Here is a 114,468-nt window from a genome sequence, read left to right as displayed (position 1 = left end):
GCCGCCTGGCGACGGCCGCGAGGAGCCGGTCGCCGACCCGGTGCCCGAGCGTGTCGTTGATCGCCTTGAAGCCGTCCAGGTCCAGATAGCAGAGCCCGATCCGGCCGGTCCCGCTCTCCTCGTACGCCTCCGCCTCCAGCGCCGCCGACAGCCGCTCGAAGAAGAGCGTCCGGTTGGGCAGCCGGGTCACGGGGTCGTGCACCTCCAAGTGCCGTAGTCGCGCCTGGAGTTCACGCCGGGAAGTGATGTCGGCGACGGACAGCAGGACGATGGGCTCCGCATGGAGGGCGGCGGAGGAACGGAAGTTGGCCGGTTTGGATACGTGCCCGCCGGCATCGACCGGGCCGCGCGTCGGTCTGTCGGGGTCCGGCAGCCGGTGTGCTGAATGGCCGAAGTCGCTCTGGTGGTGCGCCGGTTCGCCGGAGTCCGTGAGTGCGCTCCCCGCCCCGGTGCCCGTCGGCTCGCCCTGTACGGCGGCCTCCCTGGGCAGCGGCGACACCGTCACCTGCACCCACAGGGAGCGTCCGTCGGGGTGCCTGATGCGGCGTGTGCAGCACAGACGGGCCTGGCGGCCACGCAGCATCTCGCGGTACGCGTGCCCCGTGCGGGCGTCCGAGGCCAGGTCCACCAGATCGGCGGCGACCCGCCCGACCAGCCTCTCCGCACCACCCCCGAGCAGCTGGCCCATCGTGTCGTTGGCGATGACCACCAGCCCCTTGCGGTTCACCACGGCCATGGCGAGCGGCGCCGCGACGAAGGCGGCACGGAACGCATGGGGCGTACGTGACGCCAGTGTGGTGGTGAGGGGCGTGAGGGTACGACGTGCTGTGTCAACGTCACGCTCTGTGACGATCGGCTGGACCAGATCCACCGCGGGCGCCTGCCCTTCGGATGTTCCGCTCACCGTTCGCTCCCGCAGTGCGCTCGTCGTTCGTACGGATCTCGTGTCTCGCGTTCGGGGCGGCAGACCGGATGCGGGCTGCCGCTCAAGCCGTGTCCGTGCAGGAAAGTGTGCCGATCATAGAGGCTGCCCTCAGGCCGGTGCAGCCACACTTCAGTGTCCCGGAACACCCCTCGGTTCTGACAGATCGTTTCTGCCCCTCCCTGGACGGCTTCGTTCCGCGGGTCGACCGATTGTGACGTTCCGTGAGCTCCCGGGGTGTCGGCGCGCGGGCCCTCTCACCCGTCCGGACCGCGCAAACAAGGCGAAGTGTCACGAACTATCACATTCTGGGTGCGAAGTCACCGAAGCTCGCATCCGGAGGTTCATGTGTCGCGCCCGCTCCCCAGGAAGGGACTCGTCCACGGGCCCCTCGCGGCGCGCGCACGCGCTGGAATCCGCCGCTTTCTGAAGGAACTTGTCCTGGGGGAGTGCTCCCTCGGCCGGTCACCGAGTCCGCGTGGCGCCGCCGCCGTGTTCACCTCGCTGGCCCTCGCCGCGACCTGTCTGATCGCCGCGCCCTCGGTGGCCGTGCCCCTGTCGGAGGCCTGCGCGCTGAAGCGGACCGGTGCCCACCATTCGGAGGGCGTCGACACCTGGAACGCCTCCTACCCGCGCCCCACCCGCCCCCTCGACGCCCTGCTGGTCTTCCTGTCCTTCCCGGACTCCGCCCCGATGACGACCCCGGCCGAACTGGCCGCCGACCACTTCCCGGCCACCAGCCGCTTCTTCGAGCGTGCCTCGTACGGCAGGTTCACGCTGCGCCCGCACCCGCGGAACGACTGGATCCAGATGCCGCGGCCGTCCACCGCCTACGCCATAGAGCGCGACTGGGACGCCGCGCACCGGACCGCCTATCTGCGCGACGCCCTGCGCGCGGCCGACGACCGGGTCGACTTCTCGGCCTACGACGTCGTGTACTTCGTGGCCGACCCGGACGCCCCGGGCGTCGACTCGGACGCGACGAAGGTCGTCAACCTCGACACGCCGCTGGAGGCCGACGGCACGCTGATCCGCCGTGTCGTCACCGTCTTCGAGAACCATCCCCCGGACCGTCTCGTCCTCGCCCACGAGACCGGCCACGTCTTCGACCTGCCCGACCTCTACCACCGCCCCACCGACGGCAAGGGCGACTGGGACACGTACGTCGGCGACTGGGACCTCATGGGCAGCCAGTTCGGCCTCGCCCCGGACCTCTTCGGCTGGCACAAGTGGAAACTCGGCTGGCTGGAACCGCACCAGGTGGCGTGCGTACGAGGGTCGGGGGTGACCCGCCTGACGCTGGAGCCCCTGTCGGCGGGTCCGGCGCCGGACGAGGCCGCGACGGTCGGGGCGGCCGGGCCGGAGCCCGGTGCGGCCGACGGGCAGGCACTGGGGACGAGGGCGTTCGGGGTCGGCGACCAGGTCGTCGAGGCGGCGGACCCGGTCGCCTTCGGCACCGGGCGCGGTACGAAGCTGGCAGTGGTGCGGACCGGGCGGGACAGCGCGCTCGGCTTCGAGGCGCGTGGTCCGGTGGGCAACGACGGCTCCGTCTGCAGCCAGGGCATCCTCGTCTACCGCATCCGCAGCGGCACCGAGTCCGGCGGAGGCCCCGTCGAGGTGGTCGACGCCCACCCCCTCACCGAGTCCTGCGGCAACGAGTCGGTCTACCCTCCGCTCGCGGACGCCCCGGTCGCAGTAGGGGAGAGCTTCACGGTGCCGGGCGAGAACGTACGGGTACAGGTCGACGGCCGAACCCCCACGGGCGCCTGGACGGTACGGATCACGATCCTGGACTAGGGCCTTCGGGGAACCTTGTGCCCCACGGCACTCCGTCCGGTCCGGGCCAGGCCGCGGGGGCGGACTCGACAGTCCACGGCTCCCCCCGGGGGGGCACCTTGTACCTCACGGTCACTCCGGACTCGGGCAGGCATCGGGGTCCCTCCTCACCCCACAGCCACCAGTCTCCGCGGATGGGGGTGTGGGTGGCGAAGCCCCCACAACGCGCGGCGAAGCCGCGCAAAAACGACGATGGCGAGACCGGTTCGCGCTTTCCGCGAACACGCCTCGCCATCGACATCGTGCGCCGCCAGGGACTCGAACCCCGGACCCGCTGATTAAGAGTCAGCTGCTCTAACCAACTGAGCTAGCGGCGCCTGCTGACGTGCTAGACCTTAGCACCCTGGTCGGCGGGAGGAAAAATCGATATCCGCACGGCCGCGGAGACCGCGGAGCGGGCCGCCCGGACGGCCGCCCACAGTAGGACCTCGGGCCCCGGAAGCCACGGTGTGCGGGTGTCGGGGGCGACGAGCCAGCGGCTCGCGAGCCGGTCGGCGGTGGTGCTCTCGGGCGCGGGGCGCAGGGCCGGGACGGTCACCGCGTCACCGGTGCCGTGGCACAGCAGCGGCGGTACGGCGCCGGTCCTGCCGGGCGAGCCCCACTCCTCCCACGCCAGGAGAGAGGGCAGGCGCTGGGCGGTGCCGGGTGCGGCGAACAGGAGCATGCGTCCGCGGTACGTCGCCACGGGTCCTGAGCCCGGGCCCTCCTCCCACAGCCGGTCCAGCATCCGCCGCCCGAAGAGCGCGGGCACGCCGACGATGTCGAAGACCGTGCCGCAGGGCAGGACGACCGGTGCGGCGGGCCGTTCCTCCCACAGCGAGAGCGCGCTGCGCGGATACGTTCCTGCCGAGGCAAGCCAGGCAGCCCCTTCCGGGGTGACGTCCGAGGCGGTGCCGTCCGGAGCGTCGACCTGGTGGTGGGGGTGCGCGCTCACCGAACGATTCTGCGGATGCGGGTGCTCGCTCATGCCGTCCAGATGTACCGGCGGTGAGTGCCCGATTCCGGGCGGTTGCCGGAAATCGGGACGGGAGGTACGCGAGTGGGGTATCTTCCCGCCCGGCATATGCCAGCGCGGTAGCCGCAGATCGTGGTTCGGTTGTGGTTCGGTCGCGGGCATCGCGGGCATCGTGAGCCGACGACGCCGGCTCGTGCCCTCCCGCTCACAGCGTCTCGGGGCCCTGCCCGTCCAGCCCTCGCATCAGGTCCCGGCCGAAGTCGACCATCTTCTTCGCGTAGTCCTCGGTCCACTCGGCCCGCTCGGCGATGTCCGCCGGTGTCAGCCGGTCGAAGCGGCGCGGGTCGGCGAGCTGGGCCGCCGCGATGGCCTGGAACTCCACGGCCCGGTCGGCCGCCGCGCGGAACGCGTGCGCCAGGTCCGTCGCACGGGCCAGCAGCGCCCGCGGGTCGTCGATCGACTCCAGATCGAAGAAGTGCTCCGGGTCGGCGGCCGCTTCCGTGGGCTCGAAGAGCAGGGGCGCGGGGCGTAGCCGCGGTTCGTTCCGACGCGGCGTGGGCTCCGCCATGTCTTCTCCTCCTCGTACACGTCCGGTGGCCCCCTTGATGATGGGCCACCGTCCATTCTCCCCCGGCCGCGCAAGAGGGGACGGGGGAGGCCTCCCGCCCGCGCCCGCAAATGGATTACCCCTCCCCGTCCCCTCCCCGTCGCCTCTCTGTTTCCTCGGATATCGCTCTCTGTGGTGTTTCTCACGGAGGAGACGATGAATTCTGTGTGTGAATTCTGCGTGTGCTGTGGCTCGGTATCGTTTTTGTGGCCACAGTGGCCCCTTTAGAGGCCGGGTTCGTCGGCGGCATTCTCGATTCCGAGTTCCCCCAGTGGAGCCAGTTCGTCGAGTTGGGCGCGTACCTCCTCCGGCAGTTCCAGCGCGAGCCCGTCCAGGGCCTCGTCGAGCTGGGCCACACTGCTCACGCCCAGCACCGGCATGACGGGCACCCGGCCGCTCGCCATCCATGCGAGCGACAGCTGGTTGGCCGTCACCCCCAGGCGCTCGGCCAGCTCCCGCAGCCGGCTCAGCCGTCGCTCGTTCTCGGCGCTCCGGTACTCCGGGCTCAGTTCCCGGTCGGTACGGGTCAGCGCGCCCTGGAGGAGCGGCGAGTATCCCTGGAGCAAGGCATCGTGCTCGGTGGCGTACGCGACCAGGGCATGGTCCAGCGGAAGCTGCGGCCGGATGTCGGCCGCCGGGTCCGGCCACAGGTAGGAGTGCCGCACCTGTACGACGCGGGGGGCCGCGGTCGTCTCGTCCGCTGAGGCCAGCCGGGCCGCCTCGCGCAGCCGGGCCGCGTCCGGGTTGCTCGCGCCGACGACGCCCACCCGGCCGGAGGCCACCAGCTCCGAGAGGGCTCCCAGGGTGTCGGCGAGGGGAGTCGCGGGATCGTCGGCGTGGGTGAGGTACAGGTCGACCGCAGGGCAGCCCAGCCGTTCCGTGCTGCGTGCGAACTGTTTGAGGACGACCTCGGGACGCAGCCCCTCGGCGGACTCGGGGAAGGGCCCGTCCAGCGGGTCGGGCAGGCAGCCCACCTTGGTGGCGATGAGCATCTCGTCGCGGGCGCCGGTCGCGGCCAGCCAGCGCCCGATGACCAGCTCCGACTCCTCGCCGGTGCCGTCGGGGGCCCAGAAGGCGTAGCAGTTGGCCGTGTCGAGCAGCCGGCCGCCGCGCTCGGCGAAGCGGTCGAGGATTGCCCGGGAGGTCGACTCGTCGACGGTGGTGCCGAAGTACATGGTGCCCAGGGCGACTCCAGTGGTGCGGAGCCGGTCCATGACCGAGTCTCCGTAGGCCGTCGTCAGCATGCGCTGTCCTTTCGTGGTCGGAGGTTGCAGGGGTGTCATTCCAGCTGTCGCCGCCTGTCACCCCCTGTCATCCGGTGTCAGCTGGTGTATTGGGTATCGGGCTTGGCGGGGGACAAGGGAGAGGGATCGGGAGCCGGGCCGGCCCCGCGCGCCGCGACGGAGCCGTACCCGAAGGCCAGAACGTCCGCCGCGGCGAGCACCAGGCGGCTCGCCGCCGCGGCGACGGCCGCCTCGGGCGCGGGCAGCACCGACGCCAGGGACACCGCGAGCAGTGCCTCCCGCACCCCGAGCCCGTCCGGTACGACGACCACCACGCTGGCCAGCGAGGTCGCCACCGCGAACCCGGCCAGGCACGGCAGCAGCGCGTCGAGCGGATCCGCGCCCAGCGCGACGGCGAACAGCCACAGATGCACGCCGGTCACCACCCAGGACAGCGCGCACAGCCGCACGGAGCGCCGGAGCGCCGCGTACGGGACCGGGGCGAGCCTGCGGGCCAGGGCCGGTACCGCCGTGAGCAGCCGGACCGCGGCCGTCAGCACCCTCGGCAGGAGAAGCAGCGCCAGCGGCGCCAGGGCGGCGGCGAGGACCGCGGCCCCGCCGCCGTGGGCGTACCGCGCCAGGGCGGGCAGCCCCAGCGCGGCACCGGTGGACAGCGACACCGCGGCGTAGACGCCGAAGGCCGCGGTGAAGTGGAGGACCGTGATGCCGGAGGCCGCCGCGAGACGGGTCTGGAGCACGATCGACCACATCACGCCGGGGACGTACTTGCCCAGTTGGCCCGCCGCGAAGATCCGTACCGCCGAGGCGCGGGACATCGGCACGGCCAAGGCCTGCAAGGGTTCCCGCCAGGACAGCGCGGTCAGCCACAGCCCGGCCACCGCTGGGACCAGTGCCAGCGGGAGCAGCGGCCCCAGCTCTCCAAGGGCCGCGCCCGTCGCGGCCCGGTCCCGAGCGAACGACCGCAGGAGGAAGCCGGAGCACAGCGCCAGCACCAGCACCGTGACCGTCGCGCGCACCCACCGCCGCCGCGCGACGGCCCCCACCTTCCGAAGCACACTTCCGGCGGAGCGCTCAGGCATGACCGGTGGTCCCGGCCGAGGCCGTACTCCCGACGGGGCTCGGCGCCCCCCGGTAGCGGTGCCGGAAGGCCGGTGAGAGGGCCCAGCGGGCGGCACCCTCCAGGGCGGCCACCCCGGTGGCGGCGGTCACCAGGACGTGCAGGCCGGCCATCAGGGGCAGTGCGCGCGGGCCCGCGGCCGAGCGCAGGAAGCGCAGCAGTCTCCGCTCCTCGACGGCGAAGGCGCCGAGCCCCGCGACCACGGCGGCGGCGCCCGCCACCGGCCACAACGGCAGGGCGGCGAGCCCGGCCAGGGCCAGGGAGGTGCCCGCCACCGCCGTCGGCCGGTACGCGGTGTCCGACAGTTGCGGGCGGTCACGGCCGCGGTCGGCGAAGAGGGCCACCAGGGGCACCGAGCGGCGGTACTGCTTGCGCAGCAGGACGCCGAGCCGGTCGTCGTCATCGTGGCGCCCCACGATCCGCGGATCGAGCAGCACGGTCGAGACGGCCGCGAGCCGGGCGCCGTACTCCACGTCCTCGGTGTCGCGCAGCGACTCGTCCAGCGGGCCCGCCCGGTGGTACGCGCTGCGCGGCATCGCACCGATCGAGAAGTACGCTGCCTTGACGCTCCCGGCGGTGCGCCGCCGCCAGTAGTGGCCGTGGAGCACCTTGTAGCGCTCTACCGGGCCGTCGTCGATGAGCGGTACGGAGTCGTAGATGCCGCAGACGAAGCCGACTCCGGGGTCGGCCTCCAGGACGTCCACGGCGATCCGGACCGCGTCGGGGCGCAGCGCGATGTCGGAGTCGAGGAAGAACAGGATGTCCCCGGTGCTGTGCCGCACCCCGGTGTTGCGGGCGGCGGAGACCCCGCCGTTGGCGGTGCGCACCAGCCGGACCGGGAACTCCCCGGCGATCTGCGGGGATTCGTCGGTGCTGCCGTCGTCGACGACGACGATCTCGATGTGCGGGTAGGTCTGCTCCACGACGGCCTGGAGGCAGTGACGCAGGGTCCGCGCGTAGTTGTGGTTGGGGACGATGACGGAGACGGTGGGGGCTCGCCTCGGGCTCATGGAGGTCCTCGGGCTCGTGGAGGTCCTCGGATTCACGGAGGTCTCCGGGTTCACGGAGGTCTCCGGGGTCATGGGGTTCTCCGGGTTCATGGGGGGGCACCTCACACGAAACGGCCGATGGCCAGGCAGGCCAGCCACAGCACGGCGTTGATCACGAGCGGGACGTCCGTGAGCACGTCCCGGCCCGGCTCCCCGCCGCTGCGCCGTACCGCCACCAGTTGCACGTAGCGGCAGGCGGCGAAGATGGCGAAGGGCACGGTGACGACGGCCAGTACGGCCGCGTGCGGCTGGGGGGCGGACAGGGCGAACAGCTCGTAGCTGATCAGGGTGGCGGCCACGAGTACGGCCATGAGCTGGTCGAGCAGCGGTACCGAGTACCCGGAGAGGGCGGGCCGTCCGGCGACGGCCTGTCCCCGCAGCTCGGCGGTGACCAGTTCGTGCCGCCGTTTGCCGAGCGACAGCAGCAGGCAGGTGCAGTAGATGCTGATGACGAGCGCGGGGTTGAAGGGGGCCGCCACCGCCACGCAGCCCGCGACGGCCCGCAGGACGAAGCCGGCCGCCACCAGGCTGACGTCGACGAGCGGGTAGTGCTTCAGCGCCAGGCAGTACGCGAGGTTCAGCACCGCGTACCCGGCGATGGCCGCCCGCGCCGACGGGGGCAGCAGCGCCCCGGTGCCGGCCAGCGCCGCGAGACAGGCGGCGCCCAGCAGCAGTGCGCCGAGGGGGCCCACCCGCCCGGAGGCCAGCGGCCGGTGGCGTTTGACCGGGTGCAGCCGGTCCCGGTCCCGGTCCAGCCAGTCGTTGAGGACGTACACCGCGGCGGACGCGGCCGTGAACGCCACCAGGGTGGCCAGCATCGCCCCCGGGTGACGGAACACGGCCGCCGGGTCCACGGCCAGCGGGGCGATCAGGACGAACACGTTCTTCACCCACTGGCGGGGCCGCAGCAGCACCAGCCCCGCCGGCAGCCGCGAACGCCGGGGCACCGCGGGCTCGGTGGGCTCGGTGGCCGGGGCGGGTGGCCCGCTCGCGGTGCGGGCCGGGTCCTGGGCCGTCGTCGTCGAGGCCGGGGCGCTCTGCCCGACCACGGTGTCCGTCCCGCTCTGCCCGTCCACGGTGTCCGTGCGGCTCGGGCCCGTCATGACCGCACCCCCGGCAGGAGCCGCCGGAACGCCTCTTCGTGCGCGTCGAGGAAGGCCTCGCCGCCGAAGAGCTTCGTCGCCGCCTCCCGGCCCGCCTCACGGTCCTCGGCGGGCAGTTCGGCCAGCTCCAGGACCGCCTCGCGCAGCGCCGCCGGGTCGCGGGGCGGGACCAGCCGTCCGAATCCCGTGGCCTCCACCGGATAGCGGGAGCCGGACAGGTTCGTGGACACGGGCGGAACGCCCGCCATCATCGCCTCGACCTGGACGATGCCGAAGGACTCCGAGACCGAGGGCAGCGCGAAGACGTCGATCGAGGCGTAGAAGTCCCGTACCGCCTCGCCGCGCAGCAGCCCGGTGAACCGGATCCGCGGGTCGTCACCGGCCTCCTGGCGCAGCTGGGCGATGTTGCTGCCGCCCGCGACGGTCGTGTAGTCCCCGGCGATCAGCAGCCGGGCGCGTGGGTCGTCGAGGGAGCGGAAGGCTCGTATGAGGTACTCGATGCCCTTGTCGACGGCGATCCGCCCCATGAAGCCGATGTGCAGCCCGTCCCCGTCGCGCAGCCGGGGAGCGCCGCCGCTGCGGTCCACGCACGGGGAGGGGATGGGGGCCAGCGTGCGGCTGCGGATCGTGGGCCAGATCCGTGAACCGCGCGCCTGGTCCTCGCTGTTGGTGATGACCAGGTCCGCCTTGCGGACGGCGGACCTGCAGACCTGGTCGACGGCTCGCATGCCGAAGCGGTTCACGGGGCTGTCGGGCAGGAACACGTCGATGTGGTATGTCACCACGAGCCGGGCGCTGCCCTTGAGCGCGGCGACGAAGGCGGCCTCCGGGTTGGGCAGGTGCATGTGCAGGATGTCGGAGCGCGCCGCGAGACGCCGGACGAGCAGCGGCAGGGCGGGGGCGACGAAGCCGCGGCTGATGCGGGTGAGCACCGGTGCACGGAAGACATGGACGCCGTTGATGACCTCGTGGCGGGGCAGCGCCGGATCGTGCTGGGCGCAGGCGACGGCCACCTTCCAGCCTCGGGCGGCCAGGCCCTCGGCGGTCATCCGGGCCGCCTCGGTGAGCCCGCTGACGTACGGGGCGTAGTAGTCGAGCATCACCGTCACATCGAATCTGCTGGGTACCCTCACGGTGGGGTTCCTCCTCAGGGGTGTCAGAGGGTGCGCTTGGGATCGGTTCGGGGTGAGCTTCGGGACGGGGAGGGGTGCGTTTCGGAGCGGGTGGGGGTGCGCTTCGGAGCGGGTTGGGGTGTGTTTCGGGGCGGCTCGGGGTGCGCTTCGGCTCTGTTCGGGAAGCCGGAGTGTCAGGAGGCGCCGTCCGGGACGGTGACGCGGATCTCCTGCGCCACGTGGTCCGAGAAGGCCTCGCCGCCGTGGAAGCGGTAGGCGGGTACGGCCAGGTCGCCGGTGGTGAAGAGCCAGTCCAGTCGCCACAGTCGCGGCAGGGGATAGTCGGAGACGGGCCAGGAGAGGGCGGGCAGCAGCGAGCCGTCGGGGCGGTGCACCCGGGAGCCCGAGCCGAGCCGGAGCAGCCGGCCCATCCAGGGCGAGTTGAAGTCGCCGGCCACCACGGCCGGATGGGGGTTGTCCGCCAGGTCCGTGCGCAGGGCGCGCAACTCCCGCTCCCGCCGGTCGTACTGGTCGCGCAGGAAGCCGCGGAAGCGGCCGGTGAACGGGTTGTCCCCGACACGGAAGGGCACCGGGAGGTGCACGTTGTAGAACGAGACGGTGCGCCCGTCGACCCGTAGGTCGGTGCGCTGGGTCTTGGAGCCCTTCCAGTACCAGTCCGTGCCGCCGTCGGACACCTTCCGGTGGTGCTCGGCGACGACGGGCAGCCGGGAGAGGGTCAGCAACTCGCCCTCCACGGACAGGCTGTAGCCCGGGAACTCCCGCCGCAGCCGGTCCGTGTCGTCGATGCGGACCGGCTGGTCGCCCTCCCAGTACAGGTACTCCTGCAACAGGTACACATCGGCGTTCTGGCGCCGCAGGAAGGCGTAGAAGTCGTCCGTGTCGTCGGTCATCCGCCAGTAGTCCGTGGACCAGGCGAAGACCTTGACGGTGGTGCCCTGTGCGCTGTCGGTGCCCTCGCCCCGGGCCGGGCCGAGGTCCGCCAGGTACGCCCCGGCCAGCAGCAGGACGACCAGGACGGCGGACAGCCACCGGCGCACGGGCCGGGCGAGCGGGGTGACCGCGAGGAGCAGCAGCGGCACCGCCACCAGCGTCAGCGGCGGCACCGCCTCGGCCACGAGCCAGGGCCACCACCGGCCGGCCAGCAGTACGTGCAGGACGAGCAGCAACGCCCAGGCGGCCGTGGCAGTGACGAGCAGCCGGGTCCCCGTGCACCAGCGGGTTCGCGGCCGGTTGCTGGTGCCGGTGCCGGTGCCGGTACCGGTGTCGGAGAGGGCGGACGGTTCGGGATCGAGGGCGGGCGTCGGCTCCCGCTGGTGCGCGGCAGCCACCCCTTCGTTAGTCGTGGGCATGTCAGAAGAGCACCTTGACCATTCCCAGTACCCCCTGACGCCAGGGGTCCCGGCTGGTCGGGCCGCCGGATGCGCCCGCAGTACCCGCCGCACCGGACGCGGCCGTCGCCCGCTGCTCGCGCCACCAGTCGTACGTACGGAGGATGGCGTCCCGGTTCGACCACCGCGGACGGAAGCCGAGCCGCTCCCCGGCCTTGTCGACCGAGACGTACGAGTCGGCCAGCAGCTTGGACAACAGCCGCCCGTACACCGGTGACAGCCGGGTCCGCTCCAGCGCCCGCAACACCGCCACCGCGGGCCGGCCCGGCACCGACACCACCCGCCTGCCGTGCCCCGCCGCGTCCAGCACCGCCTGGAAGTCCTCGCGCAGGGTGCCGAACTCGGCGGCGCCGATGTTGTACGTGTCGCAGGCCACCTCGTCCGGGGCACGCAGCACGGTCAGCACGGCGTCCACCAGGTCCTCCAGCGCCAGCATCTGGATACGGACGTCACCCTTGCCCAGGACCGGGAAGTGCCGGCCCTCCTCGGCCCACTGGAACAGCATGTCGAACAGCCCCATCCGGCCGGGGCCCAGGAAGGTCTTGGGCCGCAGCACCGGCAGGCACATCCCCGCCGCCCGGAACCGCTCCGCGACCGTCTCCGCCTCGGCCTTCGCCGAGCTGTAGGGGTCCACGGGCGAGTGCGGGAAGTCCTCCGGCGTGGGGACCAGCCGAGGCAACCCGTACACGGCCGTCGAGGAGATGTGCACCACCCGCGGGACCGCCATGGCGCGGGCCGCCTCCAGCACGGTCGTCGTGCCCTCGACGACGATCGAACGGATGTCGGCCGTGGGATAGCTGGGCAACGCCGAGGCGCAGTGGACCAGGGCGTCGGCGCCGTCCAGCGCCTCGGCGACCGCCCGCCGGTCCCGTATGTCACCGGTGAACGACACGAGGCCGGGCGCCGCGGGTACCGGACGCCGGTCGAAGGCGCGGACCTCCTTGCCCTCCCGCAACAGCCGCTCCACCAGATGGGCGCCGAGCACTCCGGCGGCACCGGTGACGGCGACACGGCCGGGCAGCGAGGACCATCGCGGGTCGATCGGCCCGTTCTCCTGAGGGTTCGTCATGTTCGTCACCACAGCGAGCTCACCCGCTCCCGCACGAAGCGGCCCACCAGCCGGCCCATGCCCTCCGCGAGCGTGGCGTCCAGGGCGTCGAGGAACCGCTCGACCTCCTCCGGCCCCGCCACCAGCGGCGGACTCACCACCAGCGGACTGCGGCCGTTGAGCGTGTAGTACGAGTAGATGTCGTGCTTGCGGTACAGCGTGTCGATGACCGCCGCCGTGATGATCTTGGTGCGGATCAGCGGGTCCTTGGCCGGACCGCCGGCCGGCAGCTTGCCGATGAGGTCCAGCACCTTGGGCCCGCCGGACAGGAAGACCCCGAACAGCGCGCCGGAACCGCACACGTCCGCGATCAGGTCCGGATACGTCTTGCGGATGCGCTCCAGGCCCGGCCGCAGCACCGCCTCGATGGCGCGCGCCCGCGCCGGGTAGTCGTCCTCGACCGCCACGTTGATCGCCTCGATGGCCGTGGCCGTCTCCTCGCCGAAGCCGTAGTACGTCGTACTCGTGCTCTGCATCATGGCGTCCGTCATGTTGTCGTACGCCCTGCGGAAGACCGGCTCCCGTGCCACATAGGCCGAGACGGAGGACTTGCCGCCACCGAAGGACTTCGACGTGGTCACCACGTCCGGCACCAGGCCCTCGTACCGGGTGAAGTGGAACATGCTGCCGGTCTTGCCCCAGCCGGTGTAGATCTCGTCGAAGACCAGCACGATGTCCTCGGCCGTGCACAACTCGCGCAGCCCGCGCAGGAAGTCCTCCGAGCACCAGCGCATCGTGGACGCGCTGAACGGCTCGACGAGCAGCGCGTACACATCACTGCGCCCGTCCGCGTCGCGGGCCTCGGCCAGCGTCCGGCGCACCGAGTCCAGGTCGTCGTAGGCGAAGGTGCGGATGCCGGGGATCGTCGGGAAGTCGAAGTGGTTCTGCGCGCCGCCGGTGAGTCCGCCGGAGCCCAGCAGCTTGCCGTGGAAGCTGATGTCGGCCCGCAGGATCTGCCGCCGCCGTCCGCCGTGGTACTTGTACGCCAGCTTCACCGCGCCCTCGACGGCCTCGGCGCCGGAGTTGGGCAGGAACGAACGGGTCAGGTCGCCCGGCAGCACCGCCGACAGGTTGTGGCCGAGGGCCGCCAGATAGGGCGAGAAGTAGGTCTTGTGCACCTCCATGCGCCGCCGCTCCTGGAAGCGCTGCCGGGCCGCCAGGATGCGCGGGTGGTTGTGGCCGTGGTTGAGGACGCCCACCCCGCCGGTGAAGTCCAGGATCCTGCGGCCGTCGCGGGTGTGGACGTAGGCGCCCTCGGCGTGGTCGACGAGCTCCCGGCCGAAGCCGAAGGAGGTCATCAGCCGGACCTGGCTCTTGTTGATGTATGTGCGGTAGAGCTCGTGTACTTGGTCGACGTCCAGTTTCTCGGCCTCTTCGAGGCTGATGAGGTCTGTCATCGCTCTCTCCCATGCGACATCGATGTCGTCAGCCGGTGTCGTCAGCCGGTGTCGCCAGCCGGTGCCGACAAGGTCGCATGGGAGGCAGGGCGGATACGAGGCGTCACCGACGTCCTGTGCTGGCGTGGCCAGTTGTGGACATCGGGGCGGGTGGGACTCCTCCCGGTCAGCGTGATGCTCGGCGCTCGGCGCTCGGCGCTCGTTGCTCGTTGCTCGTGCGGTTCGCCGGAGCCACCGGTACTCAGGCCGTACAGTCGGCGGTGTCTCCTTCCGGATCCTCCAGGGCTCTGGCCCCGGCCCCGGCCCCGGCCGATGCCTCCCGGTGGCCGATGATCACCCCGGCCTGGAAGCGGCTGGTGGCGCCGAGTTCGTCCATGAGCGCGGAGATGTAGCGGCGGCAGGTCCGGGTCGCCATGCCGAGGCGGCGGGCGATCACCTCGTCCTTGAGCCCCATGGACATCAGCCGCAGGATCGACGACCGGAGAACCGCGCTCACCTGCTGGCTGTCCTCGGACTCGGGGCTGTTCCCGAAGGGCCGGCCGACCTGCCACGCGGCCTCGAAGGAGCGGCACAGGTACGCCACCAGCGTCGGGTCGGTGACCACCGCCGCCCCGGGCGGTTCACTGCCCTTCCGTTCCATGGGGACAAAGGCAATTCTGCGGTCGTAGATGATGAGTCGTTCGGAAAGTTCCTCCGCGGTACGGACCTCCGCGCCGTCCGCGCAGATTTGCCGGACATAGGTCCGGGTCGTGAGACTCGCCCGGGCCGTGTGCTGATAAAGCGTCCGTATACGGACACCGCGCCGCAGCATTTCCTGCGTCTGTACGACGTCCTGTTGTAGGAGTTCCGCCGACCGGCCTCCGCCCGGTTGAAGACTCAACCGCTCCTCGGAGCAGCGGTGTCTCGCCAGATCGATCTCGCGCCGCACATCCCCGGCGTTCTCCAGAGCGCGAATCGGTTCATCCCGGGAATGGGAACGCTCGACTGAGCGGTAGAGTCCCGCAAGTGAGTGCAACTGCTGGTGGATTTCCACCATCCGGTGCCGCTGACGAGCGATGGACATCTCCAGCGGCGTCACCAGCTCGGCCTCCACGACCTCCGGGTCGAGGGGCACCACGGGACCGTCGTCGCCGGAGGCGCTGAGCAGTCGTAGATCCTGAAGGGTCTTGCGGGCCTCGGTGACCCGCGCGGGCTCCACACCCAGATCGGCGGCGACTTCGTCGTCGACGAAGACACCGGTTCGCAACGCGGATCGGTAGGCGTCAACCGCCAGGTCGTCTAACAGGGGTTGGCTCTCCAAAGGGCTCACTCCACTTGACGTCTCCGCTATCCACTTGTGGCCGCGCCATCATAGGACACCGCTTGAGCCTCGAACCGGATCATTTCGACTGACAGGCTTCGAAGGAGCCCGGAAACCACGGTGCCGTGCTGTCGAATTAATCGAATGGTGGAGGCGTGATGGCGAATAACCGGCGCGTTCTGTTCCGTCGTCGTGTGGCGGTCTTCCTTCTCGCTGGCGGAATCATTGGTTCCGCGAGCTCGGCGGTCGCCGCCGTATCGTCCGATGCGGATCGGACCCTCGTTACGGTCGCCGACGACAAGTGGGATCTGGTGCAGCCGAATCTCCCCGGGAACGAGTTTCCGTGATGCCGGGTTGAGCCGGTCCAACAGGAATCGCCCTTCCGCGCCGGGCCGCCTCCGCCTCGTCCACATGGAGCGGCCCGGCGTCCCGTATGCCCTTCAGCGGTGTGCCGACTCACCCAGGCGGGTTCCGGCCCGCGGCGGCCGGGCCTGCGCGGTCTGCGCGGTCTGGGCGATCTGGAGGAGATTGAGCGCGGCCACACGCAGGTTGTCGAAGACCAGCCACAGCCAGAAGCCGCGCGGATTGTGCGGGGTGACCCGGATCCGTCCCACGTGGATGCGGTCCGGGTCGCCGGCGGTCAGCGGTGTCGGAGGGCCACTCGGGGGTTCACTGTCGTGCACCACGACCCGGGGCAGCGAGGCCAGCAGTTCGACCAGGTCCCGGCGCACCACCGGGCCCCCCGCCTCGATGTACACGGCCGCCGAGTGCCCTTGCACCACCGGCACCCGGACGCAGGTCGCGGCGACGTTCAGATGCGGTAGGTCGAGGATCCGGCGGGTTTCCTGCACGAGGTGCTGTTCCTCGGTGCTGGACCCGTTCTCCAGCAACGACCCGACGGCGGGGACCACATTGAAGGCCTGCGCGGGACGGAAGCAGTCGGTGGGCAGCTCGGCGTCCGGGTCCCTCAGCGCCAGTTCGCTGCCTTCGAGGAGTTCCTCGACGCCCTGGTGGCCCCGGCCGGAAGCCGCCTGGTAACTGCTCAGCACCACTTGGCGCACACCCCAGCGCCGCTCGATGTCGTGCAGCAGCAGGACCAGCGGCACCGTGAGACCGCCGGCCCCGGCGACGATGCCGCCCGGGTACCGCTCCATCAGGTGGCCGTTGACCGGCGGGACGAGCAGCGGGGTGTCCGGGTCGGTGCGGAAGGCGCCGGAGCTGTCGACGACCAGCGCCCCTGCGGCCGCCGCCGCGGGCGCCCAGCGGCCGCTGACCGCCTCGCCGGTGCAGAAGAGGACCAGATCGGCATCCGCGAAGTCGGCGTCGTCCAGGCTCACGACCGTCTGTGGCCGCCCCCCGACCGGAGCCTCACGGCCCGCCGACCGGGCCGAGGCCACGAGCTGGATGTCCCGGTAACGCAACCCGAGTTCGCCGATCAACTCAAGGACGGTGGCCCCGAGGGCTCCCGTCGCGCCCACCAGGACGATGCGCGGAGCTGCGTGGTCCCTGACACGTTTCATCGGTCTCTCCGATCTGACCGGGCCGACCCGAGGACGGCCGGGCCCGCACTGGGGCGGACCGGTCCACCACGGGCAGCACCCTTCAACCAGCCGGCCCGGGCAACGCCGCGTCCTCGGGACGACGGTTCGTCGCCCGGAGGACCCTCATGCGGCTCACATCGAGGACCCGGGCAGCGCACAGCCGGATGGACCGGTCCTTCAAGGAATCCCCCGTACTGGGCCCTCCATCCAATCCCGTTGCCCCGCCACGCGACAGTCACGCGCGCTGTCATCAAGCGGCCAGGCCACAGGCGGACGGCGGCGCCCTGACCCGACTCACCTTGTCAGGTGGGCTTCCCCGTCAGGTGGGCTTCCCGCGTCCGGTCAGGACTGCAGGTGTGGACAGACGGTGTGGACGGACGGTGTGGACGGACCGTGCGGACGGACGGTCAGGCCGCGACCCAGTAGGTGCGCGTGTTCGTGAACTCGCGGATGCCCTCGGCGGCCAGTTCGCGGCCGTAGCCGCTGCGCTTGGTACCCCCGAAGGGCAGGCGCGGGTCGGAAGCGACGATCGCGTTGACGAACGCGGCGCCACTGGTGATACGGCGGGCGACATCGACGCCCCGGGACGCGTCGGCGGTCCACACGCTCAGGCCCAGACCGTAGGCGGTGGCGTTGGCGAGCCGTACGCAGTCCTCGTCGTCCCGGGCGACGGCGATCGCGGCCAGCGGGCCGAAGGTCTCCTCGTCGAAGGCGGCCATGCCCGGCCCGGTGCCGGCGAGCACGGTCGGCTGGTGGAAGTAGCCCTCGCCCGGAAGCGGCTTGCCTCCGGTGAGCAGGCGGGCTCCGGCGGCCACCGATTCCTCGACCTGCCGCTGTATCGCCGCGCGCAGGTCGTCCCGGGCCAGGGGACCGACCTGGGTGTCCGGGTCGCGCGGGTCACCGAGGCGGAGGCTTTCCACGCCGGCCACGAACGCGGCGGTGAACGCGTCCGCCACGGGCTCGGCGACGATGAACCGCTTCGCGCACACACAGCTCTGCCCGGAATTGGTGAACCGGGCCCTGACCGCCGCCGCCGCGGCTCGCTCGACGTCGGCGTCGTCGAGGACCACGAACGCGTCCGAACCGCCCAGTTCCAGAACGGACTTCTTCGCGGCGCGTCCGGCCGCCGCCCCGACGGCCGCACCTGCGCGGTTGCTGCCGGTGAGCGTGACGGCGGCGATGCGTTCGTCCTCGATGAGCCGCGCGGTCACAGCGGGAACGTCCGCATCCGCGACCACCAGGGCGCTGACCAGGTTGTCGGGGAATCCCGCCTCGACGAAGAGGTCCTGCAGGGCAAGGGCGCTGCCGGTGACGTTGGAGGCGTGCTTGAGCAGGATGCCGTTGCCCGCCACCAGCGCGGGAACGGCGAAGCGCATGACCTGCCAGACGGGGAAGTTCCAGGGCATGACCGCGAGCAGCAGTCCGGCCGGCTCGTACGCCACCCAGGCTTCGGCGCCGTCGATGGCGACGCGCTGGTCGGCGAGGTGGTCCGGGCCCTGCCGGGCGTAGTAGTCGGCGGTCAGCGCGGACTTCTCCACCTCTCCTGCCGCTTCGGCGACGGGCTTGCCCATCTCGGCCACGGCGAGGTCGGCGAGCTGCCCGGCGTGCTCGCGCAGCGTGTCCGCGAGGCGCGCCGCCCGGGCGGCCCGTTCGGCGACCGGCACCCGTGCCCAGGTGAGGGAGGCGGCATGGGCCCGCTCCACGGCGGTCTCGATCCGCGCGGCGTCCCAGGCCTCGTAGGCGGCTGTCGGTCGGCCGGTGGCCGGGTTGACGGTCTCGATCGTGGTGCTGTTCATGTGGTGGGTGCCCCTCCCTTGTCGTGCTCCGAGAGGTGCTCGAAGGTCTCGCCGGTGGCGGTGATCGTGCGGGTGACGTCCCGGCCGCCGTAGACCCAGTAGATCCGCATGACGCCCTCACCCCGGTTGAAGAACCGGTGCGGGATGCCCGCCGGAACCCAGGTCGCCTGGCCGGCCTCCAGGTCGAAGAACTCACCGTCGATCTCCGCGGTCGCCTCGCCTTCGAGGATCAGCACCGACTCCTCGACGTTGTGGCTGTGCAGGGGCAGGCCGGTACCGGGCTGGAAGACGGTCTGCCCGGTGGTGATGACGGCTGTCCCGGAGTTCCACCGGCCCACGTAGGGGATGGTGGCGACGCCTCCACCACGGTCGAAGCGTTCGACCTCGTCGGGGCGGATCAGCAGGTTCGGTTCAGCGGGCTTGGTGCACATCGGACGGCTCCGTTGGTGGTCAGGAGTGCTCGGGAGTGGTCAGGGGCGGTGATGATTGGTTAGGAGTGATCAGGAGTGGTGGAACAGGCGGCGGGAGAGCGTGTTGACCTGGCTGCCCGGGACGACGTACTTCGCCGCCGCCTCGCGCCAGACCTTGTAGTGGGGCGCGGCGCGGTGGGCCTCGACGGCGGCCTCGTCGTCGTAGATCTCGTGAAAGACGAAGTGATGGTCGTCGGACAGGTCACAGACGACGTCGAAGTAGCGGCAGCCGGGCTCGTCGGTGAAGGAACGCGCGGCGTTCTCCTCGATGGCCTTCAGGAAGTCGTCACGGCAGCCGGGGACGACCTGGACAGACACGGTCAGCGCGATCATGCGGAGAGCTCCTCGGGTGCGGGTGCGGGTGCGGGTGCGGGTGTGGGTGCGGGTGCGGGCGTGGAGGCGGGTGCGGGCAGAGGTACGGCGGTGGCGTCGGCGACGCGCGCCAGGGCGGCCCAGGTGTCGTCGACGACCGTGATGCCCTCGGTGCGCAGCCGCTCGGCGGTGCGGATCTCCGGTTCTCCGGGGACGAGGATCTCGGCCGTGCCGGGGGCGGCCGGGGTGGACTTGGTCTCCTCGATCAGGGCCTCCATCCGCGCCTCGAACTCGGCCGGGTCGGCCATCGACCGGATGTCCACGCAGATCAGCAGGTGCCCCACGCCGCTGCGACCGGTGGGGTGGTAGGGGCCGACGACGGACGAGCCGAAGGCGCTGCCGGTCAGCACGCCCGCCAGGACGTCGAACATGAAGGAGATGGCGTAGCCCTTGTGGCCGGCCATGGGCAGGATCAGACCCTCGATGGCACGGCGCGGATCGGTGGTCGGCACACCGTCGGCGTCGGCCGCCCAGCCCTTGGGGATCGGCGCGCCGCGCTCCCGGGCGTGGTAGATCTTGCCGCGCGCCACGGCGGTGTTGGCGATGTCCATCACGACCGTGCCGTGGCGGCCGCCCGGTGCGGCGATCGACCACGGGTTGGTGCCGATCCGCTTCTCCCGGCCGCCCCACGGGGCCATCGCGGGGCTGGCGTTGGTGGCCAGCAGCGCCACACAGCCCTGCTCGGCGGCCTTGCGGGTGAAGTAGGCGGCCGTGCCGAAGTGACCGGAGTTGCGTACGGCGACCGCGCTGATCCCGTGCTGCTGGGCGCGCTCCACACCCCAGGTCACCGCACGGTGGGTGAGTACCTGGCCCAGTCCGTCCCGCCCGTCCACGACGAGGACGGCACCGTTGTCGGTCACGATCTCGGGGGCGGTGACGGCAGTGGTCGCTCCGCTCTCGATACGGCTGAGGTACCAGGGCAGGCGCAGCATTCCATGGGACGGGTGCCCCCACAGCTCCGCGGTCACCAGCGTGTCCGCGAGCAGGCGGGCGTCAGCGGACGGGACGCCATGGGCTTCTGTGGTCGCGGCGGCGAACCCCAGCAGGTCGGCGGCGCCGACGGTGTGCGGCATAAGACGGCCTCTCGCGTCGAGCAGAGTGTATCCATGTCTGTATACATCACTGGATCCAAAAGAAACACAGCTCGGGCTGAGGAATCCGAGTGCCCGGCAAGCAACCCGGAAGGAGCGAACCGGAAGGAGCGAACCGGAAGGAGTGAACCGGAAGGAGTGAACCGGAAGGAGGGAGCCGGAAGGAGTGAACCGGTAGAAGAGTGGCTCGGTAGAAGCAACCCGGAAGCGCGCGGCTCAGCCCGCGACGTCCAGGTGAATGTCAGGTCCGAATGCCAGATCCTGGCTGGTCAGGCTCTCGATGAGCGCCTGCAGGGTCTGCGCCAGATGGTGTCGGCATGCCGCGTCGGCGGCCTGGACGTCCCCGTTCGTGATCGCCTTGAGCATCGCGCGGTGCTCCTCCAGCGAGGTCAGCATGCGGCGCGGCCCGCTGTGGGACAGATGCCGCAGCCGTACCGTCTGGCTGCGCAGATCGCGAATCGTGCGCGCCAGGTACGGGTTGCGGCATGCGCCGATCACCGCCTGGTCGAAACCCTCGGAGATGTCATAGAACTCCTGGTACGACCGTGCCTGTGCGGCGGCGTCCTGCGCGCGGAAGTGCTCATCGAAATCGTCCAACTGCTGTTCGAGCGCACGGAAGGGGAGCAGCAGTCGCTCGTCGGCGGCGCCCGACGCGGCCACCGATGCCGCTGCCCGGGGCTCCAGCAGCATCCGGAACTCGAACAGTGCGCGCACTCCGCCCAGAGAGATCGGGGCGACCCGGGCCACCTCACCCGGCACGAAGTCGACCAGCCCTTCCCGGGCCAGCCGCCTGATGGCTTCTCGCACCGGCGTCCGCGAGGCGCCCAACTCCTCACCCAGCTGGATCTCACCGAGCTTCGCCCCCGGTCGCAGCCGCAGCGACTCGATATCACCCTTCAGCCGCTCGTAGACCGCTTCACTCTTACCCGTAGCCCGGGCCATGAGACTCCCTGTCCATCCCGCGCCGCACACCCTTGTGTATACAGACCCCTTGTGTATACAGGCTAGTCGGAGGGCCGCCAAGCCACCCGGTGCTCCGCCAGAGTTGCGAGGACCGCGTGGTTCGCCTCCCAGCCGTCCGGGAACTTCACCGTGACCCCGAGCTGGACCGGCTCCGTCGAGGGGTGGTCGTCCAGCAGCTCCGAGACCCCCGCGCGGCAGACCACGATGCACGCGTGCCGGTGCCGGGAGGCCAGCACGCACAGGCGACCCGTCTCCAGGTGGAACGCCGTCGCGTCCGGGCGGCCGGACAGCGGGTGCAGGACCACCGTCACGTCGTACTCGCGCCCCTGCAACCGGTTCGCGGTGTCCACGACCACGTCGGTGACCCCGAGGGCGGCCAGTGCGGACCGCACCGACGCGGCCTGGTCCCGGTGTGCGGTGCCGACGGCGATCCGGTCGGCGGTCAGCGGCACGGGCTCCTCCGACCGCTCGGAGGTCGCCGCGCCGCCCCGGTCCAGCAGCCGCCGTACGACCTGCGCGACGGCCCGTACCGCCTCCGGGTCGGTGCGGGGCGTGTGCCGGGCGGGGAGCTCCAGCAGGCCCCAGCCCGCCTCGGCCGCCTCGTCGATGACCCGGTCAGGACCCGAACCGTCGGACGGGACGGCGAAGGCGAGCCGCCGGTCGCCGTGATCCGTGCCGCTGCGGAAGGGCGTGTACGGGTAGAAGGCGCCGGAGACGAGGGGAGCGGCGGACGCCGGGAGCCGCCACGACACCGGCAGACGGTGCTGCGGCAGCTCGCGGTTGTGGGCCAGCAGTGTCGTGACCGCCGAGGCCGACGGGTCGTACGACAGCCCCGCCCACTGCTCGCTGCCCACGATCGCGAACGGGTCCAACTGGCCCGGGTCGCCCACGAACAGCGCCCGCTCGAACAGCCCGGCCACGGCCAGCAGCGCGTCCGACCGCATCTGGTACGCCTCGTCGACGATCGCGTGCCGCCACGGCTCCACGCCCTTGACGTGCGCCCACTTGGCGGCGGTCGAGATCACCACGTCGAGGCCCGCGAGGTCGGCCGCCTTGGTCGACTTGCGGACGTTCGGCAGGTCGTCGAGCGCTTTGTCGTACGGATCGGTGTCGCTGCTGTGCAGACGGCCGACGGGCAGCTCGTCGTCCTTCTCCGCCAGCCGCAGCACCAGGTCGTCGACCTGGGCGTTCGTCTGCGCGATGATCATCAACGGGCGCCCGGCGGAGGCGAGTTCGAGCGCGGCCCGGACGACCAGGGTCGACTTCCCGGCACCGGGCGGGGAGTCGACGACGACTCCGCGGTGCGTGCCGTGCAGGGTGTCGCGCAGGATCGCGTCGGTCGCGCGGGTGGCCGCCGTACCGGGGTCGAAGGAGGCCTCCTGACGGTGCTCGGTCACTGAGCGTACCGCCCCCGCGCCAGGTGGTAGTCTCGCGGTGTGCTGAGCGAGAGCCAAGCCAGCACAGCAACCTCCAATCTCTGGGGAGACCGGGCTGGTTCCAACCCGGCTGGTGCTGATCGTGTAAGACTCGGTCGCTCGCTGAGCGCCCGAGCGGCGAGAGCCAGGAATCCCCCTCGTTCGCGAGGGGGAGGGTTCAAAGAGTGTCCTCCTCGGTCACGGGGTCGGCGATTTCAGGCACGGTGTCCGTCGCTCCAGGCGGACCCCCGTGCGTCCACGGCGTCTCCTCCGGGTCGGGCAGCTTCGCGCCGCCCCGCTGGTCGTGTTCGAAGAGCGTGAAGCAGACGGGGTCGCCCTTCTGCGGCACCGTCCCCTCCTCCGGCTCCTTGCCGCGGCCCATCTTGTCGACGATCCGCAGTACGAGGAGGTTGCCGTGGTCGCCGCCCTCGGGCCCGTCGTACCCCACGAACTCGGCGGACTGCGGTTTTCCGCCGAGCGAGCGGTACACCTTCGTACGCTCCCCGAGGTGCGGCCGGTCGTCCGTGCGGACCGTGACGAGGGGGCGCGGGCTGGGCCGTCTGCCCTCGCTGTACGCCATCACCACCTCCGTGACCTCGCCCGCGAAGGCCTCCCCGGCGAGGCGGCGGCCGGCCATGACGAGCGGGTCGTCGAGGGCCTCCTGGGCGTCCAGGCGGGCCTGTTCGCGCTCGCGTGTGGCCAGCTTGTTCGCCGCCGTGACCGCGTCGTCGCGGCGCGGCTGCGGGGGCTCGCCGGCGATGATCCGGTCCCGGTGGCCGGTGAACGACCAGCGGTCACGGGTCCACCGGTCGGCGGCATGGGCGCCCTCGGGCAGCTCGCGCAGCAGGTCGAGGCCGCGCCACACCGCGTCCCACGTGGGGCGGGTGCGGCTCTCGACGAGGGCACGGATCTCCTGCTCGGCGGCGGTGAGGTCACCGAACCGGTCGTCCGCCTCCAGGCCGTCCTCGGCGGCGGCGAGCGCGGCCCGCGCACGGTCGTAGCGCTCGATTGCCGGGGCCAGCAGCTTGTTGTCGAACGCCGGGTCGGTGGCGGGGCCGGCCGGCGGACACAGCAACTGGCCGTCGCCGTCCCGCGCCAACTCGGCCCGCCGCGCCGCCGCGTCGCCCGACTCGCCCTCCGGCGGGTCGATCCAGGCGAGCAGCGCCCCGAGGTGCTGGTCCTCGACGCTGGACTGCCCGGTGGCCCAGTGCCGCGCCAGCAGGTCGGTCAGGGCGAGGAGGAGCGAGGAGCCGGGCACGCGCGCCCGCTCCCCGAAGTGGGTGAGCCACCGTCCGAGCAACGGCACCCGCGGCGGTGCCGGATGGGGTGCCTCCGGGTCCTGCTCGGCGGTCCGCCGGAAGCGCATGGCGCGCCCCAGCAGCCGTACGAAGTCGATGCCCGTGCGGCTCGGCACGATCAACTGCGGGGCGTCCGCGCACAGATCGACCTCGACCTTGACGCGCTTGCCGGTCTCCGGGTCGGTCTCGCTGCGCTCGGCCGCCTCCACGACGTCGCCGTACGCGTCCACGTACGGCAGGACGAGGTCCGCGAGCTCGGCGAGGAACGCGAAACGCAGGTCCCGGTCCCGGGGCTGCGGTACGACGAGCAGCCGGGGCGCGTCCCGGTCCGTGCCGACGAGCGCACCGAGCGGGGCCCCTGCCTCACCGGCGGTGATGAGCGGCACGAGGACGAGCGGCCGCTCGGACAGATGCCGGTGCCGGACGGTGGCGGCGGGCTGGGCCCGGCCGGTGCGGACCGCTTCCAGCCGGGAGAGGGTCGCGATCAGGGACATGGGGTGCCCTCCCGGCGGACGGCCGCCGACGTGATGGTCCTCGAAACGGCGGTCCGGAGGCGGGTGGGCCGTGCGGTCAGTGACACCGGGCACCCTCCCCGCGCGCGGCGGCCGCACCCAGTGCCTCCGCCCGCAGGTCCGCGGCCCTCCGCAGGGCCGCCACCGTCGGGTCCTCGGGGTCGCCCGCCGTGCCGTGGGCCGCCGCCAGGACGTCCTCCGCCGTCGTCAGGCCGCCCAGCTCGGCCCGGAGCGACCGGCCAAGGGACGTCACCGCGCCCTCCTCGCGGGAGCGGCTGCGGCAGTGGAAGGCCAGCTCGCAGGCGGCGAGGCACTCGGGGGCGTATGCCGCGGGGAGGGCTTCGACGGCGGCGGTCAGCTGCTCCCGGGGGAGGTCCGGGGCGAAGCAGGTCCCCTCGGGGAGGGAGTCCGCGATCTCCTCGACGCGGGTCAGGCGCGCCAACTGCCGGCGCGTGACCGCCCGTTGTTTGCGGACGTCCACGGCAGCGGCCGTCGGGAGGTTGGTGAAGTCCTTGGGGCACACGAGCAGCACCTGGTGGCGGACTTCAGCCGAGGTTGCGCTGACCTGGGCGCTCCGCCTCCGGGGCGCCTCAGCCGGTGTCGAGACCTCGACCGTGCTCAGCCCTTCGGGCCTCCGCGCGGTCGAGCTCTCGACACCGGCGCGCCCCTCCGGCTCCGCGCCGAGGCGTGCGGCCACCTCCTCCAGCGCCAGCACGTACACCGCGGACTGCCGGGCGGCGGCGCCCACCTTGGCCGGGTCCGCGGCACCGTCGAGCATCGGGAACGACTTGATCTCGACGACCGTCCACGACCCGTCCGGGTGCACGACCACGGCGTCCGGCTCCAGGAACGCGGGGGACCCGGCCACGTCGAGTACGAGCATGGGGTGGTCGAGCAGCGCCCAGCCGCCGTGTCGCGAGGCCTCGCGCAGCGCCAGTGCCGTACGGGCCGCGCGTCCCTGAGGGCCGATCGCGGCGAGGTCGGGGGTGGCCGCTTCGGCCGGCGGCTCGGCGGCGGGATCCAGCTTCTCGTGCACCAGCCGCAGCAGCTCCGCGCCGCCGTCCGCCTTGACGCGTGCCTCGAACGCGTTGCCCCGCATGAAGGCGAACTGCGACATGCCGAAGGCGGAGGGGGAGCCGAGCGCGCTCGCCAGCGCCGTCTTGTTCACACCCGCCCCGTCCAGGAGCGCGCGTCTTCTGCAGCCCGGGTTGGCGGCGAGGGCCGCGAGGGCGCGGGCGTCCAGCGCCTTGGGCTGCACCTCGGGTCCGCGCAGCTCAGCGAGCCGGGGCCCGAGCGCTGTCCCCGGCGTCCGTGGGGGCGGCACTCGGCTCGGCGGTGGACTCGCGCTGCCGTGGAATTCGCTCACCCGTGGAAGTCTGGCATCCGCCACCGACAATCGGGGCGTGTGCGCCCCGAGAGGTGTCCGCGACGGGAGTGGGACGACCGGCGAGCCGCCCCCCGAGGGCTTCGCCGAACCGGCCCTCGAACCGGGCCCGGAGCCCCGCCCACGCCCGGTCCGCGAGCCGCATCACCAGCGGGGTCAGCAACAGTCCGACGCCCATCACGGCGGCGCCCGCCACCGCGTCGAGGAAGTAGTGGTTCGCGGTGCCCATCACGACGATCGTGGTGATCAACGGGTACAGGACACCGGCGACCTTGGCGGTGCGCGTGCCGCCGTGCCGCCAGAGCATCACACCGCACCACAGGGCCCAGCCGACGTGCAGGCTCGGCATCGCCGCGTACTGGTTCGTCAGCCCGCCCAGCCCGCGAGGCGCGCTCGCCTCGCCGCCCCACCAGCCGTACGAGCTGTAGTACGCCATCGTGTCGACGAAGCCGTGCTCGGGCGCGAGGAGGCGGGGCGGGCAGGTGGGGAAGAGGGTGAAGCCGATCAGTCCTATGAGGGTGGATGTCATCAGCCAGGTGCGGGCCGCGCGGTAGAGCCGGCTGCGGGACCTGAAGAGCCATATGAGGATCACGGGCGTGACCAGGTAGTGCAGGGACGCGTACCAGAAGTCGGCGGGTATGCCGAGCCAGGGTTCGCGGGTGAAGAGCCGGTTCAGCGGGTGTTCCGCGTTGAGCCAGAGTGCCTTCTCGACGCGCAGGATGGCCAGGCCGTGGTCGACGGCGGTGGAGACGTCGCCGCGGGCGAGGAGCCGCCCGGCCGAGTACAGCGCGTACACGAGCACGAGCAGCGGCAGTTCGGACCACCAGCGGAGCCGCACCTGCGATGCCACCTCGGTACGCGATGCATCGGACTGCGGCATCCGATCGTCCTCCCCCATCTGCGAGCGTGGCCCTTGGCCACTGCTTCAGGTGGCCCGCCCGATTTTACGGTGTATACAAGTGCCGTTTCCGAGCACCTCATAAGTCTTTGGCAACCGCTTCGGCGCCTCGGTTGTCGAAGACGCAGAGATCGCCCACTGGGTTGCCCCGTGCAAGCGTGCGCGATGATGGAGCGATCCGCCGCTGGTTTCCCACAGCTCCCGCGGTTTCGCACAGCTCCTGGAAAGGCCCCTCCTCATGGCACCGCGCATCCTGCTGGCCCGGCACGGCCAGACCGAATGGTCACTGGCCGGGCGGCACACCGGCAGGACGGACATCCCCCTGCTGGAAGAGGGCCGGCACGGCGCCAAACTGCTCGGTGAGCGCCTCCACCGGTCGCCCCTGGACGGCCTCCCCGACGCCGAGGTCCGCACGAGCCCCCTCTCCCGCGCGCGGGAGACCTGCGAACTCGCCGGCTTCGGCGACCGGGCCACCCCCTGGGACACGCTGGTGGAGTGCGACTACGGCGCGTACGAGGGGATGACTCCGGCCGAGATCCAGGCCGTGCGCCCCGGCTGGCTCATGTGGCGCGACGGTGTGCCCGAGGGCGAGACCCTGGAGCAGATCTCCGCGCGCGCGGACGAGGTGGTCGCCTGGGCCCGTTCCGCCGACCGCGACACTCTGGTCTTCGCGCACGGCCACATCCTGCGCTCCATAGCCGCCCGCTGGCTGGGCCAGGGCATCGACTTTGCGGCCCGCATCCGCCTGAACCCCACGTCGCTGTCGGTGCTGGGCTGGGCCTACGGGGAGCCGGCGATCGAGTCGTGGAACGACACGGGACACCTGACCGCGTAGCTCTCACACCTGCCCGCGTAGCTCTCACATCTGTCCGTGTAGCCCTCCGCGCATGTCGGTCCCTAAGCCGGGCCGGCTCCCTCACGTCATCCGCGGCAGCGCCGCGTGCCGCTCCAGGAACGCCGACACCCCCGACGCACGCCGGTGCGGCAGCAGCACCCTGGCCGTGCCCGCCAGCATCGTCTGGATACGGGAGGACTGGACCTCGTCGAGGAGGTCGAGGACGTCCATCCCGGCCGCGGCCGCCTCGTCGGGACGCCCCCCGCGCGCGAGGTCGTCGGCCAGCTCGGCCGTGTAGAGGGCGATGTTGCGTGTGAAGTGCGGGTCCTGGAGGCCGGCGGCGCGCCGCGCGTGCCGGGCCGCGCGCGGCCAGTCACCCAGCGTGGACCAGCACTGTGCCTCCAGTCCCTCCAGTTCGGCCTCTCCGTAGAAGGTCATCCACTCCGGGTCGGCATCCGAAGGGCCCCGTTCGTACAGGGCCTGCGCACGGGCCAGCGCCTGCTCGCACCCGGTGCGGTCGGCCAGCCCGGCCCAGCCCCCGGCCTCCCTGAGCGCGAGCAGCGACATCAGCCGTGGCGAGCCCAGCGGCCGGGCCACCCGCTGTGCGGCCTGCGCCGCCCGCACCGCCTCACGCGGACGGCCCGCGTCGCGTGCGAGGAACGCCGTGTTGCAGAACGCGTGCGCCTCCAGGCCCGGGTCCCCCGACATCCGGGCCGTCGCGAGCGCCTCCGCATAGTGCGAGCGCGCGTCGTCGAAGCGGCCCGAGTCGTGCGCGAGCCACCCCACGGAGATGGCGAGTTCCCCGGCCCCCGCGTACAGCCGGTCCGTCGTGGCCTGTCGCGCCGCCCCCGCGTCGAGCAGCGCGTACGCCGTCCGCAGTGGTGCCGCCGCCCTCCGGTACAGCCCGTCGGCCCCGTGCCGGTCGTCGAGCAGCCGGATCCGGCGTACGGCGTCTTCGAGCGCCCCCGCCTCGGACGAGCCCACCCGGCGCACGGGCCGCCCCGCCGCGGCGGCTGCTCCGCCGTACGTCAGGGGGCCCAGTGAGACGGCCGCCACAGTGGCGGTACCGCCAGTCATGAATGCGCGACGCTGCACGTCGCTCTCCTCGTGGTTCTGGTCTGTTTCTTGCGTGTCATACGGCTCACACGCCCCTTCCGTCTCATGCGGGGCGTACGACAGGTTCTCGGTGCGCGAGGAGGGGTCCTCCTCCTCGGTACGCGCCCCCCTGCCGCGTACCGCAGAACGGGGAGCGAAACCCAGGTCGGTCAGAGTCCGGCCGGGGAACATGTGCAGGAACACCCGCTCGTACGCGTAGTTGGGACAGCGGATCTCTCCCGACTCGACCCGCCCGACGTACCGCGCGTCACAGCTCACCCGCTCGCCGATCTCACGCGCGGCCCGCCGCACCGCGGCCGCGAACTCGCCTGGTGAGCGCTGCCCGCGCAGCTTCCGGAAGGCGAGGTTCGGCCGTGGTTGCCGCGGGGACGGGGACGAGGTCACCGATGACGACGCCATGGGCGGGCCCTCTCTCGCGAACCGTCGAACCATGCCGGATTCGCGGAGAGTTGTCCGTGTGGTTCACGGTTGGTTCCCTGCGTCCGGCGGGGCACGAACGTACTAGCCCGGCGGGTGCCGCCACGCGAGGTTTGGCTACAAACCGGATAACTCGTACTCGATCTGCCATGAACTGCCATCCTTTGCGGCGCACTTCCGCCGTAGCCGTTGACGAACCCGCACGTTGGACAACATGGCCGGGAGCCGCCCGAACTCCCGAGTCCCCGCTCGCTGGAGGAGAGGCCCACGTGGTGGAGGCCGGGATGAAAAGCATCGAACCCTGTTCGCCGACTTCCGCTTCGCGGACTCCCTGTTCGCCGGCGGCCACCGCGGGGAACTGGCCGACCCCCGGCTACAGCTCCCCGCCCGCGCAGCAGTCCTCCGCGTGCGACCTCGTGACCGTCCCCGCCCGACAGGGCCTGGAGGCGGTCGACATCCTCCGCCGCGGCGCCGTCGACGCCACGGGCCCCGTCCCTCCGGCCGTGGGCCCGGTGCTGCACGACGACGGCGGCGACACCCTCGGCTTCCTCGTCCCGCCCGGCACCGCCGACGCCTGGGACGTGCCCGGCAGCACGTGCACACAGTCCGACGGCCGGGGCGCGGACCTCGCCCCCGAGGAGGGCTCCGACTGGCTGCTCCCGCCCGGTGAGGCCGACCTCGCGACCGACCCGGCGGTCCTGCGCGCGGCCCTCGGGGAGGCGGCCCGGCTGATCGAGGCGGCCGACAACTGCCGATAAGCCCTGGGCGCCGAGTCGGCCCTCCCGAAGACCCCCGATAATGGCGGGATGGGCAGGTCACGGAAGGCGCGCAGCGGACAGGCGGCCGACGCGGCCGTCGTCGAGACGGTGGACGGCGGGCTCGCCGAGCTGATGCCCGACCGGGACCGGCCGCGTGCGTGGACCCTGCTGATCGACGGTGCCCCGCAGTCGCACGTCGACCTCGACGACCCGGCGTACCTGTCCTTCGAGTACCAGCGACGCCTCGGCCACGTCATCGACCTCGCGGCCCCGCCCGGCAGACCCGTGCACGCCGTGCACCTCGGCGGCGGCGCCTTCACCCTCGCCCGGTACGTCGCCGCCACTCGCCCGCGCTCCACCCAGCAGGTCGTCGAACGTGACGCGGCACTCGTCCAACTCGTCCGCCGTGAGCTGCCGCTGGACCCGGGTGCCCGGATCCGGGTGCGGTCGGCCGACGCCCGCGAAGGGCTCGCCAAGGTGCCCGACGGGTGGGCGGACCTGGTCATCACGGATGTGTTCAGCGGGGCACGGACTCCGGCGCACCTGACGTCCACGGAGTTCCTCGCCGACGTCCGCAGGGTGCTGAAGCCCGGCGGCTGGTACGCCGCCAACCTCGCCGACGGCCCTCCCCTCGCCCACCTGCGCGGCCAGATCGCCACCGCCGCGGCCGTCTTCCCCGAGCTCGCGCTGGTCGCCGACGCGGCCGTGCTGCGGGGCAAGCGGTTCGGCAACGCCGTCCTCGTCGGCTCCGACCGGCCGCTCCCCATCGCCGAACTCACCCGCCGCACCGCCTGCGACCCGCACCCCGCGCGGGTCGAACACGGCAGGACGCTCAGCGACTTCACGGGCGGGGCGGTGCCGGTGACGGACGCGGAGGCGGTGGCGTCACCTCCGCCTCCACCGTCCGTGTTCCGCTGAGACGTCTGCCGTGCGCCGGGGCCGGGGCCCGGTCAGTAGGTCTCGACGTCCACGCGCGGCGCGCTGTCGTGCCACGTGCAGAACACCGACACCCGGTCCGCGCCCGAGGCGAACTGCACCCGGATCCACGTCTCCGTCTTCCAGACCTGCATCGACCAGTCCGAGGCCGGCGTGGCGGAGACGAGCGTCGCGTACGTCCTGTCGAGCGAGAAGACGACGCGGCCGCCCTCGGTGTCGTAGCTCTCGATCCGGCCGGAGGCCGTTGGACTCGGACTCGGAATGGGACTGGGCTTCTTGGCGGGCGGAGGGGTCGGTGACGGCGTGTTGGGGCGGTCCTTCCGCGACTTCTCCTCGCCGCCGGCCGCAGGCTCGCTGCTCGTCGACGGCTCGGCGCGCGCGCCTGGTCTCGTCGTCGTGGCCGGGGTCGTGGCCGGGGCCAGTGCCTGCGGGTCCTGCTCCGTCGTGTCGCCGGCCGTGATCGGCAGGGCGCGCGGCGGATCGTACGCGGTGCCCGCCATCACCGAGTGGACACCCCACCACGACAGCGTGACCGCCGCTCCCGTGGCCAGCAGCCAGGCCAGTAAGTGGACGAGTCCTCTGCGCATCGCGGCCATACTGCACCACGAGTCCCACGACTGTCCTCTGTCCTCTGCCCTCGGGGAGTTGTCCACAGGCCCCAACCGGCCTTGCCCGTATGGCGTACGGTGCGGCGCATGGCACGTGTGCTCGTGGTCGAGGACGACCAGTTCGTACGCTCGGCGCTGATCCGGCACCTGACCGACGCCTCGCACACCGTGCGCAGCGTCGGTACGGCGCTGGAGGCGCTGCGCGAGGTCGCCCATGTCCGCTTCGACCTGGTGATCCTGGACCTCGGACTGCCCGATCTGGACGGGTCCGAGGCCCTGAAGATGCTGCGCGGGATCACCGACGTGCCGGTGATCGTCGCCACCGCGCGGGACGACGAGAGGGAGATCGTCCGGCTGCTGAACGCGGGGGCGGACGACTATCTGACCAAGCCGTTCTCGGTCGAGCACCTGTCCGCGCGCATGGCGGCCGTCCTGCGCAGGGCCCGGCCGGTCGCCGGTGACGTACCGCCGTCGACGGTGCTCCGGGTCGGCGGCCTCGCCATCGATCCCCTGCGCCGGGAGGCCGAACTGGACGGCGTACGACTGGACCTGACGCGACGTGAGTTCGACCTGCTCGCGTTCCTCGCCGGGCGGCCCGGTGTGGTCGTGTCCCGCAAGGAGCTGCTCGCCGAGGTGTGGCAGCAGTCGTACGGGGACGACCAGACCATTGACGTCCATCTGTCGTGGCTGCGGCGGAAGTTGGGCGAGACGGCGGCCAGGCCGCGCTATTTGCACACCCTGCGCGGGGTCGGAGTGAAGCTGGAGCCACCGAGGGCGGAGCAGATGCCATGAGGTGGGCGCTGGTCAAGGTGTGCGTGGCGGTGACCTCGATGGTCGTGATCGCCTTCGCCGTACCCCTCGGACTGGTCATCAAGGAGCTGGCGCGCGACCGGGCGTTCTCGAACGCCGAGCGGGAGGCCGCCGCGGTCGCGCCCGCGCTGTCCATCACCACCGACCGGGAGCAGCTGGAGCGGGTCGTCGCCTCCGCCGGCTCGGACGACGGGATGGCCGTGCACATACCGGCGGGCGACGGCGAGCGGGCCGTCGACCTCGGCCGGCAGCGCGCCTCCGACGCGGACGTCGCCACCGTCCGGGGACTGGGCCGCGCCTCCACCACTCAGGTGCCCGGCGGCTCCACGCTGCTCCAGCCCACCGCGATCGGCTCCGGCGCGATAGCGGTAGTCGAGGTATTTGTGCCGGAGTCCGAGGTCAGCAACGGCTTGGCCACGGCATGGGCGGTACTCGCCGGAGTGGGCGTGGCACTGATCGCCGGCTCGGTCGCGGTGGCCGACCGGCTCGGCATCCGCATGGTCAGGCCCGCACAGCGTCTGGTCGAGAGCGCGCACGAACTGGGGGAGGGGAGACTGGGGGCACGGGTCCCCGAGGAGGGGCCGAAGGAACTGCGCCTGGCGGCGACGGCGTTCAACTCGATGGCAGACCAGGTGGTCCAACTGCTCGCGAACGAGCGGGAGCTGGCGGCCGACCTCTCCCACCGGCTACGGACACCGCTGACCGTGCTGCGGCTGAACGCGGCCTCGCTGGGCGACGGTCCGGCGGCCGAACAGACCCGGGCCGCGGTCGAGCAGCTGGAGCGCGAGGTCGACACGATCATCCGCACGGCGCGGGAGGCCACGCCGCAGACGGCGGCGCCCGGCCCCGGCGCCGGGTGCGACGCGGCGGAGGTCGTCCGTGAACGCATGGCGTTCTGGTCGGCGCTCGCGGAGGACGAGGGGCGGAGGGTACGGCTCGCGGGCGTGGACCGCCCGGTCCGCATACCCGTCGCCCGCACCGACCTGGCCGCCGCGCTCGACGCCCTGCTCGGCAACGTCTTCCGGCACACACCCGAAGGCACGGCCTTCGCGGTGGACGTACATAACGGAGAGGACGCCGTGATCGTGCTGGTCTCCGACGCGGGCCCCGGCATCCCGGACCCCGAGGCGGCAATGGCGCGAGGGCGAGGCTCCGGCAACGACGGCTCGACCGGGCTCGGCCTGGACATCGTGCGCCGGCTCGCCGAGTCGACAGGCGGTGACGTACGGATCGGCTCGTCGGTACTGGGCGGCACGGAGGTGAGGATCTGGATCCAGCTGGACGGGCGGGCACGATCGCCGCTCGGGCGGGGGCAGCGCGGGTCGGTGCGGCGGCGAGACACCCGGGGGCTACGCTCCCGCCTGACCTCGGCGTTCAGCCGTCCCTGATCCTGCTCCTGAGCGCACCTCAAGGACCCCAAGCTCCTGGACGGCTGCCCGGATGCCGGATACCCGGCGTGCTACCGCGTCCCATTCCGTGAGCGGCGAAGGCAGGCACGCCTTCGGCTGTCCGGCCTCGCTTCGGCGACTGTCGCGCCTGGGAGGCGGCAGTCGTGCGGGAAACGCGCTGACCGCGAGGATCACTTGCCGGCCTCGGGGCCGTACCACTGGAGGGCTTGGCCGGTCACGGTGGCGATGCACTCGAAGTCGCGGTCGCGGTGCAGGAGGGTGAGTCCTTGGAGCTCTGCGGTCGCTGCGACGACGAGGTCCACGGGGCCGGCGCTCCGGTGCTGCCCACGCCTGGTCAGGGCCTCCTGGACCTGCCAGGCGCGGTCGTAGGCACGATCATCGACGGGTACCCACCCGAAGATCAGCCGCAGATTTTCGACCCCTTTGGCGCGATCATCGGTGGACCGTGCACTGTAGAAGAACTCAAGCTCGGTGATGGGACAGGTCGCGATGAGTCCGGCTGCCGCGGCCTGGTCCCACCCGTACTGTTCCGCGTCGCCGCGCAGGAACCGGGCGAGCGCGCTGGTGTCGATCAGGTACTGAGCCGCGTTCACCGCCGGTAGTTCCTCTTGTCCTCGAAGAAGTCGAGATCGAAGGCGCCTTCGTCGGCTGCGGCACGCAGGCGAGTGAGGGCCAGCGCCCGCCGCCGGTTCTCCAGCACCTCACGCAGAGCGGTGTTGACGGTGTCCTTCTTGGTGCTCGTACCGAGGGCCTGGGCGACGGCGGTGAGCAGGTCGTCGTCGAGATCGATTACTGTGCGACTCATAGAGCTACCTCTCAAGATATCGATTGTGGCATGAATTATATCCGGTGATGTCGAGACCTGGATTCGGCAACCTTTCGGCTGGAGCGAGACACCGTCGCACGGTCTTGGCTGACACCTGTCTCTCGGGTCTCGACGACGTGTTCGCCGAGACGACGCTTCAGCAGGGCGCGGCCGACGCTCGGGACCAGAGGGGACGTACTGACATGTACCCTCTGAGCACCGTGGTGCGAGGGGGGAAGCGTGATCGAACTGTCGGACATGATCCGTGAGTTGCGGCAGCAGCTGACCGTTGCCATGGCCGACGGAGAGGGCGAGGCCGTGCGGTTCGAGCTCGGGCCCGTGGAGGTCGAGGCGACCGTTGCTGTCAGCCGTGAGGCGGGGGCCGACTCCAAGGTGCGGCTGTGGGTCGTGGATGTCGGGGCGAACGGCAAGTACGCGCAGGCGCAGACGCAGCGGATCACGGTCTCCCTCACCCCGAAGGTCGTGGAGCCCGGTGGGAATGACGGGGGCGGGGTGCGGCCGGTGTTGATCTCGGGCGGCGAGGTTGACGGCGAGCGCTGACCGGGGGCTGAAGGCCGAGCGTGTCGCCGAGGTCATCGTCGGTCCGGCGGGTGGGTGCTCGGGGCGGCGCGGGTCGGGTTATCTCGTTTCGTCGGGCAGGGTCCTGACTGCTGCGCACGTCGTCGAGGGCGCGGAGGTCGTTCGGGTCCGGTTCGAGGCCGACCGGCCGGGGGAGCGGGTGGTCGAGGCGGCCGTGGAGTGGCGGCACGCGGGGGGCGATGTCGCCGTGCTGACGCTGGCGGAGGAGGACCCCGGGGACGTCGACGTCCCTCCCGTACGGTTCGGCCGGATCGGTGAGCAGGACGCGGTCCTGCGCTGTACCGCGCTGGGTTTCCCCCGCTTCAAGCTCCGCAGGGACGAGGACGGTTCGCGTTTCCGGGACGCGGAGCACGTGGACGCGACCTGCGCGGTCCTCTCCAACCGGCGCGAAGGCACCCTCGACCTCAAGATCGCATCGCCTCCAGGGGACGACCCGGACCCCGAACGCGACGCCTGGGAAGGGATGTCCGGCGCGGCGGTCTTCAGTAACGGCTGTGTTGTCGGGGTTGTTACCCGTCATCACCGGTCCGATGGAACCGGGCGTATCGCTGCGAGCCGGGTGGACCGCTGGGCCGAGGTTCTGGATGTGACGGAACTGGCCGCTCTGGAACATCTCCTGGGCCGTGGGCTGAGGCCCACCGCGCTGACCGACGCCGTACCCGCCACCGGGCTCGACCTGATCCAGGAGGTCTACCGGGCCCAGCTCGCCGATATCGCGCCCGAGGAACTCCAGGACAGAAACGATGAGTTCACCGACCTCGTGGCGTTCTGCGGCGGGGCGGAACAGTACCTCTGGCTGCAAGGACCGCCCTGGGCCGGCAAGACGGCGCTCGCCGCGTCCTTCGCCCTGCGTCCGCCCCGCGGTGTCGTCCCGGTCTGGTTCTTCATCACCGCGCGCTACGCGAGTCAGTCGGACACCAACGCGTACACCGGCGCGGTCATCGACCAGCTCGCCGCGATCGCCGGCCGCGAACCGACCGGCAACAGTTCACCGACGGCCCGCGACGGGGAGCGCAGACTGCTCCTGCGCGAGGCGGCCGAACGCGTCGCGACGGACGGAGGCACGCTGCTCCTCGTGGTGGACGGACTCGACGAGGACCAGTCCCGGGTGGTGGGCGGAAACGGCGCGAGCATCGCCTCGCTGCTGCCGGCCAAGCTCCCGCCGAACGTCCGCGTCCTGGTCACCAGCCGCCCGAGCCCCGGGCTCCCGCCCGACGTCGGCGGCGCGCACCCCCTGCGCCACTGCCGGGTCGTGAAGCTCTCCGCCACGGCGGCGGCCCGGCACACCGAGTTCGAGGCCAGGTTCGACCTCGAACACGCTCTCTCCGGGGACCGGCTGCAACGGGACCTCGTCGGCCTGCTCACCGCCGCCCGCGGCACACTCACGGTTGAGGACCTGCGTGAACTCACGGGTGAGCCGCCGTACGAGCTCAACAGGCGCCTCCGCAGCGCCTTCGGGCGCATCCTGAGGTTGCGCGGCGGAGGTTTCGAGAGCTCTTCCTCCGACGTCGACGTGTCCCTCTACATGAGCAGCCGCGGCTACCTCTTCGCCCACGAGACACTTCTCGCGGCCGCCCAGGACGCGTTGGGGCCGGAAGTGGACGTGTATGTGGAGCGGCTGCACGCGTGGGGGGAGTCGTACGCGAGCCGGGGCTGGCCGGAGAACACGCCGCCGTACCTGCTCCAGCCGTACGGGCGTCTGGTCACGCTTCTCCGCGACACGCACCGAGCGACCGCGCTTGCGACAGACACCCGGCGACGGGACCTGCTGCGCGACATGACCGGCAGCGATGCCGCGTGCCTCGCGGAGATCGCGGCGGCCCGGCAGGTCGTTCGCAGCGCGGCACCCGACGACCTGAGCGCGTTGGCGGCACTCGCGGCCGCAGCGGATTTCGTTGCCTGGCGCAATGAGTCTCTGCATCCGGACATTCCCGCGGCCCACGCCCGTCTGGGCCGCACGCGTCAGTCCATCGGACTCGCTCGCAGCGTCTTCTGGCCGGTGGACCGTGCCCGGGCGCTGGCGGGGGTGGCGAACGTCCTGGCCGCGACGGGCGACCGGCGCGCGGTGGGGCTGGCGGAGGAGGCGCTGCGCCTGATCGAGGCGACGGTGGTGGGGGAGATGCGGCGGATCCACGGCGAGTCACATGCTCTCGCGGCACACGGCACGTTGGCCGCCGTTCTGGCAGCCACGGGCAGGCAGAGCGAGGCACTGCTCCGGCTGAACGAACTGCGCCTGACGGACGAGACCCTGGCCCGGCTGAACGAACACGGCTGGCCGTTCGATGAGTTGAGCATGAGAGCACTCGTCGAGTCGTACGTCAGGAACGCCAAGCTCCAACAGCACCTCCACCAGGATCCGTCGCTCGCCGCAGATCTGCTGAACCGGGCCGAGGAATCCGCTCGGCAGGTCGAGTTCCTGCCGGCACAACTCCGGCTCCTGGCGATCATCGCTGAGGCAGCGGCAGTCGGCATCGACCCCGACCGTGCGGCACGGCTCTACGACCTCGTGGTCACGCTCGCTCACCGTCACGCGGACGCCCCCGAGAACATCCCCGCCGTTGCCATGAACATCCTCCGCCAGGTCCGGCCCCGGGCGGCAGAGCGTCTGGCGCCGCTCGCTCTGACGCACGTCAACAGGCTCCAGCGCCACCCGGAGACCATGGCCCACTCGCGTGAAGGGTACGGAGCCGTGTGCGCGCTCGTCGCGACGGACCGGATCGACGACGCCCAGCAGCTCGTGGGCACCCTGAGGATGACGTACATTCCTTCAGTCGCGTATCAAGGGGACCAGTGGTCGCTGGCATGGCAGACGATCGCCGAAGGACACGCCCGCGAAGGCCGGGCCGCCGAAGCGTGGGGAGCTCTTGAGGCGAGCTACGCAGAAGGCTTCGCCTTGTCCGTCCCGGCCGTGGCCCGCGTTGCCGGGCTGCTGGCGGAAGCCGGAGCCGCCGGTGACCTGGAGAACGTTCTGCTGACCGGTTCGGCTTCCAGTCCTCGGGCCGCCGACTCCCGGTGGCCGGCTGCGGAAGCCCTCGCCGCGCTCGCTGTCCACTTCGCCGACGACGACCCGGACCGGTCACTACGGCTCCTCCATCAAGCCGAGCGTGGGCACCACTCGACGGGCGGGGGGGTCGTCCACGTCGAGCAGCACGAACGCCTCACCGCCCTCGCCGGTGCGCTCGCCACGGCGGGCATCCCCGATGCGGCCGAGCGTCTCCTCGGGACGATCCATGAGGACGACACACGGGTCCTCGGGTGCGCCGTCGTGGCCTTGGCGACCGCGCCCAAGGACCCCCAACGCGCGCTGCGTCTCGCGGAGCAGGTCATCGGGGACGCGTTGGTCGACGACCTTCTTGCGGGCCCCGAAAGCATGACACTCGCGGTCCGGGCATTGGCCCGCGCGGGCGCCCCGGACCGGGCCGTCGCGGTCGTCGAACAGTTCTCGGCCGCGTGGGACAGGTACGACCGCCACCGCCTCCGCGTGGCGGCCGCGCCGGTCCTGTGGCCGCATGATCCGGACCTGACGGGCCGGTGGGTGGATGCCGAGCTCTCGGAACTGCGCGCCGATGCCGTGGGCGGGTTCGCGAGGCTCCTCGCCGCCGTGGGCCCTCACGATGGTGAGCGCAGCGCCCGCATCGCGGAGCTTCTGTACGTCGCGTACACGGATCACTCCGTGGACCGTACGGAGGATCAGGCGGTGTTGGTCTGCCTGCTGATCGCCACCGGTGACATGGCCGCCGCTCGTCACTTCCTTGATCGACGAACGGTGTGGCAGGACGAAGGGGGCGTACCCCGTCCGGAGACCGCTGCGGCTGTCGCGTACGCCGTGCTCGGCGACCTCGAAGCGGCCAGGGACATCGCTCAGCACATGACGACGGAAGAGGGACGCTCCGAGACTCTCGCTCACCTTGCCGCGTACGTCGCCTGTGCGACTGACGTCCCCATGGTCGCCCGGGGGAGCGCCGACCCCTGGGTCGAACCCGCGACAGTCCAGAGCCTTGCCGCACTGCTGCATCCCCCCGCGTCCGGCCCGGACCTCCTCCGCGCGAGAGCCCTCCTGGCGGACGCCCTCACCCCGGACGGCTGGCACCACGCCGTCCCGGTCCTCGCCGCGATCGACCCCGACGCCGTGCTCCGGGTACGGGACGTCGTCTTCGCGCACCTGGGGCTCGGCGAATGAGGTCGTCGGCCGTGCGCGTGTGCAACAGCAGTGCCCAAGTCGGTGATCAGTGCTCGTGCCTGCGCGGCGGGATTCCACTGCGGCCTTCCGCCAGCAGCATGAACGCCGCGAACAGTAGCGCCGCTCCCGCTCCGCCACCCACGATCGCCCACTGTGTACCGGACAGCCCCGAAACGGCGCCGGTGTCCGCGCTCTCTGTCTGTCCCTGTGCCTGTGCCTCCGCTTGTTCCTGCCCTTGTTCCTGCGTTCCGGCTGTTTCCGAGGCGGTGCCCGGGTCCGGGAGGGTCTTCCGGGAGCACTCCGGCGCTGCGGTCGTGGCGTCCGCCGACTCGTCCACCCCGAACTGGAACGCGCTCTCCAACGGGTCGCCGTCCGCGCTGCGCAGGGAGTAGGACACGGTGTACGTTCCCGGCTCGTCCAGCGCGTCGACCGCGAGACACAGTGTGTCGTTCCCGTCGCGGTCACCGCCGTCACCGCCGTCGGACACCACCACGGGGGCACCGGACGCGACCTCCGTGCCGCTCGGGCCCGTGATCCCGACCGCGTCGGGCGCGGGTTCCAGCAGTGGGCCGAAGGTGAGCGCCATTGCCTTCAGGCCGGGGGCCACCGAGTCACCGGGGCCTGGGGAGCCGCGGAGCAGGGTGGTGTGCGCGAGGGCGGGGGAGGGAGTCGAGAGTGCTCCCGCGCACACCACCAGCAGGGTGATCAGAAGCCGGCGCATGCGAGCTTGTTGTCCATCGCCTTGGCGGGGTGCACCACGATCGCCCTGGCACCGTTGCCCACCTTGGCGTCGTTGTTCACCGTCATCATCGCCTTGCCGTCGTCACCAGCGGTGAAGGCGAGATGGACCTCGTTGGGCGGGGTGGTCGGGCCGCCCTTCTTGAACTGGAAGTGGTCGCCCCCGTTGTCCTTCGCGCAACTCTGGGCGTGCAGATGGGACATGTAATCGGTGCCCGGTTCGAGGCCGCTGAGCATCACCGTGACGGTGGTGCCGTCGTCGTGCTGGGCCAGCCAGGCGGTGCCCTTGACGCCGTCGGAGTCCGGGGGAGCGGTGTCGAGCACGACGAACGTGCCCTCCTCCAGGTCCGCACCCTTGATCTCGTTCGCGGGCGTGGCGTCGGGATCCCCCATGTCCATGCCCTCCATGTCGTCCATCGCCATCTCGTCGTCCTTCCCCGAGTCCTTCTCCGAGTTCTTCTCCGAGGAGGCCTTCGAGTCACCCGCCCCCGAGTCACTCGTGTCGCCGCCACAGGCGGTGAGGGCGAAGGAACCCAGCAGCACTGCGGCGAGGGACACCGCCATCGCCGTGGTGGAGCGGCCGGTCTGGGGCTGGTCGGACAGGGGCACTGGACACTCCGTGTTTCTGTGGGGCCTTGCGGACAACAGCCGTGCGGTCCGCGCCCGTTGAGCCGGGGCGCGGACCGAACCGCCGTAATCAGGTTGTCGTGCGCGTGGAGTGAGAAGTTCCCGGGAAGGAGGGAGAAGTTGGTCAGCCGGCCGGCACCCAGACGCTCTGCGGAGTGAAGGAACCGAAGTCGCCCAGGCTGGAGTTGCCGGGCAGTGCGTAGGGCTGGCCGAGGCAGTCGTCGCTCTGGAACATGGCCGCATTGCTGCTGTGGGTGTTGATCGCCGAGTGTGCGCGCTGGCCCCAGCCGTGGTCCACCAGGCTGACGCAGACGCCGCCCGAGCCGGCCGAGGCGACCGTGAACAGCTCGCCCGCGAAGCTCGTACCGCTGTAGAGGCATAACGAGCCGCCGGAGGGGCACTCCGTGGCGCTCCTGACATCGGCCCTGACATCGGCCCCGGAGGAGGCGGCGGTGGCCGGACCGGCCATGAGCACGAGCGGCACAGTCAGGGCGGCGCCGAGGAACATGGTCTGAGGGGACATGGTTTGTCACAACTCCTTAGGTTGACGAGTTTCAGGCAGGAGCGGGCGCGCAGCACCGCGAAGGGGTAAGCCGCACGGATCACCTCACTTGGTGAGGCCGTGGCTCTCCCAGAGCCGTTCGAAGCACTTGAGCTTCACGTCCTCGTCCTGGGTGCCGTGCATGGAACCCGGCTGGTTGCGCAGGTCGCTGTGGCGGACCCGCAGTGGCCACCGTTCCGGGTAGGCGATCTTGCGTTCGCCGGAGGTGCCGACGTGGCTCGCGAGGTTCTCCCACTGGTACTCGAACCCCTCGTGGCTGACGAAGGTGTCCCGGTCGAAGGCGCCGAGCCGCCGCGCCACGGGGGCGAAGCGGGCGGTGTCGTAGGCGATGAGCTGGTCCACCACCCGGTTGACGGAACGGACCCCCGGCTCGATCTCCGGCCCGACGTCCGTGAGCGGCCAGTCCCACTCCTCGTGGTCGTCCACCTTGCTGACGAGGACGACTTCCGGGTTCTGCTCGAAGATCCGCGCGGTGGCGTCCAGCACGTCGAAGCTCTCGTCCGTCTTGTAGATGAACGTGTCGTCGGTGAACGTGATCAGGTACGGGCTGGTGGTCGTGAAGTGGTTGCCGTGGAAGTTGTTCGACGGGGCGCCGGAGAAGGCGTGCCGGTGGGTGCGGCGGAACCGCAGTTCGTCCACGCCGAGTTCGGCCAGCCGGGGCAGCAGCCGGGCGACGGCCTCGTCGGACGAGCGTTCCGCGACCAGCACCACCTCGAAGTCGTGGCGGGTGGGGTGGGTGAGGGAACGGATCGCCAGCGGCAGTGTCTTGTCGATGAGCCGTTCGGTGTCGTGGAAGGCGCAGGCCAGGGTGAAGAACGCCATGTGGATACCTCCGGGAGCTACACGAGGGACGGGAGCTACGTGAGGACGGGAGCTACGGGAGCTACGAGAGGACCGTCGCGAGCGCGGCGGCCAGCTTGACGCTGTCGTGAGCCGTGCCGTACTGGGGATCGGAGCGGACGAGGTCGGCGCGGACGACGGGGACGCCGACGTTCCCGGTGGACAGGGGGCCGCCGTCGTGCACCAGCACCAGGTCGGGTTCGACGCCGTGGGCGCACAGCGCGTCGACGTGTGCGGCGACGTCGTATCCCTGGGTCTCGGCCACCTCGGGCTCCAGGTTGCAGACGTAGACGAGTTGGGCGCGGGTCGCGGCGAGGGCGGCGTGGAGGTCGTCGACGAGAGCGGCGGCGAGGAGGGAGGTGTAGACGGAGCCGGGACCCAGTACCACCTGGTCCGCGTCGTGGATCGTCCGGGCGAGGCCGTCGGGTGGTTTGACTCCGGGAGGGCTGAGCTCGACGCGGCGGATGCCGGCCGTCTTCGAGATGGCGTACTGCCCCGTCACCCGGGTGCCGTCGGAGGTAACGGCGCTCAGGTCGACCGGCTCGACCGTCGCCGGGACCACCTGGCCCTGGTCCGGGTCCAGGCCCAGCAGGGCCGCGGTGCGGTCGGTGGCGGCCAGGAAGTCGCCCGTGACGGCGGTGAGCCCGGCCAGCAGCAGGTTGCCGAGGGCGTGGCCCTCCACGTCGGTGCCGCTGAAGCGGTACTCCAGTGCCTGGCCCAGCGGTTCGTCCTCGGCGCCCGCGAGCGCGGTCAGACAACGGCGCAGATCACCGGGGGCGGGGATGCTGAGCGCGCTGCGCAGCCGTCCGGTGGAGCCGCTGTCGTCGGCGGTGGCGACGATGGCGGTGGTGTGGGAGGCGTACCGGCGGGCGGCCCGGAGCGTGGCGGTGAGGCCGCGCCCGCCGCCCATGGCCACGACACGGGGACGGTGTTCCCGGGCGCTCACTTGTGGACATCCCGGTGGAGGACGCCCGGGGTGACGCCCAGCGGGCGCAGGACGACGGCCAGTTGCTCGGCCATGGCCACCGAGCGGTGCTGACCGCCGGTGCATCCGAGGGCGACGGTCAGGTACGCCCTGCCCTCGTCGATGTAGGCGGGCAGCAGCCGGCCGAGCATCCGTTCGGCGTCCTGGAGGAACGACTGGGCGGTGCTCTGGGCGAGGACGTACTCACTGACCGGCGGGTGGAGCCCGGTCAGCGGGCGCAGTTCCTCGACGTAGTGCGGGTTGGGCAGGAACCGGCAGTCGAAGACGATGTCGGCGTCCAGCGGCAGGCCGTGCTTGTAGCCGAAGGAGAGCACGGTCATCTGCACGCCCTGGCCGGTCCCCGCGTCCGCGAAGAGTGTGCCGAGCCTGCGCCGCAGCTCGTGGACGTTCAGCGCGCTGGTGTCGAGCACCATGTCGGCCTCGTTGCGCACCGGAGCGAGCAGTTCGCGCTCCTGGTCGATGGCGGAGACCAGGTGCTGTTCGTCGCCGTCGGCCAGGGGGTGGCGGCGACGGGTGTGGTCGAAGCGTCGTACGAGGACGTCGGTGGCCGCTTCCAGGAACAGCACGCGCACCCTGGCCCCGGACGACCGCAGCCAGGCCAGCATGGGCAGTACCTCGTCCTGGTGGTGCCCGGTGCCGACGGCCAGGGCCACCCGGGTGAAGGACGACTTCGGGGCCTGGGCCAGTTCGACCACCTTGGGCACCAGCTTGGGCGGCAGGTTGTCGATGGCGAACCAGCCGAGGTCTTCCAGGTGGTCGGCGGAGAGGCTGCGTCCGGCCCCGGACAGGCCGGTGATGACGACGACTTCGCTCTGGAATCCGGGAGAGGGCGGCATCGTCAGCTCCCGGGGGCGGGTTCGGCGGATGTGGCGGATTCCACCGAGGCGTCGGAGGCCTCGGTGGCGAAGCGGTCCAGTTGGCCGATGGGCCCCTCGGGGCGCCAGCTCAGCGGCGGGATGTGGGCGTTGACGAGTTCGCCGTCGTCCCTGAGGAGGGACGCCGGAGGGTGCTGCATGTGCAGCATCCAGTCGTCGTGGTTGAAGAAGGGCGCGGCGACGTCGAAGCGGTAGACGAAGTCGTTGTCCTCGCCGCCCCACCCCTCGTACCGCTCGTCCATGCCGCCGATGCGGTGGAAGGTCCCGGTGCGCACCCACAGGCAGCAGCCCGGTGGACGGCGTAACTGGAAGGCGCGAAGCCCGTCGGCGCCGGCCTCGGCGCTCCCGCGCTGGAGCCGCTCGCGGATGGCCCAGGCGGTGGTGGGGCCGTCCAGGCAGCTCATCTTCCGGTACGTCATATGGCCGCCGACGCCGGGGGAACGGAAGCGTTCGGCGTTGCGGGCGACGAAGTCCCGGTCGGCGAGGACGTCGGCGTCGAGGATGCACAGCACCTCGTTGCGGCCGGGGGTGTTGACCACGCCCGCGTTGACCGCCCAGGACTTGTTGAACATCCCGGTCTTGGGGGCGAACAGGTAGTGGTCGGCGAAGGGTGTGATCGCCTCGCGCCAGCGCGGGGAGTCGTCGGACTCGACGACGGTGACCTGGTAGCGGTCGCGGGGGAAGGACTGGTCGCGCAGGGCGAGCAGACAGGCCAGCAGATTGCGCAGCCGGGCGCCGCCGGTGTCGCGGTCCCGGAACGGTACGACGATCAGCACCTCCGGGTCGGCTCCGGGGGGCAGCGCGGGCCCGGGCGGCAGGGCGCGCAGTTCCTCGACGGAGACCGGCTCGGCATCGCGGGTGTGCCGCCCGCCGAGGTGGAAGCCGATGCGGGAGTTGCACTCCGCCTCCCACGCGGCGTCGAACAGGGGAGCGGTGGAGGGCAGGTCGGCCTGGTCGAGGAGGGCGGCGCGCAGCCGGTGGTAGTGGTCAGGGGTGGCCGGGTCCTCGGCGAGGCGTTCGCCGAGCGTACGGATCTCGGCGTTCTCGGCCTTCTTGACCGTGGCGACGACGGCTTCGGTCCACGGGCGGGCCATCTCCCAGTAGAAGAGGCCGGAGCGGCGGGCGTCGGGGTCGGAGACGACCACGACGCTGTCGACGACGGCGGTCGCCAGGACCTCCGGGTCGCTGGGACGGAGCTGAGCCACAGGCGTTCCTTTCGGGTGGCGATCAGGGGAGCGGTCGGCTCGGGTGGTGATCAGAGAAGCGGGTCGGCGGCACGGGCAGGCGGCGGCCCGGTGGCTGCCCGGGGCCCCGAGGTGGCGAAGCGCAGGAGGACCGCGGCACCCAGCGCGAGCACGCTCACCACGCCGAGCGCCACGGGCAGTCCGGTGAGCTCCGCGAGCAAGCCGATGAGCGGAGGCCCGGCCAGGAAGCCGGTGCCGGCGATGCTGGACACGACGGTGATGGCCGGGCCGGTGGCCGGTGCGCCCATCCGTCCGGCCATGGAGAAGACCGCGGGCACCACGACGGACAGTCCCGTCCCCAGCGCCGCGAACCCGCAGACGGCCGCGGCCGGATGCCCGGCCAGCAGACCGACGGCGAACCCGCAGCCCGCGAACGTCACCGCCCACGTCACCACCCGTACGTCGCCCCAGCGGGCCAGGAACCGGTCGCCGAGGAGGCGCCCGGCCGCCATGGCGACGGAGTAGGCGGAGTAGCCCACGGCGGCGAACTCGGCGCTGGTGCCGAGGTCGTCGCGCAGGTAGATGGCGCCCCAGTCGCCGACGGCACCCTCTCCGGCCATACCGCACAGGCCGACGAAGCCCAGCAGCACCAGCGGCAGCCTGCGCCCGGCGGGCAGCCTGGCCCAGCCGCCTTCGGCGGCCCCGGGCCCTGCCGCGGGGGCGACATCGCTGCTCGCGGGCAGCAGCCAGGACGACACGGCGAGGGCGGCACCGCCCAGCACCGCGGCGACGAGAGCGAAGTGCACCAGCGGGGACAGTCCGCGGGCCTCGGCGGCCCCGCCGGTCAGCGCGCCGAGCAGCCCGCCGATGCTGTACACCCCGTGCAGGGAGGACAGCACGGGACGGCCCATACGGTCCTGTACGGCGACGCCGTGGGCGTTCATCGCCACGTCCACGATGCCCATCGCCGCGCCGAAGCCGATGAGGGCGAGCCCGAGGGTGACGATGTTCCCGGCGAGCGCCGGGAGCATCAGGGCCAGACAGCTCAGCGTGATGCCGAGCACGGTGATGGGGCGGCTCCCGTACCGGGCAACGAGTTGGCCGGAGACCTGCTTGGACAGCAGGGCGCCCACGGCGATGCCGAGCAGCGCCAGCCCGAGCGGGCCGGTGCCCGCGTCGACGTGGTCCTTGACGGCGGGGATGCGCAGCACCCAGTTGCCGAACAGGGCCCCGTTGACGAAGAACACCACGCTGAGGGCGATCCGTGCCCGCTGCGGACCCGCGGTCCCCGGCAGCCGGGGCGCCGGTCCCCCGGCAGGGGTTGCCGGCCCCTCCCTCACGCCACGTTCTCCCGCTCGGCCGACGCGTTCTCCCGCTCGGCCGGCGCGGCCTCCTCGAAGCCCTGGGTGATCCAGATGCCCTTCCACACGTCGGGATCGGACGGCAGGACGATCTCGACCAGGCTGGGTCCCGGTACGGCGGCGCTCTTCTCCAGCACGGTCGCCAGGAGGGACACCGCCGCCTGCACCGCCGCGGGCGGGCCGCCGACGGGGACGACCACCTGCTGGGCGGGCACTCCGAGGGCCTCGGCGACCTGGTGGTACGCCATGTGTCCGACGTTCGCGAGATACGGACGGTCCGAGGCGCCGTACGAGGCGGCGCCCTGCTTCTTCAGCGAGACGGACTCCCCGTTGTTGCACACGACGAACAGCACCTGGGCCTGGTCCTGCACGGCGGCCACCAGCCCCTGGAAGGAGTTGGTGAAGGCCTGGTCGCCCAGCGTGCACATCACCCGGGCGTCCTTGTCCCCGAGGGCCAGGCCCGTCGCGTACGCCAGCCCGCCGCCGACGAACGCTCCGTGGTCGCCGAAGACCCGCAGCCCCCGCGGGAAGTCGTCGTAGTGCTCGGAGAGCAGTCCGCCGAACATCTGGCTGTCGTCGACGAGTGCGGGCCGCTCCCAGGAGGCGAGCGTCGAGGCGAGCGCCCGGGCCACGGCGCGGCGTCCGTCCTGGACCTCGCCGGTGGCCTGCTCGGGGCTCACCATGTGCTCGGCGTGGGCCTGCGCCGGGAACCAGGGCGCGGGCGCCGGCTCCCCGGCGGCGCTCAGCCGGTCGGCCAACTCCGTCAGGATCAGGGCCGGTTCGCCGACGGCCAGTGGCTCGTCGTCGCGCAGGTACTCGTTCTTGAGGACCTTGGCGGAGTCGGTGTTGACCGCCGCCTTCCGGCAGTCGGGCAGGGGGCCGACGACTCGTTCGTAGATGTTGCGGTCCTCCACCGTCACCAGGAGGTCGCACTCGGCGAGCAGGGCGCGGTGTGCCGCGCTGAAGGGGTTGAGCCATCCGGCGAAGTTCGTGACCTCCTCGCTGCGCAACCGCTCGAAGAGCATCGGGCCCCGCCGGTACCGCACCTGAAGCACCGCCGCGCCGGTCATGGTGCTCAGCCGGTCGAGCGCGGGGCGTGTCCCCGGGTGGTGCAGCGCGTAGTCGTCGAGGAGGAACAGCGGGCGCCGGGCCTGCCGCAGCTCGCTCAGCAGCGCTTCCAGGGCGGGCTGTTGGAGATCGGTGGCCGGTGTGGCGGGCGGGGTCGTGAGCAGTGCGTCGAGCGGTATCCAGCGGCTTTCGGCGACATCCTGGGGGATACCGAAGAGCGCCGGCCGGTACGGCGGTGTGGTGCAGAAGGCCAGGCTCGCCCGGAGCCGGTCCACGAACCGCTCGGCCGACGCCCGGCGTTCGCCGGGTGTCTTGGGCACGGGTGGGGCCTGCCACGACCAGTCGGCGAACGTGCCGATGCCGTGGATCAGGCCGTGTTCGCCGTGCGGCGGCAGGAAGCGGACGGAGCCGCTGGAGGGAAGGCCGACGAGGAACAGGGCCCCCACCTCGTTGCGCCGGGCGTCGGCCACGGCTCCGGCGGCGTTGGTGAGCCCGCGTGCGCCGTGCAGCAGGGCGGCGCCCCGGCCCGGTTGTGTCAGGGAGGCGCCCGCGGCCATGAAGGCGGACTCCTTGTCACCGCGACCGTTGGACAGCTGGACGCCTTCGGTGCGGTGCAGCGCGTCGCAGAGCGCGAGTTCGGAGGTTCCGGCGTAGACGAAGACGTTGTGGACGCCGGCGTCGGCGAGCAGTGCCGCCACGGCCTCCGCGCCGGTCAGCAGCGGTAACCGCTCGGGGTCCGCGTCGCCGGCCCGCGGCCTGAGAGCCGCTACGGTCCGGTCGTCCCCGGCGAGCACGAGCCGGGCCAGGGCGAGTGCGTCGCTCTCGTCGCCGTGGGAGGAGTCGGGGAACGGGTTCTCCTGGGGGGAGCCAGAGGGCATTGAGTTCACCTTGTCTCGTGAAAGTCGTGCGAGACGAACGCGGCCAGCCATGCTCGGAAGTCCGGCCCCAGATCGTCGCGTTCGCAGGCCAGGCGGACGATGGTGCGCACGTAGTCGGCCCGGTCGCCGGTGTCGTAGCGGCGGCCGGAGAAGAGAACTCCGTGCACGGGCGCCGCCCTGGTTCGGGAGAGGCTGTCCAGCGCGTCGGTGAGCTGGATCTCTCCGCCGCGTCCCGGGCCGGTGCCGCGGATCACGTCGAAAATGCCGGGGTGGAGCACGAAGCGGCCGATGACGGCGCAGGCGCTGGGTGCCTCGCCTGGACCGGGCTTCTCCACGAGGCCGGTGACGCGTACGACATCGGCCTCGTCGGTGGGGGAGACGGCTGCGCATCCGTACAGATGCATATCGCGTGGATCGACCTCCATGAGGGCGACCACGCTGCCGCCGAATCGTTCCTGTACGGCGATCATGCGGGCGAGCAGGGGATCGCGGGGATCGATGAGGTCGTCGCCGAGGAGGACGGCGAACGGCTCGTTCCCCACATACGATTCCGCGCACAGGAGTGCGTGACCGAGGCCTTTGGGTGTGCCCTGGCGGACGTAGTGCAGCGTCACGAGGTCGCTGGACTCGCGCACCTGGTCCAGATGCGTCTCGTCGCCTTTGCGGGACAGCGCTTCTTCGATTTCGACGTTGTGGTCGAAATGGTCTTCCAGCGGCCGTTTGTTACGGCTGGTGACCATGAGGATGTCCGTCAGCCCGACGGAGGCAGCTTCCTCCACCACGTATTGGATGACGGGCTTGTCGATGAGCGGAAATATTTCCTTGGGAATGGCCTTGGTGGCCGGAAGGAAGCGAGTGCCGAGGCCTCCTACCGGAATGACAACTTTGGTGACGTGCGGGTGGAGCGGTGACTTTTCTCGTTCACTGCGTACCTCTGACGGCACCTAAAACTGTCCTTCCCTCTGAGGGTCGGCGCAAAGAACCCTGGCATATGCGTTCTCTGCCTGTCAAGCGTGTTCTGTCGCGTCGCGAATTTCCCTGACGGGTAACTGGAAGGTAAACGGAAAGTTCACTTACGCATTCCTGTGGCCGCGCTGCGCATGTCAAGGCGGCGCGGCAGGCCGCACCGTTGCGGCAAAGGGGGAATGCGATGTGATGACGTTCTGCTGAAGAAGCTTCAGGCCCGTGGGTCGATGCTGGAGATGTCCCGCTGCGCGGCGAGGAAGGGTGGGTCCATCAGGCGTTTTGTGGCCTTACCCATGCAAGCACTCTCCCCGTTCTCGTGGCCGGAGGGCCGTACGCAAGTGCCATTCATGATTCGCCGAAGAGCATCGTCCGTTCGATAACGAACGCACAGAACATATCACGGTGCACCGTCCGGTTGCCACATTCTCCTGCACGCCGGCGGCGATGCGTGATGGCCTGATCGCGCTCTTCATCGGGTGCCCGCCAACGGGGTAAAGCGGGCAAACGCAATGCCGTGATTTCGGAGTTACTGATTCCGCTTCATAAGTCGCGTGATCATGTCGAATTCGGTGTTCGATCAGGTGAATGCGTATGCCGCCGACCGCTTACCGCACGAAATCCGTGCCGCCCGCGGAGACCCACCTTGCACTCAGCCGCGGCCGGCGGAGTGTGAGGCGTGCTCATGTTCGGCCACCCAAGAACGGACGGTTCTCAACATGCCGGAAACAAAGCGATCGCGGGTGGCGGCTGCGCCGGCCCGAGGGCCGCACGGTATGGGCACATTCCTCCGCCCTGCCCCGGACGAGGGGCAGGGCGGAGGAATGCATGGGGTGGCTCCGCGATCACTCCACCGGGGGCAGCGTCTTCGTCCGCGCCGCCTCCGCGTACCACCGCGCACTCGACTTCGGCGTCCGCTTCAGCGTGGCGTAGTCGACGTACACCATGCCGAACCGCTTCTCGTAGCCGTACGACCACTCGAAGTTGTCCATCAGGGACCACTGGTAGTAGCCACGGACGTCCGCGCCGTCGGAGATGGCGCGGCGGACCGCCGACAGGTGGCCGTGCAGATAGGCGATCCGCTCCGGGTCGTGGACGCGGCCGTCCGGGTCGGGCTTGTCGTCGTAGGCCGCGCCGTTCTCGGTGATGTACAGCGGCAGGCCCGGCGCCTCCCGCGTGTACCGCATGAGCAGGTCGTGCAGACCCGTCGGGTCGATCGACCAGCCCATCTGCGTCTGCTCGCCGGGCGACTGGTGGAACATCACGTCGTCCGCGCCCGGCCAGGGGGAGTGCGCGCTCGCCCCGTGCCCGTCCGCCCGCGGGCCCCGTGCCCCGGCGTCCGCCGCCGACACGAGCGCCGGGGTGTAGTAGTTCAGCCCCAGCGCGTCCAGCGGCTGGTTGATCAGCTCCAGGTCGCCCTCCATGACGTACGACCAGTCGGTGAGCTCCTCCGTCGCCTTCAGCAGCGTCTCGGGATACGCGCCGTGCAGCATCGGGCCGTGGAAGATCCCGTTGGCCAGGTCGTCGATCTTGCGGGCCGCCGCCAGGTCCGCCGGGTCCTGGGACACCGTCCGCACCGTCGAGGAGTTGAGGCTCACCGCGATCGAGTTGCGGGCCGGCATCACCGACCGCAGGGCCGTCGTGCCCAGGCCGTGGGCCAGGTTCAGATGGTGGGCGGCCTTCAGGGACGCCTCCGGCTCCGTACGGCCCGGGGCGTGCACCCCGGAGGCGTAGCCCAGGAACGCGGTGCACCAGGGCTCGTTGAGCGTCATCCAGTGCTCCACGCGGTCACCGAGCGCCTCGCCGACCAGCTGCGCGTACTCGGCGAACCGGTACGCCGTGTCGCGCTCCGGCCAGCCGCCCGCGTCCTCCAGCTCCTGGGGGAGGTCCCAGTGGTAGAGGGTGACGGCCGGCTTGATGCCGTGGGACAGCAGTTCGTCGACGAGACGGCGGTAGAAGTCCAGGCCGACCTGGACGGCCGGGCCGCGCCCCGTCGGCTGCACCCGCGACCAGGAGACGGAGAAGCGGTAGGCGTCCAGGCCCAGCTCCGCCATCAGCGCCACGTCCTCGGGATAGCGGTGGTAGTGGTCGACGGCGGTGTCACCATGATCGCCACCGGCCGTCCTGCCCGGCGTATGGCTGAAGGTGTCCCAGATCGACGGGGTGCGACCGCCCTCCCGCACTGCCCCCTCGATCTGGTACGCGGAGGTCGACGCGCCCCAGAGGAAGGTGGAGGGAAAGGTCACCGGCGTCACGGGTTCAGGCATGGAAGCGCTCCCATCGGTGGTCGTCCAGACCGTTGGAGGAAGGGGGGAGGGACATCCGGGACGAGGTGGTGGTGACTCACCCCGGAAGCACGGGGACCATGGCGGGCCGGTGCCGTCAGCCCTTGACGGCGCCCTGCATGATGCCGCCCACGATCTGCTTGCCGAAGATCGCGAAGACGAGCAGCAGCGGCAGCGTGCCGAGCAGCGCGCCGGCCATGATCAGGGACTGGTCGGGAGTGTAGCCGCGTCCCAGGCCGGCGATCGCGACCTGCACGGTCGGGTTGCCCATCTGGGTCAGCACCAGGAACGGCCACAGGAAGTCGTTCCAGGTCTGTACGAACGTCAGCATGCCCAGCACGGCCATCGCGGGCCGCGCGGCCGGGAAGACCACGTGCCACACCACCCGCCAGCTGCTCGCGCCGTCCACGCGGGCGGCCTCGATGATCTCGTCCGGCAGCGCCTGGAGCAGGTACTGGCGCATGAAGAACACACCGAACGCGCTCACCAGCGAGGGGAAGATCACCGCCTGCAACTGGTCGGTCCAGTCCAGCTTCGCGACCATCATGTACAGCGGGATCACGCTGAGCTGCGGCGGCACCATCATCGTGCCGATCACGATCAGCATCAGCGCGCTCCGGCCCCGGAAACGCAGCTTGGCGAAGGCGAACCCGGCCACCGTCGACAGCACGACTATGGTCACCGCCGAAATGCCCGCCACGAGGGTGGTGTTGAGGAACGCCTCACCGAGGTTGGCGTCCTTCCAGGCCACCTCAAGCTTGTCGAGGAGGCCCGAACCGAACCAGAACGGCGGCGGGGACTGCGCCAGCCGGCTGTTGTCGCGGGAGGCGGCGATCGCCGTCCACACCAGCGGGAACAGCGAGCCGACGGTGAACAGGGCCAGGATCACGTACGCGATCGGCCCGGCGTGCAACTGCCCGCCCGCCCGAGCGGACTTGGGACGCCGGGTGCGCTTCGGCGGCGGGGTCACCGCGTCGGCCGGAGGTTTCGTCACAGTCGTCGTCACGGCCGGAACTCCTTAATGACTGGCGCGCAGCCGGCGCGAGATGACGTAGTTGACGATCCCGATCACGATGAGGATCAGGAACATCGTCCAGGCGATCGCCGACGCCCGCCCCAGGTGCTGGTTCACCCAGCCCTGCTCGTACAGATACAGGCCCAGCGTCTGGAACTGGTGCTCGGCGCCGCCGGAGGCGCCCTTTGTCTGGTCGAACAACAGCGGCTCGCCGAAGAGCTGGCTCGCCCCGATCGTCGACACGACACACGTGAACAGGATCGTCGGCCGCAGCGACGGCAGCGTCACATGGAAGAACTGCTGCCACCGGTTGGCCCCGTCCAGGGCCGCCGACTCGTACAGGTCCTGCGGGATGGCCTGCATCGCCGCCAGATAGATCAGCGCGTTGTAGCCGGTCCAGCGCCAGATGACGATCGACGAGACGGCGATCTGCGACGCCCACTTGTCGCTCTGCCAGTCGACGGCGCCGATCCCGACCTGGTGCAGGACCCAGTTGATCATTCCGTAGTCGCGGCCGAAGAGCAGCACGAACACCAGTGAGGCGGCGGCGATCGACGTCGCGTACGGAGCGAGCATCACGACCCGGTAGAAGGTCGAGCCGCGCAACTTGTAGTTGAGGATGTGGGCGAGGCCCATCGCCATCAGCAGCTGCGGAACGGTGGAGACGATGCCGATGGTGAGGGTGTTCTTCGCCGCGTTCCAGAAGAACTCGTCGTCGAAGATGCGCGTGTAGTTGCGCAGCCCCGCCCACTCCATGTCGGTGGGCGCCGTCAACTCCACCTGGTGCAGCGACGCCCAGCCCGTGTAGACCAGCGGGAACAGGCCGAACGCGACGAACAGCAGGAAGAACGGCGATACGAAGGCGTACGGGCTCCAGCGCACGTCCCGCTGCCAGCGGCGGGACAACCGGGCCCGCTTCGTCGCCGAGTCCACGGACACGGCGTCGGCGGGCGGGCGGGCCGGGGCCGCGCCCCCTCCTTGACGGGGGGCGCGGCGGTGTCGTGCCGGGTGGCCATACCGGTCACTTCTCCAGGTTGTTGTCGATGGTCTTGGTGGCCGTCTCCCAGGCCTTCGCGGGAGACGTGCCCTTGGTGACCAGGACGAGACCGTTGTCGTTCAGGCTCGACCCGATGACCTGGTCCTTGGGACCGATGACCTGAACGGGAGTCGTCTTCGCCGCCTCGGCGAAGATCTTGCCGATCGGCGCGTCACCCGTCATCTCGTTCTTCGCGTCGAGCACTTCGGGTGTGGTGTACGTGGCCGGTGCGCTCGGGAAGTTGCCCTGCACCTTGAACAGCTTCGCCTGCTGCTCCGGAGCGGTCAGCCAGGCGGCCAGCTTCATGGCCTCCTTCACGTTCTTGCCGCTCTTCGGCACGGACAGGAAGGCCCCTCCCCAGTTGCCGGACTTGGGCGCGACGGCCACGTCCCACTTGCCCTTCGTGTCGCCCTTGGAGTGTTCCTTGAGCGTGCCGAGCATCCACGGCGGGCAGGCGATCGCGGCGAACTTGCTGTTGGCGATCGTGGTGTTCCAGTCCGGCTGGAACTGGGTCTGGGCGCCGACCAGTCCGTCCTGGGCGGCCTTCGCGGTCATCATGAAGGACTGCTTGACGACCGGGTTGTCCTTGTAGATGACCTTGCCGGACTTGTCGTAGAACCTGACCTTCTCGCTGCCGAGGATGGCGCTCATCAGGCCACCGGGGGAGTCCATGAAGGTGGTGCCCTCGGGGGCGTTCTTCTGGTACTCCTCACCGACCTTGATCAGTTTCTTCCAGTCACCCGCCCAGCTCTTCGCCAGCTCCTCGCGGTCGGTCGGCAGCCCGGCCGCCTTGAAGAGGTCCTTGCGGTAGCAGATGCCCACCGGCCCCACGTCGGTGCCGAGACCGATCGTCCGGCCGTCCTTCGTGGTGGCCTGCTGCCACTTCCAGTCCAGCCAGTCGCTCGACTTCACGCCGGGTGCCTTGGAGACGTCCTCAAGCTTGTCCGCCTGGGTGCTCACCACCTCGGCGATGTTGCCGACTTCGACGGCCTGGATGTCCATCAGGCCCGCGTTGGTGGTGAGGTGGTTGACGAGCGCCGGATAGTAGTTCTCGTTGCGCTGGGTGACGTTTTCCTCGATCTTGATGTTCGGGTTGAGCTTCTCGTACTCGTCGTAGAGGCCGGCCTCCTTGAAGCCGAAGGCGCCGAACAGCCCCATTTTGACGACGGTCTTGCCCGAGTTGCCGCCTCCGGACGAATCGCTGCCGCTGTCACCGTCGTCGGCACAGCCGGCCAGCAGCCCGGCGCCCATGGCGGCGGTCACCGCCAGGACCACCGTCCTGCGGGCGCTGCGGCGGGTCTTGACCCCTCTCGAACCCAGCCGAGAGTGGGGGAGGGTACGTCCTCGCATTGAGTCCTCCTGTTGCCCTGACGTGCCGGCCCCCCGGCCAACTGCGTTGTTGGACCCGTTCTTTCATGCTGCTGCGGCTCGGGTGGGGAACGTGCGGGTTGTGTATGTGTCAGGTACTGTGGGAGCGCTCCCACAAGTGATGTGTTGAAGAGTCGTCGGTTCGTGCGGGGGTGTCAAGGGAGCAGACGCGGAGAGATGTGTTCGGTTATCGGGCTGTTAACTAACCCGGCGCCCTCGGCAGAGGGCGCCGAGGCATGGTGCCACTGAGGCTCGTGGGACAGGCGAGTCTTCAGAGAGAGGTGGGACCGCGGGGCGCCGCAGGTGGGCCCGGACGCTCCCGGGCGTCGTACGGCGAATCACGACTGTTAGATTCCACGCCAGTGCGGCGTTGATGGGAGGGGATCATGGCTGGTCACGGTGGGCGGAGCCGGAGCGGTCGGCGTCCGACCCTGGAGGAGGTCGCCGCGCGGGCCGGTGTCGGCCGCGGCACGGTCTCCCGGGTGATCAACGGTTCGCCCCGGGTCAGCGACGCGACCCGCGCGGCCGTCGAGGCGGCGGTGGCGGAGCTCGGCTACGTCCCGAACACGGCGGCCCGGGCGCTCGCCGCGAACCGCACGGACGCGATCGCCCTCGTCGTCCCCGAGCCGGAGACCCGCTTCTTCGCCGAGCCGTACTTCTCGGACATGCTGAAGGGCGTGGGCGCCGCACTGGCGGACACCGAGATGCAGCTGCTGCTGATCTTCGCGGGCAGCGACCGCGAGCGCCGCCGCCTGGCCCAGTACCTGGCGGCGCACCGGGTGGACGGCGCCCTCCTGGTGTCGGTCCACGCCGACGATCCCCTCCCCGACCTCCTGGCCCAGCTGGAGATCCCTGCCGTGATCAGCGGCCCGCGCTCGGAGCACGAGACGCTGCCCTCGGTGGACTCGGACAACTACGGCGGCGGCCACTCGGCGGTGCAGCACCTCATAGCCCGGGGGCGGAAGAAGATCGCCACGATCGCCGGCCGCCTCGACGTCTACGGCGCCCAGCGGCGCGTCGAGGGCTACCGCCAGGCGCTGCGCGACGCCGGCCACCCGGTGGACGAGCGACTGATCGTGCCGGGTGACTTCACGGAGGAGGGTGGCCGCCGGGCGATGATGGAGCTCCTTGAGCGGTGCCCCGACCTGGACGCGGTCTTCGCGGAGTCGGACGTGATGGCGGCGGGCGCCCGGCAGGTGCTGCGCGAGGCGGGCCGCCGTATCCCCGACGACATCGCCCTCGTCGGCTACGACGACTCGGCGATCGCCCGCCACATGGACCCGCCCCTGACCAGCGTCCGCCAGCCCATAGAGGGGATGGGCCACGCGATGATCAACCTCCTCCTGGACGAGATCGCGGACCACCGCCCGGCGGTGTCGCGGGGTCTGGAGCGGCGGCAGCTGGTACTGCCGACGGAGCTGATGCAGCGGCACTCGTCGTAGGGGTCCATACGGGCGGGACGGCAATCCGAACGCCGTCGGCCTTCGTAAGACCATCGGAGTCAGAGGCGACCCTCGCCCCCGGTGCCTGGCCCCCGGGTCCACCCCACACGAGGACGCGAACCCTCTGGCTCACCCCGCGCACCGGCGCCTCGAACCTTCGCTCACCCCGCGCAAGGGACGCGAGCCCTCCGGCCCACCCAGCGGGAGGACGCGAACCTCTCCGGCCCACCCAGCGGGAGGACGCGAACCTCTCCGGCCCACCCTGCGCAAGGGGCCTGAACCCCTCCGGCCCACCACGCGCAAGGGGGGTGCGGGTGGCGAAGCCCCCGCCCGCGCGGCGAAGCCGCGCAGTAACGACGAAGGCGACGAGGCCCGCGCTTTCCGCGGGCACACGTCGCCTTCGCCTTCGGGTGAGTGACGGGACTTGAACCCGCGACATCCTGGACCACAACCAGGTGCTCTACCAGCTGAGCTACACCCACCATGACCGGCGGTTCTCCGAGTGGTTCACCGACCGGCCGAGAAAAAGTGTACAGGGTCCGAAGGGGTGCTCGCGCCAGGGTTTCGGCGGGGCCCGGCGGCACTCCGGCGGGGCGGTTACCCGGCGGGCAGGACGTGTTTCGCGGCGATCGTCCGCGCCGTGTCGGAGTCGGGGCCGGGCTGGGGGACGAAGATCGCCTCCCGGTAGTAGCGGAGTTCCGCGATGGACTCGCGGATGTCGGCGAGGGCCCGGTGGTTGCCGTTCTTCTCGGGGCTGTTGAAGTACGCCCTTGGGTACCAGCGGCGGGCCAGCTCCTTGATGGAGCTGACGTCCACGATCCGGTAGTGGAGGTATTCCTCCAGCTCCGGCATGTCGCGGTGGAGGAAGCCGCGGTCCGTGCCGACCGAGTTGCCGCACAGCGGGGCCTTGCCGGGCTCCTTGACATGCTCGCGGATGTAGCTGAGGACCTGTTCCTCCGCCTCCACCAGCGTCGTGCCACCGGCGAGCTCGTCCAGCAGCCCGGACGCGGTGTGCATCTGGCGAACCACCTCCGGCATCGTCTCCAGTGCCTTGGCCGGCGGACGGATGACGATGTCCACGCCCTCGCCCAGTACGTTCAGCTCCGAGTCGGTGACCAGCGCGGCCACCTCGATGAGCGCGTCGTCGGACAGCGAGAGTCCGGTCATCTCGCAGTCGATCCACACCATGCGATCGTTCATGTGTCTCACCTTACGGCCCGTGACAACCGAACGACCCGGTCCTGCACCTGGGTGATCAGGTCGGGACCGGGCCGAGGGTGTCCGAGGGCGGCTACGGGGCGCTGCGCTGGCCCGGCAGACGGCCCGTGGCGTACAGCTCGGGCTTGGCGCCCTCCGTGGAGAGTGAGGCCGCCGGGGCCAGGGCGCTCGCGGCCGCCGTACGGCGGGTCTGGAGCGGCAGCGCGGCGGCGTCCTGCGGCACCGACTGCGGCCCGCCCGAGCCCGAGGAGCCGTCCGGGCCGTCCGGCCTCTCGCCCTGGGGCCGCCGCGCCCGGTACGCCGCCCGGTAGGCCGCCGGGGACGAGCCCAGCTGCCGGCGGAAGTGGCCGCGCAGTGCGACGGGGGAGCGGAAGCCGCAGCGCCCGGCGACCTCGTCCACGGAGTAGTCCGACGTCTCCAGCAGGCGCTGGGCCTGCAGTACGCGCTGGGTGATCAGCCACTGCAGCGGGGCGCTCCCGGTGAGGGAGCGGAACCGGCGGTCGAAGGTGCGGCGGCTCATGTACGCGCGCGCGGCGAGGGTCTCCACGTCGAACTGCTCGTGGAGGTGCTCCAGCGCCCAGGCGACGACCTCGGCGAGCGGGTCGGCGCCGATCTCCTCGGGTAAAGACCGGTCGAGGTAGCGTTCCTGGCCGCCGCTGCGGCGCGGGGGGACCACCAGGCGGCGGGCCAGCGCGCCGGCCGCCTCGTTGCCGTGGTCCGTGCGCACGATGTGCAGGCACAGGTCGATGCCGGCCGCCGTACCGGCCGAGGTCAGCACGTCTCCGTCGTCCACGAACAGTTCGCGCGGATCGACGTGCACCGACGGGTAGCGCTTGGCCAGCGTCGGCGCGTACATCCAGTGCGTGGTGGCCGGGCGGCCGTCCAGCAGGCCGGCGGCGGCCAGCACGAAGGCGCCGGTGCACAGCCCGACGATGCGGGCGCCCTCCTCGTGCGCCCGGCGCAGGGCGTCGAGCGCGTCCTCCGGCGGCGGCGAGGTGATCGAGCGCCAGGCCGGCACGACGACGGTGCCCGCCCGTGAGATCGCCTCCAGTCCGTTCGGCGCGGTGAGTTCCAGGCCCCCCGTGGTCCGCAGCGGTCCCTCTTCTCCGGCGCAGACCAGCAGCCGGTAGCGCGGTACTCCGGCGTCCTGGCGGTCGATCCCGAACACCGAAAGCGGTATGGAACTCTCGAAGATGGGGCCGCCGCTGAACAGCAGCACCGCGACGATCTCCTTGCGGCGTCGCCCGGAAAGTTTCCGGGCCGCGGCTTCCGGCGCGGCAGTGGAGTCGTGGCTCATCCTGCTAAGCCCCCCTCGGTGGTCGCGGCTCCTCGGTTGTGTCGCTCCTGCACGTTTCCCCTTGGTCCTGCACGAGTCCCCCGCCGTAAGACAGTCAAGATCGAATCTACTGTGTCCCGTGGTGCCGGCGTGACCAGTTCGGCAACCGGCACATTGTCGACTTGGCAACTTGGCGTGAAGCATTCGATCACGAAGCGTTGCACTCGTGGGCCGTACAGGGAAGTGCGCCTCGTCGTAGTGGCCAATCCACGTAGGGTGCGCGCGCCCTGCGGGCCCCTTTCAGTGCAGGTCGAACGGGTGGTGTGGGGGTGTTCGAGCAACACATGCACAGGGACCCGAAGTTGGCTGAAAAGGTGCGGTGGTGTGCGCAGAAACCGGTCAGTCGACCGGCGTATCTCCTCCAGAATGCCGTCCGCCCCTGTGCGCCCCCGAGCCGACCCGGCCGTGGCGGCCCCGCCGTGGCGCCCCCTCCTCGGCCGATGCGCGTGCCGCTCCCCGCTCCGACTGGCGCAGCAGCAGCCGGCACACCGCGGTCACGGCCGCCAGGCCCAGGGCCGCTCCGGCCGCCCCGGCGAGCGACGTGCCGTACCCGAGGAGGACCACGGGCACGAGGGCACAACTGAAGGAGGCCCAGCGGATGAGGCCGCCCGCCGTGTCGGGGGCGGGGCGCTCCACGGGGCGGGGACGTGCGGGGGTGGACCGGGAGGCCGTCGGGTGTCCGGGCGCAGCGTGCCCCCTGTAGGAGTGACTCACCGGGGTTCAACGCGTGTTCGACCGCTCGGTCACTGCCGGAGGGTGGATCCGGGCCGGAGTGGCTCGTACCCTGGGTAAGCCCTGTGCCGCACACCCGGGTGAACCTTGGGCAAACCGCCTGTACGGGGCAGCAACCATTGCGTTACGGCTGTCCCCTCGTGCATGCTCCCTGGAACCCCGCGCGGCATGGTGCGGGGTATGGGCTTAAGGAGGCGTGCCGCCGTACCCTTGGGGGTATGGGGTTGGGAAGATGATTCCCGGACACAGCTCCGCCACACACTGTCGTCCCACACCCACAAGGACCCGAACGCCGAGATATCCATGGCCGGTCACGAATTCTTCGACCCAGCTGACCGCAAGCGGCGGTCGGTAGCCGATCACACGGCGGCCGACCCGCTGGCGGCGGAAGAAGCACGCCCCTCCTGCGATCCCGCCTTCAAGCACGGCGTCGTCGTCGGCTTCGACGGCTCGACGTCCAGCGAGCGCGCCCTCGCGTACGCGATCGGCATAGCCCATCGCTCCGGCTCGGGCCTGATCATCGTGCACGTCGCCAACCGGCTGCCCACCACGGTGTGGGCCGGCTGCGAGCCACCCGTCTTCGTCGACGTCCCCGACCACCGCACCGAGGTACTCGGCCTTGAACTCGCCTGCGCCGACTATCTCGCCGAGGTCCCCTGGATCCTCGTCGAGCGCGGCGGCGACATCTGCCACGAACTCGAAGAAGTGGGGCGGGAGTACGAGGCGGACGCGATCGTGGTCGGTTCCACGCACGGGATCGTGGGGCGCATCTTCGGCTCGGTCGCGGGGCGGCTCGCGAAGCGGGCGCAGCGCCCCGTGATCGTCATTCCGTGAGCTGCGCTCCCGGAGCCGCTCTTTTCGTAACTCGCCGTTGTGCCGGGTGAGATGTGCTCGGAGGGTGATGGGCGCGGGCTGGCCTCGGCGAGGTGACGGACCCTCAAGTTTTGGTGGCATGCGTGGGGGTCCGTTCAGTTTGTTCGGCCTCTGCTGGTGCGTGGGGGCTGGTCGCGCAGTTCCCCGCGCCCCTTAGGAGCGCCCCTTAGAAGCGCCCCTTTGGGGCGCCTCTTTCGGGGGGCGTGTCCCTACTCCACCGTTACCGACTTCGCCAGGTTCCTCGGCTTGTCGATGTCCCGGCCCAGGGCCAATGCCGTGTGGTAGGCGAGGAGTTGCAGGGGGATGCCCATGAGGATCGGATCGAGTTCGTCCTCGTTCTTGGGGACGACGATCGTCTGGTCGGCCTTCTCCTGCTCCTGGTGGGCCACCGCGAGGATCCGGCCGCTACGGGCCTTGATCTCCTCCAGGGCCGCGCGGTTCTTCTCCAGCAGGTCGTCGTCCGGGACGATCGCGACCGTCGGCAGGGCGGGCTCGATGAGCGCCAGCGGGCCGTGCTTGAGTTCGGAGGCGGGGTACGCCTCGGCGTGGATGTACGAGACCTCCTTGAGCTTCAGCGAGGCCTCGCGGGCCACCGGGTAGCCCCGGACACGGCCGATGAAGAGCATCGAGCGGGCCTCGGTGAACTGCTCGGCCAGCTTCTTGATCTCCTCCTCCTGCTTCATGATCTCGGAGATCTGCCCGGGCAGCCTCCGCAGCCCCTCGATGATCCGCTTGCCGTCGCGGACGGACAGGTCGCGGGTGCGGCCCAGGTGCAGGGCGAGCAGCGCGAAGGCGACCGTGGTGTTCGTGAAGCACTTGGTGGAGACCACGCAGACCTCGGGCCCCGCGTGGACGTAGATGCCGCCGTCGGCCTCGCGGGCGATCGCCGAGCCGACGACGTTCACCACGCCCAGCACCCGCGCGCCCTTGCGCTTCAGCTCCTGCACGGCGGCCAGCACGTCGTACGTCTCACCGGACTGGGAGACGGCCACGTACAGCGTGTCGGGGTCCACGACCGCGTCGCGGTAGCGGAACTCCGACGCCGGCTCGGCGTCGGCGGGGATGCGGGCCAGCTCCTCGATCATCTGGGCGCCGATCATGCCCGCGTGGTACGAGGTGCCGCAGCCGAGGATCTTCACGCGGCGGATCCGGCGCGCCTCGCGGGCGTCCAGGTTCAGGCCGCCCAGGCGCACGGTGGAGAACCGGTCGTCGATACGGCCGCGCAGCACACGGTCCACGGCGTCGGCCTGCTCGTGGATCTCCTTGTGCATGTACGTGTCATGGCCGCCCATGTCGTACGACGCGGCCTCCCACTCGACGGTGGTCGGCTCGGCCGTCGTGCGGGTGCCCTCGGTGGTGTACGTGCGGAAGTCGTCGGCCTTGAGGGTGGCCATCTCGCCGTCGTCGAGGGTCACTATCTGCCGGGTGTGGGTGACCAGGGCGGCGATGTCCGAGGCGACGAACATCTCCTTCTCGCCGATGCCGAGGACGACCGGCGAGCCGTTGCGGGCCACCACGATCCGGTCGGTGAAGTCGGCGTGCATGACGGCGATGCCGTAGGTGCCCTCGATGATCCTGAGCGCCTGGCGGACCTTCTCCTCCAGGGTCTCGGCCTGGGAGCGGGCGATCAGGTGGGTGAGGACTTCGGTGTCGGTCTCGGAGAGGAACTCGACGCCGTCGGCCTCCAGCTTCCGGCGCAGCTCGGAGGCGTTGTCGATGATGCCGTTGTGCACGACCGCGACCTTGCTGTCGGCCGACATGTGCGGGTGCGCGTTGATGTCGGACGGGGCGCCGTGGGTGGCCCAGCGGGTGTGGGCGATGCCGGTGGTGCCCTTGAAGCGCGCGGGGACCTTGGCCTCCAGGTCACGGACCCGGCCCTTGGCCTTGACCATCTTCAGGCCGGCCGTCTTCGGCGACGTCACGACGATGCCCGCCGAGTCGTAGCCGCGGTACTCCAGCCGCTGCAGGCCCTCCAGCAGCAGCGGGGCCACATCGCGCTTACCGATGTATCCGACGATTCCGCACATACAGTTCTCCCTTTTCTCCCCGTTTTTAGCTGACCCGTTTGCAGCTAGCCCGTTTGTGGCTGTGCATCCCGTTTGTGGTCGTTCGTCCACGACGACCTCAGCCGTAGACGATGCGGCGCAGTTGTCTGAGCGTGAGCTCGGGCGGTGCCACCGCGCGGTACTTCAGGTCCGCCTCGATCCGTTCGAAGATCGCCGAGTTCACCAGGCCCTGGGCCTGGAGTTCACGGTGGCGGCGACGGACGTAGTCCTCGGTCGTCTCGTCGAAGTACGCGAGCACGTCCTGGATCACGCGCAGCGCCTCCCCCCGGCTGAGGGGCGTGGACCGCGTCAGATGATCAACAAGTTCGTCGTGCACCCGGTAGATCCTGGGGTACGGGCGGCCGTTTCGCAAGAATCCTGCCCGATTCCGGGCAGGTGGCTGTTGAAAGTCCTTGGGTGAACATTGAATCTCTCATGAGTGCCTGTTCGTGCACCGTCCATTCCGCGTGCGGCGACTCGTTGCCCCAGGGGACGAGTTTCAGGGCTCATGGACATTCCTCGCATGGGAGTACCGGAGCGGCTCGCCGAGCGCATGAGCATGGCCGAGCAGCACGAATACCTGCGCGCCAGATTCTCGCGGCGCACGATGATCAGGGGCGGCGCCGTCACGCTGGGTGCCGTCGCGGGTGGCGCGTTCGTACCGGGCGCCACCGCCCAGGCCGCCGTACCGACACAGACCGTGGCGAGCACCGAGACCGTCGACGGCTCGCTCGTCGCACCCTTCGGCCGCCATCTCGCCTTCGGCAACGACCCGCGCACCGAGATCACCATCTCGTGGCAGGTCCCCGTCGCGGTGAAGAAGCCCTTCATCCGCGTCGGCGCCCACCCGTGGGACCTGTCCCGCAAGATCGAAACCGAGGTCCGCACCCTCTACACGCCCGCCGGTGTCGGTGCGAGCGGCGACCACACCCAGTACTACCTGCATGCCAGGCTCACCCACCTGCGCCCGGGGCAGACGTACTACTACGGCGTCGGCCACGCCGGCTTCGACCCGGCCGAGCCGCACCTGCTGGGCACCCTCGGCACCTTCACCACCGCCCCGGCGCAGAAGACGCCGTTCACCTTCACGGCCTTCGGGGACCAGGGCGTCAGCTACCACGCGCTCGCCAACGACAGCCTGATCCTCGGCCAGAACCCGGTCTTCCACCTGCACGCCGGCGACATCGCCTACGGTGACCCGGCCGGACAGGGCAGGACCACCGACACCGGTTTCGACTCACGCACCTGGGACCAGTTCCTGTACCAGACCGAGTCGGTCGCCAAGCAGATCCCGTGGATGGTCAGTTACGGCAACCACGACATGGAGGCCTGGTACTCGCCCAACGGCTACGGCGGCGAGGAAGCCCGCTGGACGCTGCCGGACAACGGCCCCGACAAGAAGAACCTGCCGGGCGTCTACTCCTTCGTCTACGGCAACACGGCGATCATCTCGCTGGACCCCAACGACGTCTCCTTCGAGATCCCGGCCAACCTCGGCCTCTCCGGCGGCACCCAGACCACGTGGTTCGAGGCGCAACTGAAGAAGTTCCGGGCGAGCAAGGACATCGACTTCGTCGTCGTCTTCTTCCACCACTGCGCCTACTGCACCTCCACCGCGCACGCCTCGGAGGGCGGAGTGCGCCAGGAGTGGGTGCCGCTGATCGAGAAGTACACCGTCGACCTCGTCATCAACGGCCACAACCACCAGTACGAGCGCACGGACGTCATCAAGGGCGACGAGGTCGCCAAGAAGCTGCCCATCGGCGGTACGGCGTACCCCGAGACCGAGGGTGTCGTGTACGTGACGGCGGGCGCGGCGGGCCGCAGCCTCTACGCGTTCAGTGCTCCCGACTCGTACGAGGGGCACGAGCACGAGGTGGACTCCGTGGCCTCGTTCGTCAACCTCAAGGGCGGGAAGCAGAACGAGACGGTCGCCTGGTCCCGGGTGCGTTACCTCAACTACTCCTTCCTGCGCGTGGACGTCGTCCCCGCTCCGAAGGGCCACTACGCCGAGCTGAAGGTGCAGGGCATCGCCGAGACGGGGGACCGGATCGACCACTTCACCGTGGCGCGCAAGGCGAAGTAGGCGTCCGTCAGCGGCCTCCGGCCGCGGGCGCGCGTGTGCCAGGCAGGCGGTCCTCCGGGATGTGTCACATCCGTTTCAGGACCGCCTGCTTGGCCATCGTGAACTCCTCGTCCGTGAGGACGCCGGACCTGTGCAGCTCGCCGAGTTCGCGCAGTCGGCGCAGGAGGGCGTCGTGCTCGTCCTCGCGGGTGGCCGGGTCCTCGTCGGGACCAGCCGCGGCCTGAACGAGCTGCTTCGGCGGCTCGTCCGCGGGCGGCGCCGACGGATGCGGGAGCCGTGCCTGCACGGCCGCCGCGACCAGAGCCATCAGCGGGTCCTTCTTGAAGCCCCACAGCTCCACGGAGTTGGGGTCGTACTTCGGCGGGGCTTTCGTGGGCGCGTTCTTCACGGTGAAGCGGAGGTAGCCGTTCTCCAGGCCCACCGCCGGATGCCACTCCACGGACCGGATGTCGGCCAGCGCGAGCGTGCGTGAGCCGGCCGCGGCCTTCGCGTCCTCCGTCTTCCAGTTCCACTCCAGGCGCACGTGCTCGCCGTCGAAGTTCGCGGTGCCGTCCCCGGCCGAGACGGAGAGCGGGACCGCCGGGCCGGGGAGCAGATAGTCCTCGACGGCGTCGGCCGGGACCTGGTCGAGAAGCAGGGCGTTGCGGATCTCGTCCACGAAGTACTCCGCGACGCCGTAGCGGTCCGACTCGACGACGAGCTGGTACGGGTCGTGGGAGTCGGTGAGCCGGCCTCCGGTCGCGTGGAGGAGCGGGTCCGCGCCGTCGCGCAGCCTCAGCCGCAGCCGCCCGGACCTCTTGCCCTGCTCCAGCGAGACGCCCGCCAACGCGGCCAGCGGGACGGCGAGTTCACCCAGGGTCTTGCGCAACAGGCTCACGTTCTTGTCGCGTCCCGGTGTCAGCCTCAGTGTGTCGCCGTAGAAGGCCCACGTGCCGTCGCGCTGGATGATTTCCGCCATGAGGGGATTGTTCCACCGCCTGAACGGGGAGGTTGGTCTGTACCTTTTCGCTGGCACGTGGGTCGATGGAGGGACGCTCAGGTGAGACGGCACCGCAGAACCACTCGCATTCTCGGATCACTGCTGCTCGTGACGGCGGCCGGAGCCTTTGCCGTCGGGGCGGCACCCGCCGGGGGGACGCCCGCAGGGGACACGCCCACACCGCTCGGTCGCGTGATCCCGGTCCCGGCGTCCGTGAAGACGGGCGGAGCCCCGTACCGCATCACGGACAGCACCCGCATCCACGTGGACGACTCACGCGAGGCCCGCCGGATCGGCACCTACCTCGCGGACGTCCTGCGGCCCTCGACCGGCTACCGCATCCCGGTGACGGACCGTCAAGGGCCCGGTATACGACTGAAGCTGGGCTCCAAGGACGCCTCCCTCGGTGACGAGGGCTACCGCCTCGACAGCGGCCGGCACGGGGTCACGATCACCGCCCGCAAGCCCGCCGGCCTCTTCCACGGCGTGCAGACCCTGCGCCAGCTCCTGCCGGCGGCCGTCGAGAAGGACTCCGTGCAGCCCGGCCCCTGGCTGGTCGCGGGCGGCACCATCAAGGACATCCCGCGCTACGGCTGGCGCGGCGCCATGCTGGACGTCTCCCGGCACTTCTTCACCGTGGACCAGGTCAAGCGCTACATCGACCAGTTGGCGCTCTACAAGGTCAACAAGCTGCATCTGCACCTCAGCGACGACCAGGGCTGGCGCATCGCGATCGACTCCTGGCCCCGGCTCGCCACGTACGGCGGCTCCACGCAGGTCGGCGGCGGCCCCGGTGGCTACTACACGAAGGCCGACTACAAGGAGATCGTCCGGTACGCCTCCTCCCGCTTCCTGGAGGTCGTCCCCGAGATCGACATGCCCGGCCACACCAACGCGGCGCTCGCCTCCTACGCCGACTTGAACTGCGACGGCGTCGCACCCCCGCTCTACACCGGCACCGAGGTCGGCTTCAGCTCGCTGTGCGTGAACAAGGACGTCACGTACGACTTCGTCGACGACGTGATCCGTGAGCTGGCCGCCCTCACTCCCGGCCGCTACCTCCACATCGGCGGCGACGAGGCGCACTCCACCAGTCACGACGACTACGTCAAGTTCATGGACCGGGTGCAGCCCGTCGTGGCGAAGTACGGCAAGACGGTGATCGGCTGGCACCAGCTGACCGGGGCGACCCCGGCGAAGGGCGCCCTCGCCCAGTACTGGGGTCTGGACCGTACGAGCGCGGTGGAGAAGGAACAGGTCGCGGCGGCGGCGCGGGCCGGCACCGGACTGATCCTGTCGCCCGCCGACCGGGTCTACCTCGACATGAAGTACACCGAGGACACCCCCCTGGGCCTGTCCTGGGCGGGCCTGGTGGAGGTGAAGCGGTCGTACGACTGGGACCCGGGCACCTACCTCCCGGGAGCGCCGGGCTCGGCTGTCAAGGGCGTCGAGGCGCCCCTGTGGACCGAGACGATCGTGACCCCGGCGAACATCGACTACATGGCCTTCCCGCGCCTGCCGGGCGTCGCCGAACTCGGCTGGTCGCCCGCGGCGACCCACGACTGGGACGCGTACAAGGTGCGGCTCGCGGCGCAGGGGCCGCGGTGGGACGCGCTGGGCATCGGCTACTACCGGTCGCCGCAGGTGCCCTGGACCGCAGCCGGGTAGCTTCCGCAGGACGACGGGCACCTCGGAGGACCGTACTCCGAGGTGCCCGTCTGCTCGGGGAGGGGCCGCCCGCGTACTACAGCCCCGCGATGGGATTCTTCAGATGGCCGACGAGCTGGAGTGCGCCCGCCGGGTCGGCCAGGTCGACCATCTGCTGGTTGTTGCGCAGCTGGAGCCGGTTGAGGCAGGACAGCGCGAACTCCGGGGCGAACATGTCGTACTGCTCGAACCTGCCGGAGAGTTCGGGGACCTGTGCCTGGTACTCGCGGACGGTCTCGGCGACCGTCCGCCAGAAGTCGTCCTCCGCCAGGACGCCCTCGTCCGCGAGGTTCGCGGCGAGGAAACGGAAGAAGCAGTCGAAGACGTCCGTGAAGATCGACAGGAGCTTCTTCTCCTCCGGGACCTCCACACGCAGCCGCTCCACCGTCGGCGGCAGCACCGCGTCGGGGTCCATCACCGCGATCTCCTCGGCGATGTCCTTGTAGATCGCGCGCTGCACGACACCGTCCTTCAGGACGAGGATGACGTTCTCGCCGTGCGGCATGAAGACGAGGTCGTACGCGTAGAAGCTGTGCAGCAGCGGAGTGAAGTACGCCCGCAGGTAGTGGCGCAGCCACTCCACCGGGGTGAGGCCCGAGCGCTCGATCAGCGCCGCCGCGAAGCCCCTGCCCTCGTGGTCGACGTGGACGAGCGAGGCCATGGTGGCCAGTGACTCGCTCTCCTGGAGTGAGGACACCGGGCTCTCGCGCCACAGCGCGGCCAGCATCTTGCGGTACGGGGAGTAGCGGTCCGTGGCGGACTCGTACTCCAGATGCCGGTAACCGACCGCGGCGCGCTCGCGGATGATCGACAGGCCCGTGGCCTTCAGCACCGGGTCGCCCTCGATGAGCTGGGCCAGCCAGTCGTTGATCGCCGGGGTCGCCTCCATGTACGCGGCCGAGAGCCCGCGCATGAAGCCCATGTTGAGGACGGACAGGGCCGTCTTGACGTAGTGCTTCTCGGGCCGGGACTTGTTGAAGAACGTCCGGATCGACTGCTGGGCGAGGTACTCGTCGTCGCCCTCGCCGAGGCAGACCAGGTGCCGCTGGGCGACCTCCGCGGCGAAGGTGACCGTGAGCTTGTTCCACCACTGCCAGGGGTGGACCGGGATGAAGAGGTAGTCGGCCGGGTCGAGGCCGGCCTCGCGCAGGACGCCGTTGAAGCGCTCGACCGTCGCCTCGCCCAGCTCGTCCCGCAGGAACGCCTCGTACTCGATGCCCACACCCGCCGTGAAGGCCGCCCGCGAACGGTGCGCGGCCAGCCACACCAGGCGGAGGGGGCTCGCGGTCTCGGGGGCGTACGAGAGGTACTCGTGGACGCCGAAGCCGAGCCGCCCGTTGTTGGCGACGAAACAGGGGTGGCCCTCGGTCATACCGGCCTCGATGGCCTGGAAGCCGGAGCCGGCCAGCTCGGCGACGGGGATCTGCGGCTTGGTGAGCTTGTAGCAGGTCCCGGAGAGGGTGGAGGAGATCTCCTCCAGGTAGACGGGCAGGACCTCGTCGCTCAGGCCGAGCGTCTCCTGCAGCTCGATGAAGAAGTCCAGGGCGGCGAGCGGGAGTTCGCGGCCGTCGCGGTGGCGGGTGACGGAGCCGGCGTCGACCTGCCAGTGGTCGAGGGCGCGGACCACAGCCGTGAAGGTGTACCGGGTGCGGCCGTCGTCGCTGCGGACGACGTACTGGTCGCCGTCCTTCTCCGGTGTGATCAGCCGCTCGTGGGCGAACTCGGCGAGTGCCTTGCGGACCAGCAGGCGGTTGGCCCGCTCCCAGCGCTCGGGGGACAGGTGGGCCACGGCGTCGGACAGGGTCATACCGCCACTCCTCGTGCCGCCAGGTACTGCTCACGGGTACAGAAGCTCAGCAAGGCTTTCTTCTCCGGCGTCTGGATCTGTCGTTCGGGCACGAAGCCGACGGCCTCGTTCAGGGCGTGGACTGCTTTGTTGGACACGTCCGGTTCGACGACCACACGGGCCGTGGCCGGGTCTTCGAAGAGGTGTGTCATCACGGCGGTGATGACGGCCCGGGTGAACCCGTGGACGGGTGTGTCCGTCGGCGGCACCAGGAAGTGCATGCCGATGTCTCCGGGCTCGGGCTCGTACAGGCCGACCAGTTCACGGTGGGCCGGGTCGTACGTCTCCATGAGGAAGGCGGGTTCGCCGTCGAGCAGCCCGAGCAGGGCGTGGTGGTGTTCGTCGGCCGCGATCTCCATGTAGGCGCGTTCGACGTCCTCCAGCCTGGCGCCCTGCATCATCCAGTAGGCGGCCTTGGGGTGGGTGACCCAGGTGTGCAGGAGCTCGGCGTCCCTCAGCGGATCGAGGGGCCGGAAGGTGAAGGTGAGGGGGAAGCTCATACTGCGAACTCCTGGAACGCGATGGTCTTCTCGACGGGGTAGTACTCGGTGCCGAGCAGCTCGCGGATGATGGACGAGTTCCGGTACGCGCCCATGCCCAGGTCCGGGGACGTGACGCTGTGCGTGTGCACGCCCGCGTTCTGCAGGAAGATCCCGCGTCCCGTGGTGTCGATGGCGTAGTTGCGGCCCACGTCGAAGCGGCCGTGGCCGTCGAAGCGGAGGCGGTGGCGGATGGGATCGAGGAAGGCCGGAGGCCGGTAGTGGTAGCCGGTGGCGAGGACCAGGCCCTCGGTCCGGATCTCGAAGTCCTTGCCCTGCTCGTCCTGGTGGAAGCCGAGGGTGTACAGCCCGCCCTCATGACTCGTCGTATTCAGACTGGAGTTGGTGATGAGCCGGGTGGGGACCGGCCGGCCTCCGGCCGTGACGTTCTTCTGGTACAGCAGGTCGAAGATCGAGTCGATCAGGTCCGAGTTGATGCCCTTGAACAGGCCCTTCTGCTGCTTCTCCAGCCGGTAGCGGGTCTCCTCGGGCAGCGCGCGGAAGTAGTCGATGTAGTCCGGGGACGTCATCTCCAGCGTCAGCTTGGTGTATTCGAGGGGGAAGAAGCGCGGGGAGCGCGTGACCCAGTTGAGCTGGTAGCCGTGGACGTCGATCTCGGTGAGGAGCTCGTGGTAGATCTCCGCGGCGCTCTGGCCGCTGCCCACGATCGTGATGGACTTCTTCGCCTGAAGCTCGGCCTTGCGGTGCGTGTAGTGCGCGTTGTGGAAGAAGTCGCCGTCCAGGCCCTGGCAGGCCTCGGGGACGAAGGGGACGGTGCCGGTGCCGAGGACGAGGTGGCGGGCGCGGTACGTCTCGCCGCTCCCGGTCCGTACGACGTACAGCCCGGCCCCTTCGTCGTACCTCACCTCGTCGACGGTCGTGCCGAAGCGGACGCTGCTCAGTTTCCCGGCGGCCCAGCGGCAGTAGTCGTCGTACTCGACCCGCAAGGGGTAGAAGTTCTCGCGGATGTAGAACGAGTACAGACGGCCGGACTCCTTGAGGTAGTTGAGGAAGGAGTACGGGGAGGTCGGGTCGGCCAGTGTCACCAGGTCCGACATGAACGGGGTCTGGAGGTGGGCGCCGTCGAGGAACATGCCCGAGTGCCACTCGAAGTCCGGCTTCGACTCCAGGAAGACGCCGTCGAGTTCGGCGATCGGCTCGGTGAGGCAGGCCAGGCCGAGGTTGAAGGGGCCGAGCCCGATGCCCACGAAGTCGTACGTGCCGTTCGTGGCGTTCGTGGATTCAGGAAGCGCGGTCAAGGGACTCTCCCAGGTACTGCTCGGCGTGGCCGGCGATCAGATCGAGGACGGCCGTGATGTCGGCGGCCGTGGTCTCGGGGTTGAGCAGGGTGAACTTCAGGTAGTGGCGCCCGCCGACCTTGGTACCCGCGACCACCGCGTCACCGGAGGCGAACAGGGCCTTGCGGGCGTACAGGTTGGCCCGGTCGATCTCGGCCGGGTCGGTGACGGCCTCGGGGATGTAGCGGAAGACCAGCGTGGACAGCCGCGGCTCGACCACGACGTCGTAGCGCGGGTCGGCGGCGAGCAGCCGCCAGCCCTCCTCCGCCAGGTCGCAGACCTCGTCGAAGAGTCGGCCTATGCCGTCGGCGCCCATCGTCCGCAGCGTCATCCACAGCTTGAGCGCGTCGAAGCGGCGGGTGGTCTGGAGGGACTTGTCGACCTGGTTGGGGATGCGCTCCTGCACCATGCGGCGCGGGTTGAGGTACTCCGCGTGGTACGTGGCGTGGCGCAGCGTCGTCGCGTCCCGGACCAGCACGGCGGACGAACTCACCGGCTGGAAGAAGGACTTGTGGTAGTCGACGGTGACGGAGTCGGCGCGCTCGATGCCGTCGAGCAGCGCACGGCGCCTGAGTGAGGCGAGCAGACCGCAGCCGTAGGCCGCGTCGACGTGCATCCACACCCCGAACCGGTCGCACAGCTCGGCGATCTCGGGCAGCGGGTCGATGGAGCCGAAGTCGGTGGTGCCGGCGGTGGCGACGACGGCCATGGGGATCAGGCCGTCCCGCTCGCAGCGCTCCAGCTCGTGGGCGAGGGCGAGGGTCTGCATCCGCTTGTCGTGGTCGACGGGGACGGAGACGACGGAGTCGGCGCTGAGGCCCAGCAGCTTCGCGGACTTCTTGACGCTGAAGTGGCTGACCTCGGAGGCGAAGATGCGCATTTTGGCGAGGGAGTCCGTCTTGGACTCCTCACGGGCCAGCAGCAGCGCCTGGAGGTTGGACTGGGTGCCGCCGGAGGTGAACACGCCGTCGGCGGCCGGGCCGAGGCCGATGCGTTCGGCGGTCCAGTCGATGAGCTTGCGTTCGATGAGGGTGCCGCCGGCCGACTGGTCCCAGGTGTCGAGGGAGGAGTTGACGGCGGAGAGGACGGCTTCGCCGAGCACGGCCGGGATGACGACCGGGCAGTTGAGGTGGGCGAGGTAGCGCGGGTGGTGGAAGTAGATCGCGTCCCGGAGGTAGACGTCCTCCAGCTCGTCCAGCACGGCTGTGGTGTTGTGCAGTGGCCGGTCGAGGTCGATCTGCTCGATGCGGGGGGCGAGGGCGTCGACGGTGACGCCCGTGAACGGACGGTCGGTGGTGGCGAGTTTGGCCGCCACCCGCTCGATTCCTTCGGTCACGGAGCTGCGGTACCGCTCCGCGGTCGTGTCATTGAGCAGGTGCGAGCGCATGGTGAGCGTTCCTCCGAGCGGGGACGGTCCGTGCGGACGGGAGAGGGGGGAACCGAAAGGGGCTTACTGGCTTACCGACTTGCGGCGTACTTAGGTAAGCCTAACCTAATTAACCGGGTCGCAATCCTGCCCCATCCGTGACTGCCGTCACTCTCCTCGCTCGCGCATCTGCTCCTCCGTCAGCCCCTCGCGCCAGTAACCGACAAAGGTCACCCGCCTCTTGTCGATCCCGCGCTCGCGCACGAGATGGCGGCGCAGCTCCTTCACCCGGCCGGACTCGCCCGCGATCCAGGCGTACGGCTGCTCGGCGGGCGGGAGTTGGGCCTCGCGGATCGCGTCGAGGGCCATGGGGGACCCCTCGGCGCGTACGAGCCAGGTGATCTCGGCGTCGGCCTCGGTCGCCAGGTCCTGGATGTCCCTGGCGTGGTGGACCTCCAGCCAGACCCGGGCGCGGGTGCCCGCCGGCAGTGACTCCAGGATCGCGGAGGCGGCGGGCAGGGCCGTCTCGTCGCCCCACATCAGCACCAGATCGGTGTCCTCGGGCGGACGGAAACGGATCGCCCGGTTGTCGGCGACGGCCGGGCCGAGTACCAGGACGCGGTCGCCGGCCTGGGCGAGGGACGCCCACCGGGAGGCGGGGCCCGCGGGCGCGGTGGCCCCCGGCTCCATGCCGTGCAGCACGAAGTCGATGTCGATCTCGGCGGTGTCTCCGCGTGCGTCACGGCGCAGCGCGCGGAGCGTGTACGAGCGCATCACCGCGCGTACGTCGTCCGGCAGTTCACGCCAGCCCTGCCACCATGCGTCACCCAGCTCGATGGGTACGGCGGGCGCGGACTGGCCGGGGTGCGGCAGGAACAGCGACAGGGACTGGTCCCCGCCGTCGGAGCGGAACTCCCGCAGGTCGTCACCGTCGAAGGTGACGCGCACGAGAGACGGGCCGAGCCGCCTCGTCCGTACGACCTGAAGGGAGAAGAAACGGAACGGGGCGGCTATGGCCGTCGTCATGGGGACTCCTGAGGTGTTGTCAGGGCGCCTGTTCGGGCGGCGGGGGCCATGCCACGCCCCTTCAGGGGCGCGGGGCTGTATCGATATGCGGCTTCGCCGCGGTGGAGGCGCGACCAACCGCAGGCGACCCGCAGTTCGGCTGCGGCGCTCAGCTGACCTTCTTGGCGTTCTCGATGGCCTCGGCAAGGTTTTCGAGCAGTGGCGCGCACTTGTCGTAGGAGAGAATCGGCTCCGGGTCACGCGCGATGACCTGCCCGGCCTTGACCGCGGGCAGCTTCTTCCACGTGGCCTCGGTGATGTCGTCCGGCTGGATCGCCGAGGAGCGGTTGTCCATCATGATGATGTCCGCGTCGTACTTGTCGACGTTCTCCCAGCTCAGGTTCTCGAACCAGCCGCCGCTCGCCTTGAGGGTCGAGGCGGGGGGCTCGACGAGGTTCACGCCGAGGGCCTTGTAGTACTCCAGGTCGATGGAGAGGTTCGAGCCGGAGACGTAGAAGATGTCCTGGGCCGCCGAACCCGCTAGCACCTTGATGTCGGGGTTGGCCTTGGCGGCGGCGCGCAGCCGGGCGGCGGCGTCCTCGAAGCGCTTCTTGGCCGTGGTGACCTTCTCGGCCTTCACGTCGGCGCCGAGGGACTCGGCGAGTTCCAGCATGCGCTGCAGCGGCTCGGTCAACTGGCGGTCGTACACGGAGATGCCGACGCTCGGGGCGCCGAGGGCGAGGATCTTCTTGCTGGACTCCTCGGGCACGTACCAGAGGGTGCCCGCGTCGTCGAACAGCGTGGTGAGGAGCGCGTCGGGGGAGAGGGCCGCGTACTTCTCGATGTTGAACTGGCCCCACTCGTTGCCGAGGACGGTCACCTTGCTGATGTCGAGGTCGCCGGCCTGGACGTCGGCCTTGCCGTCCTTCGTTCTCGTCGGTCCGAAGACGCCCTTGACGTCGATCCCGTAGTCGTGCAGCGCGGCGGCGACGCCGATGAACGCGACGATGTTCGCCGGGATCCGGTCCCCCTTCGCGGTCTCGCCGCGGTCGTCCTTGAAGGACCAGGGACCGGACTTGGCCGCGGCCGTCGTCCCGCTCGAACCACCGCTGCCGGCGTCTTCGTCCCCGCAGGCGGCGAGCACGGCGCCGAGACCAAGGGCACCGCCGGCGGCCAGGATGCCGCGGCGGGTCGGGTGGGTGGCACGGGCGTTGAACATGGGTGGCTGCTTTCGAACAGGGCTGGATCGCCCGGGAACAGGTTCGAAGGTAGGTTAGCCTAACCTCATTAATTGTCCAGGGGGTGGTTCCCTCGCGCTTCCCGGTGACCTCGGCGAATCCGGCCGCGCAGGTCGGCCAGTGCCGCATCAGGTGGTGTTCGCCTGTTCACGACCTCGCTGAGGCGTTCGTCGGCGGCGTGCTTGTTCCGCCGGACGATGTGGCGGCGGATCATGCATACAGGGCCGGATGACTCCCCGCTTCGCCCGCTGCCGCCGTCCTCACGGTACGAGGGAAGCGCAGTGTTACGCTTCGTCAGGGTCTGCTCTCTTTCTGGCGACGAGGCGAACAGGGGCTTGGGCAGGGCGTGTTGACCCGCCCAGAAGCGTCCCTCCGGTACTCGATCGGCATCGGCCGGCCGCCACGAGTCAGGGCCGAGGCCAGGGAGCGTCATATGTACTCTCATATGTACTCGATGACCGCGCGTGAACAGTCGGGCGACACGAAACGGGCACCGGCCCATCTGTCCCGTGCTGTGCGCTCACGCACGCAAGGGTCCGTGTTGCCGCCGCACCTTGCGCGCGTCCTGGAGATGCAGGGACTGGCCGGCAACGCCGCGACGACTGAGACCCTCACGGTGCAGCGCATGTCCCGACGGCGGGACAGCTCCGACTCTGATCTTGCCTACGGGTCTTCGGCGGGCTCTTCCAGTAGTGGCCCGCGGCGGCATGAGGACGATGGTTCCGACTCGGACTTGGCTTACGGCTCGGACAGCGGATCTCCGTCGCGTCGCGCTGACAACTCGTTCAGCGGCTCGGTGGGCGGAGTGCGTTTCGTAAGCCAGAGCAACAACGGCCGTATGATGCGTCAGATCTTCAATGTCGTCGAGAGCGCGTCCTCCCATTTCTCCCAGGAACTCTCGGCCGCCGGCGCCATCACTGTGCAGCTCGGCCGCACGCAGGGAGGAACCCCCGGCGAATGGCGGCCGGACAGCCGTACGGTCGTGCTGGATCCGAGGCGGGCGACCCCCAGCCACCTCGGCGGGACCGCCGTTTTCGAAATCCTCAACGCCGCGGCAGAAGGTAGCCGGGCGGCCCTGGACGCAGACGTGCTCAACGGCAGGCTCGACAGCGAGGCCGAACGGGCGGGGTGGCCACCTGATCAGTTCTACGCGAGGGAGATGGAACGCATTGAGTGGCGGAACGGCATAAGGCATCGGGAGATCATGATTGCCGCCGGCCTGTCGAGGTCGAGCGCCAACCTGTTCTCCGCCGAAGGCGACTTCGAGTCCTACTACGAGCGCCAAGTGCGATCCGGCCATACCCACAGTTACGAATTCCGCTACCACCTTTTGCGAGAGCAAGCGGCCTCTGAGGCTGCCCGTCGCGAGGAGCGGTAGGCCACCTGATCCGGCACTATTCGAGCCATACGACAATGCCGGTCAGACCGTTGAGTACCGCCGCCACGCCGGCGCGCACGGCTCGGGAAGCGCGTTCGGGCGTAAAGGTCTCCGGGTCGTACGACGAGGACATGCCGAGGCCTTCGCCCCGGAACGACGCGCCGGTCCAGTCGGCGGCGGTGACGTTCTCCGTCGGCTCCGCCAACTCGGCCCCGACCACGAGGAACTGCTGGTCGAGGTGACTGGCCGTGACCAGGGCCAGGGGGTCGACGAGATCGTTGCCGGCGCTGATGACGAGGTCGGGCGACAGGTCGATGGCCTCGCTGATGCTCGGTACGTAGTCGGTCGGCTTCGTGGCCGTGATGGTCTTGAGGCTGACCTCTTCTTCGTCGGCCCACTTCGTGACGGCGTTCGCCAGCGTTCTGGTCTGGGCGTCCTTTCCCGCGGTGAGCAGCACCACGCGGTAGCCCTTCGACGGGTGGAGCCCGTCCCAGGAGCCGGGGCGCGGTGTGATCGTCCCCTCCGGGGCCGGCGGTGCGGTCGGGTCGGAGAACCCCGGGCCGACGGAGCCGACGGCGGTGGGCTTCGGGTGCGGCTGGGACCAGTCGTCGCCGGAGCTGCATCCGCTGACCAGGATGGCGGTCGCGACTGCCGCGACCGGCAGCCCGACGGGCAGGAGCCGAGGGGACATGGGGTTCGTCCTTCAGGAAGTGGTGGGGAGTGGTCGGGGCTGGTGGAAGTGGCGGGAAGGAGCGGCGGGAAGGAGCGGCGGAAGTGGCAGGGAGGAGTGGCAGGGAGGAGTGGCGGAAGCGGCGGGGGCGGCCGGAAAGCGCCGGGCAGTGGCGGGGAATGTGCCTACTTCCTACCTCATGATTCGCGGCTTTCGGGCGGGATGCCGTGGTGGTCGGGTCGGGTTCGTCGCCGATTCGCACATGGGCCGCCGTTCGTTCACCTGAACCCAGCAGATTCCGTGCGGCAACGAAGAGGAGTCGCATGTTTTCCGCCACCCGACGTCGCGTCTGGACCGCCCTCGCCGCCGCAGTGGTGGCCGTCCTGCTCAGTGCCGCGCCCGCCCCCGCCCACGGGTTCACCTCGACCGTGTACGCCGACCTCACCTCACCCGAGGCCGGACACGTCCGCACCGAACTCAGGCTGGAGTACGACCTGCTCGTCGTCTCCGCCGCCGACTACGAGAAGAACGACGCGCTCTTCCAGTCGGGCAACTCGGCCTTCGAGGACGGTGACACGTCCCGGCAGGCCGCGGCGCTCGACGCCCACGCCGACTCGGTCGTCGCCTACGTCACCGATCGCTTCGGCGTCACGGCGGAGGGCGAAACGTGCGCTCCGGTACAGGACGGCGACCTCACGATCGAGCGGCGTGAGGGCGTCCCGTACGCGGTGCTGGACCTCGACTACCGGTGCCCAGGGGCCGCTGACGCGCACGAGGTGCGCAGCGGTCTGTTCCCGGACTCCGAGGGCTATGTGCGCGACACCAAGACGATCGTCACCTATGACCTCGACCTGACCGCCGGAAGCACCGCCCTCGACGCCGAGCACGCGTCGTTCTCCACACAGCAGTCCTGGGCCGAGCGGTTCTGGGACTTCTTCCGGCTCGGCGCCGAGCACCTGCTCACCGGGCTCGACCACATCCTGTTCCTGCTGGCGCTCATCGTGGGATCACGCCGACCGCGTGAGATCGTGCTGGCGGCGACGACCTTCACGCTCGCCCACTCGGTGACCTTCCTCCTCGCCGCGCTCGGCCTCGTGCGGGTGCCCGCCTCGCTCGTCGAGCCGGTCATCGCGCTCTCGATCGCGGTCGTCGCGGGCTGGCATCTGCTGCGGATCGGGCAGCGTCGGTCGCACGCCTCAGATCTTGAGGCGGACGGTCACGGTCATGGTCCCGGTCACCTCGGTCTGGACCGCGCGGGCTGGACGCGGCTCGCGGTGGTCTTCTGCTTCGGGCTGGTGCACGGGCTCGGTTTCGCCTCGGCGCTGGGGATCGACCAGGCATGGTCGTGGACGCTCCTGTGGTCACTCCTCGTCTTCAACGTGGGCATCGAAGCGGTCCAGCTGGCCATCATCGCCGTCGTCTTCCCGGTGCTCGCCCTGCTGCGCCACCGTCAACCGGTCGCGGGGCTCTGGGTGACCGGGGTGATCGCGGCGGGTGTGTCCGCGATGGGGTTGGTGTGGTTCGTACAGCGCGTCCTCTGAGCTCTGAGCCGACATGGCTCGCAGAGCCGACAGAACCGATAGAGCCCGCATAGCTCACAGAGCCGACAGAACTCTCGCCGCCCTCGGACAGCCTGCCCCCAGGACACTTTCCTGAAGGCGCAAGTATTCGCTCGTTCCCCGTTCACCTCGGCGACAGGGACTTACGCGACTTTTACCTGGTTCCCACCCCCCGCCGCACTCGAAAGAACGGAAGCCGATGAAGCTCCCCAAGGGGACACAGAGAAGCGGGCTCGTGCGACGCCGGGTTGCCACGGGCGCCACCGCGGTGGCCATGGGCGCCGCGATGATGTTCGGCAGCGGCCTGACGACCGCCGCGCACGCCGACGATTCCGCGACGGCCACCGGCATCGTCCTCGGCGTGGGCGCGAGTGAATCGCAGCGCGTGGTGTCCTGGTACACCTCGACCGGCACCCCGCAGGTGGTCCAGGTCGCGCCGACCGCCCAGGTCCGGGGCGGCCAGTTCCCCCAGAACACCGTCACCTTCCACGCCACCGTCGCCGCGAACAGCGTCAGCGGCGGCTACAACGCGCACGCCACGATCGACAGCCTGCGCAAGAACACCCAGTACTCGTACCGCGTCGGCTCCCAGGGCAACTGGTCCTCGACGTACTCCTTCAAGACCCAGGAATTCAAGGGCGACTTCGACTTCCTGTTCTACGGCGACCCGCAGATCGGCTCGTCCGGCGACGAGGCGAAGGACGCGGCCGGCTGGAAGGACACCCTGGACGTGTCCCTCGCCGCCAACCCGAACGCCGAGCTGCTGGTCTCGGGCGGCGACCAGGTCCAGACCGCCAACACCGAGTCGCAGTGGAACGCCTTCCTCGGCCCGGACAAGCTGCGCCAGTACCCGTGGGCCGCCACCATCGGCAACCACGACGTCGGCGGCAAGGCGTACGACCAGCACTTCTGGACGCCGAACACCGACCGCTCCGCCGCGTACTACAAGGGCGACCCGGCGACCCAGTCGGGCGGTGACTACTGGTACACGTACAAGGGCGTGCTGTTCATCGACATCAACAGCAACGCCTACGCCAACGGTGCCGACGAGGCCCACCTCAACTACATCAGCGACGTCATCAAGAAGCACGGTCGCGACGCCAAGTACACGGCGCTCGTCTACCACCACTCGATCTACTCGCCGGCCGACCACGCGAACGACTCCGACAACAAGCAGCGCCGTCAGGACTTCCCGACCGCGTTCTCGAAGCTCGGCGTCGACCTGGTTCTCCAGGGCCACGACCACAGCTACTCCCGCAGCTATGTGATCAAGAACGGCAAGAAGGCGAACGCGGCCGAGCAGCCGGGTGCCGACGAGGTCGTGCAGGGGCCGGGCGGCGTCATCTACGTGACGGCGAACTCCGCCTCGGGTTCGAAGTACTACGACCTCACCGCTCCTGACACGACCCAGGACCCGGACTACGGCCCCGACCCGCTCAACCCCAAGAACCACTGGGCCAACTCGGTCGAGAACCAGGAGCACGTCCGCACCTACGTGAAGGTCCAGGTGCGCGGCAACAAGCTCGTCGTCGAGAACCTCCGCAGCGGCACCTGCGCCGCCCCCAACGCCGCCGTGGAGCTCGGCAAGGTGTCGTGGTGCGGCCCGAACGACGGCGCCGACGCCGCTCCGCCGGTCGGCTCCGTCGTCGACAAGGTCGTGGTCCAGCCCTACCACGGCAGGCCGGACACCGAGGCGGCCACCGAGTCGGCCGATGCCACGGCTGCCCCGGCCGGGTCCGACTGGCTCCAGTAGTCAACTGAGGGTGGTGCGGTCCGCTCCACCTGACGGGGTGGGCACCTCCGGGTGCCCACCCCACCGCGCCCCCACCGCAACCCCACCGCACGTTTCCCTCGCACCGCCCCCGAACCGCCCGACGCCCGAGGATCATCAGATGCACCACCCACCCAGACCGCGTACGACCGCAGCAGTCACCGGGGTTGGAGCCCTCGCCCGAGCCGCCCGAGCCGCATGCGTGGTGCTGCTCGGTGCGCTCGCCGCGCTCGGGGTTCTCGGCGTTCTCGGAGCGGCGGCCGGACCCGCCGCGGCGGCGGACCCCGATGCCTCCTGGACGGTCGCCACGGCCTCCAACGACCTCGGGTCCGGCCGGCAGAACTACAGCTACACCCTCGATCCGGGCGCACGCCTCACGGACGGCCTCGTGGTCGCCAACCGTGGCACCACACCGCTCCACCTGGCCGTGTACACCGCCGACGGGTTCACCACCGACGCGGGCAAGCTCGACCTCGTCCGCAAGGACGCCAAGTCGACGCGGGTGGGGGCGTGGGCACAGGCGGACCGGTCCGACGTGACGGTACGCCCCGGCCGGTCGGCCGAGGTGCCGTTCACGCTCGCTGTTCCCGACGACGCCGAGCCCGGCGACTACATGGGCGGCATCGTCACCTCGCTGACCCGGCCCGGCCAGGCGGAGCAACGGCTCGGCATCCGCATCCGGCTGCGCGTGGGCGGAGAACTCAGGCCGAACCTGTCGGTGGAGGACCTGCGCGTGGGCTACGCGGGCACGGCCGACCCGTTCGGGAAGGGCGAGGCCACCGTCACCTACACGATCCGCAACACCGGCAACGCCATCCTCACCGCCCGCCAAGCGGTCTCCCTGTCCGGCCCCTTCGGCCGCCCGCGCGCCGACGCGGGGAAGATCGACGACTCGCCCCAGGTGCTCCCGGGCGACACCTGGAAGGTCTCCGTTCCGGTACGGGACGTCGCTCCCGCACTGAGAACGACAGGGACGGTCACCCTCACCCCGCTGCTCACCGACACATCGGGCTCGATCGCCCCGCTCACCACCACCGAGACCACGACCCACGCCTGGACCGTCCCCTGGACGCTCCTCCTTCTTCTCCTCGTCGTCCTGTGCGGGGTGTTCGTCGCCATCAGATGGGCGTTCCGGCGCCGACGCGAGCGCCCCGGTCCGCATGTTGACGCCGCTTGACTCTCACGTCGCTGGAGACTCGACGATCGCCCCGTAAGCGAGACACGATTCTTATCGGAGGGGTCAGTCATGCGCGGCAAGGGCATCCACTACGACACCGGCACGTTTCCCAACGGCGATACCTCTCGCCCCGTCTTCGACGCCGATGTGGTCGAGCGGGATATGCGGGTCATCGCCGAGGACCTGCACTGCACCGCGATCCGCATCACGGGCGGCGACCCCGACCGGATCGAGACCACGGCCCGGCACGCGGCGGCCGCCGGGCTGGAGGTGTGGTTCTCGCCGTTCCCCTGCGAGATGACGAACGAGGAGATGCTGCCGTACTTCGCCGAGCGGGCCGAGCGTCTGCGCCGCGACGGCGCGGATGTCGTCCTCGTCACCGGCTGTGAACTGAGCCTGTTCGCCCGTGGGTACCTGCCCGGCGACACCTTCAGCGAGCGCATCCCGGTCCTGGCCGGCCCCGACCGCGAAGCCGCGCTCAAGCCCCTCCCCGACAAGGTCAATGCCTTCCTCGGCGACGTCGTCCGCACCGTCCGGCCCCTCTTCGCCGGCCCCGTCAGCTACGCCTCCTGCCCCTTGGACGGGGTGGACTGGGCGCCGTTCGACATCGTCGGCCTGGACGCCTTCCGTGGCCTGCGCAACGCCGCCACCTACCGCGAGGACCTGCGCAAGGAGTTCACCCACGGCAAGCCGGTCGCCATCATGGAGGTCGGCTGCTGCACCTTCCATGGGGCGGGCGACTACGGCGGCTCGGGCTGGTACGTGGCCATGGAGCCGGACGGCGTCACCCCAAAGCCCGACCTGGTGCGCGACGAGGGCGAACAGGTCCGCTACCTCGACGACCTCATGCCCGTCTTCGAGGACGAGGGCGTCGACTCCGTCTTCTGGTTCAGCTTCGCCGGCTACGGCACCCCCCACCGCCTGAACGGACCCGACCCCGACCTCGCCTCCTACGGCATCGTCAAGATCCTCGACGAGCACAGCGGCTACCCAGCGGGCACGCGCACCTACCCCGAGATGCCCTGGGAACCGAAGGAGGCGTTCCACGCCCTCGCGAGCCGCTACGAGGCCTCAGGGCCATACGGCTAGTGCGTTGACCGCGAACGTCGGCCGGGTGGAGGTGAAGTGATCTCGGTTTCCGGCGATGCGCAGGTCGCAAGCACCCCGACCGGCTGCCGGCCACCACAACTGGTCCGGCAACAAAACCGCGACGATCCGCACCTGGGCCGCCCGGCACAAGACCGAGCTGTGCTTTACCCCGACCCACGTGTCCTGGGCCAACCCCATCGAACCGCACTTCGGGCCGCTGCGCGGCTTTGTCCTGGGCAACAGCGACCCGCCCAACCACCCCGTCCTCGCCCGTGACCTGCACGCCTACTTAGGCTGGCGCAACCGCCGTCGTCGCCACCCCAGCGTGCTGGAAGCCCAGCGCCGCGAACGCTCCCGCGTCCGATCCGAACGCCAGCACCGCTGGGGCCGTCCCCGCCGCACGGCAGCACGATCAACCCACTCGCCGAACGACCGCGGTCAACGCACGAGGCACGTCGCCGATGTCCGGCCCGAGCTGCACATCAGGGTGTCCGCGCGTGCTGGTGTCAACTCCTGAAGGACTGCGCCTACTTTCGCACGCGGAAGCGGAGCATCGTGACGGCGCCCGACTGGGTGCTGCTGAAAGGTTCCAGGTCGATCCTGTCGAGGCTTGGGGGCGAGAAGCGGACACCGTCGCCGAGTAGCACCGGTAGGACATACACCAGGATCTCGTCGACGAGCCCGCGCTGCAGGCACTGGGCGGCCACGTCAGCACCGAGGATCTCCAGGTTCTTGCCGCCCGCGGCGCTGCGTGCCGTGGCAACGGCTTCCTCGATGTCACAGGTGAGGAACGTGACGGTAGGGTCCGGCTCGTCGGGAGGCTCGTGGGTGAGGACGAACTGTGCTCCCCCGTCGTAGGTGGTGTCCTGGTCGGCCATACGCTTGGCGACCTCGTACGTGCCTCGACCGACGAGCATGGCGCCCGTGGCCGCCATGACCTCCGGGAACGTATCCGCAGTCAGGTACTCGAAGATCCAGTCCATCGCGTGGCCAGGACCGGCGATGAACCCGTCCAGCGACATCGCCCTGTTCACGACCACTTTGCCGGTGTCGATGCTCACATCACTCATGCGTCTTCTCCAAGGATTTTGGAGGCCCGAGGCCGAATCATAGTTCGGCCGGCGGGGAGGGCGACGGCGAGAGTCGCACGCGTATCTGTGGTGGCCCAACGCGAACAACCGGCATTGGGATGTGCTGGTCGCGCAGCGTCGGGAACGTGCCCGGGTACGGAGTGAAGCTCACCGCACCAGGGCCCTGTTCCCGCGTCCAGGAAGGCGCTCCGGCGCGCACTTGACTTTCCACCCGGGTGGAGTTCCTACCCTGGGCCGCATGACACAGCCTCATATCGACCGTCTGGCCTCGGCCTGCTGACACAGACCGAGGCGTTCGCGGACGCCGTGGACGGCACGGACTGGGACGCCTTCGTACCGACGTGCCCCGAGTGGCGGCTTCGGGTCCTCGTCGGACATCTCGGGCAGGCACCGCGCCGGGCGGCGGGAATCGTGCGCGGAGGCCCGGCCGACGGCGTCCCCGATCCGCAGGAAGCGGCACCCCCGCGGGACCGGCGTCAGGTGGTGCCATCGGAGGAGCTGCTGGAGCGGTGACCGGAATCCTTCTCACTGGACCGGTCAACCCACCCGTTAAGGTGCGGACTCACTCGTGGCACGCTTGACCATGTCCGCGCAGCGGCAAAAAGATGGTGGGCACGTGATCTACTTCGTAGCGGGCTTCTTCATCCTTGGCCTGGCGTTCATGACCTGGAAGGTTGTCCAACTATGGCGCAATCCAGCGATGGTGGACTTCTTTACGTCTTCATTCTCCTTTCTCCCGTTTGGTCCTGATGTGCGCCGTGGTGAGATCCGGTCACTCGCCGTCATGGTGACTGGACTCTGGGCCGTTAGCGCCCTGATTGTCGTGGGCTTGCGGAACGGTGAGTTCAATGACGGTCTGGCAGTCACCGTCCTGGTTGCCTCCCTGGTGGTGATGGCGTGTCTCGTCACAGAGGTCTGCGTGATTCTGTTTAACCGCCCGAGGTTCGTGGTCCCGCCACACATGAGATCCGAACTCGGAGTGGTGGCGGCACGCCGGGCCCGCCGGAGCACGGGAGAGCGGGGGCGGCACGCCGCCGGTAGGGATCCTCGGGCGAGGGAGGGCTGCAGCCCCTCTGGCTGAGGCGGTGTCCGCGAGGGTGAACCACGGCTGATGGCCTCGATGCAGCTGGATGCCTGGCGCAACCGGCCGCTGGACGCGGGCCCGTATGTGTTCGTGTGGGCGGACGCGCTGACCATGAAGGTCCGCGAGGAGGCTGGGTGGTCAACATCGCCTGCCTGGTCACCGCCGTCCTGGCCGAGCAGACCGACGAATGGACCGAACAGCGCCGCTGCATCGGCCCGGGCATCCTCGCCGAGTGCATCAACGGCAGGTTAGCCGAGCCCGGAGCGCCCGAGCCCGGGGGTCAACCGCCCGCCCTCGGTCACTGAGCCATGTGAGGGACCGCCTCCGGTGGCCCTCACATCCTCAGCCCTACACCACGTCCGTGGACGTGACCCATGACCTCGGGAGGCTGTATGAAGCAGGGCATTCGCGCTGAGAGTCCGGAGGAATGCGTTCCAGGAGTTGGGAGCGAAGGCAAGCAAGGGGCCAGGTATGGCTTTCGAATCCCGGACGTTGACGCCGGGTGCTGTCAGCCTGGCTTCCAGGCACTCACCGTTCGGGCCGCTGTAGCTGCTCTTGAACCATTCGGATGAGTGCGACGGCATGCGCTGTTTGGTCCTTAGGGATCGGTCAGTTGCTCAGCGATCTGGACGATCCGTGCCTCCGAGTCCAGTGCGCTGAGAGCTGAGGCTCTGAGGTGGTCGAAGGCGCTGCTCAGTCGAACCGTGTCTTCCCTGGACTCCAGGTAGGCGTGGCTCGCGACGTTTTCCAGCAGGGTCACTTCGAGCTCGGCCGGTGGAGGGAAGCTGTAGATCAGGAAGGGGTACGGTCCGCTCGGGCAGGCCCCTGCCGTGAAGGGTAGTACCTGCAATGTCACGTTCGGAAGCTGGGCTACCCGCACTAGATGGAGCAGCTGTTCGTGCAGTACCGCCGCCCCGCCGACCTGCTGTCGTAGGGCCGCTTCGCCAAGGATCATCCATACCTTGAGCGGCGGTGGATCATTGCGGGTGAGGGCCTTTTGCCGTTCCATGCGTACGCGGACCTTGGTCTGTTGGTCGGTGTTGAGAGGACCGGCGATCCCGCTCTGGATAACGGCTGTCGCGTAGGCCTCCGTCTGCAGCAAGCCCGGAACAATGCTGGGTTGAAAGCCGCGACACTCCGACACCTCGTCTTCAAGACCGACAAGGTCCAGGAAGTCCTGCGGTAGCTGGTCCTCCAGGACTCTCCACCAACGCTGGCGGCGGCTCTCGCGAGCCAGCGCCAGCCAACTCTCCCGCTCTTCGGCGTCCTTCACCTCGTACAGGTCGAGCAGGGCCTTCAGGTCGAGTTGGCGGATGCCGCTCTTCCCGGCCTCGATGCGACTCACCTTTGCGGCATGACAACTGAGTTGCGTGGCCGCATCCTCCAGAGCCAGTCCCTTCTCCTCGCGCAGGCGACGCAGGTTGGTGCCCAGTACCCGCTTGCGCACTGTAGGCCTGAGTTCTCCTGCTGCCACCAGCTCCCCCTCGTCGCGACGGCTCTATGGATCCACCAGGGTACTCAGGGCGAACGATCTGCAACCCCATCTAGTTGTTCTGATTGCAAGTTGATGACGATGCGTGCAGGCTACGCAGGGCGACTTACGTGACACGCACCGCAATGAGAGTCGAGGGACAGTCATGCCCGGATGTGAAAACACCGAGATCACGTGGCAGTTGCCACGTACGGCGCGCAGCGCCCCGCGCGCGCGAGCTCTGCTGCGTGAGCAGCTCACCGACTGGAAGGTGGCTGGCGACGTGGCCGACACGGCTGAACTGCTGCTCTCGGAGCTCGTCGCCAACTCCGTTCAGCACGCCTTCGTGCCGGTCGGTCGTGAGATCGGCGTGCGGATTGCGCGCTATGACGGACGGTTGCGGGTGGAGGTCGCTGACGCGAACAGCGATCGGCCTGCGCCCCGGGAAGCGCAGGCCGATGAGGAATGCGGGCGTGGTCTTGCCCTCGTCGGTGCCTTGGCGGAGAAGTGGGGGTGTTGTCCGCGACGGCATGGGATCGGTAAGGCGGTGTGGGCTGAGCTGCTCCTGTGACCGGGCCGAGGATCAGCCCGTCAGCCCCAACTCCCTGGCGATCAGCATCCGCTGAACCTCGCTCGTGCCCTCGCCGATCTCCAGGATCTTGGAGTCGCGCCACATGCGGGCGACCGGGTACTCGTTCATGAAGCCGTAGCCGCCGTGGATCTGGGTGGCGTCGCGGGCGTTGTCCACGGCGATCGTCGACGAGTAGAGCTTGGCCAGGGCGGCCTCCTTCTTGAAGGGTTCCCCGGTGATCAGGCGCGAGGCCGCGTCGCGCCAGGCCAGGCGGGCCGTGTGGGCCTTCATCTCCATGTCGGCGATCTTGAACTGGATGGCCTGGTTGGCCCCGATGGGACGGCCGAAGGCCTGGCGCTCCTTCGCGTACTTCACCGACTCGTCCACGCAGCCCTGCGCCAGCCCTGTCGCGAGGGCCGAGATCGCGATGCGGCCCTCGTCGAGGATGCGCAGGAACTGGGCGTAGCCCCGGCCGAGTTCGCCGAGGAGGTTCTCCGCCGGGACCCGTACGTCCGCGAAGGACAGCTCGCGGGTGTCCGAGGCGTTCCAGCCGACCTTCGAGTACGGTGCCGCGACCGTGAAGCCCGGTGTGCCGGACGGGACGATGATCGAGGAGATCAGGGGCCTGCCGTCCGGCTTGCGGCCCGTCACCGCCGTCACCGTGACCAGGCCCGTGATGTCCGTGCCCGAGTTGGTGATGAAGCACTTCGTGCCGTTGATCACCCATTCGTTCGTCGACTCGTCCAGGCGGGCCGTGGTGCGAGTGGCGCCCGCGTCGGAGCCGCCGTCGGGTTCGGTGAGGCCGAAGGCGCCCAGGATCTCGCCCGAGCACAGGCGGGGGAGCCACTCCTGTTTCTGGGCCTCGGTGCCGAAGAGGTGGATGGGCATCGCGCCCAGGGACACGCCCGCTTCCAGCGTGATCGCCACCGACGAGTCCACCCGTGCCAGCTCCTCCAGCGCGAGGCCCAGCGCCAGGTAGTCGCCGCCCATGCCGCCGTACTCCTCCGGGAACGGCAGCCCGAAGAGCCCCATGCGGCCCATCTCGCGCACGATCTCGTACGGGAACTCATGGCGCTCGTAGAAGTCGCCGATCTTGGGGGCGACGACGTCGTGCGCGAACTCCTCGACCGTGCGGCGGAGTTCTTCCAGTTCCGGGGAGAGCTTGTGGTCCATCGGTCGTCACCGCTCCTTGTGGGAGTCTTCGGGGGTTTCGGAGGTTTCCGAGGTGTCGGAGTCCTTGTGGGAGAGGGCTCGTACCGTGCGGGAAGGGCTGGGTCGGCCCAACTGGTCGGCCATCCAGGCGCTGGTGGCGGTGAGACGGCCGAGGTCGACGCCCGTGTCGATGCCGAGGCCCCGCAGCATCCACACGAGGTCCTCGGTGGCGAGGTTGCCGGTGGCGGACTTCGCGTACGGGCAGCCGCCGAGGCCGCCCGCCGACGCGTCGATGGTGGTCACGCCGTGCTGGAGCGCCGCCAGGGTGTTGGCGAGCGCCTGGCCGTACGTGTCGTGGAAGTGCACGCCGATCGCCGAGGTCGGCACGCCCTCCTCGTTCAGCTCGGACAGCAGGTCCAGGACGTGGCCCGGTGTGGCCACGCCGATCGTGTCGCCGAGGCTCAGCTCGTCGCAGCCCAGGTCCATCAGGGCCTTCGACACCCATACGACCTGGTGGACGGGGACCGGGCCCTCCCAGGGGTCGCCGAAGCACATCGACAGATAGCCGCGCACATGCATCCGCTCGTCCTTCGCGCGCCGCACCACCGGCTCGAACATGGCCAGTGCCTCGTCCACCGTCCGGTTCAGGTTGGCCTTCGCGAAGGACTCAGTGGCGCTGGCGAAGACCGCGACACGCCTCGCGCCGAGCGCCAGGGCACGGTCCAGTCCGCGTTGGTTCGGCACGAGGACAGGGAGGGCCACCGGGAGGTCGCTCACGAGCGGGAACAGCTGCTCCGCGTCCGCCAGTTGGGGCACCCACTTCGGGTGGACGAAGCTGGTGGCCTCGATCGTGGTCAGGCCCGCGTCGGCCAGCCGGCGGATGAACTCCGCCTTGACCGGCGTCGGCACGGTCGCCTTCTCGTTCTGCAGGCCGTCCCGCGCGCCGACCTCGTGGATCGTGACGCGGGCGGGCAGATCCATGGCCGGTACGGCCATGGGGAGTCCCAGTCCCTCGGCGGTCATTCCGTCACCTCCTCGTGCGGCTCGATCACGGCCAGCACCTGGTCCATGGCGACCGTCGTGCCCGGCGAGACGTCCAGTTCGGCGACCGTGCCGGCGTGCGGTGCGGAAATGACGTGCTCCATCTTCATCGCCTCGACGACCAGCAGGCTCTGACCTGCGGTCACCTCGTCGCCCACGGCCACCTTCACGACGGTCACCGTGCCGGGCATGGGGGCGGTGAGCGAGTCGACGCCGCCCGCGTGGGCCCCGGTCAGCGAGGCGGCCACCGGGTCGTGGTCCCGTACGTGCCACGCGTCACCGTCGCGGCCCAGCCAGTCGACGGCGCGGTGGAAGGTGTGGCGGACGCCGTCGAGGGTCACGGACACCTGGTCGTCGGTGACGGTGTGCGTGCCGCGCGGGGTGTACGCCACGGGGTCGCCGAGGGCCCGCAGGTGGAAGGTCACGGGCTGGGGCTCCCCGCCGAGGCGCCAGCCGCTCGGTACGGAGAAGGGGTCCGTCCAGCCCTCGCCGCGGGGCTTCAGCGCGTCCAGCCGTACGGCCGCCGCCGCCTCGTACACCTCCACGGGCACCTCACCCGGGACGAGCCCCTCGACCTCCCGCTCCACGAGCCCGGTGTCCAGTTCGCCCGCGACCACCGCCGGATGGGCCAGCAGCCGGCGCAGGAACCCGGCGTTGGTCTGCACGCCCAGGGTGACCGTGTCCGCGAGGGCGGCGCGCAGCTTCCGCAGGGCGGTCGCGCGGTCGGGGCCGTGGGCGATGACCTTGGCGAGCATCGGGTCGTACAGGCTGCCGACCTCGGTGCCCTCGGAGAGCCCCGAGTCGGTGCGGACACCGTCACCCTGGGGCTCGTGCAACGACAGCACCGTTCCGCCCGACGGCAGGAACCCGCGCGCGGGGTCTTCCGCGCACAGGCGGGCCTCGATCGCGTGTCCCGTGAGCGTGATGTCGTCCTGGGCGAAGGGGAGCTTCTCGCCCGCCGCCACCCGCAGCTGCCACTCGACCAGGTCGAGGCCGGTCACGAGCTCGGTCACCGGGTGCTCGACCTGGAGGCGGGTGTTCATCTCCATGAAGTAGTACGAGGAAGGGTCGCCGCCGGGCACGATGAACTCCACCGTGCCCGCGCCCCGGTAGCCGCAGGAGCGGGCCGCCTGCACCGCCGCCTCGCCCATGGCCGCGCGGGTCGCGGAGTCGAGGAGCACGCTGGGCGCCTCCTCGATGATCTTCTGGTGACGGCGCTGGAGGGAGCACTCGCGCTCGCCGAGGTGGACGACGTTGCCGTGGGCGTCCGCCAGGACCTGGATCTCGATGTGCCGGGGACGGTCGATCCAGCGCTCGACGAGGAGGGTGTCGTCGCCGAAGGAGGCGCGGGCCTCACGGCGGGCGGCGGCGATCTCGTCGGCCAGTACGGCGGCGTCGCGGACCAGGCGCATGCCCTTGCCGCCCCCGCCCGCGCTCGGCTTCAGCAGCACCGGCATGCCGATCTCCCGGGCGGCGTCCGCCAGTTCCGCGTCCGTGAGTCCGCTGCCGCTCGACCCGGGGACGACCGGCACCCCGGCCGCCCGCACCGTCTCCTTGGCGCGGATCTTGTCGCCCATGAGGGAGATCGCGCCCGCGGGCGGCCCGATGAACACCAGCCCGGCCTCGGTGCACGCGCGCGCGAAGTCCGCGTTCTCCGCGAGGAAGCCGTACCCGGGGTGGATCGCGTGGGCGCCCGTCGCCGCTGCTGCCTCCAGCAGCCGCGGCGCGGACAGATAGCTCTCGGCGGCCGGCGCCGGGCCGATCCGTACCGCCGTGTCGGCCTCCCGTACGTGCCGGGCGTCCGCGTCGGCGTCGGAGAAGACGGCCACCGAGCGCACACCGAGCGCGCGCAGGGTGCGGATGACGCGTACGGCGATCTCGCCGCGGTTGGCCACGAGGACCGTCTCGAACATCGTCTGAGGCATCTCTGGCGTCTCTGGCGTCTGTGGCGTCTGTGGCATCTCTGAAGTCCCCCTCACATCCGGAAGACGCCGAACCGGGGCTCACCCAGGGGCGCGTTGGCGCACGCCGTCAGGGCCAGGCCCAGCACCTGCCGGGTCTCCATCGGGTCGATCACGCCGTCGTCCCAGAGGCGGGCCGTCGCGTAGTAGGCGTTCCCCTGGCGCTCGTACTGGTCGCGGATCGGGGCCTTGAAGGCCTCCTCGTCCGCCGCCGGCCAGTCCTCTCCGCGCGCCTCCAACTGGTCGCGCTTGACGGTGGCGAGGACCGAGGCCGCCTGCTCGCCGCCCATGACCGAGATCTTGGCGCCCGGCCACATCCACAGGAACCGCGGTGAATACGCCCGGCCGCACATCGAGTAGTTGCCCGCGCCGTACGAGCCGCCGATGACCACCGTGAGCTTCGGTACGCGTGTGCAGGCCACCGCCGTCACCATCTTGGCGCCGTGCTTGGCGATGCCGCCGGCCTCGTAGTCCCGTCCGACCATGAACCCGGAGATGTTCTGGAGGAACACCAGCGGGATGCCGCGCTGGTCGCACAGCTCGATGAAGTGGGCGCCCTTCTGGGCCGACTCGGAGAAGAGGATGCCGTTGTTGGCGACGATCCCCACCGGGTGGCCGTGGATGCGGGCGAAGCCGGTGACCAGGGTCTGCCCGAACTCGGACTTGAACTCGGCGAACCGCGAGCCGTCCACCACGCGCGCGATGACCTCGCGTACGTCGTACGGGGTGCGGGAGTCGACCGGGACCGCGCCGTAGAGCCCGTACGGGTCCGCCTTCGGCTCGACGGCCGGCTCGACCGACCAGGGCAGCGGCCCGCGCGCGGGGAGGGTGGAGACGATCGTGCGCACGATGCGCAGCGCGTGCGCGTCGTCCTCCGCGAGGTGGTCCGTGACACCCGACACGCGCGCGTGGACCTCGCCGCCGCCCAGCTCCTCGGCGGTCACGACCTCGCCGGTCGCGGCCTTCACCAGGGGCGGGCCGCCGAGGAAGATCGTGCCCTGACCGCGCACGATCACGGCCTCGTCGCTCATCGCGGGCACATACGCGCCGCCCGCCGTGCAGGAACCGAGGACGGCGGCGATCTGCGGAATCCCGGCGCCCGACATTCGGGCCTGGTTGTAGAAGATCCGCCCGAAGTGCTCGCGGTCGGGGAAGACCTCGTCCTGCATGGGGAGGAAGGCGCCGCCGGAGTCGACGAGGTAGACGCAGGGGAGGCGGTTCTCCAGCGCCACCTCCTGCGCGCGCAGGTGCTTCTTCACTGTCATCGGGTAGTACGTGCCGCCCTTGACCGTGGCGTCATTGGCGACGATCACGCACTCACGCCCGCTGACGCGCCCGATTCCGGCGATGACTCCGGCGGCCGGGGCCTGCCCGTCGTACATCCCGTCGGCCGCCAGCGGGGCCAGCTCCAGGAAGGGCGAGCCGGGGTCGAGGAGCGTGTCGACGCGGTCGCGTGGCAGCAGCTTTCCGCGCGCGGTGTGGCGGGCGCGCGCCTTCTCCCCGCCGCCGAGCCGGGCGGCCGACAGCTTGGCGCGCAGCTCGTCGCCCAGCGCGCGGTGCGCCGCCTCGTTGGCCCGCCAGGCCTCCGACGCGGGGTCCGCCGCGGTCGTCAGCTCCGGTGCCTGCTCCATCCTGCGGTCCCCTCGCCCAGTGGTTGACTGTTAATGAGCGTTAACGCGTTTCCTTCAGGTTAACGACCGCTAACCTCCCTGTCTAGAATCGTTCCCATGGCCACGAGAACCGACGCCCCCACCCGCCGCGAGCAGATCCTCAAGGAGGCCGCCCGGCTCTTCGCCGAACGCGGGTTCCACGGCGTCGGCGTCGACGAGATAGGGGCCGCCGTCGGGATCAGCGGCCCCGGTCTCTACCGGCACTTCCCGGGCAAGGACGCGATGCTCGCGGAGCTTCTGGTGGGCATCAGCGGGCAGTTGCTGACCGGGGGAAGCGGCGGGTGGCGGAGGCGGCGGGGGGTGCGGAGGGTGCGGAGGCGGTCCTCGACTCGCTCATCGAGGGGCACATCGACTTCGCGCTCGACGACCGTCCCCTCATCACCCTGCACGATCGTGAGCTGGACCGCCTCCGGGACAGCGACCGCAAGCTCGTCCGGCAGCTTCAGCGGCAGTACGTCGAGCTGTGGGTGGAGGTGGTGCGGGAGGTGTACCCCGCGTTGGCCGAGCCTGCCGCTCGCTCGGCGGTGCACTCGGTGTTCGGGCTGCTGAACTCGACTCCGCATCTGGGGCGACCGGGGTCCCTTCCCGGGCGGGGGGACACGGCGGCGTTGCTGCATCGGATGGCTCGGGGGCGTTCGGGGCGGCGGGGGCGCCTGCGGCCGGCTGAGCGGTGGGGCGGTGGGTTCGCCTGCGGCGGGCTGAGGTGTGGGGGTGGGTTGGCGTGCGGTATCGGGTGCGGCTGGTTTCTTTCTCGCCCCCGCCGCCCTACCCGTCCCATCCCGGGGCTCCGCCCCATGCCCCCGTGGGGGTGTGTGTCTGGGGTGGATGGGCTGTGTGCGGCTGGGTGGGGGCTGGTCGCGCAGTTCCCCGCGCCCCTTAGGAGTTCCCCGCGCCCCTCAAGAACGACAACCGCCAGGTGCTGCTCCCCGTGATGAGCGTTACTACCTGGGCGGTCTGGACTCGTGTTCGTACTCGCCGGTACGGTGCTCTGAGCAAGCGCTTAGGTAAGCCCAAACGTACGCAGGTGGAGGTGGCGGCGTGCGCCGTACGGTGTTCAACGAGGACCACGAGGCGTTCCGGGAGACCCTTCGGGCCTTCATCGAGGCCGAGGTCGTCCCCGTCTACGACGAGTGGCTCGCCGCCGGCCAGGCGCCGCGCGACTTCTACTACAAGCTCGCCGACCTCGGCGTCTTCGGTATCCGCGTCGACGAGGAGTACGGCGGCGCGGGCATGGACTCGTACAAGTTCGAGGCCGTGGTGTACGAGGAGACCGCCCGCGCGGGCGTCACCTTCGGCGGTTCCGGTGTGCACGTGCTGCTTGGCCTGCCGTACATCAAGATGCTCGCCACCGACGAGCAGAAGAAGCGCTATCTGCCGAAGTTCGTCACCGGCGAGGAGATGTGGGCCATCGCGATGACCGAGCCGGGCACCGGCTCCGACCTCGCGGGCATGAAGACCACGGCCAAGCTCAGCGAGGACGGGACGCACTACGTCCTCAACGGGGCCAAGACCTTCATCACCGGTGGTGTGCACGCCGACCGCGTGATCGTCTGCGCCCGGACCTCCGCCCCGAGCGCCGAGGACCGCCGTCACGGCATCTCCCTGTTCGCCGTGGACACCAAGTCCGAGGGCTACTCCGTCGGACGGAAGCTCGACAAGCTGGGGCTGAAGACCTCCGACACGGCCGAGCTGGCCTTCGTCGACGTCAAGGTGCCCGCCGAGGATCTCCTCGGAGAGGAGAACAAGGGCTTCCACTACCTCGGCCACAACCTGGCCTCCGAGCGCTGGGGCATCGCCTTCGGCGCGTACGCGCAGGCCAAGGCGGCCGTCCGGTTCGCCAAGGAGTACGTGAAGGACCGCGTCGTCTTCGGCAAGCCGGTCGCCCACTTCCAGAACACCAAGTTCGAACTGGCCGCGTGCCAGGCCGAGGTGGACGCGGCGGAAGCCGTGGTCGACCGGGCCCTGGAGGCCCTGGACGCCGGTGAGCTCACCCCCGCCGAGGCCGCGAGCGCCAAGCTGTTCTCCACCGAGGTCGCCCACCGCGTCATCGACCGCTGCCTCCAGCTGCACGGTGGATACGGCTTCATGAACGAGTACCCGATCGCCCGCCTGTACGCGGACAACCGCGTCAACCGCATCTACGGCGGCACCAGCGAGATCATGAAGACGATCATCGCGAAGGACATGGGTCTTTAGCGCCGGCCAGGCCGCGTCCACCGCGCCCACTGCGACCACCGCGTCGGCCGGGTCCACCGCGTCCACCGGGTCCGCCGGGTCCGCCGGGTTCACTGGTGTTCACGCGCGGCTACCCGGGTCCGCCGCCTCGTCCGTCCCGTGTGATGTTCAACCAATGTCTACTCGTGGGTAACAGTGCGCGGCCTGCCGTAACACGGGGCTGGCAGACTCACGGCATGAGTCAGGCACCACTGCAGTCTCTCCTCGATCTGCTCGACCTTGAGCAGATCGAGGAGAACATCTTCCGCGGCCAGTCCCGGCCCGGCGTCGTCCCCCGCGTCTTCGGCGGGCAGGTCGCGGCCCAGGCGCTCGTCGCCGCCGGGCGGACGGTCCCCGAGGACCGTCTCGCCCACTCCCTCCACGCGTACTTCCTGCGCATCGGCGACGCCGGCGCGCCCATCGTCTACACCGTCGACCGCATGAACGACGGCCGCTCCTTCACCACGCGCCGCGTCGTTGCGGTCCAGCACGGGCAGCCGATCTTCGCCCTCTCGGCGTCCTTCCAGCGGTACGAGGAAGGGCTCGACCACCAGGCGCCGATGCCGCCCGCGCCCGATCCGGAGACCCTGCCCGCCGCCGAGGAGCGGCTGCCCGCGTACGGTCTCGACCCCGCGGTCGTCGACAAACTCCTGGAGGAGCGGGCCGCCGTCGACCTGCGCTATGTCGACGACCCGCCCTACGGCCGGTACGGCCGGCCGCGCGAACCGCGCTCCCAGGTGTGGTTCCGCGCCAACGGCAAGCTCGACGACGACCCCCTCCTGCACGTCGTCCTCGCCACCTACGTCTCCGACATGACGCTCCTGGACTCCATCCTGCTCGCGCACGGGCGCGGCGGCTGGGCGGTCGGGGACGTCGTCGGGGCCTCGCTCGACCACGCGATGTGGTTCCACCGGCCGTTCCGGGCCGATGAATGGCTCCTGTACGACCAGGAGTCGCCGTCCTCGTCCGGCGGGCGCGGCCTCGGCCAGGGCCGTATCTACACCCAGGACGGGCAGCTGGCGATCACGGTGATCCAGGAGGGGGTCGTACGGGTTCCGAGGTGAGCCCGGGGGCTACTCCTCGATGAGACCCGCCTGGTCCAGCAGGTACGCCGTCATCGGGTCGTAGTGGCGCGGGCTCACCACGTGGTCGTCCAGGGGGACCACGACCTGGACGGTGCCCTCGGACTCGGCGAGGAAGAGGGCCGGGTCGTTGCAGTCCGCGTAGCCGACGGAGTCGACGCCGTGCTGTCCCGCGTAGCCGGCCCAGCCGTGGTCGGCGACCACCAGGTCGGGCAGCGGGAGGCCCTCCTGCTCCAGGCCGGTGAGGATGGCCTTCATCGGCTCGCCGGAGTGGGTGTGCCAGAGGGTGGCGCTGTGTTCGAGGACGGCCACGTCGGCGAACTGCATCACGTACCCCTCCTCCGTCTGCAGACCGTCCGGGATCACCACGATCTCGCAGCCCGCGGCGCGCAGTGCGGCGGCCGTGGCGCGGTGCACGTCGAGCAGGCCGCCCGGGTGGCCGGTGGCGAACAGGACGCGCTGCTCGCTGTCCGCGGCCTTGCGCAGCCGCGCCGCCATGCGCTCCAGGGCGGCCACTGTCAGCTCGGGGTCGATGGTGTCCTGCCCGTAGCGGTGCTCCGCGTCGTCGTTCACTCCGACGCGCTCCGCCATCACCGCGAGGACGTCCTGCTCGTCGGTCCAGCGGTCGCCGAGTTCCAGGCCCAGCCAGTAGTGGCGGTTGCCGTTGGCCAGCTTGCGGTAGTGGGAGAGGTTGTTCTCGCGGGGCGTGGCGACGTCGCCCGCGATACGCGTCCGGACAAGGTGGTCGACGAGTTCGGCGCGGCTGGGGGTCCCGGATATCGGCATGGCTCCCATTGTGAGGCAGACGACTGCGCCTGACCCCGGCGTCCCGAACGCTGGGACGCGGGTCACTTGGTGTTCACTGATCTTGACGGGCCGGTTGGTGCTGCCGTAGTGCGAACCACAACTCCATGCGTACGTCGGGGTCGTCGAGATCGGCTGCGAGCAGCGCCGCGCAACGCGCCACGCGTTGGCGGACGGTGTTGCGGTGGACGGACAGTGCCACCGCCGTACGGTCCCAACTGCCGTGCAGCGAGAGCCAGGTACGCAGGGTCTCCGTGAGGGCGGGCGTACCGGCGACGGGCGCGAGGAGGGCGCGGGCGTGGGAGACCGCGTCCTCGGCGGGGACGAGGTCGGCGAGGGCGGGGCGCGCCGCGTGGTGGACCAGCGGAGTGCGGGTGGCACGGGCACGGGCCAGTGCGCGGGCGGCCTGGGTGTCGGCCAGGGCCCACTCGCGGGGATCGGCGGGCGCGCTGACCCCGAAGGTCCAGCCCGGCTGCGGGGGCGTTTCGCGGTCGGCCGGGACGAGGACGCGTACGACGTCGTGTGCCAGGTCGACCAGTGGTGAGCCGAGGGCGGCACCGAGCGCGGAGGCCGCCATGGCGTCGGGAGCGTGCGCGTCCGGGCAGGCGTGCACGACGACCCACCGCTCGGCTCCGAGCAGCGGTGCGACCGCCTCCGGCGCGGCTCCCAGCAACAGCCGCACCAGCGCCGAGGAGCGGGCCGCGCCCGCGCCGCTGTGGTGCTCGCCGGTGAGGAGGGAGAGGAGCACGGCGGCGACCGAGACGATGGTGTGGTCGCCGGGGTCCCGCCGGGGCGCCGCCACCCCGAGCACGAAGCCCTGACCCGAGCCCAGGGCGTAGGCCGCGAGATGGGTGCCAGCGAGGGTGTCGCTGGCTGAGGAGGGCGAAGGGGAGAGCGAGGGCGAGGGGGCGAGACGCGTGGTGGAGGCGGCGGGAGGAACGGGACAGCCGGTGGCCGGCGGCGCCGTCCGGTCGGCCCCGGCCCCGGCCCCGGCCCCGGCCCCGGCCCTGGTCCTGGTCCCGGCCCGGCCCCGGCCCCGGCCCTGGTCCTGGTCCCGGCCCCGGCCCCGGCCCCGGCCCTGGTCCTGGTCCCGGCCCCGGTCCTGGTCCCGGTCCCGGCCCCGGTCTTGGTCCCGGCCCCGGTCCTGGTCCCGGCCCCGGTCCTGGTCCCGGTCCCGGCCCCGGTCTTGGTCCCGGCCCCGGTCCTGGTCCCGGCCCCGGTCCTGGTCCCGGTCCCGGCCCCGGTCTTGGTCCCGGCCTCGGCCCCGGTGGGCGCCGCCGGTCCGGGCGACGAGGGGCCCGGCCGTACGACACCCGCCAGCTCGTTCAGCGCCGTGCGCGCCGCGTTGCCCGGCGTCCGGCCCGCCGTCGCGAGTTCCACACCCTCCGGCCCGTACAGCGCCGCCCAGCCGCCCACCCGCTGGGCCAGTTGCCGCAGGACCGCCGGTACCGGGTCCGGGCGGGACGCCGCCGTGGCCAGGCTCTGCTGGGCGTCCGACACGCGGCGCAGCTCAGCGTGCCGCGCCTGGGCCATCAGCTGCCAGACGGCGCGGGCGACGGCCGAGAAGGTGGTCCGGGGCGGGACCTCGACGAGCGGCAGCTCGTAGCTGTCGCAGGCCGCGACGAGCGCGCGCGGCACCGTGTCGTGCACGGGCGCGACGCCGAAGCCCAGCGCGGCACCACCCGCCGCCACGATCCGGGACACATAGTCGTCGAAGTAGGTGCCCGAGCCCGCCGCGTCCGGGATGTGCACCCCGGCCGTCAGCAGCAGCTCGCCACCCAGCAGATACGGGTACGGGTCCGCCATCTCCGACGTGTGCGCCCAGTGGATCACCGTGCCGGTGTCCGGCGGGCCCGCGATCAGGCGCAGGGCGAGGTCCTCACGGGCCAGGAGCGCCGAGAGGGGGACAGGCGGAGTGGGAGGTACCGCTGGGACGGACTGGTCCGGCATGGTGGACGTTTCCTCCATCTGCTGGGCGCGGAATGGAGGAAACGTACACTTCAGCGTTGCTTTCCGGCCACCTAGTGTCAGTGCCGACCGGTAGCCGCGGGTACGGGCGGATGTCCCCGCGGTCCGCCACCGGCCGTCCCCGCTCCCCCCTGCACGACACGCCACCGAGGTGCGCGAAGGAGATCCCCGTATGGTCGTCGACTACGCCGTGATCGTCGTCTATCTGGCCGGCATGCTGGCCATGGGCTGGTGGGGCATGCGCCGTGCCCGGTCCAAGAGCGAGTTCCTCGTCGCCGGGCGCCGCCTCGGGCCCGCCATGTACTCCGGGACCATGGCCGCCATCGTCCTCGGCGGAGCCTCCACCATCGGTGGGGTCGGGCTCGGCTACCGGTACGGGCTCTCCGGGGCCTGGATGGTGTTCACCATCGGCCTCGGACTGCTCGCGCTGAGCGTCTTCTTCTCCGCCCGCATCGCCCGCCTCAAGGTCTACACCGTCTCCGAGATGCTCGACCTGCGCTACGGCGGCGGCCGGGCCGGAGTGATCTCCGGCGTGGTCATGTGGGCGTACACCCTGATGCTCGCGGTCACCTCGACCATCGCGTACGCCACGATCTTCGACGTCCTCTTCGACCTGAACCGCACGGTCGCGATCGTCCTCGGCGGCTCGATCGTCGTCGCGTACTCGACCCTCGGCGGCATGTGGTCGATCACCCTCACCGACATGGTGCAGTTCGTCGTGAAGACCATCGGCGTGCTGCTTCTGCTGCTGCCCATAGCCGTCGTCAAGGCGGGCGGCTTCAGCGAGATGAAGGCCCAGCTGCCGGCCGACTACTTCGCCCCGCTGGGCATCGGCGGCGAGACCATCTTCACCTACGTCCTGATCTATACGTTCGGCATGCTCATCGGGCAGGACATCTGGCAGCGCGTGTTCACCGCGCGCAGTGACAGGACCGCCAAGTGGGGCGGCACGGTCGCGGGCACGTACTGCCTGGCGTACGCCCTCGCCGGAGCCGTCATCGGTACGGCGGCCAAGGTGCTGTACCCGAACCTGGGCAGCGCGGACGACGCCTTCGCGACCATCGTCAAGGACGAACTCCCCGTCGGCGTACGGGGGCTGGTGCTCGCCGCCGCCCTCGCCGCCGTGATGTCGACCTCCTCGGGCGCCCTCATCGCCTGCGCGACCGTCGCCAACAACGACATCTGGTCCCGGCTGCGCGGAGCCGTCCGCCGCGCAGACGGCCGGGACGCGCACGACGAAGTCAGGGGCAACCGCGCCTTCATCCTCGTCATGGGCGTCGCGGTGATCGGTACGGCCGTCGCGATCGACAACGTGGTCGAGGCGCTGACCGTGGCGTACAACCTCCTCGTCGGCGGGCTCCTCGTCCCCATCCTCGGCGGCCTGCTGTGGAGGCGCGGCACTGTGTACGGCGCCCTCGCCTCCGTCGTGGCCGGCGGTCTCGCCGTGATCGCCCTGATGGCGACGTACGGAATCCTCGCCAACGAGCCCGTCTACTACGGGCTGCTGTCCTCGCTGGCCGCGTACCTGATCGTCTCCCTGCTCACCCCCGCCACCGACGCCGCCGTACTGGCGGCGTGGCGTGACCGGCTGGCCGGCCGTGGCGAGAGCGCCGCCCCGGAACCGACGGCCGTCAGCGCGTAATACGACGCGCAGTGCGACGCGTAGTGCGACGCGTAGGACTACGCGCACCCGCCCCCACTGGCACTGGCCCCCACTGGCACCCGCACCCGCACCCGCACCCTTGGAGAACCCCCGCAATGAGCAGCACCGAGAACCCGGCAGCCGGCGGCAGCCACCCCCGCGGCCCCGTCGACTCGTCCCGCATCCCGCGGTACGCGGGGCCCGCGACCTTCGCCCGCCTGCCCCGGCTCGACGAGGTCGGCGGACGGGCCGACGTCGCCGTCGTGGGCGTGCCGTTCGACTCGGGCGTCTCGTACCGGCCGGGCGCCCGCTTCGGCGGCAACGCGATCCGCGAGGCGTCCCGGCTGCTGCGCCCCTACAACCCGGCGCAGGACGCCTCCCCGTTCGCACTGGCGCAGGTGGCGGACGGCGGCGACATCGCCGTGAACCCCTTCGACATCAACGAGGCCGTGGAGACCGTCGAGGCGGCGGCCGACGAACTGCTCGGCACGGGCGCGCGCCTGATGACGCTTGGCGGCGACCACACCATCGCGCTGCCGCTGCTGCGCTCGGTGGCGAAGAAGCACGGCCCGGTGGCGCTGCTCCACTTCGACGCCCACCTCGACACCTGGGACACGTACTTCGGCGCCGAGTACACGCATGGGACGCCCTTCCGGCGTGCGGTGGAGGAGGGCATCCTCGACACCGAGGCGCTCTCGCACGTGGGCACGCGCGGGCCGCTGTACGGCAAGCAGGACCTGGACGACGACGCCAAAATGGGCTTCGGCATCGTGACGTCGGTGGACGTGATGCGCCGCGGTGTCGACGAGGTGGCCGACCAGCTCCGGCAGCGCATCGGCGACCGCCCGCTCTACATCTCCGTCGACATCGACTGCCTCGACCCGGCCCACGCGCCCGGTACCGGCACGCCCGAGGCGGGAGGCATGACCTCCCGGGAGCTCCTGGAGATCCTGCGCGGACTGGCGTCCTGCAACCTGGTCTCCGCCGACGTCGTCGAGGTGGCGCCCGCGTACGATCACGCCGAGATCACGTCGGTGGCGGCCTCGCACACGGCGTACGAACTCACGACGATCATGTCCCGCCGGATCGCCGGGGAGAAGGCAGCGTAGGTGAAGGCAGCGAAGGCGAAGACAGCGAAGGTGAAGGCAGCGATGAAGGCAGCGAAGTGACCCACGACCACGACCTGGAGCTCCGCCCCACGGCGGCGCAGATCTCGGAGGCCCTGAATCCTCCTCCGGGACGCAACGGCGGAGACCTGGTCGTGGAGACCCTCGCGGGCCTCGGTGCGACCACCGTCTTCGGGCTGCCCGGCCAGCACGCGCTCGGCATGTTCGACGCGCTGCGCCGCTCCGACCTGCGCTACGTGGGTCTGAGGGTGGAGAACAACGCCGGGTTCGCGGCGGACGCGTACGGCCGGATCACCGGCGAGGCCGCGCCGCTGCTGCTGTCGACGGGGCCGGGCGCGCTGACGTCGCTCGCGGCGTTGCAGGAAGCGGCCGCCGCGTCGGCGCCCGTGCTCGCGATCAGCAGCCAGATCCCGACGGCCGGTCTGGGCGGCGGCCGCCACGGCTACCTGCACGAACTCCCCGACCAGGCGGCCTCCTTCAGGGGCGTCGTCAAGTCCGTCCACACGGTCCGCACCCAGTCCCAGATCCCCTCGGCGATCGCCGCCGCCTGGCAGTCGGCGCTGACGGCTCCGCACGGCCCGGTGTGGGTGGAGATCCCCCAGGACGTGCTGCTGGCCACGACGCTCCTTCCGGTGGTCACGGGCGTGGACGCGACACCGCGGGAGCTGCCTCCGCGTCCCGAACTGACGGCAGTCGCGGCGCATTTGCTGTCCCGTGCCGCCCGCCCGGCGATCATCGCGGGCGGGGGAGTCGTACGGGCGGACGCGTCGGGCAAGCTGAGGCAGCTGGCCGAGAAGCTGAACGCCCCCGTGGTCACCACCTTCGGCGGCAAGGGCGCGTTCCCCTGGACGCACCCCCTCTCCCTCCAGTCCTGGCTGGAGGACCGGCACACCACGGACTTCCTTGAGGACGCGGACGTCCTCCTGGTGGTCGGCTCGGGCCTGGGCGAACTGTCCTCCAACTACCACACGTTCACCCCGCGGGGCCGCGTCGTCCAGATCGAGGCCGACCTTGGCAAGCTGGAGGCCAACCACCCGGCGCTCGGCATCCACGCGGACGCGCGACTCGCGCTCCAGGCGCTGCTGGAGACGGTCGAGCCGCGCGAGGACGAGACGGCGCCGGACCGGGTTCGGGCGGTCCTCGACCGGGTGCGGGCACGCATCGCCTCCCAGCAACTCACCCTGGAACAGGACCTGTTGGCGTCCGTACGCCGGGCGCTGCCCGCCCGGTCGCCCTCGTTCTGGGACATGACGATCCTGTCCTACTGGGCGTGGTCGGCCTTCGACGCCCGCTTCCCGAACACCATGCACTCGGCCCAGGGCGCGGGCGGCCTCGGCTACGCCTTCCCGGCGGCCCTCGGCGCGGCGGCGGCCGACCCGACGCACCCCGTGCTCGCGGTGTCCGGCGACGGTGGGGCCCTGTACTCGATCGCCGAACTGGCCACGGCACGGCAGCACGACCTGAACGTCACCTGGCTGATCGTCGACGACGGCGGCTACGGCATCCTGCGCGAGTACATGACCGACGCGTTCGGAGAGGCGACGGCCACGGAGCTGGGCCGCCCGGACTTCGTGGCGCTGGCGGAGTCGTTCGGCGTGCCGGGGGTGCGGACGTCTCCCGAGACGCTGGAGGCCGACCTGGCGAGGGCCTTTGCGACACCCGGGCCCTCGGTCGTGCTTCTACCGGCGGTACTGCGGATGTTCGCGCCCACGCATCTGGGCGACAGTTGCCCGGACGGTACGTGAACAGCGACTGTTCGTGAGTGCACCATACGGCGTACGGCTGGTTACACAACAATGACATTCGGGCGTACAACGGGAGACGCATCTTCCTCGTCGAACTGTGTGGGGGTGCGGCACGCGGCGCGTGCCGTGTTTGAACTCGACCGTTTGAGAGGCAGTTGTATGTCCCGAGCAGGACGCAGGATCCGTACCGCACGGCTGAGCTCGCCGTTAGCCGCCGCGGTGCTGCTCGCCGGAGGGCTCAGCGCCTGGGCCCTCACCGGAGCCCCGGCCCAGGCCGCCGACGCGTCGGTGGACGTCCAGGACGACTTCAACGGTGACGGCTACGCCGACCTCGTCATCGGGGCGCCGAACGCCACGGTGTCCGACAAGGCGAAGGCCGGCTACGTCGCCGTCATGTACGGCTCGGCCAACGGGCTGTCCACCGCGAACAAGAAGATCGTGAGCCGTTCGACCAGCGGCATACCCGGCTCCGCCACCGCGGGCGAGCGCTTCGGGCTGACCTTCACCAAGGGCGACCTGGATGGCGACGGGTACGGGGACCTGGTGATCGCGGGCGGCAAGGCGGGCTCCGTCGTGATGTGGGGGTCCGCCTCCGGGCTCACCGGCGGCACGAACCTGGCCGGGTACGGGCAGGCCCCGCAGGCCGGTGACTTCGACGGGGACGGCAAGACCGACCTCGCGCTGTTCGCTCACAGCACCGTCGCGGGCGACGACCCGCCGAGCGCCAAGGCCGCCCTGTGGAAGGGCCCGATCTCACGGACCGGCACACCCGCCGCCGTCCTCAACATCCTCGACAAGTCCGAGTGGTGGGGCTACGGCGAGGACGACGCCTCCTGCGCCACCGGCAGCGGCTGCGAGGACGGCCCCGACTCCATCACCGGGCCGATCCGCTCCGGCGAGGTCGGCGACGTCAACGGCGACGGCAAGGACGACATCGTCCAGTGGATCTACACCGGTGACGGAACCTGGGGCAGCCGGCTGCTGTTGGGCGGCGCGTCGGGCTTCACCAAGTCCTGGGTTCCCGGCGACGGCACGAGCGTCGACTCCCCGGGAACCGGCGTGGGCGACGTGAACGGTGACGGCTACGACGACGTCGTGGTCGGCGGCGACGGCTGGAGCGACAAGGTCCGTGTCGCCTACGGCTCGGCCAACGGCCTGTCCGAGGCGAACACGAAGTCCTTCGACCAGAGCCTGCCCGGCTTCTACGGCGCGGAGGAGGAGGGCGACCGCCTCGGTGCCGCCGTCTCCGTGGACGACGTGAACGGCGACGGCTACGCCGACATCGCGCTCGGCATCCCCGGCGAGGACTTCAGCGGTCTCACCGACGCCGGTTCGTTCGCCCTGATTCCTGGCAGCGCCTCCGGCTTCACCGGTACCGGCAGCCAGGTCTTCCACCAGAACACCGAAGGGGTGCCCGGAGTCGCCGAGACGGGCGACGAGTTCGGTGCCACCACCGCGCTCCTCGACGTCAACGGCGACGGCCACCGCGACATCGCCGTCGCCTCCACCGCCGAGAACGGCGACAACGGCGCGGTCTGGGTGCTGCGCGGCACGTCCACCGGCCTGACCACGACGTCCGCCCTCGCCTTCGGCCCCGGCGACGTGAGCGCGCCCGCCACGGGCGCGCTGTTCGGGTACAGCCTGCGCTGAGCCGGCCGCGGCCCCTGCCCCTCGGGCGGGGGCCGCGGCACCCCCCCCCGTGCATATGCCCGGTCACTCCATGTGGATCATGGAACGATGATCGCGCACGGCGAAGCAGGGGGAGGAAATCATGGGCTACTGCCTCGACATGAGCACCGGTGACATGCGTGAGGTGGTCAGGCTGCTCACCACGGTGGAGCGGACCGCGGACCAGGAGCGGCGCCTCGGGCTCATACGCGAGCAGTGCATGCAGACCGACCTCCGCTTACGGGAGCAAGGCATCGCCTTCAGTGTCTCCGTGGCGCGGGCCCTGGAGGAACTGATCGAGGGCGTGGTCTCGACGAACGTGTGCCCCGCCTATATGTACGCCTTCCGGCATGTGGTGGCATCGCACTTCTCCGACACCACCGACCTCGGCGCGTGGCGCCGGCCCTCGTGGTTCTTCGCCCTGGGCGACGAACTGGCCCGGTACGGCGTGCCGGTGGACCTCCTGCCGGGCACGTTCCTGTTCAGCGGCCCGCCGCTCCGTCTGCCCCACCCCGGCGACGCCTTCCCGCAGATCGGCACGTTCCCGGCCCAGCGGGCCGCCGAACTCGCCGGCTCGTACGAGGCCGTCCTCCACCGCCTGGGCCCCGACTACCGCGAGACGGCGGCCAGGTTCGCCGAACTCATGCGGTTCGAGGCCGACGAGTGGGAGAGCGCCCAGAAGATGGGGCGGACCCCCGACACGATCTTCTTCTGGTTCCGCTGATGTGACCCGATACCGCGTACTCGGCTGAACTCCGCACAACGGGCGTGGAGTTCAGCCGAGTTCGCCGGACGGGCCTACCAGATCGCCTCCACCCACTCCGGGTGGTCGACGAACGGGTTGCGGTTGCCCTGGTAGGTGTTGTAGATGACCTCGTTGCGGCGCTCCTCGAAGGCGTCCGGCGGGTCCTCGTCGTTCCACTGCTTCAGCACGGAGAGGCGTCCGTGGAAGGGGACGCTGCCGTTGGTGACGGCGTCGTTGGGCTCCAGGTCGGGCCAGCTGTCGCCGCCCTCGTAGCGGACGGCCATGTAGAGGATCATGCGGGCCACGTCGCCCTTGACCGCGTCACGCGGCTCGAACGAGTTGGAGTCGGTGAGGCTGCCGCCGCTGTTGGTGAAGGGGCTGCCGCCGTTGTCGAAGTCCTTGTTGCCACGGGTGGAGTTGACCTGCACGTCCTCGGGGCGCAGGTGGTGCAGGTCGGTGCCGGGTCCGGCGGCGGTGCCGAAGTCGCCGTGGGACTGCGCCCACACGTGCTCGCGGTTCCAGTTGCCCACGTTGCCGCCGTTCAGCGACTTGCTGCGGGAGATGCCCGAGTAGAGCAACTTCACGTTGCTGCTGTTGTTCGGGTCCTGGTCGGTGACCTTCAGCGCGTCCCAGACCGCCGAGTACGAGATCTTCGTCTGCTTGCTGATGATCGTGTGCAGGGAACTCTTGAGGGCCGTACCGGTCTTGCCGATCGCGTTCGCGTAGTACGTGTCGTCGTACGCGGTCGTCGTCGCGGCGGCGGGGGAGGCGGTGGCCGTCGGAAGAGCGAGGCCGGTGAGCAGGGCCGAGGCCGTCAGCGCCAGGATTCTCCGGCGGCGTATGTGCGTGGCGGGCATAGGGGGTGTCCGTTCTACGCGGGTTGAATGAGCGGCCGACGGACAGGAGGGTGACATGTGCATGTAGTTGGAGGGTGAAGGGCGGGGGTCGGTTGTGTGTCGGAATCCGGTGGGTCGGGCATGAAGCGATGGGTCCTAACTTGTCACCATGAGGGGGGAGTTGCCCGCGATCGACGGTCACGCCGACGCGGGGCGCCGGGCGGGCACGGCGGCTGCCCGTCGACAGGGCGATCCGCAGAGTGCAACACATCCTCCGGAAGTGTTGCACTCCGGCCGGTAGGCCTCCCCGGGGGACGCGGCCGGGCTCACCCGGCGTGCGTCGCACCCGTGAACGCGGCCCTGTCAGACCGACTGCACGGGCCCGGCGGGATCTGCGTTCTCGGCCGTGCGGATTTCGGTGAACTCCCGTGTTCCGTAGAGCTGGAACGTCTCCATGGCCTCCTGCCGCAGGGCACGGGCGGTGGGCGGGTCGCCGATCAGGTCGTGGAGCCGGGCCAGGTCGCGCAGAGTCCGCGCACGGAAGACCGGAAGACTCAGCGGTGTCCACAGGTCGAGCGCCTGTCGCAGGTAGGACTCCGCGCGTTCCATACTGCCCCGGGCGAGGTGCAGTTCGCCGAGCGTGCGCAGCAACAGGGCCTGGCCGAACCCGTCGTCCATCTCCCGGCAGACGCGCAGGGCCTCCAGCAGTGCGGGCAGCTCCGAGTCGTCGGACTTCAGTCGGAAACGTGCTTTGGCCAGGGCCTGCACGGCGTAAGCCTCCATCAGCCGGTCGCCAGTCGCGCGCAGGATGTCCAGTGCCTGGGCGCTGAACTCCACCGCCGCTCCGAGATCGCCGGTCGCCCGGTGCACCAGACCGATCGAACGCAGCGTCAGTGCCTCTCCGCGTCGGCTGCCCATGGACCGGTAGATCGCCAGGGCCCTGAGCAGGTGGTCCGTCGCCTGCGCGAAGCGCCCCTGTTCCCGGAGGATGAAGCCCATGTCGTAGCAGGCGCCTGCCACCCCCGCGGTGTCCCCGCTCTCCTCGAACGCGGGCAGGGCCTGTTCCAGGCAGGCCATGGCCTCGGCGAAGTGACCCTGCTCGCGGCTGGCGACCGCGATCCCGGCCAGAGCCGTCGCCTGCCCGGCGGTGTCCCCCAGCCGCCGGAACCTGGCCAGCGCTTCACGGAAGTAACGGTTGGCGTCCGCGAACCGGTCCTGCTCGTAACGCAGTTGCCCGAGTCCGGTGAGCAGCACGGCCTCGCCCTGCACGTTTCCCGCTCCGCGGGCCGCGGCCAGGGCGGCGTCATGGGTGCGCTGCCACTCGTCGAACTGGTTGTTCACGCGGAACGAGGCCTGGACGAGTGCGGACGCCAGGTCGCATGCCTGCTCGTCGAGGCCGAGACGCGCGGCCAGAACAACCCCCGTGACCAGCGAGGTGTGCTCGGCTTCCAGCCAGGCGCGCGGCGCCCGCAGCAGCCTGGCGGCGAGCACCGGGTCGGTGTCCTGGACGGCCGCCCGGGGCGCGAGATGGACCACACCCGTGGGTTCGACCTCACCGGCCCCGCAGGTCAGCGTCAGCCAGGCGCTCAGCAGCCGGGACGCCGCTGTCAGCCTGTCCTCTCGGGTCTCCTCCTGCTCGGCCCGCTCCTGGGCGTACAGCCGTACGAGGTCGTGGAAGCGGTACCGCACCTGGCCGGTGCGGTCGGCGCCGAGTGGTTCCAGGAGGTGCGCGTCCGCCAGCCGGTCGACCATGCGCTCGGCCTCGGACACGCGAACATCGGCCAGCGGTGCGGCCACCCAGGGCGCGAAGTCCGCCGACTCCAGTACCGCGAGTCGACGGAAGACCCGGCGCTCCGGCTCCGGCAGCGCGCGGTAGCTGATCTCCATGCCCGCGCGTACGTCCAGGTCCCCGGAGGCCATCTCGTCCAGCCGGGCGTGCTCGTCGCGGAGCCGGTCCGCCAGCGCCCGCAGCGGCCAGCGGCTGCGGGCGGCGAGCCGGGACCCCACGATCCGGACCGCGAGCGGAAGCCCGCCGGACAACCGGGCGATCTCGGCCGCCGCCGCGGGCTCGGCCGCCGCCCTGCCGGGACCCGCCAGCTCGGCCAGGAGTTCGACAGTACGGGAGGTGCTGAGCACGTCCAGGCCCAGCCGCTCGACAGCGTCCAGGCCCGGCAGCTCCCGCCGGCTGGTGACCAGTACGGCACTGCCGCGGCCCGCGCCCGGCAGCAGCGACCGCACCTGCTGCTCACCCGCGCCGTCGTCCAGCACCACCAGGACCCGCCGACCGGCCAGCAGCGTACGGAAGGCCGCCGACCGTTCGGGGAGGGACGGGGGCACCTGGTCCGGTCTCAGGCCCAGCGCGCGCAGGAAGCCCGCCAGAACCTCCGCCGGGTCGGCCGCCCGGGCGGGGTCGCCACCACCCAGACCGGCGAACAACTGCCCGTCCGGGAACACCTCCGCCACCCGGTGCGCGACCCGCAGGACGAGCGCGGTCTTGCCGACCCCCGGCATTCCGTGCACGACGCAGACCCGGGGCCCTTCCCCACCGCCGCGCAGCAGGGTCTCCAGCCGGACCGCCTCGGCGTCACGGCCGGTCAGCCGCGGTTGCGCCGCTGGAAGTTGGGCCGGGCGTGGCGATCCGGCGGACGCCGGTTGTGCCCGTAACTCCCGTTGCTTCGACAACTTCTGTCGCTCCAGCGATCCCGGCCTCTCGCGCCGCTCCACGACGGCACCGCGGGCCGTCGGTTCGCCCGCCGGTGCCTCACCCGGCGGCGGCTCGTCGGCGGCCAGCAACCGCGCGTGCAACTCGCTGAGTTCACGGCCGGGCCCGATGCCCAGCTCGGTACGCAGCCGCCGATGGCCGTCGCGGTACACCCGCAGCGCGTCCGCCCGGCGTCCGGAACGGTGCAGGGCCGTCATGAGCAGGACTCGTGGTAGTTCCCGCAGCGGCTGCTCGGCCACCAGTCGGGTCAGTTCGCCCACGAGTTCGGCTCCGCCGCCCGAGTCCAGCCGGGCCCTCAACATGCGTTCGACGGTGGCGAGCCGTATCTCCTCAAGCCGGGTCGCCTCCACCTGGAGTGCCTGGGTCGTCGGACCGCCGAGCGCGGGACCCCTCCAGAGTGCCAGCGCAGCCTGAAGCGTGTCCGCGGCGGCACGGTGCTCGCCCCTCGCCGCCTCCGCCCGGCCGCGTTCCACGAGCGCCTGAAAGCGGTGCAGGTCCAGCCGTCCCTCCTCCGGCTGGAACACATAGCCGCGCGGCTGGGTCACGATCACCTTCGGGGCACCGGGCCGGTGCAACACCTGTCTCAGCCTGACGACGTATCCCTGCACCAGCTTCGCGGCGGACACCGGCGGATCGTCCCCCCACACGGCGTCGATCAGCCGCTCGACCGGCACCAGCCTGCCCGCGTCCACCAGCCCCGCTGTCAGCAGCGCGGTCGGCTTCCGGGGGAACGGCGGCAGCCGCTGTCCTCCGGACCAGACTTCGACGGGTCCCAGCACACGAAACTCCACCTTCCCCCCAACTGCTGTACCCCCCCCACGGCCCGTCGGTCGTGCCGTGCAGCCGCTGTGACGTCCAGGTGCCCAAGACGGTTCACGCGTACGCACGCGGCACCGGACACACAGCGTGCGCGGCCCGGAATGGCTGAACCGAACTGAACCGTGGCTGAACCAGGACGGAACCGGCGGGGAGCACCGTGATGTTCGCCGGGTGCTTCGCGTCTCGATGTCGCCAGGACAGGAATGGCGGACGCAGGCCGGCCGTCAGCGAAGTCAGTGGAAGGGATAAGAGAAATGCTGCGTATGCGAAAGAAGCGGGCAGGGAGTCTCAGCAGGACCTGTGTGGGCGCCACAGCCCTGGCCGCCACACTGATGGGCGTGGCATCGGCCGTCGCGCCGTCGGCCGGCGCCTCGGTCGCGCAAGGATCCATCATGGGCGCCGGCTGGGGCAGCGGTGTGAAGGACGACTTCGGTGACGAGGGTCCGCTGGACTCCAACTCGCACAGGACAAGCAACGCCACTGCGCTGTGGCAGCTGATTCTGCGGGCGGACGGGCTCTACTCCGCAGGCATCGACTGCGACTACGGCCCCGCCACCACGGCAGCGACGAAGGAGTGGCAGGACGTTTACGGCTGGGCGTCGGAAGACGGATACCTCACACAGGACGGAAGCGCCGGCCCCAAGACCTTCGGCACCGCCGACTTCTGGCTCATCGACCAGGGCAACAACAGGGACATCGTGTACCGAGGCTCCAGCCATGACGTGACCTTCCGGCGGGTCAACGGCGTGTATCAGTTCTCTCTCAACGGCGCCTGGAGGAACGCCTCGTACACGTCGGCGTCGGCCTGCTGACCACGGCGGAACGCCCTGACCGGAGACACCACGCGGTGCGCGTCCTACCGGGGAGGACGCGCACCGCGCGGCCTGAACGGGAGCGTGACGGTCCAGGAGCAGACAACCGGAGTACCTGTGAGACTCAGGGCAATGCGGCGAATCCGGCCGGCCGGTCGCGTCCACGGAGGTGGTGTACCGGCGAAACTGCGACACATTCGGGAAATGTGTTGCACCTGCGGATTCGATGGCCTGCCCGCAGTCGCCGTACACCACGCCTGTGGACGTGACCCGGCCGTCGGCCGCCCTGGTCGCGCCGGTGCTGGACACCGCGGTACGGCATGCCACCAGGCGACCTGCGTCACCTCACCCTGGACCGGCATGTAGGCGCGTCTCGTCAACAGAAGGGCGCTCACAGGCAACGACCTGACGCCTCTCCGGTGACGAGACTGAACAAGCCCTGGCGGGAACGACTGCGGCCGAACTGTACCGCTGCAGTCCACGGTGACACCCGCGTCAGGCAGCTCACCCACCATTGACCGCGACCCAAAGTAGGAGCACATCCATGAACACATCCCTGCGGCGAAGTCTGGCCGCCACAACAGCCACGCTCGCTTTAGGCCTCGGCATCGCCGTGTCAGGTCCCGTCCCCGCCGCCCACGCGACAGCCGCCGAATGCGAACGCGGCGCAAACGGTTTCGTTGACATCTCCGACGACCTCGGAGGTAGGGAAGCCCGTGCCGTGGATCTGGGCGGCGGTGTCTGGGTGACACTGGAATACGGCCAGGTCTCCGGTGCCCAGCGTGGATGGGCGAAGATCAGGGGCAGCGGGACGAGGAACGGCGACCTGGTCTGGATGGACTGGACCACCACCGGCGGCAACGGGTGGCTCCAATGCGGTCCGTTCTCGGTTGACCGCGGAGCGGGCACATCCAAGACGAGCGCGGCCAAGACCACCAGCTCTTCCCCGGCTTACCAGTTCCGGGCCTGTGGCAAGCGCCTGTCTGTCGGCCAGTCGAAGTGCACCAGCTGGTGGTAGGCGGGCACTTTGCCAGCCTCCTCCTGGATACAGCCGGGTCATTCCCTCGGTAAGCAGCTTTAGCTGCAGGGTCGTCGGCTGCGTCGGATGACTGCCGGCAACGGTGGCCCGGGCAGCCGATGACCCGCCGCCAGGCTCGTACGTCGGTAAAGCGCACCCACGACTATGTGCGCCACGGCACCACGAACCTGTTCGCCGCGCTGAACATCGCAACCGGCGAAGTGCTCGGCGAGTGCAAGCCGAGCCGGAACGGCGCGAACTTCCTCGCTTTCTGTCAGTCGCGGATCTGCTTGATCAGGGGCGATGGCCGCGTAGCGGTGAAGGACCAGTTTCTGTCGTCACATCCGCGCGGCTTCGCGAGGGTGCCCAAGCGGCAGAACCTGCCGGGACGTGGCGACGAGGGGGTCAGTCATCGGGTGGCGGAGCGTCCCAAGCCTTGTGCCCGGTCTTGTCGTTCGGCGTCGATACAGCACGTCACCTCCGACCTCCGGAAAACAGCAGGGAGAGCCTGTGAAGTTCAGCGGAATCCAGCGTGCCGTGGCCACGGTGACCGGGCCGGTGGTGGCCGCCGCCGTACTGGTCGCCACCGTGCTGGCGGCCGTCCTGCTGGCCCCGGCCCCCGCCACCGCGGCATCCGCCGCGGACGACAACTGCGGCGTGCTCGCCCCCGGCGCCTCGGCGACCGCGGAGGCGGCCGTCGCGGCGGCCTGCGCGCAGATCGGGGTCTGGTACAGCTGGGGCGCCGGTCACGCGGCCGTTCCCGGGCCGACGTACGGCTACTACGACGGCCAGGACCCCGACAGCCTGAACGACGACGAACGCCTCGGCTTCGACTGCTCCGGTCTCACCCGCTACGCGTACTACGCGGCCACCGGCCGGGACATCCTCAACGGCACCGCCGCCGACCAGTACAACAGCTCCCAGGCCGCCGCCCGGTTCACCGCCGCCGAGGGCACCGCACCGCTCCTGCCCGGTGACCTCATGTTCTGGGGTACCGGATACATCCACCACATCGCCATCTACCTGGGCGCCGGCCGGATGGTCGAGGCGTACGAGTCCGGCACCCGGATCCGGGTGACCGACGTCCGTACCGGCGGCGACTACGCGGGCGCCACCCGCGTGAACCCGTCCGGTGCGGTCACCCCGCCGCCCGCGAACGGCGGCACCACGTTCGAGACGTGGGGCACCAGCGTCCGTACCCGCTCGGCCCCCAGCACCAGCGCGTCCATCGTCGGCGTCTTCCCCGGCCCCACCCAGATCTCGGTGATCTGCCAGAAGCGTGCCCAGACGGTGACGGCGGACGGCTACACCAACGACGCCTGGTCGCAACTCGCCAACGGCGCCTGGATGACGAACATCTACATCCGGGGCCCTGCCTGGCTGCCGGGCGTCTCCGACTGCGGCGGCACCCCCGCCTCACCGCCCACCGACGCCAGCAAACCGTTCCGGACCTGGGGCACCGACGTTCGCACCCGCGCCGAACCCCACACGAACGCCGCCATCGTCGGCCTCTTCCCCGGACCGACGACGGTCAACGTGGTCTGCCAGAAGCATGCCCAGACCGTGACGGCGGACGGCTACACCAACGACGCCTGGTCCCGGCTCACCAACGGCGCCTGGATGACCAACATCTACATCCAGGGCCCGGCATGGCTGCCGGACGTGCCGACGTGTTGACGACCGCCGTTCTTGACGGCTGTGACGAACGAGGACCAGCCGGCCGCCGAGAAGAGCAGGGCGGGCCCGTGGGGGACCTTGGAGTCGCGGACGGGGACGCCGGAGGGGTGGTTGTCGAGGACCTCCAGGCAGCTGCCGGCCTGGTCGTTGCTGTGGGAGGACTTCCGCCAGCCGTTCAGTGCCGCCGCGTTCGGGATGGTTCCGTCAGTCATGGCGCTCGTAGTCCCTTGCTGTCGCCCTGAGCAGAGCCAGGGATTCCTTGAGGGGCAGTGCGTTACCCAGTGCGAAATCGTAGCGATGCTGGAGTTCCCGGACCACGGTCGGGTGGTCATGGATCCTTCCCATCCACAGGCCCTCGCCGTAGGCCATGGGCGGCTGGTCCTCGAACCACATCAGCGTGAGCATGTTGCTGAGCAGCGGGTGGACGCCCAGCGCGAACGGCAGCACGTGGACCTGGACCCGGCCGATCTCGGCGAGGCGCACGAGGTGGCCGAGCTGCTCCGCCATGACATCCGGACCGCCGATCAGGCGACGCAACACTGCCTCGTCCAGCAGCGCCCAGACTACGGGCGTCTCCGGATCGTCGAGGAGCTTCGCGCGCTCAAGGCGTGTGACGAGGCGCCGGTCACGCTCCGTCTCACTCACCGGAGGGAAAGACGTCGTCAGCACCGCACTTGCGTACCTCTTCGTCTGGAGGATGCCCGGGACGAACGACAACGCGAACTCCCGGATCATCACCGCCTGTTGTTCGAGGGCCTGCGCCGCCTCGAAGTAGTCGGCGATCGCCACGTCGTCCTGCGGCAGAAAACTGCTCAGCACGTTCCCCGTGCCCAGCGCCCTGTCCAGCCGCCGTGCGTCCTCCTTCGAAGGCACCCGGCGCCCCGCCTCGATATGGGCGATGTGCGAGCGCGTCATGATCGCCATGTCGGCCAGTTGCTGCTGCGTCAGCCCCGCCGCCTCGCGCTGTTCCTTGAGCCAGTCGCCATAGATGCTGCCCACCGTGTCAACTCCCTTGTGACCAGTGCTCCGTCACCGA

The 114,468-nt window shown here is 70.5% G+C and carries 96 protein-coding genes, 2 tRNA genes and 6 pseudogenes (1 of these 104 only partly in view); 35 read left to right on the top strand and 69 right to left on the bottom strand.

Annotated elements, in window-relative coordinates:
- Positions 1–793, bottom strand: the start of a protein-coding gene (locus tag E0500_RS02920; RefSeq protein WP_399120139.1) for a putative bifunctional diguanylate cyclase/phosphodiesterase. Its footprint begins 1,157 nt before the window's first position; only the first 793 of its 1,950 coding nucleotides appear in the window; the start codon lies at positions 791–793; its stop codon lies off the left edge, out of view.
- A 477-nt stretch (positions 794–1,270) separates the two neighbouring features.
- Here E0500_RS02920 and E0500_RS02910 point away from each other — a divergent pair, with 477 nt between their 5' ends.
- Positions 1,271–2,719: a M6 family metalloprotease domain-containing protein gene (locus E0500_RS02910; protein ID WP_399118471.1), complete on the top strand. Its 1,449-nt coding sequence runs from the start codon at positions 1,271–1,273 to the stop codon at positions 2,717–2,719.
- Positions 2,720–3,001: 282 nt separating this feature from the next.
- Here E0500_RS02910 and E0500_RS02905 read toward each other — a convergent pair.
- The 23 genes from E0500_RS02905 to E0500_RS02795 all read right to left on the bottom strand — a co-directional run bounded on the left by E0500_RS02905 (position 3,002) and on the right by E0500_RS02795 (position 26,881).
- Positions 3,002–3,075, bottom strand: a tRNA-Lys gene (locus tag E0500_RS02905).
- A gap of 11 nt (positions 3,076–3,086) precedes the next feature.
- Complete coding sequence (locus tag E0500_RS02900; RefSeq protein WP_309504852.1) at positions 3,087–3,692, bottom strand: bifunctional DNA primase/polymerase; 606 nt, start codon at positions 3,690–3,692, stop codon at positions 3,087–3,089.
- A gap of 226 nt (positions 3,693–3,918) precedes the next feature.
- Positions 3,919–4,281: a hypothetical protein gene (locus tag E0500_RS02895; RefSeq protein ID WP_131570061.1), complete on the bottom strand. Its 363-nt coding sequence runs from the start codon at positions 4,279–4,281 to the stop codon at positions 3,919–3,921.
- A gap of 263 nt (positions 4,282–4,544) precedes the next feature.
- On the bottom strand, positions 4,545–5,564 hold the full coding sequence (locus tag E0500_RS02890; RefSeq protein ID WP_258572596.1) for an aldo/keto reductase: 1,020 nt from the start codon (positions 5,562–5,564) through the stop codon (positions 4,545–4,547).
- A gap of 77 nt (positions 5,565–5,641) precedes the next feature.
- Positions 5,642–6,643 (bottom strand): lysylphosphatidylglycerol synthase domain-containing protein, encoded by a 1,002-nt coding sequence (locus tag E0500_RS02885; RefSeq protein WP_131570063.1) that lies wholly within the window; start codon positions 6,641–6,643, stop codon positions 5,642–5,644.
- Positions 6,636–7,781, bottom strand: coding sequence for a glycosyltransferase family 2 protein (locus tag E0500_RS02880; RefSeq protein WP_131570065.1), 1,146 nt, complete (start codon positions 7,779–7,781; stop codon positions 6,636–6,638). Before E0500_RS02880 ends, E0500_RS02885 begins: the two co-directional genes overlap by 8 nt.
- Before the next feature lie 11 nt (positions 7,782–7,792).
- Positions 7,793–8,833, bottom strand: coding sequence for a UbiA prenyltransferase family protein (locus E0500_RS02875; RefSeq protein WP_131570067.1), 1,041 nt, complete (start codon positions 8,831–8,833; stop codon positions 7,793–7,795).
- Positions 8,830–9,966, bottom strand: a complete 1,137-nt coding sequence (locus tag E0500_RS02870) for a glycosyltransferase family 4 protein (protein WP_309504851.1) — start codon at positions 9,964–9,966, stop codon at positions 8,830–8,832. The genes E0500_RS02875 and E0500_RS02870 overlap by 4 nt, the downstream gene beginning before the upstream one ends.
- Before the next feature lie 173 nt (positions 9,967–10,139).
- Positions 10,140–11,315 (bottom strand): endonuclease/exonuclease/phosphatase family protein, encoded by a 1,176-nt coding sequence (locus tag E0500_RS02865; protein WP_131562467.1) that lies wholly within the window; start codon positions 11,313–11,315, stop codon positions 10,140–10,142.
- A 1-nt stretch (position 11,316) separates the two neighbouring features.
- Positions 11,317–12,423 carry an NAD(P)-dependent oxidoreductase gene (locus E0500_RS02860; protein ID WP_131562465.1) on the bottom strand — a complete coding sequence of 369 codons (1,107 nt, stop codon included), beginning with the start codon at positions 12,421–12,423 and terminating at the stop codon, positions 11,317–11,319.
- A gap of 5 nt (positions 12,424–12,428) precedes the next feature.
- A complete protein-coding gene (locus E0500_RS02855; protein ID WP_131562463.1) occupies positions 12,429–13,859 on the bottom strand; it encodes an aspartate aminotransferase family protein in 1,431 nt (476 codons plus the stop codon).
- Positions 13,860–14,100: 241 nt separating this feature from the next.
- The gene (locus E0500_RS02850) at positions 14,101–15,105 is read right to left on the bottom strand and encodes a LuxR C-terminal-related transcriptional regulator (RefSeq protein WP_131562461.1); all 1,005 of its coding nucleotides are present in this window, start codon (positions 15,103–15,105) and stop codon (positions 14,101–14,103) included.
- Positions 15,106–15,185: 80 nt separating this feature from the next.
- Positions 15,186–15,527, bottom strand: coding sequence for a hypothetical protein (locus tag E0500_RS02845; RefSeq protein WP_131562458.1), 342 nt, complete (start codon positions 15,525–15,527; stop codon positions 15,186–15,188).
- 72 nt (positions 15,528–15,599) lie between these two features.
- The gene (locus E0500_RS02840; RefSeq protein WP_131562456.1) at positions 15,600–16,679 is read right to left on the bottom strand and encodes an aspartate-semialdehyde dehydrogenase; all 1,080 of its coding nucleotides are present in this window, start codon (positions 16,677–16,679) and stop codon (positions 15,600–15,602) included.
- A 428-nt stretch (positions 16,680–17,107) separates the two neighbouring features.
- Positions 17,108–18,496, bottom strand: a complete 1,389-nt coding sequence (locus tag E0500_RS02835) for an aldehyde dehydrogenase family protein (RefSeq protein WP_131562453.1) — start codon at positions 18,494–18,496, stop codon at positions 17,108–17,110.
- Positions 18,493–18,927, bottom strand: coding sequence for a cupin domain-containing protein (locus E0500_RS02830; protein ID WP_131562451.1), 435 nt, complete (start codon positions 18,925–18,927; stop codon positions 18,493–18,495). The genes E0500_RS02835 and E0500_RS02830 overlap by 4 nt, the downstream gene beginning before the upstream one ends.
- Before the next feature lie 69 nt (positions 18,928–18,996).
- The gene (locus E0500_RS02825) at positions 18,997–19,299 is read right to left on the bottom strand and encodes a putative quinol monooxygenase (protein ID WP_131562449.1); all 303 of its coding nucleotides are present in this window, start codon (positions 19,297–19,299) and stop codon (positions 18,997–18,999) included.
- Positions 19,296–20,411, bottom strand: a complete 1,116-nt coding sequence (locus E0500_RS02820) for an Ldh family oxidoreductase (RefSeq protein ID WP_131562447.1) — start codon at positions 20,409–20,411, stop codon at positions 19,296–19,298. The genes E0500_RS02825 and E0500_RS02820 overlap by 4 nt, the downstream gene beginning before the upstream one ends.
- Positions 20,412–20,645: 234 nt before the next feature.
- A complete protein-coding gene (locus E0500_RS02815; protein WP_131562444.1) occupies positions 20,646–21,371 on the bottom strand; it encodes a GntR family transcriptional regulator in 726 nt (241 codons plus the stop codon).
- A 62-nt stretch (positions 21,372–21,433) separates the two neighbouring features.
- Complete coding sequence (locus E0500_RS02810; protein ID WP_131562442.1) at positions 21,434–22,789, bottom strand: AAA domain-containing protein; 1,356 nt, start codon at positions 22,787–22,789, stop codon at positions 21,434–21,436.
- 196 nt (positions 22,790–22,985) lie between these two features.
- Positions 22,986–24,599 carry a hypothetical protein gene (locus E0500_RS02805; protein WP_131562440.1) on the bottom strand — a complete coding sequence of 538 codons (1,614 nt, stop codon included), beginning with the start codon at positions 24,597–24,599 and terminating at the stop codon, positions 22,986–22,988.
- Positions 24,600–24,675: 76 nt separating this feature from the next.
- Positions 24,676–25,941 carry a hypothetical protein gene (locus E0500_RS02800; RefSeq protein WP_131562476.1) on the bottom strand — a complete coding sequence of 422 codons (1,266 nt, stop codon included), beginning with the start codon at positions 25,939–25,941 and terminating at the stop codon, positions 24,676–24,678.
- Positions 25,892–26,881 (bottom strand): phosphatase PAP2 family protein, encoded by a 990-nt coding sequence (locus tag E0500_RS02795; RefSeq protein WP_131562438.1) that lies wholly within the window; start codon positions 26,879–26,881, stop codon positions 25,892–25,894. The genes E0500_RS02800 and E0500_RS02795 overlap by 50 nt, the downstream gene beginning before the upstream one ends.
- A gap of 256 nt (positions 26,882–27,137) precedes the next feature.
- Between E0500_RS02795 and E0500_RS02790 the strand changes: the two genes are divergently transcribed.
- Positions 27,138–27,734, top strand: coding sequence for a histidine phosphatase family protein (locus E0500_RS02790; protein WP_131562436.1), 597 nt, complete (start codon positions 27,138–27,140; stop codon positions 27,732–27,734).
- Between the two features lie 81 nt (positions 27,735–27,815).
- Here E0500_RS02790 and E0500_RS02785 read toward each other — a convergent pair whose 3' ends face one another.
- Positions 27,816–29,249 (bottom strand): hypothetical protein, encoded by a 1,434-nt coding sequence (locus E0500_RS02785; protein WP_131562434.1) that lies wholly within the window; start codon positions 29,247–29,249, stop codon positions 27,816–27,818.
- Between the two features lie 302 nt (positions 29,250–29,551).
- On the opposite strand from E0500_RS02785, the gene E0500_RS02780 reads away from it, so the two are divergent.
- Both E0500_RS02780 and E0500_RS02775 read left to right on the top strand, forming a co-directional pair.
- Positions 29,552–30,025 carry a hypothetical protein gene (locus E0500_RS02780; RefSeq protein WP_258572595.1) on the top strand — a complete coding sequence of 158 codons (474 nt, stop codon included), beginning with the start codon at positions 29,552–29,554 and terminating at the stop codon, positions 30,023–30,025.
- A gap of 48 nt (positions 30,026–30,073) precedes the next feature.
- The gene (locus E0500_RS02775) at positions 30,074–30,943 is read left to right on the top strand and encodes a spermidine synthase (RefSeq protein WP_131562431.1); all 870 of its coding nucleotides are present in this window, start codon (positions 30,074–30,076) and stop codon (positions 30,941–30,943) included.
- Between the two features lie 32 nt (positions 30,944–30,975).
- Here E0500_RS02775 and E0500_RS02770 read toward each other — a convergent pair whose 3' ends face one another.
- Positions 30,976–31,548 carry a hypothetical protein gene (locus E0500_RS02770; protein ID WP_131562429.1) on the bottom strand — a complete coding sequence of 191 codons (573 nt, stop codon included), beginning with the start codon at positions 31,546–31,548 and terminating at the stop codon, positions 30,976–30,978.
- 108 nt (positions 31,549–31,656) lie between these two features.
- Here E0500_RS02770 and E0500_RS02765 point away from each other — a divergent pair, with 108 nt between their 5' ends.
- Both E0500_RS02765 and E0500_RS02760 read left to right on the top strand, forming a co-directional pair.
- On the top strand, positions 31,657–32,361 hold the full coding sequence (locus E0500_RS02765) for a response regulator transcription factor (RefSeq protein WP_131562427.1): 705 nt from the start codon (positions 31,657–31,659) through the stop codon (positions 32,359–32,361).
- The gene (locus E0500_RS02760) at positions 32,358–33,767 is read left to right on the top strand and encodes a HAMP domain-containing sensor histidine kinase (protein WP_131562425.1); all 1,410 of its coding nucleotides are present in this window, start codon (positions 32,358–32,360) and stop codon (positions 33,765–33,767) included. The genes E0500_RS02765 and E0500_RS02760 overlap by 4 nt, the downstream gene beginning before the upstream one ends.
- 191 nt (positions 33,768–33,958) lie before the next feature.
- Here E0500_RS02760 and E0500_RS02755 read toward each other — a convergent pair whose 3' ends face one another.
- Both E0500_RS02755 and E0500_RS02750 read right to left on the bottom strand, forming a co-directional pair.
- Entirely contained in the window at positions 33,959–34,381 is a 423-nt protein-coding gene (locus E0500_RS02755) for a PIN domain nuclease (protein WP_131562423.1), read from the bottom strand.
- Positions 34,378–34,593, bottom strand: a complete 216-nt coding sequence (locus E0500_RS02750; protein ID WP_131562421.1) for a type II toxin-antitoxin system VapB family antitoxin — start codon at positions 34,591–34,593, stop codon at positions 34,378–34,380. The genes E0500_RS02755 and E0500_RS02750 overlap by 4 nt, the downstream gene beginning before the upstream one ends.
- 240 nt (positions 34,594–34,833) lie before the next feature.
- On the opposite strand from E0500_RS02750, the gene E0500_RS02745 reads away from it, so the two are divergent.
- Positions 34,834–35,154, top strand: a complete 321-nt coding sequence (locus tag E0500_RS02745; protein ID WP_131562419.1) for a trypco2 family protein — start codon at positions 34,834–34,836, stop codon at positions 35,152–35,154.
- Positions 35,138–39,373 (top strand): trypsin-like peptidase domain-containing protein, encoded by a 4,236-nt coding sequence (locus tag E0500_RS02740; RefSeq protein ID WP_131562417.1) that lies wholly within the window; start codon positions 35,138–35,140, stop codon positions 39,371–39,373. The genes E0500_RS02745 and E0500_RS02740 overlap by 17 nt, the downstream gene beginning before the upstream one ends.
- 46 nt (positions 39,374–39,419) lie before the next feature.
- Here the strand turns inward: E0500_RS02740 and E0500_RS02735 are convergent, their stop codons facing one another.
- The 14 genes and pseudogenes from E0500_RS02735 to E0500_RS02670 all read right to left on the bottom strand — a co-directional run bounded on the left by E0500_RS02735 (position 39,420) and on the right by E0500_RS02670 (position 55,140).
- Positions 39,420–40,094: a copper resistance protein CopC gene (locus tag E0500_RS02735; RefSeq protein ID WP_131562415.1), complete on the bottom strand. Its 675-nt coding sequence runs from the start codon at positions 40,092–40,094 to the stop codon at positions 39,420–39,422.
- Positions 40,079–40,720, bottom strand: coding sequence for a superoxide dismutase family protein (locus tag E0500_RS02730; protein ID WP_181586847.1), 642 nt, complete (start codon positions 40,718–40,720; stop codon positions 40,079–40,081). The genes E0500_RS02735 and E0500_RS02730 overlap by 16 nt, the downstream gene beginning before the upstream one ends.
- Before the next feature lie 142 nt (positions 40,721–40,862).
- The gene (locus E0500_RS02725; protein ID WP_131562414.1) at positions 40,863–41,261 is read right to left on the bottom strand and encodes a peptidase inhibitor family I36 protein; all 399 of its coding nucleotides are present in this window, start codon (positions 41,259–41,261) and stop codon (positions 40,863–40,865) included.
- Between the two features lie 84 nt (positions 41,262–41,345).
- Positions 41,346–42,122, bottom strand: coding sequence for a hypothetical protein (locus E0500_RS02720; protein WP_131562412.1), 777 nt, complete (start codon positions 42,120–42,122; stop codon positions 41,346–41,348).
- A 61-nt stretch (positions 42,123–42,183) separates the two neighbouring features.
- Positions 42,184–43,086 carry a uridine diphosphate-N-acetylglucosamine-binding protein YvcK gene (gene yvcK, locus E0500_RS02715; RefSeq protein WP_165934956.1) on the bottom strand — a complete coding sequence of 301 codons (903 nt, stop codon included), beginning with the start codon at positions 43,084–43,086 and terminating at the stop codon, positions 42,184–42,186.
- Positions 43,083–43,961: an RNase adapter RapZ gene (rapZ, locus tag E0500_RS02710; protein WP_131562407.1), complete on the bottom strand. Its 879-nt coding sequence runs from the start codon at positions 43,959–43,961 to the stop codon at positions 43,083–43,085. Before rapZ ends, yvcK begins: the two co-directional genes overlap by 4 nt.
- 2 nt (positions 43,962–43,963) lie before the next feature.
- Positions 43,964–45,205 (bottom strand): glycosyltransferase family 2 protein, encoded by a 1,242-nt coding sequence (locus tag E0500_RS02705; protein ID WP_131562405.1) that lies wholly within the window; start codon positions 45,203–45,205, stop codon positions 43,964–43,966.
- A gap of 50 nt (positions 45,206–45,255) precedes the next feature.
- A complete protein-coding gene (locus E0500_RS02700; RefSeq protein WP_220140432.1) occupies positions 45,256–46,524 on the bottom strand; it encodes an MFS transporter in 1,269 nt (422 codons plus the stop codon).
- Positions 46,521–48,491 carry a thiamine pyrophosphate-binding protein gene (locus E0500_RS02695; protein ID WP_165934955.1) on the bottom strand — a complete coding sequence of 657 codons (1,971 nt, stop codon included), beginning with the start codon at positions 48,489–48,491 and terminating at the stop codon, positions 46,521–46,523. Before E0500_RS02695 ends, E0500_RS02700 begins: the two co-directional genes overlap by 4 nt.
- Before the next feature lie 5 nt (positions 48,492–48,496).
- A complete protein-coding gene (locus E0500_RS02690; protein WP_131562401.1) occupies positions 48,497–49,435 on the bottom strand; it encodes a UTP--glucose-1-phosphate uridylyltransferase in 939 nt (312 codons plus the stop codon).
- Positions 49,436–50,299: 864 nt separating this feature from the next.
- A complete protein-coding gene (locus E0500_RS02685; RefSeq protein ID WP_131562399.1) occupies positions 50,300–51,721 on the bottom strand; it encodes a GH1 family beta-glucosidase in 1,422 nt (473 codons plus the stop codon).
- A gap of 115 nt (positions 51,722–51,836) precedes the next feature.
- Positions 51,837–52,745, bottom strand: a complete 909-nt coding sequence (locus E0500_RS02680; RefSeq protein ID WP_131562397.1) for a carbohydrate ABC transporter permease — start codon at positions 52,743–52,745, stop codon at positions 51,837–51,839.
- 12 nt (positions 52,746–52,757) lie between these two features.
- Positions 52,758–53,770 (bottom strand): annotated as a pseudogene (locus E0500_RS02675) (carbohydrate ABC transporter permease).
- Positions 53,771–53,775: 5 nt separating this feature from the next.
- On the bottom strand, positions 53,776–55,140 hold the full coding sequence (locus E0500_RS02670) for an ABC transporter substrate-binding protein (RefSeq protein WP_131571961.1): 1,365 nt from the start codon (positions 55,138–55,140) through the stop codon (positions 53,776–53,778).
- 404 nt (positions 55,141–55,544) lie between these two features.
- On the opposite strand from E0500_RS02670, the gene E0500_RS02665 reads away from it, so the two are divergent.
- Positions 55,545–56,600, top strand: a complete 1,056-nt coding sequence (locus E0500_RS02665; protein ID WP_131571960.1) for a LacI family DNA-binding transcriptional regulator — start codon at positions 55,545–55,547, stop codon at positions 56,598–56,600.
- A 409-nt stretch (positions 56,601–57,009) separates the two neighbouring features.
- Here the strand turns inward: E0500_RS02665 and E0500_RS02660 are convergent.
- The 4 genes from E0500_RS02660 to E0500_RS02645 all read right to left on the bottom strand — a co-directional run bounded on the left by E0500_RS02660 (position 57,010) and on the right by E0500_RS02645 (position 59,790).
- Positions 57,010–57,082: transfer RNA gene (locus E0500_RS02660), tRNA-His, on the bottom strand.
- Positions 57,083–57,197: 115 nt separating this feature from the next.
- Entirely contained in the window at positions 57,198–57,800 is a 603-nt protein-coding gene (gene orn / locus E0500_RS02655) for an oligoribonuclease (RefSeq protein ID WP_131571959.1), read from the bottom strand.
- Positions 57,801–57,891: 91 nt separating this feature from the next.
- The gene (locus tag E0500_RS02650) at positions 57,892–59,115 is read right to left on the bottom strand and encodes a helix-turn-helix domain-containing protein (protein WP_131571958.1); all 1,224 of its coding nucleotides are present in this window, start codon (positions 59,113–59,115) and stop codon (positions 57,892–57,894) included.
- Positions 59,116–59,493: 378 nt separating this feature from the next.
- Positions 59,494–59,790, bottom strand: coding sequence for a hypothetical protein (locus E0500_RS02645; protein WP_131571962.1), 297 nt, complete (start codon positions 59,788–59,790; stop codon positions 59,494–59,496).
- Between the two features lie 399 nt (positions 59,791–60,189).
- Between E0500_RS02645 and E0500_RS02640 the strand changes: the two genes are divergently transcribed.
- Positions 60,190–60,720 carry a universal stress protein gene (locus E0500_RS02640; RefSeq protein WP_131567879.1) on the top strand — a complete coding sequence of 177 codons (531 nt, stop codon included), beginning with the start codon at positions 60,190–60,192 and terminating at the stop codon, positions 60,718–60,720.
- Positions 60,721–60,968: 248 nt separating this feature from the next.
- On the opposite strand, the gene glmS is transcribed toward E0500_RS02640, so the two are convergent.
- Both glmS and E0500_RS02630 read right to left on the bottom strand, forming a co-directional pair.
- On the bottom strand, positions 60,969–62,786 hold the full coding sequence (gene glmS / locus E0500_RS02635) for a glutamine--fructose-6-phosphate transaminase (isomerizing) (protein ID WP_131567881.1): 1,818 nt from the start codon (positions 62,784–62,786) through the stop codon (positions 60,969–60,971).
- A gap of 97 nt (positions 62,787–62,883) precedes the next feature.
- Positions 62,884–63,141: a hypothetical protein gene (locus E0500_RS02630; protein ID WP_131567882.1), complete on the bottom strand. Its 258-nt coding sequence runs from the start codon at positions 63,139–63,141 to the stop codon at positions 62,884–62,886.
- Between the two features lie 186 nt (positions 63,142–63,327).
- On the opposite strand from E0500_RS02630, the gene E0500_RS02625 reads away from it, so the two are divergent.
- On the top strand, positions 63,328–64,890 hold the full coding sequence (locus tag E0500_RS02625; protein ID WP_131567884.1) for a metallophosphoesterase family protein: 1,563 nt from the start codon (positions 63,328–63,330) through the stop codon (positions 64,888–64,890).
- Positions 64,891–64,954: 64 nt separating this feature from the next.
- Here E0500_RS02625 and E0500_RS02620 read toward each other — a convergent pair whose 3' ends face one another.
- The gene (locus E0500_RS02620; protein ID WP_131567886.1) at positions 64,955–65,848 is read right to left on the bottom strand and encodes a DUF4429 domain-containing protein; all 894 of its coding nucleotides are present in this window, start codon (positions 65,846–65,848) and stop codon (positions 64,955–64,957) included.
- An 81-nt stretch (positions 65,849–65,929) separates the two neighbouring features.
- Between E0500_RS02620 and E0500_RS02615 the strand changes: the two genes are divergently transcribed.
- Positions 65,930–67,537, top strand: coding sequence for a beta-N-acetylhexosaminidase (locus E0500_RS02615; RefSeq protein ID WP_131567889.1), 1,608 nt, complete (start codon positions 65,930–65,932; stop codon positions 67,535–67,537).
- A 76-nt stretch (positions 67,538–67,613) separates the two neighbouring features.
- Here E0500_RS02615 and E0500_RS02610 read toward each other — a convergent pair whose 3' ends face one another.
- The 6 genes from E0500_RS02610 to E0500_RS02585 all read right to left on the bottom strand — a co-directional run bounded on the left by E0500_RS02610 (position 67,614) and on the right by E0500_RS02585 (position 74,849).
- Positions 67,614–69,383 (bottom strand): IucA/IucC family siderophore biosynthesis protein, encoded by a 1,770-nt coding sequence (locus tag E0500_RS02610; protein ID WP_131567890.1) that lies wholly within the window; start codon positions 69,381–69,383, stop codon positions 67,614–67,616.
- Complete coding sequence (locus E0500_RS02605; protein ID WP_131567892.1) at positions 69,380–69,922, bottom strand: GNAT family N-acetyltransferase; 543 nt, start codon at positions 69,920–69,922, stop codon at positions 69,380–69,382. Before E0500_RS02605 ends, E0500_RS02610 begins: the two co-directional genes overlap by 4 nt.
- Positions 69,919–71,220: a lysine N(6)-hydroxylase/L-ornithine N(5)-oxygenase family protein gene (locus E0500_RS02600; RefSeq protein WP_131567894.1), complete on the bottom strand. Its 1,302-nt coding sequence runs from the start codon at positions 71,218–71,220 to the stop codon at positions 69,919–69,921. Before E0500_RS02600 ends, E0500_RS02605 begins: the two co-directional genes overlap by 4 nt.
- The gene (desA, locus tag E0500_RS02595; protein WP_131567897.1) at positions 71,204–72,646 is read right to left on the bottom strand and encodes a lysine decarboxylase DesA; all 1,443 of its coding nucleotides are present in this window, start codon (positions 72,644–72,646) and stop codon (positions 71,204–71,206) included. The genes E0500_RS02600 and desA overlap by 17 nt, the downstream gene beginning before the upstream one ends.
- A gap of 147 nt (positions 72,647–72,793) precedes the next feature.
- Positions 72,794–73,651 (bottom strand): siderophore-interacting protein, encoded by an 858-nt coding sequence (locus tag E0500_RS02590; RefSeq protein ID WP_131567899.1) that lies wholly within the window; start codon positions 73,649–73,651, stop codon positions 72,794–72,796.
- Between the two features lie 148 nt (positions 73,652–73,799).
- Entirely contained in the window at positions 73,800–74,849 is a 1,050-nt protein-coding gene (locus E0500_RS02585) for an ABC transporter substrate-binding protein (protein WP_131567901.1), read from the bottom strand.
- 464 nt (positions 74,850–75,313) lie between these two features.
- On the opposite strand from E0500_RS02585, the gene E0500_RS02580 reads away from it, so the two are divergent.
- Positions 75,314–76,246: a hypothetical protein gene (locus E0500_RS02580; protein ID WP_131567903.1), complete on the top strand. Its 933-nt coding sequence runs from the start codon at positions 75,314–75,316 to the stop codon at positions 76,244–76,246.
- A gap of 16 nt (positions 76,247–76,262) precedes the next feature.
- Here the strand turns inward: E0500_RS02580 and E0500_RS02575 are convergent, their stop codons facing one another.
- The gene (locus E0500_RS02575) at positions 76,263–76,937 is read right to left on the bottom strand and encodes a hypothetical protein (protein WP_131567905.1); all 675 of its coding nucleotides are present in this window, start codon (positions 76,935–76,937) and stop codon (positions 76,263–76,265) included.
- Positions 76,938–77,239: 302 nt separating this feature from the next.
- Here E0500_RS02575 and E0500_RS02570 point away from each other — a divergent pair, with 302 nt between their 5' ends.
- The 5 genes and pseudogenes from E0500_RS02570 to E0500_RS02550 all read left to right on the top strand — a co-directional run.
- Positions 77,240–78,457 (top strand): HupE/UreJ family protein, encoded by a 1,218-nt coding sequence (locus E0500_RS02570; protein ID WP_131567907.1) that lies wholly within the window; start codon positions 77,240–77,242, stop codon positions 78,455–78,457.
- Between the two features lie 292 nt (positions 78,458–78,749).
- Positions 78,750–80,228 carry a fibronectin type III domain-containing protein gene (locus E0500_RS02565; protein ID WP_399120137.1) on the top strand — a complete coding sequence of 493 codons (1,479 nt, stop codon included), beginning with the start codon at positions 78,750–78,752 and terminating at the stop codon, positions 80,226–80,228.
- A gap of 139 nt (positions 80,229–80,367) precedes the next feature.
- Positions 80,368–81,423: a WxL protein peptidoglycan domain-containing protein gene (locus tag E0500_RS02560; protein WP_131570099.1), complete on the top strand. Its 1,056-nt coding sequence runs from the start codon at positions 80,368–80,370 to the stop codon at positions 81,421–81,423.
- Between the two features lie 69 nt (positions 81,424–81,492).
- Positions 81,493–82,512 (top strand): hypothetical protein, encoded by a 1,020-nt coding sequence (locus E0500_RS02555; protein WP_131570097.1) that lies wholly within the window; start codon positions 81,493–81,495, stop codon positions 82,510–82,512.
- A 124-nt stretch (positions 82,513–82,636) separates the two neighbouring features.
- Positions 82,637–82,900: pseudogene (locus E0500_RS02550) on the top strand (IS630 family transposase); the annotation flags it as partial.
- 139 nt (positions 82,901–83,039) lie between these two features.
- On the opposite strand, the gene E0500_RS02545 reads toward E0500_RS02550, so the two are convergent.
- Complete coding sequence (locus tag E0500_RS02545) at positions 83,040–83,582, bottom strand: dihydrofolate reductase family protein (protein ID WP_131570095.1); 543 nt, start codon at positions 83,580–83,582, stop codon at positions 83,040–83,042.
- A gap of 327 nt (positions 83,583–83,909) precedes the next feature.
- Between E0500_RS02545 and E0500_RS02540 the strand changes: the two genes are divergently transcribed.
- The 4 genes and pseudogenes from E0500_RS02540 (at position 83,910) to E0500_RS02525 (ending at position 84,992) form a co-directional block, all read left to right on the top strand.
- Complete coding sequence (locus E0500_RS02540) at positions 83,910–84,116, top strand: maleylpyruvate isomerase N-terminal domain-containing protein (protein WP_399118448.1); 207 nt, start codon at positions 83,910–83,912, stop codon at positions 84,114–84,116.
- A gap of 103 nt (positions 84,117–84,219) precedes the next feature.
- Positions 84,220–84,684, top strand: a complete 465-nt coding sequence (locus E0500_RS02535) for a hypothetical protein (protein WP_131570091.1) — start codon at positions 84,220–84,222, stop codon at positions 84,682–84,684.
- A gap of 45 nt (positions 84,685–84,729) precedes the next feature.
- A pseudogene (locus E0500_RS02530) lies at positions 84,730–84,813 on the top strand (transposase); the annotation flags it as partial.
- 8 nt (positions 84,814–84,821) lie between these two features.
- Positions 84,822–84,992 (top strand): hypothetical protein, encoded by a 171-nt coding sequence (locus tag E0500_RS02525; protein WP_165935192.1) that lies wholly within the window; start codon positions 84,822–84,824, stop codon positions 84,990–84,992.
- On the opposite strand, the gene E0500_RS44855 is transcribed toward E0500_RS02525, so the two are convergent.
- Positions 84,936–85,271 (bottom strand): DUF397 domain-containing protein, encoded by a 336-nt coding sequence (locus E0500_RS44855; protein ID WP_131570089.1) that lies wholly within the window; start codon positions 85,269–85,271, stop codon positions 84,936–84,938. The genes E0500_RS02525 and E0500_RS44855 overlap by 57 nt on opposite strands.
- A 14-nt stretch (positions 85,272–85,285) precedes the next feature.
- Positions 85,286–86,134, bottom strand: coding sequence for a helix-turn-helix transcriptional regulator (locus tag E0500_RS02515; RefSeq protein ID WP_309504836.1), 849 nt, complete (start codon positions 86,132–86,134; stop codon positions 85,286–85,288).
- Positions 86,135–86,324: 190 nt separating this feature from the next.
- On the opposite strand from E0500_RS02515, the gene E0500_RS02510 reads away from it, so the two are divergent.
- Positions 86,325–86,729 (top strand): ATP-binding protein, encoded by a 405-nt coding sequence (locus E0500_RS02510; RefSeq protein ID WP_131570085.1) that lies wholly within the window; start codon positions 86,325–86,327, stop codon positions 86,727–86,729.
- Positions 86,730–86,741: 12 nt separating this feature from the next.
- Here E0500_RS02510 and E0500_RS02505 read toward each other — a convergent pair whose 3' ends face one another.
- The 4 genes from E0500_RS02505 to E0500_RS02490 form a co-directional block, all read right to left on the bottom strand.
- Positions 86,742–87,902, bottom strand: coding sequence for an acyl-CoA dehydrogenase family protein (locus tag E0500_RS02505; protein ID WP_131570083.1), 1,161 nt, complete (start codon positions 87,900–87,902; stop codon positions 86,742–86,744).
- A 6-nt stretch (positions 87,903–87,908) separates the two neighbouring features.
- Positions 87,909–88,904, bottom strand: a complete 996-nt coding sequence (locus E0500_RS02500; RefSeq protein ID WP_131570081.1) for a hydroxymethylglutaryl-CoA lyase — start codon at positions 88,902–88,904, stop codon at positions 87,909–87,911.
- The gene (locus E0500_RS02495; RefSeq protein WP_131570101.1) at positions 88,901–90,835 is read right to left on the bottom strand and encodes an acetyl/propionyl/methylcrotonyl-CoA carboxylase subunit alpha; all 1,935 of its coding nucleotides are present in this window, start codon (positions 90,833–90,835) and stop codon (positions 88,901–88,903) included. Before E0500_RS02495 ends, E0500_RS02500 begins: the two co-directional genes overlap by 4 nt.
- A 62-nt stretch (positions 90,836–90,897) precedes the next feature.
- Positions 90,898–92,514, bottom strand: a complete 1,617-nt coding sequence (locus tag E0500_RS02490; RefSeq protein ID WP_131570079.1) for a carboxyl transferase domain-containing protein — start codon at positions 92,512–92,514, stop codon at positions 90,898–90,900.
- Positions 92,515–92,610: 96 nt separating this feature from the next.
- Between E0500_RS02490 and E0500_RS02485 the strand changes: the two are divergent.
- From E0500_RS02485 to E0500_RS02475, 3 genes and pseudogenes are all read left to right on the top strand, one after another.
- Positions 92,611–93,203, top strand: a pseudogene (locus E0500_RS02485) (TetR/AcrR family transcriptional regulator); the annotation flags it as partial.
- Positions 93,204–93,591: 388 nt separating this feature from the next.
- The gene (locus E0500_RS02480) at positions 93,592–94,749 is read left to right on the top strand and encodes an acyl-CoA dehydrogenase family protein (protein WP_131572144.1); all 1,158 of its coding nucleotides are present in this window, start codon (positions 93,592–93,594) and stop codon (positions 94,747–94,749) included.
- Positions 94,750–94,964: 215 nt separating this feature from the next.
- The gene (locus E0500_RS02475; RefSeq protein ID WP_131572143.1) at positions 94,965–95,831 is read left to right on the top strand and encodes an acyl-CoA thioesterase II; all 867 of its coding nucleotides are present in this window, start codon (positions 94,965–94,967) and stop codon (positions 95,829–95,831) included.
- Positions 95,832–95,840: 9 nt separating this feature from the next.
- On the opposite strand, the gene E0500_RS02470 is transcribed toward E0500_RS02475, so the two are convergent.
- Both E0500_RS02470 and E0500_RS43475 read right to left on the bottom strand, forming a co-directional pair.
- On the bottom strand, positions 95,841–96,635 hold the full coding sequence (locus E0500_RS02470; RefSeq protein WP_131572142.1) for a phosphatase: 795 nt from the start codon (positions 96,633–96,635) through the stop codon (positions 95,841–95,843).
- Positions 96,636–96,708: 73 nt separating this feature from the next.
- A pseudogene (locus tag E0500_RS43475) lies at positions 96,709–98,621 on the bottom strand (PucR family transcriptional regulator).
- 172 nt (positions 98,622–98,793) lie between these two features.
- Between E0500_RS43475 and E0500_RS02455 the strand changes: the two are divergent.
- The 5 genes from E0500_RS02455 (at position 98,794) to E0500_RS02435 (ending at position 105,527) form a co-directional block, all read left to right on the top strand.
- A complete protein-coding gene (locus E0500_RS02455) occupies positions 98,794–100,263 on the top strand; it encodes a sodium:solute symporter (protein ID WP_131565338.1) in 1,470 nt (489 codons plus the stop codon).
- A 116-nt stretch (positions 100,264–100,379) separates the two neighbouring features.
- Complete coding sequence (speB, locus tag E0500_RS02450) at positions 100,380–101,372, top strand: agmatinase (protein ID WP_131565340.1); 993 nt, start codon at positions 100,380–100,382, stop codon at positions 101,370–101,372.
- Between the two features lie 56 nt (positions 101,373–101,428).
- Positions 101,429–103,135 (top strand): thiamine pyrophosphate-binding protein, encoded by a 1,707-nt coding sequence (locus E0500_RS02445; protein WP_131565342.1) that lies wholly within the window; start codon positions 101,429–101,431, stop codon positions 103,133–103,135.
- A gap of 159 nt (positions 103,136–103,294) precedes the next feature.
- Positions 103,295–104,785, top strand: a complete 1,491-nt coding sequence (locus tag E0500_RS02440) for an FG-GAP-like repeat-containing protein (RefSeq protein ID WP_131565344.1) — start codon at positions 103,295–103,297, stop codon at positions 104,783–104,785.
- Between the two features lie 139 nt (positions 104,786–104,924).
- Positions 104,925–105,527 carry a hypothetical protein gene (locus E0500_RS02435; RefSeq protein ID WP_258572594.1) on the top strand — a complete coding sequence of 201 codons (603 nt, stop codon included), beginning with the start codon at positions 104,925–104,927 and terminating at the stop codon, positions 105,525–105,527.
- Between the two features lie 74 nt (positions 105,528–105,601).
- On the opposite strand, the gene E0500_RS02430 is transcribed toward E0500_RS02435, so the two are convergent.
- Positions 105,602–106,405 (bottom strand): endonuclease I family protein, encoded by an 804-nt coding sequence (locus E0500_RS02430; protein ID WP_131565348.1) that lies wholly within the window; start codon positions 106,403–106,405, stop codon positions 105,602–105,604.
- 342 nt (positions 106,406–106,747) lie between these two features.
- Positions 106,748–109,885, bottom strand: a complete 3,138-nt coding sequence (locus tag E0500_RS02425) for a BTAD domain-containing putative transcriptional regulator (protein ID WP_309504831.1) — start codon at positions 109,883–109,885, stop codon at positions 106,748–106,750.
- Between the two features lie 294 nt (positions 109,886–110,179).
- Between E0500_RS02425 and E0500_RS02420 the strand changes: the two genes are divergently transcribed.
- The 4 genes and pseudogenes from E0500_RS02420 (at position 110,180) to E0500_RS02410 (ending at position 113,432) form a co-directional block, all read left to right on the top strand.
- Positions 110,180–110,737, top strand: a complete 558-nt coding sequence (locus E0500_RS02420) for a peptidoglycan-binding domain-containing protein (protein ID WP_131565351.1) — start codon at positions 110,180–110,182, stop codon at positions 110,735–110,737.
- Between the two features lie 544 nt (positions 110,738–111,281).
- Positions 111,282–111,755, top strand: a complete 474-nt coding sequence (locus E0500_RS02415) for a hypothetical protein (protein WP_131565354.1) — start codon at positions 111,282–111,284, stop codon at positions 111,753–111,755.
- A gap of 155 nt (positions 111,756–111,910) precedes the next feature.
- Positions 111,911–112,036 (top strand): annotated as a pseudogene (locus E0500_RS45320) (IS630 family transposase); the annotation flags it as partial.
- Between the two features lie 229 nt (positions 112,037–112,265).
- Positions 112,266–113,432, top strand: coding sequence for an NlpC/P60 family protein (locus tag E0500_RS02410; protein WP_399118440.1), 1,167 nt, complete (start codon positions 112,266–112,268; stop codon positions 113,430–113,432).
- On the opposite strand, the gene E0500_RS02405 is transcribed toward E0500_RS02410, so the two are convergent.
- Both E0500_RS02405 and E0500_RS02400 read right to left on the bottom strand, forming a co-directional pair.
- A complete protein-coding gene (locus E0500_RS02405; RefSeq protein ID WP_131565356.1) occupies positions 113,387–113,644 on the bottom strand; it encodes a DUF397 domain-containing protein in 258 nt (85 codons plus the stop codon). The genes E0500_RS02410 and E0500_RS02405 overlap by 46 nt on opposite strands.
- The gene (locus tag E0500_RS02400; protein ID WP_131565358.1) at positions 113,637–114,431 is read right to left on the bottom strand and encodes a helix-turn-helix transcriptional regulator; all 795 of its coding nucleotides are present in this window, start codon (positions 114,429–114,431) and stop codon (positions 113,637–113,639) included. The genes E0500_RS02405 and E0500_RS02400 overlap by 8 nt, the downstream gene beginning before the upstream one ends.
- Between the last annotated feature and the right edge of the window lie 37 nt (positions 114,432–114,468).

Source organism: Streptomyces sp. KM273126 (genome assembly GCF_004337435.2).
In the GTDB taxonomy this organism is placed as follows: domain Bacteria; phylum Actinomycetota; class Actinomycetes; order Streptomycetales; family Streptomycetaceae; genus Streptomyces; species Streptomyces acidicola.
The sequence above is the reverse complement of the archived record's forward strand: the minus strand, read 5'-3'. Positions and strand labels throughout refer to the sequence as shown.

What these genes read in the sequence shown, in the direction of transcription:
- E0500_RS44855 (WP_131570089.1), bottom strand. Translation starts at nt 85,271, where the DNA reads ATGCCGTCGCACTCATCCGAATGGTTCAAGAGCAGCTACAGCGGCCCG.
- E0500_RS02545 (WP_131570095.1), bottom strand. Translation starts at nt 83,582, where the DNA reads ATGAGTGATGTGAGCATCGACACCGGCAAAGTGGTCGTGAACAGGGCG.
- E0500_RS02555 (WP_131570097.1), top strand. Translation starts at nt 81,493, where the DNA reads ATGCGCGGCAAGGGCATCCACTACGACACCGGCACGTTTCCCAACGGC.
- E0500_RS02855 (WP_131562463.1), bottom strand. Translation starts at nt 13,859, where the DNA reads ATGACAGACCTCATCAGCCTCGAAGAGGCCGAGAAACTGGACGTCGAC.
- E0500_RS02620 (WP_131567886.1), bottom strand. Translation starts at nt 65,848, where the DNA reads ATGGCGGAAATCATCCAGCGCGACGGCACGTGGGCCTTCTACGGCGAC.
- E0500_RS02780 (WP_258572595.1), top strand. Translation starts at nt 29,552, where the DNA reads ATGAAAAGCATCGAACCCTGTTCGCCGACTTCCGCTTCGCGGACTCCC.
- E0500_RS02440 (WP_131565344.1), top strand. Translation starts at nt 103,295, where the DNA reads ATGTCCCGAGCAGGACGCAGGATCCGTACCGCACGGCTGAGCTCGCCG.
- E0500_RS02765 (WP_131562427.1), top strand. Translation starts at nt 31,657, where the DNA reads ATGGCACGTGTGCTCGTGGTCGAGGACGACCAGTTCGTACGCTCGGCG.
- E0500_RS02820 (WP_131562447.1), bottom strand. Translation starts at nt 20,411, where the DNA reads ATGCCGCACACCGTCGGCGCCGCCGACCTGCTGGGGTTCGCCGCCGCG.
- E0500_RS02750 (WP_131562421.1), bottom strand. Translation starts at nt 34,593, where the DNA reads ATGAGTCGCACAGTAATCGATCTCGACGACGACCTGCTCACCGCCGTC.
- E0500_RS02885 (WP_131570063.1), bottom strand. Translation starts at nt 6,643, where the DNA reads ATGCCTGAGCGCTCCGCCGGAAGTGTGCTTCGGAAGGTGGGGGCCGTC.
- E0500_RS02825 (WP_131562449.1), bottom strand. Translation starts at nt 19,299, where the DNA reads ATGATCGCGCTGACCGTGTCTGTCCAGGTCGTCCCCGGCTGCCGTGAC.
- E0500_RS02510 (WP_131570085.1), top strand. Translation starts at nt 86,325, where the DNA reads ATGCCCGGATGTGAAAACACCGAGATCACGTGGCAGTTGCCACGTACG.
- E0500_RS02495 (WP_131570101.1), bottom strand. Translation starts at nt 90,835, where the DNA reads ATGTTCGAGACGGTCCTCGTGGCCAACCGCGGCGAGATCGCCGTACGC.
- E0500_RS02580 (WP_131567903.1), top strand. Translation starts at nt 75,314, where the DNA reads ATGTACTCGATGACCGCGCGTGAACAGTCGGGCGACACGAAACGGGCA.
- E0500_RS02610 (WP_131567890.1), bottom strand. Translation starts at nt 69,383, where the DNA reads ATGACCCTGTCCGACGCCGTGGCCCACCTGTCCCCCGAGCGCTGGGAG.
- E0500_RS02435 (WP_258572594.1), top strand. Translation starts at nt 104,925, where the DNA reads ATGAGCACCGGTGACATGCGTGAGGTGGTCAGGCTGCTCACCACGGTG.
- E0500_RS02455 (WP_131565338.1), top strand. Translation starts at nt 98,794, where the DNA reads ATGGTCGTCGACTACGCCGTGATCGTCGTCTATCTGGCCGGCATGCTG.
- E0500_RS02720 (WP_131562412.1), bottom strand. Translation starts at nt 42,122, where the DNA reads ATGGCGTTCTTCACCCTGGCCTGCGCCTTCCACGACACCGAACGGCTC.
- E0500_RS02575 (WP_131567905.1), bottom strand. Translation starts at nt 76,937, where the DNA reads ATGTCCCCTCGGCTCCTGCCCGTCGGGCTGCCGGTCGCGGCAGTCGCG.
- E0500_RS02790 (WP_131562436.1), top strand. Translation starts at nt 27,138, where the DNA reads ATGGCACCGCGCATCCTGCTGGCCCGGCACGGCCAGACCGAATGGTCA.
- orn (WP_131571959.1), bottom strand. Translation starts at nt 57,800, where the DNA reads ATGAACGATCGCATGGTGTGGATCGACTGCGAGATGACCGGACTCTCG.
- E0500_RS02835 (WP_131562453.1), bottom strand. Translation starts at nt 18,496, where the DNA reads ATGAACAGCACCACGATCGAGACCGTCAACCCGGCCACCGGCCGACCG.
- E0500_RS02650 (WP_131571958.1), bottom strand. Translation starts at nt 59,115, where the DNA reads ATGAGCCACGACTCCACTGCCGCGCCGGAAGCCGCGGCCCGGAAACTT.
- E0500_RS02760 (WP_131562425.1), top strand. Translation starts at nt 32,358, where the DNA reads ATGAGGTGGGCGCTGGTCAAGGTGTGCGTGGCGGTGACCTCGATGGTC.
- speB (WP_131565340.1), top strand. Translation starts at nt 100,380, where the DNA reads ATGAGCAGCACCGAGAACCCGGCAGCCGGCGGCAGCCACCCCCGCGGC.
- E0500_RS02640 (WP_131567879.1), top strand. Translation starts at nt 60,190, where the DNA reads ATGGCCGGTCACGAATTCTTCGACCCAGCTGACCGCAAGCGGCGGTCG.
- E0500_RS02735 (WP_131562415.1), bottom strand. Translation starts at nt 40,094, where the DNA reads ATGCGCCGGCTTCTGATCACCCTGCTGGTGGTGTGCGCGGGAGCACTC.
- E0500_RS02570 (WP_131567907.1), top strand. Translation starts at nt 77,240, where the DNA reads ATGTTTTCCGCCACCCGACGTCGCGTCTGGACCGCCCTCGCCGCCGCA.
- E0500_RS02415 (WP_131565354.1), top strand. Translation starts at nt 111,282, where the DNA reads ATGAACACATCCCTGCGGCGAAGTCTGGCCGCCACAACAGCCACGCTC.
- E0500_RS02605 (WP_131567892.1), bottom strand. Translation starts at nt 69,922, where the DNA reads ATGAGCTTCCCCCTCACCTTCACCTTCCGGCCCCTCGATCCGCTGAGG.
- E0500_RS02890 (WP_258572596.1), bottom strand. Translation starts at nt 5,564, where the DNA reads ATGCTGACGACGGCCTACGGAGACTCGGTCATGGACCGGCTCCGCACC.
- E0500_RS02560 (WP_131570099.1), top strand. Translation starts at nt 80,368, where the DNA reads ATGCACCACCCACCCAGACCGCGTACGACCGCAGCAGTCACCGGGGTT.
- E0500_RS02475 (WP_131572143.1), top strand. Translation starts at nt 94,965, where the DNA reads ATGAGTCAGGCACCACTGCAGTCTCTCCTCGATCTGCTCGACCTTGAG.
- E0500_RS02815 (WP_131562444.1), bottom strand. Translation starts at nt 21,371, where the DNA reads ATGGCCCGGGCTACGGGTAAGAGTGAAGCGGTCTACGAGCGGCTGAAG.
- E0500_RS02805 (WP_131562440.1), bottom strand. Translation starts at nt 24,599, where the DNA reads ATGTCCCTGATCGCGACCCTCTCCCGGCTGGAAGCGGTCCGCACCGGC.
- glmS (WP_131567881.1), bottom strand. Translation starts at nt 62,786, where the DNA reads ATGTGCGGAATCGTCGGATACATCGGTAAGCGCGATGTGGCCCCGCTG.
- E0500_RS02670 (WP_131571961.1), bottom strand. Translation starts at nt 55,140, where the DNA reads ATGCGAGGACGTACCCTCCCCCACTCTCGGCTGGGTTCGAGAGGGGTC.
- E0500_RS02585 (WP_131567901.1), bottom strand. Translation starts at nt 74,849, where the DNA reads ATGTTCAACGCCCGTGCCACCCACCCGACCCGCCGCGGCATCCTGGCC.
- E0500_RS02895 (WP_131570061.1), bottom strand. Translation starts at nt 4,281, where the DNA reads ATGGCGGAGCCCACGCCGCGTCGGAACGAACCGCGGCTACGCCCCGCG.
- E0500_RS02725 (WP_131562414.1), bottom strand. Translation starts at nt 41,261, where the DNA reads ATGTCCCCTCAGACCATGTTCCTCGGCGCCGCCCTGACTGTGCCGCTC.
- E0500_RS02685 (WP_131562399.1), bottom strand. Translation starts at nt 51,721, where the DNA reads ATGCCTGAACCCGTGACGCCGGTGACCTTTCCCTCCACCTTCCTCTGG.
- E0500_RS02505 (WP_131570083.1), bottom strand. Translation starts at nt 87,902, where the DNA reads ATGGACCACAAGCTCTCCCCGGAACTGGAAGAACTCCGCCGCACGGTC.
- E0500_RS02500 (WP_131570081.1), bottom strand. Translation starts at nt 88,904, where the DNA reads ATGACCGCCGAGGGACTGGGACTCCCCATGGCCGTACCGGCCATGGAT.
- E0500_RS02405 (WP_131565356.1), bottom strand. Translation starts at nt 113,644, where the DNA reads ATGACTGACGGAACCATCCCGAACGCGGCGGCACTGAACGGCTGGCGG.
- E0500_RS02430 (WP_131565348.1), bottom strand. Translation starts at nt 106,405, where the DNA reads ATGCCCGCCACGCACATACGCCGCCGGAGAATCCTGGCGCTGACGGCC.
- E0500_RS02840 (WP_131562456.1), bottom strand. Translation starts at nt 16,679, where the DNA reads ATGAAACGTGTCAGGGACCACGCAGCTCCGCGCATCGTCCTGGTGGGC.
- E0500_RS02785 (WP_131562434.1), bottom strand. Translation starts at nt 29,249, where the DNA reads ATGGCGTCGTCATCGGTGACCTCGTCCCCGTCCCCGCGGCAACCACGG.
- E0500_RS02880 (WP_131570065.1), bottom strand. Translation starts at nt 7,781, where the DNA reads ATGAACCCGGAGAACCCCATGACCCCGGAGACCTCCGTGAACCCGGAG.
- E0500_RS02865 (WP_131562467.1), bottom strand. Translation starts at nt 11,315, where the DNA reads ATGCCCACGACTAACGAAGGGGTGGCTGCCGCGCACCAGCGGGAGCCG.
- E0500_RS02590 (WP_131567899.1), bottom strand. Translation starts at nt 73,651, where the DNA reads ATGACGACGGCCATAGCCGCCCCGTTCCGTTTCTTCTCCCTTCAGGTC.
- E0500_RS02470 (WP_131572142.1), bottom strand. Translation starts at nt 96,635, where the DNA reads ATGCCGATATCCGGGACCCCCAGCCGCGCCGAACTCGTCGACCACCTT.
- E0500_RS02625 (WP_131567884.1), top strand. Translation starts at nt 63,328, where the DNA reads ATGGGAGTACCGGAGCGGCTCGCCGAGCGCATGAGCATGGCCGAGCAG.
- E0500_RS02490 (WP_131570079.1), bottom strand. Translation starts at nt 92,514, where the DNA reads ATGGAGCAGGCACCGGAGCTGACGACCGCGGCGGACCCCGCGTCGGAG.
- E0500_RS02795 (WP_131562438.1), bottom strand. Translation starts at nt 26,881, where the DNA reads ATGCCGCAGTCCGATGCATCGCGTACCGAGGTGGCATCGCAGGTGCGG.
- E0500_RS02565 (WP_399120137.1), top strand. Translation starts at nt 78,750, where the DNA reads ATGGGCGCCGCGATGATGTTCGGCAGCGGCCTGACGACCGCCGCGCAC.
- E0500_RS02695 (WP_165934955.1), bottom strand. Translation starts at nt 48,491, where the DNA reads ATGCCCTCTGGCTCCCCCCAGGAGAACCCGTTCCCCGACTCCTCCCAC.
- E0500_RS02875 (WP_131570067.1), bottom strand. Translation starts at nt 8,833, where the DNA reads ATGACGGGCCCGAGCCGCACGGACACCGTGGACGGGCAGAGCGGGACG.
- E0500_RS02665 (WP_131571960.1), top strand. Translation starts at nt 55,545, where the DNA reads ATGGCTGGTCACGGTGGGCGGAGCCGGAGCGGTCGGCGTCCGACCCTG.
- E0500_RS02860 (WP_131562465.1), bottom strand. Translation starts at nt 12,423, where the DNA reads ATGACGAACCCTCAGGAGAACGGGCCGATCGACCCGCGATGGTCCTCG.
- E0500_RS02775 (WP_131562431.1), top strand. Translation starts at nt 30,074, where the DNA reads ATGGGCAGGTCACGGAAGGCGCGCAGCGGACAGGCGGCCGACGCGGCC.
- desA (WP_131567897.1), bottom strand. Translation starts at nt 72,646, where the DNA reads ATGCGCTCGCACCTGCTCAATGACACGACCGCGGAGCGGTACCGCAGC.
- E0500_RS02770 (WP_131562429.1), bottom strand. Translation starts at nt 31,548, where the DNA reads ATGCGCAGAGGACTCGTCCACTTACTGGCCTGGCTGCTGGCCACGGGA.
- E0500_RS02420 (WP_131565351.1), top strand. Translation starts at nt 110,180, where the DNA reads ATGCTGCGTATGCGAAAGAAGCGGGCAGGGAGTCTCAGCAGGACCTGT.
- E0500_RS02830 (WP_131562451.1), bottom strand. Translation starts at nt 18,927, where the DNA reads ATGTGCACCAAGCCCGCTGAACCGAACCTGCTGATCCGCCCCGACGAG.
- rapZ (WP_131562407.1), bottom strand. Translation starts at nt 43,961, where the DNA reads ATGCCGCCCTCTCCCGGATTCCAGAGCGAAGTCGTCGTCATCACCGGC.